The 115,343-nt window shown below is 70.5% G+C and carries 97 protein-coding genes, 7 pseudogenes and 1 riboswitch (1 of these 105 running past the window's edge); of the genes and pseudogenes, 48 read left to right on the forward strand and 56 right to left on the reverse strand.

The genetic code is table 11. From position 1 onward, the window contains the following. The 5 genes from ACSNN7_RS00615 to rfbB form a co-directional block, all read right to left on the reverse strand. On the reverse strand, positions 1-1,267 hold a 1,267-nt coding region (locus ACSNN7_RS00615), incomplete at its 3' end, for a polysaccharide biosynthesis protein (protein WP_436678507.1). Beyond that, entirely contained in the window at positions 1,264-1,968 is a 705-nt protein-coding gene (locus ACSNN7_RS00620) for a glycosyltransferase family 2 protein (protein ID WP_436678508.1), read from the reverse strand. The genes ACSNN7_RS00620 and ACSNN7_RS00615, both read right to left, overlap by 4 nt. Then, on the reverse strand, positions 1,961-2,347 hold the full coding sequence (locus ACSNN7_RS00625) for a DUF2304 domain-containing protein (RefSeq protein ID WP_436678509.1): 387 nt from the start codon (positions 2,345-2,347) through the stop codon (positions 1,961-1,963). The genes ACSNN7_RS00620 and ACSNN7_RS00625 overlap by 8 nt, the downstream gene beginning before the upstream one ends. Then, a complete protein-coding gene (gene rfbD / locus ACSNN7_RS00630; RefSeq protein ID WP_436678510.1) occupies positions 2,344-3,231 on the reverse strand; it encodes a dTDP-4-dehydrorhamnose reductase in 888 nt (295 codons plus the stop codon). The genes ACSNN7_RS00625 and rfbD overlap by 4 nt, the downstream gene beginning before the upstream one ends. Next, positions 3,228-4,229 carry a dTDP-glucose 4,6-dehydratase gene (gene rfbB, locus ACSNN7_RS00635; protein ID WP_436678511.1) on the reverse strand — a complete coding sequence of 334 codons (1,002 nt, stop codon included), beginning with the start codon at positions 4,227-4,229 and terminating at the stop codon, positions 3,228-3,230. The genes rfbD and rfbB overlap by 4 nt, the downstream gene beginning before the upstream one ends. An 88-nt stretch (positions 4,230-4,317) precedes the next feature. On the opposite strand from rfbB, the gene rfbA reads away from it, so the two are divergent. The 4 genes from rfbA (at position 4,318) to ACSNN7_RS00655 (ending at position 7,565) form a co-directional block, all read left to right on the forward strand. Continuing rightward, complete coding sequence (gene rfbA / locus ACSNN7_RS00640) at positions 4,318-5,205, forward strand: glucose-1-phosphate thymidylyltransferase RfbA (protein WP_436678512.1); 888 nt, start codon at positions 4,318-4,320, stop codon at positions 5,203-5,205. 58 nt (positions 5,206-5,263) lie between these two features. Next, positions 5,264-5,887: a dTDP-4-dehydrorhamnose 3,5-epimerase family protein gene (locus ACSNN7_RS00645; RefSeq protein ID WP_436678513.1), complete on the forward strand. Its 624-nt coding sequence runs from the start codon at positions 5,264-5,266 to the stop codon at positions 5,885-5,887. A 68-nt stretch (positions 5,888-5,955) separates the two neighbouring features. Beyond that, positions 5,956-7,314 (forward strand): Pup--protein ligase, encoded by a 1,359-nt coding sequence (pafA, locus tag ACSNN7_RS00650; protein ID WP_334454553.1) that lies wholly within the window; start codon positions 5,956-5,958, stop codon positions 7,312-7,314. Between the two features lie 59 nt (positions 7,315-7,373). Further along, complete coding sequence (locus ACSNN7_RS00655; protein ID WP_334454554.1) at positions 7,374-7,565, forward strand: hypothetical protein; 192 nt, start codon at positions 7,374-7,376, stop codon at positions 7,563-7,565. A 47-nt stretch (positions 7,566-7,612) separates the two neighbouring features. Here the strand turns inward: ACSNN7_RS00655 and ACSNN7_RS00660 are convergent, their stop codons facing one another. Next, positions 7,613-8,698 carry a DUF3866 family protein gene (locus ACSNN7_RS00660; RefSeq protein ID WP_436678514.1) on the reverse strand — a complete coding sequence of 362 codons (1,086 nt, stop codon included), beginning with the start codon at positions 8,696-8,698 and terminating at the stop codon, positions 7,613-7,615. Between the two features lie 122 nt (positions 8,699-8,820). Between ACSNN7_RS00660 and ACSNN7_RS00665 the strand changes: the two genes are divergently transcribed. The 6 genes from ACSNN7_RS00665 (at position 8,821) to ACSNN7_RS00690 (ending at position 15,637) form a co-directional block, all read left to right on the forward strand. Continuing rightward, positions 8,821-9,819, forward strand: coding sequence for a helix-turn-helix transcriptional regulator (locus ACSNN7_RS00665; protein WP_436678515.1), 999 nt, complete (start codon positions 8,821-8,823; stop codon positions 9,817-9,819). Next, entirely contained in the window at positions 9,816-10,841 is a 1,026-nt protein-coding gene (locus ACSNN7_RS00670) for a helix-turn-helix transcriptional regulator (RefSeq protein WP_436678516.1), read from the forward strand. Before ACSNN7_RS00665 ends, ACSNN7_RS00670 begins: the two co-directional genes overlap by 4 nt. A gap of 10 nt (positions 10,842-10,851) precedes the next feature. Next, positions 10,852-11,100 carry a hypothetical protein gene (locus ACSNN7_RS00675; RefSeq protein WP_436678517.1) on the forward strand — a complete coding sequence of 83 codons (249 nt, stop codon included), beginning with the start codon at positions 10,852-10,854 and terminating at the stop codon, positions 11,098-11,100. 213 nt (positions 11,101-11,313) lie between these two features. Next, the gene (gene tatA / locus ACSNN7_RS00680; protein WP_436678518.1) at positions 11,314-11,625 is read left to right on the forward strand and encodes a Sec-independent protein translocase subunit TatA; all 312 of its coding nucleotides are present in this window, start codon (positions 11,314-11,316) and stop codon (positions 11,623-11,625) included. An 18-nt stretch (positions 11,626-11,643) separates the two neighbouring features. Continuing rightward, the gene (tatC, locus tag ACSNN7_RS00685; protein WP_436678519.1) at positions 11,644-12,597 is read left to right on the forward strand and encodes a twin-arginine translocase subunit TatC; all 954 of its coding nucleotides are present in this window, start codon (positions 11,644-11,646) and stop codon (positions 12,595-12,597) included. Positions 12,598-12,814: 217 nt separating this feature from the next. After that, the gene (locus tag ACSNN7_RS00690; RefSeq protein ID WP_436678520.1) at positions 12,815-15,637 is read left to right on the forward strand and encodes an RICIN domain-containing protein; all 2,823 of its coding nucleotides are present in this window, start codon (positions 12,815-12,817) and stop codon (positions 15,635-15,637) included. Positions 15,638-15,653: 16 nt separating this feature from the next. Here the strand turns inward: ACSNN7_RS00690 and ACSNN7_RS00695 are convergent, their stop codons facing one another. The 4 genes from ACSNN7_RS00695 to ACSNN7_RS00710 all read right to left on the reverse strand — a co-directional run bounded on the left by ACSNN7_RS00695 (position 15,654) and on the right by ACSNN7_RS00710 (position 18,348). Then, entirely contained in the window at positions 15,654-16,400 is a 747-nt protein-coding gene (locus tag ACSNN7_RS00695; protein ID WP_436678521.1) for an amino acid ABC transporter ATP-binding protein, read from the reverse strand. After that, positions 16,397-17,194, reverse strand: coding sequence for an amino acid ABC transporter permease (locus tag ACSNN7_RS00700; protein WP_436678522.1), 798 nt, complete (start codon positions 17,192-17,194; stop codon positions 16,397-16,399). The genes ACSNN7_RS00695 and ACSNN7_RS00700 overlap by 4 nt, the downstream gene beginning before the upstream one ends. A gap of 41 nt (positions 17,195-17,235) precedes the next feature. Next, on the reverse strand, positions 17,236-18,096 hold the full coding sequence (locus tag ACSNN7_RS00705) for an ABC transporter substrate-binding protein (protein ID WP_436678523.1): 861 nt from the start codon (positions 18,094-18,096) through the stop codon (positions 17,236-17,238). 102 nt (positions 18,097-18,198) lie between these two features. Next, entirely contained in the window at positions 18,199-18,348 is a 150-nt protein-coding gene (locus ACSNN7_RS00710) for a hypothetical protein (protein ID WP_334454570.1), read from the reverse strand. 31 nt (positions 18,349-18,379) lie between these two features. Then, positions 18,380-18,491: riboswitch (SAM riboswitch) on the reverse strand. Between the two features lie 413 nt (positions 18,492-18,904). On the opposite strand from ACSNN7_RS00710, the gene ACSNN7_RS00715 reads away from it, so the two are divergent. Beyond that, positions 18,905-20,368 carry a pyridoxal phosphate-dependent decarboxylase family protein gene (locus ACSNN7_RS00715; protein ID WP_436678524.1) on the forward strand — a complete coding sequence of 488 codons (1,464 nt, stop codon included), beginning with the start codon at positions 18,905-18,907 and terminating at the stop codon, positions 20,366-20,368. 89 nt (positions 20,369-20,457) lie between these two features. Continuing rightward, positions 20,458-21,111, forward strand: a complete 654-nt coding sequence (locus ACSNN7_RS00720) for a fasciclin domain-containing protein (protein WP_436678525.1) — start codon at positions 20,458-20,460, stop codon at positions 21,109-21,111. A 55-nt stretch (positions 21,112-21,166) separates the two neighbouring features. Here the strand turns inward: ACSNN7_RS00720 and ACSNN7_RS00725 are convergent, their stop codons facing one another. Then, positions 21,167-21,904, reverse strand: coding sequence for an SDR family oxidoreductase (locus ACSNN7_RS00725; protein WP_436678526.1), 738 nt, complete (start codon positions 21,902-21,904; stop codon positions 21,167-21,169). A gap of 176 nt (positions 21,905-22,080) precedes the next feature. Between ACSNN7_RS00725 and ACSNN7_RS00730 the strand changes: the two genes are divergently transcribed. From ACSNN7_RS00730 to ACSNN7_RS00750, 5 genes are all read left to right on the forward strand, one after another. After that, a complete protein-coding gene (locus tag ACSNN7_RS00730) occupies positions 22,081-22,689 on the forward strand; it encodes a TetR/AcrR family transcriptional regulator (protein WP_436678527.1) in 609 nt (202 codons plus the stop codon). A gap of 378 nt (positions 22,690-23,067) precedes the next feature. After that, complete coding sequence (locus ACSNN7_RS00735) at positions 23,068-24,942, forward strand: adenylyl cyclase (protein ID WP_436678634.1); 1,875 nt, start codon at positions 23,068-23,070, stop codon at positions 24,940-24,942. Between the two features lie 677 nt (positions 24,943-25,619). Next, entirely contained in the window at positions 25,620-28,970 is a 3,351-nt protein-coding gene (locus tag ACSNN7_RS00740) for a CARDB domain-containing protein (protein WP_436678528.1), read from the forward strand. 129 nt (positions 28,971-29,099) lie between these two features. Further along, on the forward strand, positions 29,100-29,225 hold the full coding sequence (locus ACSNN7_RS00745) for a hypothetical protein (RefSeq protein ID WP_436678529.1): 126 nt from the start codon (positions 29,100-29,102) through the stop codon (positions 29,223-29,225). Further along, a complete protein-coding gene (locus ACSNN7_RS00750) occupies positions 29,222-29,905 on the forward strand; it encodes a cysteine hydrolase family protein (RefSeq protein WP_436678530.1) in 684 nt (227 codons plus the stop codon). Before ACSNN7_RS00745 ends, ACSNN7_RS00750 begins: the two co-directional genes overlap by 4 nt. Here the strand turns inward: ACSNN7_RS00750 and ACSNN7_RS00755 are convergent. Both ACSNN7_RS00755 and ACSNN7_RS00760 read right to left on the reverse strand, forming a co-directional pair. Continuing rightward, positions 29,889-30,851, reverse strand: coding sequence for a zinc-binding dehydrogenase (locus tag ACSNN7_RS00755; protein ID WP_436678635.1), 963 nt, complete (start codon positions 30,849-30,851; stop codon positions 29,889-29,891). The two genes, ACSNN7_RS00750 and ACSNN7_RS00755, sit on opposite strands and share 17 nt — an antisense overlap. Before the next feature lie 61 nt (positions 30,852-30,912). Continuing rightward, complete coding sequence (locus tag ACSNN7_RS00760; protein ID WP_436678531.1) at positions 30,913-31,221, reverse strand: ArsR/SmtB family transcription factor; 309 nt, start codon at positions 31,219-31,221, stop codon at positions 30,913-30,915. A 405-nt stretch (positions 31,222-31,626) separates the two neighbouring features. Here ACSNN7_RS00760 and ACSNN7_RS00765 point away from each other — a divergent pair, with 405 nt between their 5' ends. Continuing rightward, the gene (locus ACSNN7_RS00765) at positions 31,627-31,782 is read left to right on the forward strand and encodes a hypothetical protein (RefSeq protein WP_436678532.1); all 156 of its coding nucleotides are present in this window, start codon (positions 31,627-31,629) and stop codon (positions 31,780-31,782) included. 212 nt (positions 31,783-31,994) lie between these two features. Here the strand turns inward: ACSNN7_RS00765 and ACSNN7_RS00770 are convergent, their stop codons facing one another. From ACSNN7_RS00770 to ACSNN7_RS00810, 9 genes and pseudogenes are all read right to left on the reverse strand, one after another. Next, on the reverse strand, positions 31,995-33,500 hold the full coding sequence (locus tag ACSNN7_RS00770; RefSeq protein ID WP_436678533.1) for an RICIN domain-containing protein: 1,506 nt from the start codon (positions 33,498-33,500) through the stop codon (positions 31,995-31,997). Between the two features lie 396 nt (positions 33,501-33,896). Continuing rightward, positions 33,897-34,778 (reverse strand): helix-turn-helix domain-containing protein, encoded by an 882-nt coding sequence (locus ACSNN7_RS00775; protein WP_436678534.1) that lies wholly within the window; start codon positions 34,776-34,778, stop codon positions 33,897-33,899. 214 nt (positions 34,779-34,992) lie between these two features. Beyond that, the gene (locus ACSNN7_RS00780) at positions 34,993-35,973 is read right to left on the reverse strand and encodes a hypothetical protein (protein ID WP_436678535.1); all 981 of its coding nucleotides are present in this window, start codon (positions 35,971-35,973) and stop codon (positions 34,993-34,995) included. 58 nt (positions 35,974-36,031) lie between these two features. Further along, positions 36,032-36,535, reverse strand: coding sequence for an OmpL47-type beta-barrel domain-containing protein (locus tag ACSNN7_RS00785; protein ID WP_436678636.1), 504 nt, complete (start codon positions 36,533-36,535; stop codon positions 36,032-36,034). After that, positions 36,512-37,471, reverse strand: a pseudogene (locus ACSNN7_RS00790) (cupredoxin domain-containing protein); the annotation flags it as partial. The gene ACSNN7_RS00785 and the pseudogene ACSNN7_RS00790, both read right to left, overlap by 24 nt. A 122-nt stretch (positions 37,472-37,593) precedes the next feature. Next, complete coding sequence (locus tag ACSNN7_RS00795) at positions 37,594-41,577, reverse strand: ThuA domain-containing protein (protein WP_436678536.1); 3,984 nt, start codon at positions 41,575-41,577, stop codon at positions 37,594-37,596. A 64-nt stretch (positions 41,578-41,641) separates the two neighbouring features. Beyond that, positions 41,642-42,646: a multicopper oxidase domain-containing protein gene (locus ACSNN7_RS00800; protein ID WP_436678537.1), complete on the reverse strand. Its 1,005-nt coding sequence runs from the start codon at positions 42,644-42,646 to the stop codon at positions 41,642-41,644. Positions 42,647-43,083: 437 nt separating this feature from the next. Then, the gene (locus ACSNN7_RS00805) at positions 43,084-43,401 is read right to left on the reverse strand and encodes a hypothetical protein (RefSeq protein ID WP_436678538.1); all 318 of its coding nucleotides are present in this window, start codon (positions 43,399-43,401) and stop codon (positions 43,084-43,086) included. 42 nt (positions 43,402-43,443) lie between these two features. Then, complete coding sequence (locus tag ACSNN7_RS00810) at positions 43,444-44,100, reverse strand: DJ-1/PfpI family protein (protein ID WP_436678539.1); 657 nt, start codon at positions 44,098-44,100, stop codon at positions 43,444-43,446. Between the two features lie 250 nt (positions 44,101-44,350). Here ACSNN7_RS00810 and ACSNN7_RS00815 point away from each other — a divergent pair, with 250 nt between their 5' ends. Further along, the gene (locus ACSNN7_RS00815; RefSeq protein WP_436678540.1) at positions 44,351-45,304 is read left to right on the forward strand and encodes a GlxA family transcriptional regulator; all 954 of its coding nucleotides are present in this window, start codon (positions 44,351-44,353) and stop codon (positions 45,302-45,304) included. 162 nt (positions 45,305-45,466) lie between these two features. On the opposite strand, the gene ACSNN7_RS00820 is transcribed toward ACSNN7_RS00815, so the two are convergent. Beyond that, complete coding sequence (locus ACSNN7_RS00820) at positions 45,467-45,907, reverse strand: hypothetical protein (protein ID WP_436678541.1); 441 nt, start codon at positions 45,905-45,907, stop codon at positions 45,467-45,469. A 76-nt stretch (positions 45,908-45,983) separates the two neighbouring features. Here ACSNN7_RS00820 and ACSNN7_RS00825 point away from each other — a divergent pair. Continuing rightward, positions 45,984-46,046 (forward strand): annotated as a pseudogene (locus tag ACSNN7_RS00825) (hypothetical protein); the annotation flags it as partial. Positions 46,047-46,169: 123 nt separating this feature from the next. Here ACSNN7_RS00825 and ACSNN7_RS00830 read toward each other — a convergent pair. After that, a complete protein-coding gene (locus tag ACSNN7_RS00830) occupies positions 46,170-46,577 on the reverse strand; it encodes a RidA family protein (protein WP_436678542.1) in 408 nt (135 codons plus the stop codon). Positions 46,578-46,679: 102 nt separating this feature from the next. On the opposite strand from ACSNN7_RS00830, the gene ACSNN7_RS00835 reads away from it, so the two are divergent. Next, complete coding sequence (locus ACSNN7_RS00835) at positions 46,680-47,276, forward strand: TetR/AcrR family transcriptional regulator (protein ID WP_436678543.1); 597 nt, start codon at positions 46,680-46,682, stop codon at positions 47,274-47,276. Between the two features lie 228 nt (positions 47,277-47,504). Beyond that, positions 47,505-49,331, forward strand: coding sequence for a LamG-like jellyroll fold domain-containing protein (locus tag ACSNN7_RS00840; protein WP_436678544.1), 1,827 nt, complete (start codon positions 47,505-47,507; stop codon positions 49,329-49,331). Positions 49,332-49,797: 466 nt separating this feature from the next. Here the strand turns inward: ACSNN7_RS00840 and ACSNN7_RS00845 are convergent, their stop codons facing one another. The 4 genes from ACSNN7_RS00845 to ACSNN7_RS00860 form a co-directional block, all read right to left on the reverse strand. After that, positions 49,798-50,784, reverse strand: a complete 987-nt coding sequence (locus tag ACSNN7_RS00845; protein ID WP_436678637.1) for a serine hydrolase domain-containing protein — start codon at positions 50,782-50,784, stop codon at positions 49,798-49,800. A 138-nt stretch (positions 50,785-50,922) separates the two neighbouring features. After that, positions 50,923-51,722 (reverse strand): IS5 family transposase gene (locus ACSNN7_RS00850; RefSeq protein ID WP_436678638.1). Its coding sequence is split into 2 segments (ribosomal slippage): positions 50,923-51,386 and positions 51,386-51,722, totalling 801 coding nucleotides; the frame shifts between segments, so codons are not numbered across the junction. Between the two features lie 336 nt (positions 51,723-52,058). Continuing rightward, entirely contained in the window at positions 52,059-52,733 is a 675-nt protein-coding gene (locus tag ACSNN7_RS00855) for a hypothetical protein (RefSeq protein ID WP_436678545.1), read from the reverse strand. A gap of 203 nt (positions 52,734-52,936) precedes the next feature. Then, positions 52,937-53,557 (reverse strand): hypothetical protein, encoded by a 621-nt coding sequence (locus ACSNN7_RS00860; protein ID WP_436678546.1) that lies wholly within the window; start codon positions 53,555-53,557, stop codon positions 52,937-52,939. 275 nt (positions 53,558-53,832) lie between these two features. Between ACSNN7_RS00860 and ACSNN7_RS00865 the strand changes: the two are divergent. Both ACSNN7_RS00865 and ACSNN7_RS00870 read left to right on the forward strand, forming a co-directional pair. Further along, positions 53,833-54,261, forward strand: a pseudogene (locus ACSNN7_RS00865) (transposase); the annotation flags it as partial. Between the two features lie 672 nt (positions 54,262-54,933). Beyond that, positions 54,934-55,503, forward strand: coding sequence for a TetR/AcrR family transcriptional regulator (locus ACSNN7_RS00870; RefSeq protein WP_436678639.1), 570 nt, complete (start codon positions 54,934-54,936; stop codon positions 55,501-55,503). Between the two features lie 219 nt (positions 55,504-55,722). Here ACSNN7_RS00870 and ACSNN7_RS00875 read toward each other — a convergent pair whose 3' ends face one another. Further along, on the reverse strand, positions 55,723-56,613 hold the full coding sequence (locus ACSNN7_RS00875; protein ID WP_436678547.1) for a LysR family transcriptional regulator: 891 nt from the start codon (positions 56,611-56,613) through the stop codon (positions 55,723-55,725). Positions 56,614-56,694: 81 nt separating this feature from the next. On the opposite strand from ACSNN7_RS00875, the gene ACSNN7_RS00880 reads away from it, so the two are divergent. Then, positions 56,695-57,693: a DMT family transporter gene (locus ACSNN7_RS00880; RefSeq protein ID WP_436678548.1), complete on the forward strand. Its 999-nt coding sequence runs from the start codon at positions 56,695-56,697 to the stop codon at positions 57,691-57,693. Positions 57,694-57,805: 112 nt separating this feature from the next. Here ACSNN7_RS00880 and ACSNN7_RS00885 read toward each other — a convergent pair whose 3' ends face one another. Both ACSNN7_RS00885 and ACSNN7_RS00890 read right to left on the reverse strand, forming a co-directional pair. Further along, on the reverse strand, positions 57,806-58,453 hold the full coding sequence (locus ACSNN7_RS00885; protein WP_436678549.1) for a GyrI-like domain-containing protein: 648 nt from the start codon (positions 58,451-58,453) through the stop codon (positions 57,806-57,808). After that, positions 58,425-58,970 carry a PadR family transcriptional regulator gene (locus ACSNN7_RS00890; protein WP_436678550.1) on the reverse strand — a complete coding sequence of 182 codons (546 nt, stop codon included), beginning with the start codon at positions 58,968-58,970 and terminating at the stop codon, positions 58,425-58,427. The genes ACSNN7_RS00885 and ACSNN7_RS00890 overlap by 29 nt, the downstream gene beginning before the upstream one ends. 496 nt (positions 58,971-59,466) lie before the next feature. Here ACSNN7_RS00890 and ACSNN7_RS00895 point away from each other — a divergent pair, with 496 nt between their 5' ends. Further along, positions 59,467-60,237 carry a Type 1 glutamine amidotransferase-like domain-containing protein gene (locus ACSNN7_RS00895; protein WP_436678551.1) on the forward strand — a complete coding sequence of 257 codons (771 nt, stop codon included), beginning with the start codon at positions 59,467-59,469 and terminating at the stop codon, positions 60,235-60,237. 36 nt (positions 60,238-60,273) lie between these two features. Here ACSNN7_RS00895 and ACSNN7_RS00900 read toward each other — a convergent pair whose 3' ends face one another. Beyond that, the gene (locus ACSNN7_RS00900; protein WP_436678552.1) at positions 60,274-60,630 is read right to left on the reverse strand and encodes a VOC family protein; all 357 of its coding nucleotides are present in this window, start codon (positions 60,628-60,630) and stop codon (positions 60,274-60,276) included. Positions 60,631-61,023: 393 nt separating this feature from the next. Then, on the reverse strand, positions 61,024-62,049 hold the full coding sequence (locus tag ACSNN7_RS00905) for a GlxA family transcriptional regulator (RefSeq protein WP_436678553.1): 1,026 nt from the start codon (positions 62,047-62,049) through the stop codon (positions 61,024-61,026). Between the two features lie 71 nt (positions 62,050-62,120). Between ACSNN7_RS00905 and ACSNN7_RS00910 the strand changes: the two genes are divergently transcribed. Next, the gene (locus ACSNN7_RS00910) at positions 62,121-63,488 is read left to right on the forward strand and encodes an APC family permease (RefSeq protein WP_436678554.1); all 1,368 of its coding nucleotides are present in this window, start codon (positions 62,121-62,123) and stop codon (positions 63,486-63,488) included. Between the two features lie 207 nt (positions 63,489-63,695). Here ACSNN7_RS00910 and ACSNN7_RS00915 read toward each other — a convergent pair whose 3' ends face one another. After that, positions 63,696-63,989, reverse strand: a complete 294-nt coding sequence (locus ACSNN7_RS00915) for a hypothetical protein (RefSeq protein ID WP_436678555.1) — start codon at positions 63,987-63,989, stop codon at positions 63,696-63,698. Positions 63,990-64,705: 716 nt separating this feature from the next. On the opposite strand from ACSNN7_RS00915, the gene ACSNN7_RS00920 reads away from it, so the two are divergent. After that, positions 64,706-66,685, forward strand: coding sequence for a hypothetical protein (locus tag ACSNN7_RS00920; RefSeq protein WP_436678556.1), 1,980 nt, complete (start codon positions 64,706-64,708; stop codon positions 66,683-66,685). A 183-nt stretch (positions 66,686-66,868) separates the two neighbouring features. Here the strand turns inward: ACSNN7_RS00920 and ACSNN7_RS00925 are convergent. The 4 genes and pseudogenes from ACSNN7_RS00925 to ACSNN7_RS00940 form a co-directional block, all read right to left on the reverse strand. Then, a pseudogene (locus ACSNN7_RS00925) lies at positions 66,869-67,454 on the reverse strand (GOLPH3/VPS74 family protein); the annotation flags it as partial. Positions 67,455-67,569: 115 nt separating this feature from the next. After that, entirely contained in the window at positions 67,570-68,007 is a 438-nt protein-coding gene (locus ACSNN7_RS00930; protein WP_436678557.1) for a nuclear transport factor 2 family protein, read from the reverse strand. A gap of 142 nt (positions 68,008-68,149) precedes the next feature. Further along, a complete protein-coding gene (locus tag ACSNN7_RS00935; RefSeq protein WP_436678558.1) occupies positions 68,150-69,028 on the reverse strand; it encodes a sugar phosphate isomerase/epimerase family protein in 879 nt (292 codons plus the stop codon). A gap of 178 nt (positions 69,029-69,206) precedes the next feature. Further along, positions 69,207-70,400 (reverse strand): MFS transporter, encoded by a 1,194-nt coding sequence (locus ACSNN7_RS00940; protein WP_436678559.1) that lies wholly within the window; start codon positions 70,398-70,400, stop codon positions 69,207-69,209. A 98-nt stretch (positions 70,401-70,498) separates the two neighbouring features. Between ACSNN7_RS00940 and ACSNN7_RS00945 the strand changes: the two genes are divergently transcribed. Then, on the forward strand, positions 70,499-70,882 hold the full coding sequence (locus tag ACSNN7_RS00945) for a MerR family transcriptional regulator (protein ID WP_436678560.1): 384 nt from the start codon (positions 70,499-70,501) through the stop codon (positions 70,880-70,882). A 446-nt stretch (positions 70,883-71,328) separates the two neighbouring features. Here ACSNN7_RS00945 and ACSNN7_RS00950 read toward each other — a convergent pair whose 3' ends face one another. The 3 genes from ACSNN7_RS00950 to ACSNN7_RS00960 all read right to left on the reverse strand — a co-directional run bounded on the left by ACSNN7_RS00950 (position 71,329) and on the right by ACSNN7_RS00960 (position 72,987). Beyond that, the gene (locus ACSNN7_RS00950; protein ID WP_436678561.1) at positions 71,329-71,754 is read right to left on the reverse strand and encodes a DUF6924 domain-containing protein; all 426 of its coding nucleotides are present in this window, start codon (positions 71,752-71,754) and stop codon (positions 71,329-71,331) included. A gap of 174 nt (positions 71,755-71,928) precedes the next feature. Continuing rightward, entirely contained in the window at positions 71,929-72,132 is a 204-nt protein-coding gene (locus ACSNN7_RS00955) for a hypothetical protein (protein ID WP_436678562.1), read from the reverse strand. Between the two features lie 114 nt (positions 72,133-72,246). Continuing rightward, on the reverse strand, positions 72,247-72,987 hold the full coding sequence (locus ACSNN7_RS00960) for an MIP/aquaporin family protein (RefSeq protein WP_436678563.1): 741 nt from the start codon (positions 72,985-72,987) through the stop codon (positions 72,247-72,249). A gap of 374 nt (positions 72,988-73,361) precedes the next feature. Here ACSNN7_RS00960 and ACSNN7_RS00965 point away from each other — a divergent pair, with 374 nt between their 5' ends. Continuing rightward, on the forward strand, positions 73,362-74,231 hold the full coding sequence (locus ACSNN7_RS00965) for an aminoglycoside phosphotransferase family protein (protein WP_436678564.1): 870 nt from the start codon (positions 73,362-73,364) through the stop codon (positions 74,229-74,231). 203 nt (positions 74,232-74,434) lie between these two features. Here ACSNN7_RS00965 and ACSNN7_RS00970 read toward each other — a convergent pair whose 3' ends face one another. Then, the gene (locus tag ACSNN7_RS00970; RefSeq protein WP_436678565.1) at positions 74,435-74,755 is read right to left on the reverse strand and encodes a hypothetical protein; all 321 of its coding nucleotides are present in this window, start codon (positions 74,753-74,755) and stop codon (positions 74,435-74,437) included. A gap of 11 nt (positions 74,756-74,766) precedes the next feature. Next, the gene (locus ACSNN7_RS00975) at positions 74,767-74,979 is read right to left on the reverse strand and encodes a hypothetical protein (RefSeq protein ID WP_436678566.1); all 213 of its coding nucleotides are present in this window, start codon (positions 74,977-74,979) and stop codon (positions 74,767-74,769) included. Between ACSNN7_RS00975 and ACSNN7_RS00980 the strand changes: the two genes are divergently transcribed. After that, positions 74,941-75,360, forward strand: coding sequence for a hypothetical protein (locus tag ACSNN7_RS00980; RefSeq protein WP_436678567.1), 420 nt, complete (start codon positions 74,941-74,943; stop codon positions 75,358-75,360). The two genes, ACSNN7_RS00975 and ACSNN7_RS00980, sit on opposite strands and share 39 nt — an antisense overlap. Before the next feature lie 123 nt (positions 75,361-75,483). On the opposite strand, the gene ACSNN7_RS00985 is transcribed toward ACSNN7_RS00980, so the two are convergent. Next, entirely contained in the window at positions 75,484-76,773 is a 1,290-nt protein-coding gene (locus ACSNN7_RS00985) for a YncE family protein (protein ID WP_436678568.1), read from the reverse strand. A 1,305-nt stretch (positions 76,774-78,078) separates the two neighbouring features. On the opposite strand from ACSNN7_RS00985, the gene ACSNN7_RS00990 reads away from it, so the two are divergent. From ACSNN7_RS00990 to ACSNN7_RS01030, 9 genes and pseudogenes are all read left to right on the forward strand, one after another. Then, entirely contained in the window at positions 78,079-85,080 is a 7,002-nt protein-coding gene (locus tag ACSNN7_RS00990; protein ID WP_436678569.1) for an SDR family NAD(P)-dependent oxidoreductase, read from the forward strand. 29 nt (positions 85,081-85,109) lie between these two features. Continuing rightward, the gene (locus ACSNN7_RS00995; protein WP_436678640.1) at positions 85,110-89,684 is read left to right on the forward strand and encodes a beta-ketoacyl synthase N-terminal-like domain-containing protein; all 4,575 of its coding nucleotides are present in this window, start codon (positions 85,110-85,112) and stop codon (positions 89,682-89,684) included. Next, a complete protein-coding gene (locus tag ACSNN7_RS01000) occupies positions 89,639-89,944 on the forward strand; it encodes a phosphopantetheine-binding protein (RefSeq protein WP_436678570.1) in 306 nt (101 codons plus the stop codon). Before ACSNN7_RS00995 ends, ACSNN7_RS01000 begins: the two co-directional genes overlap by 46 nt. 12 nt (positions 89,945-89,956) lie before the next feature. After that, on the forward strand, positions 89,957-90,832 hold the full coding sequence (locus ACSNN7_RS01005) for an alpha/beta fold hydrolase (protein WP_436678571.1): 876 nt from the start codon (positions 89,957-89,959) through the stop codon (positions 90,830-90,832). Then, positions 90,829-92,001 carry a glycosyltransferase gene (locus ACSNN7_RS01010; RefSeq protein WP_436678572.1) on the forward strand — a complete coding sequence of 391 codons (1,173 nt, stop codon included), beginning with the start codon at positions 90,829-90,831 and terminating at the stop codon, positions 91,999-92,001. The genes ACSNN7_RS01005 and ACSNN7_RS01010 overlap by 4 nt, the downstream gene beginning before the upstream one ends. A 49-nt stretch (positions 92,002-92,050) precedes the next feature. After that, positions 92,051-93,913: a methyltransferase domain-containing protein gene (locus ACSNN7_RS01015; protein ID WP_436678573.1), complete on the forward strand. Its 1,863-nt coding sequence runs from the start codon at positions 92,051-92,053 to the stop codon at positions 93,911-93,913. Further along, on the forward strand, positions 93,910-95,025 hold the full coding sequence (locus ACSNN7_RS01020) for a GHMP family kinase ATP-binding protein (protein WP_436678574.1): 1,116 nt from the start codon (positions 93,910-93,912) through the stop codon (positions 95,023-95,025). The genes ACSNN7_RS01015 and ACSNN7_RS01020 overlap by 4 nt, the downstream gene beginning before the upstream one ends. A gap of 50 nt (positions 95,026-95,075) precedes the next feature. Then, a pseudogene (locus ACSNN7_RS01025) lies at positions 95,076-95,312 on the forward strand (transposase); the annotation flags it as partial. 675 nt (positions 95,313-95,987) lie between these two features. Continuing rightward, the gene (locus tag ACSNN7_RS01030) at positions 95,988-96,149 is read left to right on the forward strand and encodes a CbrC family protein (protein ID WP_436678575.1); all 162 of its coding nucleotides are present in this window, start codon (positions 95,988-95,990) and stop codon (positions 96,147-96,149) included. A 323-nt stretch (positions 96,150-96,472) separates the two neighbouring features. On the opposite strand, the gene ACSNN7_RS01035 is transcribed toward ACSNN7_RS01030, so the two are convergent. Next, the gene (locus tag ACSNN7_RS01035; protein WP_436678576.1) at positions 96,473-97,807 is read right to left on the reverse strand and encodes a hypothetical protein; all 1,335 of its coding nucleotides are present in this window, start codon (positions 97,805-97,807) and stop codon (positions 96,473-96,475) included. A gap of 133 nt (positions 97,808-97,940) precedes the next feature. Here ACSNN7_RS01035 and ACSNN7_RS01040 point away from each other — a divergent pair, with 133 nt between their 5' ends. Further along, on the forward strand, positions 97,941-99,485 hold the full coding sequence (locus ACSNN7_RS01040; protein ID WP_436678577.1) for a hypothetical protein: 1,545 nt from the start codon (positions 97,941-97,943) through the stop codon (positions 99,483-99,485). A gap of 1,019 nt (positions 99,486-100,504) precedes the next feature. Further along, positions 100,505-100,792, forward strand: coding sequence for a hypothetical protein (locus ACSNN7_RS01045; RefSeq protein ID WP_436678578.1), 288 nt, complete (start codon positions 100,505-100,507; stop codon positions 100,790-100,792). A gap of 21 nt (positions 100,793-100,813) precedes the next feature. Here ACSNN7_RS01045 and ACSNN7_RS01050 read toward each other — a convergent pair. Next, a pseudogene (locus ACSNN7_RS01050) lies at positions 100,814-100,969 on the reverse strand (DNA polymerase beta superfamily protein); the annotation flags it as partial. A 190-nt stretch (positions 100,970-101,159) separates the two neighbouring features. On the opposite strand from ACSNN7_RS01050, the gene ACSNN7_RS01055 reads away from it, so the two are divergent. Next, positions 101,160-101,558 carry an Imm7 family immunity protein gene (locus ACSNN7_RS01055; protein WP_436678579.1) on the forward strand — a complete coding sequence of 133 codons (399 nt, stop codon included), beginning with the start codon at positions 101,160-101,162 and terminating at the stop codon, positions 101,556-101,558. Between the two features lie 279 nt (positions 101,559-101,837). Here the strand turns inward: ACSNN7_RS01055 and ACSNN7_RS01060 are convergent, their stop codons facing one another. Further along, complete coding sequence (locus tag ACSNN7_RS01060; protein WP_436678580.1) at positions 101,838-102,116, reverse strand: hypothetical protein; 279 nt, start codon at positions 102,114-102,116, stop codon at positions 101,838-101,840. On the opposite strand from ACSNN7_RS01060, the pseudogene ACSNN7_RS01065 reads away from it, so the two are divergent. Continuing rightward, positions 102,097-102,465 (forward strand): annotated as a pseudogene (locus ACSNN7_RS01065) (site-specific DNA-methyltransferase); the annotation flags it as partial. The gene ACSNN7_RS01060 and the pseudogene ACSNN7_RS01065 overlap by 20 nt on opposite strands. 390 nt (positions 102,466-102,855) lie before the next feature. On the opposite strand, the gene ACSNN7_RS01070 reads toward ACSNN7_RS01065, so the two are convergent. From ACSNN7_RS01070 to ACSNN7_RS01080, 3 genes are read right to left on the reverse strand one after another with little or no spacing between them, the layout of a single operon-like run. Further along, positions 102,856-103,833 (reverse strand): ABC transporter permease subunit, encoded by a 978-nt coding sequence (locus ACSNN7_RS01070; protein ID WP_436678581.1) that lies wholly within the window; start codon positions 103,831-103,833, stop codon positions 102,856-102,858. Then, on the reverse strand, positions 103,830-104,729 hold the full coding sequence (locus ACSNN7_RS01075) for an ABC transporter ATP-binding protein (RefSeq protein WP_436678582.1): 900 nt from the start codon (positions 104,727-104,729) through the stop codon (positions 103,830-103,832). Before ACSNN7_RS01075 ends, ACSNN7_RS01070 begins: the two co-directional genes overlap by 4 nt. Beyond that, positions 104,726-105,121 (reverse strand): GntR family transcriptional regulator, encoded by a 396-nt coding sequence (locus ACSNN7_RS01080; protein WP_280838381.1) that lies wholly within the window; start codon positions 105,119-105,121, stop codon positions 104,726-104,728. Before ACSNN7_RS01080 ends, ACSNN7_RS01075 begins: the two co-directional genes overlap by 4 nt. 320 nt (positions 105,122-105,441) lie before the next feature. Between ACSNN7_RS01080 and ACSNN7_RS01085 the strand changes: the two genes are divergently transcribed. Continuing rightward, complete coding sequence (locus ACSNN7_RS01085; RefSeq protein WP_436678583.1) at positions 105,442-105,903, forward strand: hypothetical protein; 462 nt, start codon at positions 105,442-105,444, stop codon at positions 105,901-105,903. 127 nt (positions 105,904-106,030) lie between these two features. Here the strand turns inward: ACSNN7_RS01085 and ACSNN7_RS01090 are convergent, their stop codons facing one another. The 5 genes from ACSNN7_RS01090 to ACSNN7_RS01110 all read right to left on the reverse strand — a co-directional run bounded on the left by ACSNN7_RS01090 (position 106,031) and on the right by ACSNN7_RS01110 (position 112,159). Further along, a complete protein-coding gene (locus ACSNN7_RS01090; protein ID WP_436678584.1) occupies positions 106,031-106,633 on the reverse strand; it encodes a hypothetical protein in 603 nt (200 codons plus the stop codon). Positions 106,634-106,675: 42 nt separating this feature from the next. After that, positions 106,676-107,443 carry a hypothetical protein gene (locus tag ACSNN7_RS01095; RefSeq protein WP_436678585.1) on the reverse strand — a complete coding sequence of 256 codons (768 nt, stop codon included), beginning with the start codon at positions 107,441-107,443 and terminating at the stop codon, positions 106,676-106,678. Between the two features lie 88 nt (positions 107,444-107,531). Then, a complete protein-coding gene (locus ACSNN7_RS01100; RefSeq protein ID WP_436678586.1) occupies positions 107,532-107,885 on the reverse strand; it encodes a hypothetical protein in 354 nt (117 codons plus the stop codon). Between the two features lie 2 nt (positions 107,886-107,887). Beyond that, on the reverse strand, positions 107,888-108,547 hold the full coding sequence (locus ACSNN7_RS01105) for a hypothetical protein (RefSeq protein WP_436678587.1): 660 nt from the start codon (positions 108,545-108,547) through the stop codon (positions 107,888-107,890). A gap of 927 nt (positions 108,548-109,474) precedes the next feature. After that, a complete protein-coding gene (locus ACSNN7_RS01110; protein WP_436678588.1) occupies positions 109,475-112,159 on the reverse strand; it encodes a helix-turn-helix transcriptional regulator in 2,685 nt (894 codons plus the stop codon). Between the two features lie 97 nt (positions 112,160-112,256). On the opposite strand from ACSNN7_RS01110, the gene ACSNN7_RS01115 reads away from it, so the two are divergent. Beyond that, positions 112,257-112,670, forward strand: coding sequence for a hypothetical protein (locus ACSNN7_RS01115; protein ID WP_436678589.1), 414 nt, complete (start codon positions 112,257-112,259; stop codon positions 112,668-112,670). A 102-nt stretch (positions 112,671-112,772) separates the two neighbouring features. On the opposite strand, the gene ACSNN7_RS01120 is transcribed toward ACSNN7_RS01115, so the two are convergent. Further along, positions 112,773-113,243: an N-acetyltransferase family protein gene (locus ACSNN7_RS01120; RefSeq protein WP_436678590.1), complete on the reverse strand. Its 471-nt coding sequence runs from the start codon at positions 113,241-113,243 to the stop codon at positions 112,773-112,775. Between the two features lie 376 nt (positions 113,244-113,619). Here ACSNN7_RS01120 and ACSNN7_RS01125 point away from each other — a divergent pair, with 376 nt between their 5' ends. Further along, complete coding sequence (locus ACSNN7_RS01125; protein WP_436678591.1) at positions 113,620-113,775, forward strand: hypothetical protein; 156 nt, start codon at positions 113,620-113,622, stop codon at positions 113,773-113,775. A 224-nt stretch (positions 113,776-113,999) separates the two neighbouring features. Continuing rightward, on the forward strand, positions 114,000-115,343 hold the 5' portion of the coding sequence (locus tag ACSNN7_RS01130) for a hypothetical protein (RefSeq protein WP_436678592.1). 1,038 nt of this gene lie beyond the right edge of the window; 1,344 of the gene's 2,382 nt are visible here — the first part of the coding sequence; its start codon is at positions 114,000-114,002; the stop codon falls past the right edge of the window.

The raw sequence follows: 115,343 nt of genomic DNA on the forward strand, positions 1-115,343 counted from the left end.
GAGAACACCGGCTACTCCGGCGGCTGCCGGGTCGGCGCCGCAGCAGCAGCGCCATGGTGGCGGCCACCACGACGGAGCCGACCGTGTAGGCCAGCTCGACGCGGAGTGCGACCGACGCCGGGGTGAGCGTCACGGCGATCAGGGCGGCCACGCCGACGGCCCAGGCGAGCGCCTGGGCGCGGTGCCGGTCGAGGGCGAGCAGCGCCTGGCCGAGGACCATGGCCCACAGGTAGGCCAGGGTGGCCACGGCCAGCCAGGCGAAGTCGCCGTGGCCGAGCACGCCGGCGGCGTCGAAGAGGGTGCCGACCAGCCAGGGGCCGAGGGCGATGGCGCCGATCGCGCCGAGGACGCCGAGCGCGGTGACGATGCCGAGCGCCCGGCGCAGCAGGCTGTGGAAGCCGTGCAGGTCGCCGGTGGTGGCGGAGGTGGCAAGGCCGGGCAGCAGCGACGCCTGCAGGGAGGCGAAGACGAACAGCGGGATGCGCACCAGCACCAGCGCGGAGAGCAGCGCACCGGCGGTGGTGACGTCGGACGGGTCGAGCAGTCGTACGTTGATCACGCCGACGTTCACCACGACCTGGGAGAGCAGGCTGGAGACGGTGAGCAGGCCGAAGCCGCGCAGCAGCGCGGCCCAGGCGACCGGTACGCCGCCGCCGGCGGCGCGCAGCACCGGCGGGAGGGTGAGCAGGACCCCGGCCAGCGGGGCGATCACCAGCACCAGCCCGTACCACAGCGGTGAGGTGACCCCGGTGAGCCCGAGCACGGCGACCATGGCGATCCGCAGCCCGCCGTCGACGCCGAGCTGGGTGCCGTACCAGGGGAAGAGCTGCAGGCCGGAGAGGACGCCGCGGGTGGTGTAGGCGACGGCCATCGCGACGAGCGCGCCGATCAGCACGCTGACCATGGCGGCGTCGCCGGCGAAGAACCGGTCGGTGAGCGGCCCGCGCGCGGCGAGGATCACCACGACCATGGCGGCGAGCACCCCGGCGGCGAGGACGGCGCCGCGGGCCAGCACGGGACCGGGCGGCAGCCCCTGGCTGCGCCGGGCGGCGACGACCCGGGCGACCTCCTGCTCGACCGGCATGAACACCCCGATGCCGAGGGTGAAGACGATCGACCAGAGCACCGACAGCGAGGAGTAGTCGGCTTTGGTGAGGCTGTGCCCGGCCACCGCGAGGTGGACGTAGGAGGCCAGCCCGAGCAGGGCCAGCCCGGCACCCACGGCGAGGGTGCCGGGCGGGACGAGTTGGAGCAGGCGCCGGATCACCGGCGGATGAGCGCCAGCGTGAGCACCGCGAACGCGCGACCCAGGTAGATCATCGCCTTGGCGGGGGAGTGGCTGGGGGTGCCGGCCATCCGCTTGCGCATGGCCACCGGCACCTGCCGGATCTTGTAACCACGGCGGGCGGTGTGCACCAGCGTCTCCACGGTGTCGCCGAGGTACTCGGCCGGGTACCAGCCGGCGAACATCTCGATGACCCGCCGGTTGGCGGCGCGGAAACCGGAGGTGGTGTCGGTGAGCTTGGTCTTCGCCACCTTGGAGAGCACGGCGGAGAGCATGACCATGGCCCAGCGGCGGGGGCCGCGGACGCTGTAGTCGCCCTCGCCGGCGAACCGGGCGCCGATGACCAGATCGACGTTGTCGTCGAGCAGGTCGACCAGCTTCGGCACGTAGCGCGGGTCGTGCTGGCCGTCGGCGTCGATCTGGATGGCGACGTCGTAGTCGTTGTCGCGCGCGTAGCGGTAGCCGAGCCGCATGGCCCCGCCGACGCCGAGGTTGTACGGCAGCTTCGCGACCCGGGCGCCGGCGGCGGCGGCCACCGCGGCGGTGCGGTCGGTGGAGCCGTCGTCGACGACCAGCACGTCGACGCCGGGCAGTTCGCCGCGGACCTCGCCGACGACGTCGGCGATCGAGCCGGACTCGTTGAGCGCGGGGATGATGATCAGGACGCGCTTGCCGTTAACCATCGTGGGACACCAGTTCGTCTCGGGCTGATTCGGTGCGGGCCGCGCGGTCGGCGTCGACCTGGGCGCGGAGCAGGGCGAAGTCTTCGGCCAGGGTGCGGGTCTCTTCCTCCAGGGCGCTGACCTCCCAGCTCAGGTGCACGCACACCAGCAGCAGGAAGACGATGCCGAGGAAGAGCACGAGGCTGACGCCGGAGACCACGCCGAAGAAGCCGGCCACGTCGTCCAGCAGCCGGGGGAACAGGGACAGGGGGATGACGATCAGCAGGACGGCCAGCCAGAGCATGCCGTACTTCTCGCGGAGCTGCCGGCGGCGCAGCAGCTCGACGATGGTGACCAGCAGGAGGAGGCCGGTCAGACCGGTGACCAGGGTGAGCTTCATGCGACCTTCCACGGGGCGGGTGGAGCGGGGGAGTCGAAGGCGTCGGACAGCGTGTCACGCCAGTCCGGCAGCGGCGGGAGCCCAGCGGCCGCCCAGCGATCGTGCCCTAGCACACTGTACGCCGGTCGCGCGGCCGGACGGGGGAACCGATCGCTGGTGGTGGGTCGGACCCGTTCCGGGTCCAGCCCGGCCAGGGCGAAGGTGGCGCGGGCCAGGCCGCACCAGGTGGTCGTGCCGGAGCAGGTGCCGTGGTAGATCCCGGCCGGGGCGCGGCCGGCCAGCGCCGCGTCGGCCAGCGCCACCAACTGGGTGGCCAGCGCGTACGACCAGGTGGGCTGGCCCTGCTGGTCGTCGACCACGTCGAGCTGCTCGCGCTGCTCGGCGAGGCGGAGCATGGTGGCCACGAAGTTCGGCCCGTGCGCGCCGTAGAGCCACGCGGTACGGACGACGTAGCCGGTTTCGGGGAGAAATCGGACCACGGCCCGCTCCCCGGCCAGCTTGCTGCGGCCGTACGCGTTGACCGGGTCGGTGGGCGCGTCCTCGGCGTACGGCTGGGTGGCGTCGCCGGGGAAGACGTAGTCGGTGGAGATGTGCACCAGCCGCGCACCGGTGGCGGCGCAGGCCCGCGCGAGGTGCGCGACGGCGTCGCCGTTGACCGCGGTGGCCGCCGCCTCGTCGCGCTCCGCGCCGTCGACGTCGGTCCACGCGGCGGTGTTGAACACCACGTCGTGCCCGGCGACGGTGGCGTGGACGGCCTCGGCGTCGGTGATGTCGAGCTCGGCGCGGGTGACGGCGGTCACCTTCAGGTCGGGCCGGGTGGCCAGCACGGCCAGCAGGTCCCGGCCGAGCATGCCGCCCGCGCCGGTGACGAGCACGCGGCTCATGCGGCCTTGGTCGCCTTCAGCGGCTCCCACCAGGCCCGGTTGTCCCGGTACCACTGGACGGTCTCGGCCAGGCCGCGGTCCAGGTCGATGCTCGGGGCGTACCCCAGCTCAGCGCTGATCTTGCTGATGTCCAGCGAGTAGCGGCGGTCGTGGCCCTTGCGGTCGGCGACCGGGACGACCCGGTCCCAGTCGGCGCCGCAGGCCTCGAGCAGCCGGCCGGTGAGCTCCTTGTTGCTCAGCTCGGTGCCGCCGCCGATGTTGTAGACCTCGCCGGCGCGGCCCTTCTGCTGCACCAGGGCGATGCCCCGGCAGTGGTCGTGCACGTGCAGCCAGTCGCGGACGTTGCCGCCGTCGCCGTAGAGCGGGACGGTGCCGCCGTCGAGCAGGTTGGTCACGAACAGCGGGATGACCTTCTCCGGGAACTGGTACGGCCCGTAGTTGTTGGAGCAGCGGGTGACCACCACGTCCATGCCGTGGGTGCGGTGGTAGGCCAGGGCGAGCAGGTCCGAGCCGGCCTTGGAGGCCGAGTACGGGGAGTTCGGGGCCAGCGGCCAGGTCTCGGTCCAGGAGCCCTCGTCGATCGAGCCGTACACCTCGTCGGTGGAGACGTGCACGAAGCGGCCGACGCCCTGGCGCAGCGCGGCGTCGAGCAGGGTCTGGGTGCCCAGCACGTTCGTGGTGACGAACGGCGCGGCGCCGGCGATCGACCGGTCGACGTGCGACTCGGCGGCGAAGTGCACGATCACGTCGTGACCGGCGACGACCTCCTCGACCACGGTCGGGTCGCAGATGTCGCCCTGCACGAAGCGCAGCCGGGCGTCCTCGCGCACCGGCGCGAGGTTGTTCAGGTTGCCGGAGTAGGTCAGCTTGTCCAGCACCGTCACCGCGGCGGGCTCGACGGCGGGCACCCCGGCAGCGTCGCCGCCGGGCACGCCCAGCAGCATCCGTACGTACTCCGACCCGATGAATCCGGCTCCGCCGGTGACGAGAATCCTCACGGGTCCGGAAGTGTACGCGAATCCTTCCGGAGCCCGGGGGACGGCGACCCCGCTGTCCGGTTCGCGCCGGTGCAGGTAGTCTCCCCGGGTGCGTGGAATCCTTCTCGCTGGTGGCACCGGATCCCGGCTCTGGCCGATCACCCGGGCGGTCTCCAAGCAGCTGATGCCGATCTTCGACAAGCCGATGGTCTACTACCCGCTGTCGACGCTGGTGATGTCCGGCGTGCGGGAGATCCTGGTGATCACGACGCCGGAGGACCAGTCCCAGTTCGAGCGGCTGCTCGGTGACGGCAGCCAGTGGGGCCTGCGCCTGGAGTACGTCACCCAGGCCCGCCCGGAGGGCATCGCGCAGGCGTTCGTGCTCGGCGCGGACTTCATCGGCGACGAGTCGGTGGCGTTGATCCTGGGCGACAACATCTTCCACGGCGCCGGCCTGGGCCGGCAGCTCGCCGCGGACGGCGACCCGGTCGGCGGGCGGGTGTTCGCGTACCCGGTGGCCAACCCGGAGGCGTACGGCGTGGTCGACTTCGACGACGACGGCAAGGTGCTCTCGATCGAGGAGAAGCCGGAGAAGCCGAAGTCCCGGTACGCGGTGCCGGGGCTGTACTTCTACGACAACCGGGTGGTCGACATCGCCCGCGACCTCAAGCCCAGCGCCCGGGGCGAGCTGGAGATCACCGCGGTCAACGAGGCGTACCGGGAGGCCGGGGAGCTGTCGGTGACCGTGCTGGACCGGGGCACCGCCTGGCTGGACACCGGCACCTTCGCCTCGATGATGCAGGCCGGCGAGTTCGTCCGGGTGATCGAGGAGCGCCAGGGCATGAAGATCGGCTGCGTCGAGGAGGTGGCCTGGCGGGCCGGCCTGATCGACGACGAGCAGCTGCGCGCGCTGGCCGAGCCGCTGACCAAGAGCGGCTACGGCGACTACCTGCTCGGCCTGCTGGCGGAGAAGCACGGAGAGGTGGTTCCTCGGTGAGCGCGAGGAGTGAGCCGGTTCTGCGAGCCCCGCAGTCGCGAACGAAGGTGGCACAGTCGTGAAGATCCGGCAGTTGGGCATCGAGGGCGCCTGGGAGATCAGCCCGCAGCAGCACGGCGACCCGCGCGGGCTGTTCATGGAGTGGTACCGCTTCGACCAGCTGGCCGAGGCGGTCGGGCATCCGCTGCGGCTGGCCCAGGCGAACCTGTCGGTCTCCGCCCGCGGCGTGGTGCGCGGCATCCACTTCGCCGACGTGCCGCCCGGCCAGGCCAAGTACGTCACCTGCGTGCGCGGCGCGGTGCTGGACGTGATCGTCGACCTGCGGGTCGGCTCGCCGACGTTCGGCCGGTGGGAGGGCGTCCGCCTCGACGACGTGGACCGGCGCGCGGTCTACCTCAGCGAGGGGCTCGGGCACGGCTTCTGCGCGCTGACCGACGACGCGACGCTGAGCTACCTCTGCTCGACCACCTACAACCCGACCGGCGAGCACGCGGTGCACCCGCTCGACGCGGACCTGGCCATCGAGTGGCCGGCCGAGGCCCCGCAGCTCTCCGCCCGCGACGCCGCCGCCCCCACCCTGGCGCAGGCCCGCGAGTCCGGTCTGCTGCCGCGCTACGACGCCTGCCGGGAGTTCACGGCGAGCCTGCGGCCGGACGGAATGTCGTACTCGGACGGTATGTGATCGACCGGAGAGCACGACCTGGGCCGTGACAGTGACGAACGGGGCCTCCGGGCGGCTAATGTCACATCATGGAGCGGCGAATCTTCGGCCTCGAGACCGAGTACGGCGTCACCTGTACCTACCGCGGGCAGCGTCGGCTGTCCCCTGACGAGGTCGCCCGGTACCTCTTCCGCCGCGTCGTGTCGTGGGGCCGGTCGAGCAACGTGTTCCTGCGCAACGGAGCCCGGCTCTACCTGGACGTCGGCTCGCACCCGGAGTACGCCACCCCGGAGTGCGACTCGGTGGTGGACCTGGTGGCCCACGACCGGGCCGGCGAGCGGATCCTGGAGGGTCTGCTCGTCGACGCCGAGAAGCGGCTGCACGACGAGGGCATCGCCGGTGAGATCTACCTGTTCAAGAACAACACCGACTCGGCCGGCAACTCGTACGGCTGCCACGAGAACTACCTGGTCTCCCGGCACGGGGAGTTCGGCCGGCTGGCCGACGTGCTCATCCCGTTCCTGGTCACCCGCCAGTTGATCTGCGGCGCCGGCAAGGTGCTGCAGACCCCGCGCGGCGCGGTGTACTGCCTGTCGCAGCGGGCGGAGCACATCTGGGAGGGCGTCTCCTCGGCGACCACCCGCAGCCGTCCGATCATCAACACCCGCGACGAGCCGCACGCCGACGCCGAGCGCTACCGGCGGCTGCACGTGATCGTCGGCGACTCCAACATGAACGAGGTCACCACGCTGCTCAAGGTCGGCAGCGCCGACATCGTGCTGCGGATGATCGAGGCCGGGGTGGTGATGCGCGACCTGACGCTGGAGAACCCGATCCGCGCCATCCGGGAGGTGTCGCACGACATCACCGGCCGGCGCAAGGTGCGGCTGGCCAACGGCAAGGAGGTCAGCGCGCTGGAGATCCAGCAGGAATACCTCGCCAAGGCGACCGAGTTCGTGGAGCGCCGGGGCGGCGACCAGACCGCCAAGCGGGTGGTGGAGCTCTGGGGCCGGGTGCTCAGCGCCGTGGAGTCCGGCGACCTGGAGCCGGTGGCCCGCGAGATCGACTGGGTGACCAAGCTGCGGCTGATCGAGCGCTACCAGCGCAAGCACGACCTGCCGCTGTCGCACCCGCGGGTCGCCCAGATGGACCTCGCCTACCACGACCTGCGCCGGGGGCGGGGCCTGTACGGGCTGCTGGAGCGGCGCGGGCAGGTCGACCGGGTCGCCACCGACCCGGAGATCTTCGAGGCGAAGGAGACCCCGCCGCAGACCACCCGGGCCCGGCTGCGCGGTGAGTTCATCCGGCACGCCCAGGAGAAGCGGCGCGACTTCACCGTCGACTGGGTGCACCTGAAGCTCAACGACCAGGCGCAGCGCACCGTGCTCTGCAAGGACCCCTTCCGGGCGTACGACGAGCGGGTGGAACGCCTGATCGCCAGCATGTGAACGGATCGGCGGCCGGTGCCGGGCACCGGCCGCCGGCCCACCGGTACGCTGGCGTGGCGATGAACACCTCACCCTCCGACCGCGACCGCGGCACCGAGAAGCTGAACTGGATCGAGCGCCGCCGGGAGAAGATCCGCGCCGAGATCGAGCGCAACCGCCGGGGCGAGTACACCGTGCCGACCTGGGTGCTGGCGGTGGCGCTGGTGGCCATCGTCGGCGGCTGGCTGGCGCTGATCTTCCTGGTCGGCTGACGCCGCTCTTCCTGGTCGGCTGAGGCCGCTCGGCCGACCTCGGGCGCTCAGCCGACCAGGCGGGCCGCGTGCCGGCCGGCCGCGGCCGCCGCCAGGAAGTAGGCGTGATCGGCGTCCAGGCCCCGGCCCATGGTGGACAGCCCCACCGGCAGGGCGCGCAGCGCCGCGTCCAGGCCGTCGGTCGGCACCCGGACGAGGGTGTGCCGACCCGCGAGGGGGGCCAGCGCCATGTCCACCTCCGCCGCCAGCGCGGCGTCCAGGCCGTCCGGCACGACGAGCTCCGCCGGAGCCAGCGCCACCCGGCCGTACGCGGTGAGGCTGTGGTGCGACACGCCCCGGTGCCGGGGACGCGGGTCGGCGTCGGAGATCCGCAGCGAGCCGACCGGCCGGCCGCCGAGCACGGCCACCGCGTTGACCGCCTCGCCGACGGCGACCCCGGAGAAACCCCAGGTGGTCCCGGTGCCCAGGTTGCCCGGCCCCTGGGCGACGACGGCCACGTCGGCGCGGAGCACGTGCCGGGCGGCCAGCAGGCCGCTGTGCAGCGTGGTGGCCTCCAGGTCGCCGCCGAACGCCTGCCCGACGCTGATCGTGCCCACCAGGTGCCCGCGCAGCCCGTCGAGGGTGCGGGAGAACCAGGCCGGCAGCGCCCCGCCGTCGGTGAGCAGGTACGCCACCCGGGCATCGGGGGCGTCGGCGCGTACGCCGGCCAGGATCGCCGGTAGCGCCGAGTGCAGGTCGGCGGTGACCGCGGGCAGGCCGTCCAGGCTCTCCGCCCCGGCCAGCAGCTCGTGGTGCGGCGAGGCCTCCTCGTCCACCCCCAGCATGATCGTCTGCAGCGGGGTGTAGCGGGCCTTGACCAGGTGCCCGGCGTCGCGGGTGTCACCGGCCTGCGGCGGGTCCGGTGGCAGCCGGTCGGGCAGCGCCACGACCAGGGCGTAGCCGCCGGTGCCGAGGCCCATCAGCAGGGCGCCGGCGTTGAGCAGCACCCGGTCGCCGGGCACCGGGTCGCCGACCAGCTCCGGGTAGGCGAGGGCGCGCATGGTGGTGCCGTCGGGCAGGGCGACGTCGAGTTCCGCCGCGCCGGCCCAGCGCCGTCGTACCGTCGTGACCGTTCCCGACCGCCATCGCACCATGCCGGGCACGCTATCCGCGCCCGGCGGCGGCGCCGCGCCCGGGTCGGGGCGGGCGCAGGTGTGCCGCGCGCCGCGCCCGCGCGGGTGCACGGCGGCGGCGCGCGGGCTGCTAGCGTTCACACGTGTCGCGGAGCCGTACCGAACGCCTGGTCAACCTGGTGATCTGTCTCCTCTCCACGCGACGGTTCCTGACCGCCGCGCAGATCGCCGCGACCGTGCCCGGTTACGAGCACGATCCGGACGACGCCAAGGAGCACGAGGCGTTCCAGCGCAAGTTCGAGCGGGACAAGGCCGAGCTGCGTGAGCTGGGCGTACCGCTGGAGACCGGCACGGCGAGCGTCTTCGACGCCGAGCCCGGCTACCGGATCGCGCACCGGGAGTACGCGCTGCCCGAGATCCCCCTGGAACCGGACGAGGCCGCCGCGGTGGGCATCGCCGCGCGGCTCTGGCAGCACGCCGGGCTGGCCGCCGCCGCCTCCTCCGGGCTGGCGAAGCTGCGGGCGGCCGGTGTCGACGTGGACCCGCAGGCCACTCTCGGCCTGGAGCCCATGGTCACGGTCGACCCGGCGTTCGCGCCGCTGACCGCCGCCGCGCGGGACCGGCGCGAGGTGGGCTTCGACTACCGGGTACCCGACCGGGACGCGCCGACGCGCCGCCGGTTGCAGCCGTGGGGCGTGGTCTGCTGGCGCGGCCGGTGGTACGTGGTCGGCCACGACCTGGACCGGGACGCCACCCGCTGCTTCCGGCTGTCCCGGGTGGTGGGCGCGGTCCGGGTCACCGGCGAGCCGGGCGGCTACGAGCCGCCGGCCGGCGTCGACCTGATCAGCCACGTGGCCCGCTGGTCCGGGCCGGTCGAGCGCACCGGGCGGGCCACCGTGCTGGCCGCGCCGGGCCGGGCCGCCGGCCTGCGGCGCTGGGCCGTGCAGACGGTGCCGGGTCCCGACGGCGACCGGCTGGTCCTGCCGTACGCCGACCCGGAGTCCCTCGCCGGGCACCTCGTCGGCTACGGCCCGGACGTGCGGGTGCTGGAGCCGCCGGAGGTACGCGACGCGGTGATCCAGCGGCTCAAGGAGATCGCCGTCCGGCAGGACGACCTGGCCGTGGCCGGGGGTCCCCGGTGACCCGCCCCGCCGCCCGGGGCGGCTCCCGCACCTCCGCCGACCGGCTGGCCCGGCTGCTCAACCTGGTGCCCTACCTGCTGGCCCGTCCCGGCATCGAGATCGCCGAGGCGGCCGGTGACCTGGGCGTCACCGAGCGGCAGCTCCGCGAGGACCTGGAGCTGCTCTGGGTTTGTGGCCTGCCCGGCTACGGCCCGGGCGACCTGATCGACATGGCCTTCGACGGCGATCGGGTGACCATCACCTACGACGCCGGCATCGACCGGCCGCTGCGGCTCACCCCGGACGAGGCGCTGGCCCTGGTGGTGGCGCTGCGGATGCTCGCGGAGACGCCCGGGGTGGCCAACCGGGAGGCCGTGGAGCGGGCCCTGGCGAAGATCGAGAACGCGGCCGGCGACCTGGTCGGCGCGCCGGTGGCGGTGCGGCTGCCCGGCGACACCCGGCAGGTGGAGGCGCTGCGCTCGGCGGTCGAGGGCGGCCGGGCGCTGCGGATCACCTACTACACGGCGGCGCGGGACGAGACCACCGAGCGCACCATCGACCCGCTGCGGATGCTGATGGTCGGCGGCCGGGCGTACGTGGAGGCGTGGTGCCGCCGGGCGGAGGGGGTCCGGCTGTTCCGGGCCGACCGGATCGACGCGGTCACCGAGCTGGACGAGCCGGCCGTGGTGCCGCCGCAGGCCCGCCCGCACGACCTCAGCGACGGGGTGTTCCGTCCCTCGCCGGACCTGCCGCTGATCACCCTGCGCATCGGCCGGGGGGAGCGGTGGATCACCGAGTACTACCCGTGCGAGCGGGTGGAGGCCGGTGACGGCGACCAGTGGCTGGTCTCGCTACGGGTGACCGACCTGGGCTGGGCCCGCCGGTTCGTGCTCGGGCTGGGGCCGGAGGTCACCGTGGTCGCCCCGGCCGAGCTGGCCGAGCAGGTACGCGCGCAGGCGCTCGCCGCGCTGGAGGCGTACGGCACACCGGTGCGCGGCGCGGCGACGTCGGCCGAACCGGCGGTGGGAGCCATCACCCAGTAGGCTGACCGCCGTGGTGAAGTGGATCGTTCTCGCGGTGGTGCTGTTCGCCCTCGTCGTGCTGGCCCTGGTGGTCCGGCCGGTGCTGGCGCGGCTGCCCCGGCTGCGTCGGGCGGCGCTGGCGCTGCAGCGGCGCCAGGCCGACGCGGAGGTGCTGCGCGAGGCGGCCGAGGCGCTCTCCGAGCGGGCCGAGACGCTTCAGCAGCAGGTCGAGACCACCACGCAGCGGGTGGAACTGATCAAGGCCAAGCGGGGTAAGTGATCGACCCTGGTCGGTGAACCGCACGCGGGCTGCGCGATCGGTGCCCCTTTCGCGCACCGATGAGCGCCGGTAGGTGGTTGACGGGACACGCGAGGGTGGTCGAGACTTCACCGGCCGGACGCGTCCCCAGCGGCCCGGCGGGTGGCAACGGCTCTCGACGCACGTACGATGGGCTGCGACACACCCTTCGACACAGAGCGACTGGAGCTTCCCATGGGTGCCCTCAAGCCGTGGCACATCGCCGTACTCGTGGTCGTGCTGATCCTGCTCTTCGGCGCGAAGCGGCTCCCCGACGCGGCCCGCTCGCTGGGCCGCTCGCTGCGGATCATCAAGGCGGAGACCAAGAGCCTGCAGGACGACGACCGCGACCTGGCCGAGAAGGCCGACGCGCAGGCCGGCTACCAGCCGCTGCCGCCGCACACCGGCCAGCAGCCGTACGCGCAGCAGCAGTACGCCCCGCAGCAGGCTCCGCAGCAGCCGGTCGCCCCGCCGGTCGACCCGGTGCAGCGCGTCCGCGACAACTGACCGAAGGGCCCGACCACCGTGGCCTTCGCGCTTCGTAAGCGCGGCCCGAGCGACTTCCAACGGGCCGCCGACGGGTCGATGACGCTCATCGAGCACATTCGTGAGCTGCGCAACCGTCTCTTCCGCGCCTCGCTGGCGATCCTGGTCGGCTTCGGGTTCGGCATCTGGCTGGCGACGCCGGTCCGGGAGCTGTTGTCCAAGCCCTACTGCGACCTGCCTCAGGCGGCAGACCCCGAGACCGGGCTCTGCAAGTTCGTCCAGCTGGGTGTGGCCGACGTCTTCCTGCTGAACCTGAAGATCGGCCTGTGGGTCGGGCTGATCATCGCGGCGCCGGTCTGGCTCTACCAGCTCTGGGCGTTCATCGCGCCGGGCCTGCACCGCAACGAGCGGCGGTACGCGTACATCTTCACCGCGCTCGCGGCGCCGCTGTTCGCCGCCGGCGCGGTGCTGGCGTTCTTCGTCACCACGAAGGGCCTGGAGTTCCTGCTCAACGTGTCGGGCGACGACATCGCCACGACGCTGGAGGTGACGCGGTACATCTCGTTCGTCACCAACCTGATCCTGCTGTTCGGGGTGGCGTTCGAGTTCCCGCTGGTCGTGCTGATGCTCAACTTCGCCGGCCTGGCCAGCGCCCGGAAGCTGCTGAGCTGGTGGCGGGTGGCGGTCTTCGTGTTCTTCGCCTTCGCGGCGGTGGTCACGCCGACCCCCGACCCGTTCGGCATGACCGCCTTGGCGCTCTGCCTCTCCGCGCTCTACTTCGCCGCGGTGGGGGTGGCCTTCATCAACGACAAGCGCCGGGGCCGGGGCAAGGAGGTCTACTCCGGCCTCAGCGACGACGAGGTGTCGCCGCTGCAACTGGACACCGAGCCGGTCTCGGCCACCCCGGAGGTCGAGTTCTCCGGGCCGGTCGGGGCTCCGGAGCCGGTGGCCGCGCCCGCCCCGATCGACCGCCGCTTCGACGACATGACCTGACGGGCGTCCGCGCCCCCGGGTCTCAACGACGCCGCTCCCGCCAGCCGGGGGCGGCGTCGCCGCGTTCCCGACCGTCACGGCACGGACCCGGCTGCACCGGCCCCCGATGAATCAGAAGGTTTCTTTACTCCAAAACATCGATGGCTTACGATGCGATGGCACAGGTTCGAACAATATCCCCCAGGAACGCACGTCCCGTCACGCCCCGGAGGCTGCCATGGACCGTCGTACCTTCCTGGCCGGCACCGTCGCCGTGCCCACCGTCGCCGCCGTCACCAACCTGCTCACCGACGCCCATGCCCGGGGCGCCGCGCCCGGCCACGTCGTGAACCGCGCGCCCCTGCGACCCGACGCCTTCATCCGGCTCGCTCCGGGGGCCACCCGGGCGACCGGCTGGCTCGCCACCCAGCTCGGCTACCAGCTCAACGGCATCAACGGCCGGATGACCGAGATCTCTCACTTCCTGCGCTACGACGACACCGGCTGGATCCGCCCGCACCTCGGCGGCTGGGAGGAACTGCCGTACTGGCTGAAGGGCTTCGCCAGCCTCGGCTACGTCACGGGGGACGGCCGGGTCCGCGCCGAGACCGACCGCTGGATCAACGGCGTGCTCGCCACCCAGGCCGCCGACGGGTTCTTCGGCCCGACCGCGCTACGCACAAGTCTGAACAACGGGCCGGACTTCTGGCCGCACATGCCGATGCTGCATGCCATCCGCGCGCACGCCGAGTTCACCGGCGACACGCGCATCGTGCCGTTCCTGACCCAGTTCTTCCAGTACGTCAATTCCCGCCCCACCAGCGTGTTCAGCCAGAGCTGGGGAAGTTTCCGGTGGGCCGACACCCTCGAGGTCGTGTTCTGGACGTACAACCGCACCGGCGACGCCTTCCTGCTCGATCTGGCCCGCAAGATCCACCAGTACTCGGCGAACTACGTGAACAACCTGCCCAGCCTGCACAATGTCAACCTCGCCCAGGGGTTCCGCGAGCCCGCCGTCTACTCGCTGCTCTCCGGCGACGCCGCGCACCGGCAGGCCAGCTACAACGTCTACAACACGATCATGGGCAGCTACGGACAGTTCCCGGGTGGCGGATTCGCCGGAGACGAGATCGCCCGGCCCGGCTTCGGCGACCCGCGCCAGGGCTTCGAGACCTGCGGCATCGTCGAGTTCATGGCCAGCCACGAGATGCTGTCCCGCATCACCGGCGACCCGATCTGGGCGGACCGCACCGAGGACCTGGCGTTCAACTCACTACCCGCCGCGCTCGACCACAAGCAGACCGGCATTCACTACATCACCAGCGCGAACAGCATCGCCCAGCTCAACCGCACGGGCCGCCTGGGGCAGTTCCAGAACGGCTTCCCGATGCAGGCGTACATGCTGGGCATCGACAACTACCGGTGCTGCCCGCACAACTACGGCATGGGCTGGCCGTACTACGTGGAGGAGATGTGGGCGGCGACGCCCGACGGCGGGCTGGTGGCCACGCTGCACGGTCCGTCGCGGGTCACCGCACGAGTGGCCGACGGTACGGCGGTGACGATCACGGCGGACACGACGTACCCCTTCGGCGACACCATCACGTACACGGTCAGCACGCCAAGGCCGATCGCGTTCCCGTTGTACCTGCGGATCCCCGGCTGGTGCGCCACCGCGTCGTTGACCGTCAACGGCACTGCCGCGGCGGTGCCCGCCGGTCCGGCGTACGGCAAGGTCGAGCGGACCTGGGCCAGCGGCGACCGGGTGGTGCTCCGCCTGCCCATGCAGGCCCGGGTGCGGACCTGGACGGCGAACCACGACGCCGTCTCCGTGGACTTCGGCGCGCTGACGTTCTCGCTCGCGATCAGTGAGAACTGGTCCCGGGCCGGGGGCACCGACACCTGGCCGACGACCGAGGTACGACCGGGCTCGGCGTGGAACTACGGCCTCACGCTGTCCGGCTTCTCGGTGACCACCGGTCTCGGGTCGGCGACCGACCCGTTCACCCCGGCGACCGCGCCGATCCGGATCACCACGACCGCGCAGCGGATCCCCGCGTGGAAGGCCGACGCCGACCAGATCGTCACGCCCCTGCAGGACAGTCCGACGCCGTCCGGCGAGCCGGTCGAGACGGTCACGCTGATCCCGATGGGCGCCGCGCGGTTGCGCATCACCTCGTTCCCCCGCATCGGCGCGGGACGGCCGTGGACCGAGCCGGCGGCCGCGTTCCGTATCCAGAACCAGCACTCCGGCAAGGTGCTGGGTGTCGACCAGATGTCCGCCGAGAACAGCGCGCGGGTGGTGCAGTTCGCCGACAACGGGACCGCGGACCACCTGTGGCAGTTCGTCGACAACGGTGACGGATGGGTACGCGTCCGCAACGTCAACTCGGGCAAGGTGCTGGGCGTGGACCGGATGTCGACGGCCGACTCCGCGCAGGTGGTGCAGTTCGACGACAACGGTACGGCCGATCACCTGTGGCAGGTCGTCGACAACGGCACCGGGTACGCGCGGCTGCGCAACCGCCACTCCGGCAAGGTGCTCGCCGTGGCCGGCATGTCGACGGCCGACTCGGCGAACGTGGTGCAGTTCGCCGACAACGGCACGGCGGACCACAACTGGCGGCTGATCCCCGACGGCACGGTGCGGCTCCAGGTCACCCACACGGACAAGGTGCTCGCCATCCAGGACATGTCCTCGGCCAACGGCGCGCAGCTCACCCAGTGGCCCCCGACCGGGACGGCCGACCACCGGTGGCGCTTCGTCGACTCGGGCGGCGGCTACTTCCGCATCGTCAGCGACCTGACGGGCAAGGTGGTCGACGTCAGCGGCGTCTCCACCGCCGACGGTGCTCGGGTCACCCAGTGGGACTGGGTCGGCGGGGCGAACCAGCAGTGGCGGCTCGCCTGGGTCGGTGTCGGCGTCTTCGCGCTGCACGCCCGGCACAGCGACAAGGTCCTCGAGGTGTCCGGCCGGTCCACCGCCGACGGAGCCCCCGTCACCCAGTGGACGAACCTCAACCTCACCAACCAGCGGTGGCGCATCATCCCGGGGACCTGAGCGGACGGCCGACCGCTCAGAGCACCTGCGACAGGAAGCGGCGCAGCCGCGGGTGCTCCGGCGCCTCGAAGATCGCGGCCGGTTCGCCGGCCTCCAGGACCACACCGTGGTCCATGAAGGCGACGGTGTCGGCGACGGAGCGGGCGAAGCCCATCTCGTGGGTGACCACCACCATGGTCATGCCGCCGGCGGAGAGGTCCGCCATCACCCCCAGCACGCCCTTGACCAGCTCGGGGTCCAGCGCCGAGGTGGCCTCGTCGAAGAGCATCACCTGCGGTTGCAGCGCCAGCGCCCGGGCGATGGCCACCCGCTGCTGCTGACCGCCGGACAGGTGCGCCGGTCGGGAGTCCGCCTTGGCGGCCAGCCCGACCAGCTCCAACTGGGCGCGGGCCACCGCGACTGCCTCGTCCTCGGAGAGCTTCCTGATCCGGCGCAGCGCCAGGGTGATGTTGCGCAGCACGCTCATGTGCGGGAAGAGGTTGAACTGCTGAAAGACCATGCCGACCCGCTGGCGCAGCGCGTCCGGGTCGTCGCGCAGCACGCTGCGCCCGTCGAGCAGTACGTCGCCCCGGTCCGGCTCGATGAGCCGGTTGATGGTGCGCAGCAGGGTGGACTTGCCGGAGCCGGAGGGGCCGATCACGCAGGCGGTGCCGCCCCGCGCGACGTCCAGGTCCGCGCCGCGCAGCACCTTGTTCGCCCCGAAGGCGAGGTGGACGTCCCGGACGGTGAGGCTCACCGAGGTGGTGGTGGCGGTGCCGGTCATCGCTGGTCCTTTCCGGCGGTGGGCTGCGGAGGCAGGGCGGTCTCGCCGGCCAGGGCCAGGCCGCCGTCGTCGTCGGGGTCCACGGTCACCGACCGGCCCTGACGCAGCCGCCGGTCGATCCAGTTCACCGCGTGGGTCAGCGGCACGGTCAGCGCCAGGTAGAAGAGGCCGGCCAGCAGCAGCGCCGACTCGTTGCCGGTGGTGGCGGCGTAGTCCTGACCGATCCGGAACAGTTCCCGCTGACTGGCCACCAGGCCGAGGAAGTAGACCAGGCTGGAGTCCTTGATCAACGCGATCAGCTGGTTGACCCAGGCCGGCAGCACCCGGCGCACCCCCTGCGGGATGATCACCAGCCGCATCGCCTCGCCCCAGGAGAAGCCGAGCGCCCGCGCCCCCTCCAGCTGCGCGGCCTCGACGCTCTGGATGCCGGAGCGGAAGATCTCACCGATGTAGGCGCCGGCGATCAGCGACAGCGCCAGGATGCCCAGCGGGTAGGGGTTCGGGCCCCAGATCTCCATGCCCAGTGGGGCCAGGCCGACCCCGATGAGCAGGATCGTCGCCGCGGCCGGCAAGCCGCGGAAGATGTCCGTGTAGACCCGGGCCGGCCACCGCAACCATCGGGTACGCGAGATGCCCGCGACGGCCAGCGCCATGCCGAGCACGGAGCCGAGCAGGGCGGCGGAGATCGCCAGGATCAGCGTGTTGGGCAGCCCGACGGTCAGCATCTCGGGCAGCGCCTCGCGCATCGAGTCCCCGTCGAAGAAGGTCTCCCACAGGGTGCTCCAGGTGTCCATCAGTCTCGTCCCCGTCCGCCCCGCTCGCTCGTCATCCGTACTCAGGAAGAGGTCGACGCCGACGCCGACGGCGCCGCGACGGTGCCGCTGCCGGGCCTGAAGTCGGCCGGGATCGGCCGGCCCGGGTAGTACTGCGCCTGGAGCCGGGTCCAGGTGCCGTCGGCGATGACCTCGTCGAGGGCCTTGTTCAGCGCCTCACGCAACTTGTCGTTGCCCTTGGCGAACGCGTACGCGGTCGGCGCGGGGCTGAGCTGCTTGGCCGCCACGGTGATCTTGCCGTTGCTGTCCGCGGCCGACTTCTCGCCGATCTCGGCGGGGGCGATCCACGCGTCGGCGGTGCCCGCCTTGAGCTGGTTGAGCGCGCCGTTGTAGTCGGGCACCCGCACCGGGTCCAGACCCTTGCCGGTGGCGTAGTCGTCCTGCACGGTGCCCTGCACGACCACGACCCGCTTGCCGGTGAGCTGGTCGAAGCTGGTGATCGGGGAGCCGGCGGGCACGTCGAGGCCGAAGTAGCCGAAGTCGTAGCCGTTGCCGAAGTCGACGGTCTTCTTCCGCGCCTCGGTGATGGTGATCGAGGAGCTGCCGACGTCGAACTTGCGGTTGTTGACCTGCGAGAGCAGCGCGGAGAAGTCCGTGCCGACGAACTCCACCTTCAGCCCGACCTTGGCGGCGGCCGCGGCGAGCAGATCGTTGTCGAAGCCGGTGAACCGGCCGTCCTTCAGGTACACGTTCGGCGGCGCGTCGGTCAGCGTGCCGGCGCGCAGCACGCCCGGCTGGATCAGGCCGTACGGGTTCTCGGCGGCCTCGGACGAGTCGTCGCCGCAGGCGGTCAGCGCGGTGGCGGCGAGGACGGCGGCGGCGCCGAGCGCGGCCACCTTGGACAGAGCGGGAAGGAATCGCACAGGTGTCTCCGGTTGATCGGTCGGCGGGCACACGGGCACGCCGGGAGACGGCGTGCCGGACCGGCACACCGCTGAAGGTGGTACGAGGAAAGGGGTCGTCGACTACGCGGTCGGGCGGCGACAGCCGTCGCTGCAGACCCGCATCAGGTCGACGTGTCGCCGCTTGACCAGCATCGGGGCGGTCACCGGTACGTCCGGCAGGGCCGCGGGCGCGGCGCCGCCGACGGGCGGGGCGAGAAGATGTGCAGACATGGTTCTCCTGGTCGGTGTTGACCTGGAAACCAGGCCACGCTTGCACCGGTGCCACACCGGTGCCTGGTCCTCACCCGGAGCACCCCACCGTGGAGGAGGGTTGCCGGCCAGCGAGCCGGGGCTTGACGCTGGCGCTCATGACCTGCCCAGAAGGCTAGCAGCACCGGCGGGCCGATCGTCCAGCCGTTATGACGGCCCTCACGTCCGCCCCTTACCGGGTCGGCCGGCATCCGGCGCCGGCTGCTGCGGCTTCGCGGCGGGGAGCGCTCACCGTCACCCTCGCCGCCCCGCCCGCGTTCGGGCCTCCGGCTCCTGCCGCCGCGCTCACCGCGACTGCCCTCGGCGGCGCAGGCCACCACGGCGGAATTGGCCGCAGCGCGTCGCACCGGCCGGTGCCAGGGTGGGGGACATCGGCGCGCCCGTCGCCCATTCGCACCGCCACCCGAGCTGCCGCCACCGCCCTGCCGTCCTGACGGCCGGTGCTCCCGCTGCGGCAGGACCACCAGGTCGTCCAGGTGACGGCGGACCGCCACCGACTCGCCGAGGAGGCACTGCGATGACCGATCCGCTGCGGGACGCCGACGGGACCGACGCGCTGCGCCGGGTGTACGAGGCGGCCGGGCCGTACCTGTCGTCGTTGGCGGACCGGCCGGTGCACGACCCGGACAGCCTGGCGCTGCTCGGCCAGCTCTGGTCGCCGGCCGGCGGCGCGCTGCCCGAGCGGGGCGAGGGCGCGGTCGCCGCGCTGGACCGGTTGCTGCGGGTCGGCACTGCCGCGGCCACCCATTCGGCAGGCCCGCGGTTCTTCCACTTCATCATCGGCGGGACGACGCCGGCCGCCCTGGCCGCGGACTGGACCGCCGCCCTGCTCGACCAGAACGCCGCGTTCCGCGCCTCGTCGCGGCTGGCCAGCGAGGTCGAGACGATCGCGTTGACCTGGCTGCGGGAGCTGTTCGGGCTGCCCGCGACGTTCGGCGGCGCGCTGGTCACCAGCGCCACCTTCGCCAACGTCACCGGGCTCGCCGCCGCCACGCACTGGTGGGGTGAACGGCGCGGCGTCGACGTCGCCGCCGACGGGCTGGCCGGGCTGCCCCGGATGCCGGTGCTCTCCGGCGGCTACCTGCACCCCAGCGACCGCAAGGCGCTGCAACTGCTCGGCCACGGTCGCAACAGCGTCGAGATCCATGCCCGCGATGGCGCGGGCCGGGTGGACCTCGTCGCCCTCGACCGGCGCCTGGCTGAGCTGGCCGCCCCGGCGGTGGTCATCGCCAGCGCCGGCGAGGTGGACACCGGCGACTTCGACCCGCTGGCCGATCTCGCCGACATCGCGGAACGGCACGGCGCCTGGCTGCACGTCGACGGCGCGTTCGGGATCTTCGCCGCGCTCTCCCCGCGTACCGCCGGGCTGGTCGCCGGGATCGAGCGGGCCGACTCGATCGCCGGCGACGGGCACAAGTGGCTCAACGTGCCGTACGAGAACGGCTTCGCCTTCCTCAAGGATCCGTCCCGGCTGCCCGCCGCGTTCGGCATGCCCGGGGCGGCGTACCTGCCGGCGGAGGGCAGCGCCCTGCCGACACCGGGCGAGGGGGCGGACTACGCCCTGCTCGGGCCGGACTCCTCGCGCCGGGCCCGGTCCCTGCCGATCTGGGCGACGCTGGCCGCGTACGGGCGTGACGGCTACCGGACCATGGTGGAGCGCCACCTCGACCTGGCCCAGCGCCTGGCCCGCCGGGTCGACGAGACGCCCGAGCTGGAACGCCTCGCCGAGGTGTCGCTCTGCATCGTCTGCTTCCGGGCCCGCCCGGCGGGCGTACCCGAGGAGGCGCTCGACGAGGTCAACCGACGGCTCGGCGCGGCCCTGCTCGCCGACGGCCGGGTGTACGCCGGCACCACCATCCATGACGGACGGGTGGCGCTGCGCCCGGCGATCGTCAACTGGCGCACCACCGAGGCCGACGTCGACCTGCTGGTCGACGTGGTCCGCGAACTCACCGCGAAGGTGGTTGCCGAACTGGGCTGAGAAGGGTGCATCCACCGGCCGGGGTCGGGGCGAAGCAATGGTCGTGACGACAAGTCACGGATCTGGCCGCACCGATGAAGGGTTCGCCGATGAAGATCGCACGACTCGCCGCCCGCCTGGCCGTGGGCACCATGGCCACCGTGCTGGCCACCGCCGCCGTCGCGGTGCCTGCCGCCCAGGCCGCCACCAAGCAGCCGGGCACCCGCAGCCTGGCCGAGGTGCTCACCAAGGACACCAGCGGCTTCGACCACAACCCGCGGGACTTCGACGTGCTCACCGCGGCCGTGCTCGCCGTGCTGGAGGCCAAGCCGAACTCGCCGGTGAAGGTGCTCGCCGACGGCACGGTGGCGCTGACCGCGTTCGTCCCCACCGACGCCGCGTTCCGGGAGCTGGTCCGGGACATCACCCACGCCCACCGGCTGCCCAGTGAGAAGGCGGCGTTCACGGCCGTCGCCGGGCTCGGCATCGACACCGTCGAGAACGTGCTGCTCTACCACGTGGTGCCGGGCGCGACCATCGACCGGCGCGCGGCGCTCAAGGCCGACGGCGCGGAGCTGACCACCGCGCTGGGCGCCACCGTCGAGGTGGACGTGCTGCGCTGGTGGCACTTCCGCCAGGTGCGGCTGATCGACGCCGACACCAGTGATCGCGACGCGCGGGTCGTCGCGTACGACATCAACAAGGGCAACCGGCAGATCGCGCACGCCGTCGACCGGGTGCTGCGCCCGATCGACCTGCCCTGACCCGGCACTGACGCCACGGCGCCCGGCTCCTGCCGGGCGCCGTGCGCGTGGCGGGTCAGAACATGCCGCCGCCGGCTCCGATCGTCTGGCCGGTGATCCAACCGCCCTGCTCGGAGACCAGGAAGCGGACGATGTCGGCGATGTCCTCCGGCTGACCGACCCGGCCGAGCGGCGTCTTCGCGACCTCAGCGTCGATGACGGCCTGCCCTGCCTTGATCAGCGCCGGGGTCATGACCGCGCCGGGCAGCACACTGTTGACAGTGATGCCGCGGGCGCCCACCTCGTTGGCCAGCACCCGCACCAGGTGGTCGACGGCGGCCTTGCTCGCCGCGTAGACGCCGGTTCCGGGGCGCGGCATCAGGGTCAGCCCGGCCGAGATCGCGACAATCCGTCCGCCGTCGGGAAGCCGGATCGCGGCCTCGCGCAGCGCGATGAACCCCGACCGCACGTTCGTGGCGAACATGGCGTCGAACTGCTCGTCGGACGTGTCGACGATCGTGCTGTGGGTCGTGTTGGAGGCGTTGAGCACCACGATGTCGAGGTGGCCGAACTCCTTTTCGGCGACGTCGAAGAGCCCGCGTAGCTGCGCGGCGTCGGCGATGTCGGCCGGCGCGGCGACCGCGACGCCGCCGGCCGTCTGGATGCCGCGTACGACGTCCTCGGCGTCCTGCCGAGACGACGGGTAGTAGTTAACGACCACGCTGGCCCCGTCGCCGGCGAGGCGTTCGGCGATCGCCCTGCCGATACCCTGCGATGCTCCCGTCACCAGCGCGACCTTGCCTTGCAGTGTCATCTGAACGACCTTCCTTCGTGCAAGAGCGATCTGTTCGGGGTACCTTCTGACAGTTGTCAGAATAGCCGCCGTCTGACAAGCGTCAAGCAGGCGTGACGCGCCGCACGTCGGGGTCCCGGGACCCGCATCAAACGGATGAAAGGAGTCAAATGACGCCGCGACGGAAGAACGGTCCCGTGCAGCTCGACGAGCGCGAGATCCTCCACCGGGGACTCGACACCTTCGCCGAACTCGGCTACGACGCGACCACCGTGCGGGAGTTGGCGCGCCGGCTCGGCGTCAGCCACAACTTCATCAATGACCGGTACGGGTCGAAGGCGAGCTTCTGGCGCGCCGTGGTGGACTTCGCACTCGCCGACGTTCAAGCCGAGCGCGACGCGCTGCTGTCCCAGTACCACGACGACGACGAACGGCTGAGGAAGGCGGTCGGCCACCTCTACCGCATGGCGGCGAACGAGTCGCAGCTCAGCCGGCTGATCGCCGACGAGTCCACACGCGACTCCGACCGACTGGACTACCTGCACCAGCGGTTCATCCGGCCCTTCTGGGACAGCATCACACCGACGGTCACCGCTCTCATCGACGTGGGGCGCATCCCGCGCGTGGCCCCGCACATCCTCTATTTCGCGATCGTCGGCCCGGCGCTGGCCCTGACCCAGAACCCGATCGCCGACCGGCTCGACCCCGCCGCCGCACCGACCGGGTCGCGCGACCGGGATTACACAGCCGACGCGCTGTCGGCCGTGGTCCTGCACGGACTGCTACCACCGGCCCCGGGGACATGATCCGGTGGACCCAGGGCCGCCGTACGAGGCGCCCATCTCCCTGTCACCGCTCGCCCGGGTACGTCAGCGGGCGGGACAGAGGCGGCGGACGCCGGTGCCGAACCCGTACCTCACACGGTCGATACAGCCAGGCCTGGGACGGTCCGTCATGGTGGGTCGCACTTGGCCGGTGAAGAATCACCGTCCTGCCCGTAGCGTGCGGCCGAGTTAGAGGGTAGAAACATGTAAACCCTTTATTCACGGCGTGATACAAGTCGACGGAGCCAGAGAGCGCTCTCACAGAGACGTCGGATGACGCTCCCTGTCCTCGTCGAACCCACCTCCCACCCCGCCTCGCTGCGCCGGAACGGGTTCCGGCCGGCGGAGAGGACGACCTACATGACGACGCAGTCTCCTGGTGTGCGGCGGCGATTGGGCCGGGCACTCGCCTTCGGTCTCGTGCTGATCGTGGCCGCCACCGCGACGAACACGGCGGCAGCCGCGGGTCCGCCGCGGTACGGCACGCCGGACTTCGGGCCCAACGTGAAGATCTTCGACCCGAGCATGCCGATCGACGAGATCCAGGCCACGCTGGACGCGACGCACGCCCGGCAGGTCGGCAACGAGATGGGCACCGAGCGGTACGCCTACCTTTTCAAGCCGGGCAGTTACGGCACCGCCGAGCGGCCGCTACAGGTCAAGGTCGGCTACTACACCGAGATCTCCGGTCTCGGGGCGGCACCCACCGAAGTGGACATCAACGGCAAGGTCGAGGCCTACAACCGCTGCCTCGAGGGCGGTGGCACCAGCAACTGCCTCGCGCTGGTCAACTTCTGGCGCACCCTGTCCAACCTGTCGATCGACATCGACGCCACCGGCCAGGACGGGTGCCGGTCCTCGGCGAACTTCTGGGCGGTGTCCCAGGCGGTGTCGATGCGCCGCCTCGACATCAGCGGAGGCACGCTGTCGCTGATGGACTACTGCACCGCCGGCCCCCAGTACGCGAGCGGCGGCTTCATCGCCGACTCGCGGCTGCCCGCCACCGTCAACGGCTCGCAGCAGCAGTGGCTGACCCGCAACAGTGAGGTCGCCAGCTGGTCCAACGCCGTGTGGAACCAGGTCTTCGCCGGCGTCGTGGGCGCCCCGGACGACGCCGGGTTCCCGAACCCGCCGTACACCACGCTCGACACCACCCCGCTCAGCCGGGAGAAGCCCTACCTGTACGTCGACGCGAAGAACCGGTACAACGTCCGCGTGCCCGCCGTGCAGCGCGACAGCCGCGGCGTCTCCTGGGCCGCCGGCATGACGCCGGGCCGGACCATCCCGATCCACGACTTCTTCATCGCCAAGCCGTCCGATCCGGTGCACGTCATCAACAGCCAGCTCGCGCGCGGCAAGCACCTGCTGCTCACGCCCGGCGTGTACGACATCGCCCGCAGCATCGAGGTCAGGCGCCCCGACACGGTGGTCCTCGGCCTGGGCCACGCCACCCTCACCGCCGTGAACGGCGCCGTCCCGCTGGACGTCGCGGGCGTCCCCGGTGTGGTCGTGGCCGGCGTCACGATCGACGCCGGCCTCACGGAGTCGCCGGTCCTGCTGCGGGTGGGCCGCAAGCACGGCCACAACGTCGGCACCCCGCACAACCCGACGACGCTCTCCGACGTGTACTTCCGCGTCGGCGGGCCGCACATCGGCCGGGCGAACATCGCGCTGGAGGTGAACAGCGACCACGTCCTGATCGACCACACCTGGGTCTGGCGCGGTGACCACGGCGTCGAGGGCTTCACCGAGGGCGTCAACGGTGACACCGAGCGCTGGCGGACCAACATCGGTCGCTACGGTGCCGTCATCAACGGCGACCACGTGACGGCGACCGGGCTGTTCGTCGAGCACTTCCAGCGGTACAACACGGTCTGGAACGGCGAGCACGGCACGACGGTGCTGTACCAGAACGAGCTGCCGTACGACCCGCCGACGCAGGCCGACTGGATGAACGGCGACGTCGAGGGGTGGGCCGGCTACAAGGTCGGCGACCGGGTGAAGCACCACACCCTGCACGGCGGCGGCGTGTACGTCTTCAACCAGAACAACCCGTCGATCCACACCGAGAACGGCTTCGAGGTCCCGGTGACGCCGGGCGTCCGGCTGCATCACATCATGACCGTCAACCTCAGCGCCGGCACGATCGACCACGTGGTCAACGGGGTGGGCGAGCCGGCCGACACGACCCGGATCGGCGCCCCGGTGTACCTCACGGAGTACCCGACCTCGTAACGGCGCCGACGCCCGCCGGGGGCATCAGGGAGACGGCCGCAGGGAGGATCCTGCGGCCGTCTCCGGGTCGTTTCACCAGTGCCACCGACCGGCACCTGGCGACAGTCGCGGGACTTCGCCGCGCCCCAGGTCGCGCCGCCCAGGACGACGGCGGCGCAGGCGGCAGTTTGGCCGCGCACGAGCAGTTCGCCGGCCGTGGCATCCCACGCGGCGCCCGCAGTTCCAGTCCTCCACAAAGCTTGGTTGGCGCTGTGCCTTCGTAGACCAGGCTTGAGGCCACCTCGGCAGCCTGGACCGGACCGGCGGCCCTGGTACCCGCGGACGTGCCGCCCGTACCTGTCGAGCGTCTCAGGGCGGCGCCCGGCGTGCACGCCGCGCAGCTGCCACCTCGGCTCCGCCGTGATCCGCCGTCCGCAGCGAGGGTGCTCGCCGGCCTGCCGGCGACCTCCGCATGGCTCATCCAGGGCGGCCGCCTGCTCACCGCTGCGCGTATTGCATCGATGTTGGCCGTTGACGCATCGGTCATATATCTGAAACATTGGATGCCCGTCGCGCAAGAACTGGGCAAGCTCACGAAAACTCGCACGCGTCGGGTGTAAGGAAGCGTTCTTATCCGGCCGGCGGTGCTGACCGGCCCTGTGACGCTCCCGTTGCCGCAACCCGGAGGACAGAACACGATGAGACGCAAGCTGCTCAGTGGCCTGCTCGCGGCGGGCGTGGTCGCCGCCGCGCTGGTCGCCACCCCACCCGCCCCGGCACTGGCCGCCGGTGGCCCCAACCTCGCCCTCGGCAAGAGCGCCTCGGCCAGCTCGACGCTGGGCGCCTACCCTGCCTCCCACGTCAACGACGGCAACCAGGCGACCTACTGGGAAAGCGCCTCCAACGCCTTCCCGCAGTCGGTGCAGATCGACCTCGGCAGCAGCGTCAGTGTCGACCAGGTGAAGCTGAAGCTCCCCCCGGCCACGGCCTGGGCGACCCGCACGCAGACGCTGTCCGTGCAGGGCAGCACCGATGGGAACAGCTACAGCACCCTGTCCGGGTCCGCAGGTCGCGTCTTCGACCCGGCCGCGGCCAACACCGTCACCATCGACTTCGCCGCCGCGTCCGTGCGGTACGTGCGGGTCCACGTCACCGGCAACACCGGATGGCCGGCCGCGCAGCTGTCCGAGTTCGAGATCTACGGCGCGGGCGGCACTCAGGACCCGGGCGGGCCCACCCAGGGCACGAACCTGGCCGGTGGCAAGGCCATCGAGGCGTCCTCGGCGGTGTTCGACTTCGTCGCGACCCGCGCCAACGACGGCAACACCGGCACCTACTGGGAGTCCACCGGCCAGGACGCGAACCTGACGGTGAAGCTGGGCGCGAACGCCGACCTCACCTCGGTCGTGGTCAAGCTGAACCCCGACCCGGTCTGGGCCACCCGGACGCAGAGCATCGAGGTCCTCGGCCGCGCGCAGGGGGCCACGACGTTCACCTCGCTGAAGGCCCGCGCGAGCTACACCTTCAACCCGGCCACGAACCAGAACTCGGTGACCATCCCGATCAGCGCACGAGCGGCGGACGTACGGCTGCAGTTCTTCTCGAACACCGGCGCGCCCGGCGCGCAGGCGGCCGAGTTCCAGACGATCGGCGCTTTCGCACCCGCCCCGGACCTGGTGGTCAGCGGCGCCACCTGGGCGCCGGCCGCGCCCAGCGAGGCCAACGACGTGACCCTGTCCGCCACGGTGCGCAACGCCGGCGCGACGAACGCCCCGGCGTCGACGGTGGACTTCAAGCTCGGCGGCACGGTCGTCGGCAGCGCCCCGGTGCCGGCTCTCGCGGCTGGTGCCTCGGCCACCGTCACCTACAACGCCGGCCGGCGGGCGCAGGGCAGCTACCAACTGACGGCAGTGGTGGATCCGGCCGACACGGTGGCCGAGGCGAACAACGCGAACAACAGCTTCACCGCGTCCACGCCGCTGGTGGTCAGCCAGGCACCCGGCCCGGACCTGCAGGTCACCGGCATCTCCTCGAACCCGGCCAACCCGGCGGTGGGTGCGGCGGTCACCTTCACCGTGACGGTCGGCAACCGCGGCACCAGCGCTGCGGCGGCGAGCGTCACCCGGCTCGCGGTGGGCGCCGGCACGCTGAACGCGAACACCCCGACCATCGCCGCCGGCGCGTCGGCGAACGTCACGCTCGGCACCTGGACGGCCACCAGCGGAGGGGCCACGGCGACGGCGACGGCCGACGCCACGAACACCGTCGTGGAGACCAACGAGAACAACAACACGTACGGTCAGTCCTTCGTGGTCGGTCGCGGTGCCGCGACACCATGGGTGTCGTACGAGGCGGAGAGCGCCCGCTACCAGGGCACGCTGCTGGAGACCGACCAGCTGCGCACCTTCGGCCACACCAACTTCGCGACCGAGTCCTCGGGGCGCAGATCGGTGCGCCTGAACAGCGTCGGTCAGTACGTCGAGTTCACCTCGACCAACGCGGCCAACGGCATCACGGTCCGCAACTCGATCCCGGACTCGGCGAGCGGCGGCGGCCAGGAGGCGAGTATCAGCCTCTACATCAACGACGTCTTCAGCCGGAAGATCACCCTGTCGTCGCGCAACAGCTGGCTGTACGGCACGACCGACGACACCGAGGGCCTGTCCAACGTCCCGTCGGCGAACGCGCGGCGGCTGTTCGACGAGTCGCACGCGCTGCTGAGCCAGTCCTACCCGGCCGGCACCCGCTTCAAGCTGCAGCGGGACGCCAGCGACTCGGCGTCCTTCTACATCATCGACTTCGTCGACCTGGAGCAGGTGGCGGCGCCGCTGAGCCAGCCCGCCGGCTGCACCTCGATCACCTCGTACGGCGCCGTGCCCAACGACGGCGGGGACGACACCGCCGCGATCCAGCGGGCGGTCACCGACAACCAGAACGGCGTCATCACCTGCGTGTGGATCCCGGCGGGGCAGTGGCGGCAGGAACAGAAGATCCTCTCGCCGGACCCGGCTCGCGGCCAGTGGAACCAGAAGGGCATCCGTAACGTCACCATCCGCGGCGCGGGCATGTGGCACGCACAGCTCTACACCAACACCGAGCCGCAGAACGTGGTCGGCAACATCAACCACCCGCACGAGGGCAACGTCGGCTTCGACATCGACGACAACACCAGAATCTCCGACATCGCCATCTTCGGCATGACGACCAACCGGGCCAACCGCGGGCACGCCCTCAACGGCCGGTTCGGCAAGAACACCAAGATCAGCAATGTCTGGATCGAGCACACCAATGTCGGCGCCTGGGTCGGTCGCGACTACTCCGACACCCCCGCCTACTGGAATCCGGGCGACGGCGTCGAGTTCTCCGGCATGCGTATCCGGGACACCTACGCGGACGGCATCAACTTCTCCAACGGCACCCGCAACTCGCGTGTCTTCAACTCCTCCTTCCGCACCACCGGCGACGATTCCCTGGCGGTCTGGGCCAACCCGTACGTCAAGGACCCGTCGGTGGACATCGGCCACGACAACCACTTCACCAACAACACCGTCCAGCTCCCGTGGCGGGCCAACGGCATCGCGATCTACGGCGGGTACGGCAACTCGATCGAGAACAACCTGGTGTACGACACCATGAACTACCCCGGCATCATGCTGGCCACCGACCACAGCCCGCTGCCGTTCTCCGGGACCACCCTGATCGCGAACAACGGCCTCTACCGCACCGGCGGCGCGTTCTGGAACGAGGATCAGGAATTCGGAGCGATCACGCTCTTCCCGTCGACCAGTGACATCGTCGGCGTCACCATCCGGGACACCGACATCCACGACTCGACGTACGACGGGATCCAGTTCAAGACGGGCGGTGGAAACATGCCGAACGTCGCGATCACCAACGTCCGCATCGACAAGAGCAACAACGGAGCCGGCATCCTGGCGATGGGTGGCGCCCGCGGCAACGCCAACCTGACCAACGTCACCATCACCAACTCCGCCGACGGCGACATCGTCGTCCAGCCCGGATCCTCATTCGTGATCAACCGCAACTGACGCGGCGAGGGCAACTGTGGAGGCCCGGGTCGAATCGTCGTCACTCATTCGTGATACCGATTCGGCCCGGGCCTTCTCTGTCGGATCACTTCCTGACCACCACGACCGCCGCCTGACGAGGAGCCTGACGTGACCGACCCGCATCTCGACCTGAACTTCGCCACGTCGGCTCTGGTCACCATCGATGTGCAGCGGGACTTCCTGTCCGAGCGCCGTACGGTGTGCCCGGCACGACGGAGGTCCTGCCCGCCGTGATCGACACGATCGAGGCGTTCCGCGCCGCCGGCCGACCCGTCGTGCATGTCGTCCGGTTCTACCAGCCCGGCGGATCCGACGCCGAACGGGTCCGCCGTGCCCTGCTGGCCGGTGGTGTCGAACTGGTGGCCCCGCACAGCCCGGGCAGCCGGCTCGCCGACGGCCTGCTTCCGCCGGGCGCCCCGGAGCTCGACCCGGAACTGCTCCGCGGCGGCGGCGTGCAGCAGGTGGGCGAGCGCGACCACATCATCTACAAGCCGCGCTGGGGCGCCTTCCACCGCACACCGCTGGAGCGGCTGCTGGGGGAGTGGGGAGTCGACTCGTTGGTGGTCGTCGGATGCAACCTGCCGAACTGCCCGCGGGCGACGCTGATCGAGGCGAGCGAGCGGGACTTCCGGGTGGCCGTGGTGCCCGAGGCGATGTCGCAGGTCAGCGCTCAGGGGCTCGAGGAGGTCCGACAGATCGGGGTTCGGTTGCTCGATCTGCCCACGGTCCGGCGGGCACTGGCCGCCGCAGCGCCCCGGCTCGGGGCTGAGCCGCGCCCGGGCGACGTGCGGCGGGCTGGGGTGATGCGCCGGCGTGGTGTTCGGGCCCGTACAGGTGCGCGCTACGCGCCTCGCCGCCGCCGTAGCTCCCCGGACGATCCCGGCCGCGGAGCGAGCTCTAGTCTGAGACGCTGATCACCAGCTTGCCGCGCGCCCTCGGTGTGGCTGAACGACCCTCGAGCATGAGATGAGCGTCCGGCACCTGAGCGAGGGGGAGGACCGCTCCCACCACCGGTCGAAGCAGCCCTCGTTCGGCCAGCCGCGCAAGCTTCTCCATCCGTTCCGCGGACGGCCTCGTGAAGAGGAAGTGATAGGAGGCGTTCACTCCCCACGCGGCGAGGAGGTTCTGCGGCTGGGCGGTGTCGACGATGGTGACCACGCGGCCGTCGGGTGCGAGCAGGTGCGGACTTCTCGTCAGCGTCTCTCCGCCCACCGTGTCCAGCACTACGTCGACACCCCGGCCACCGGTGGCCTGCAGGACGGCCTTCTCTACATCATCGGCTGCGAAATCGATCGTGTGGTGCGCCCCGAGTTCCCGGACCAGGGCGGCGTCGCGTCCCCGGCATGTGGTCAACACCTCCGCCCCCATCGCAGCGGCGAGCTGGATCGCCACCGTGCCGACTCCCCCGGCGCCCCCGTGCACGAGTACGCGTTCGGCGACGCGGAGCTGCGCTCGATCGACGAATGCCTCCCAGACCGTCCCAGCCACCAGGGGAAGGCTCGCAGCCTGGATGTGACTGAGCGATCTCGGTTTCCGTGCCACGATCGACTCTTCGACAACGTGATACTCGGCGTAGGCGCCGGGTCCCTGGAAGAAGCGGGAGAGGTACCAGACCTCGTCTCCCGGCTTGAAGCGGGTCACTCCGGCGCCCACTTCCTCGACGACGCCGGAGACGTCATGGCCCAGGACGAGCGGCGGTCGGGTGTCCTCGCGATAGTCGCCACGCCGGATCTGCAGGTCCAGCGGGTTGACCGAGGTGGCATGGACCCGCACCAGCAGCTCGCCGTGACCCGGAGCGGGTGTGGGGATGTCGTCCTGGACGAAGACCTTCTCGGCGGGGCCGAAATCGGTCATGATCATGGCGCGCAAGAGGAAGCTCCTTCTTCTGGATTTCGCGAACTTCCGAAATGCTACCTCCTGGTCAGAGCTTTGCCATCACCCAGCCGGCGAAGGCCTTGATCGCATCCTCTTCACGCTGGTAGTAGGTCCACTGGCCGACGCGGGTCGCCCGGACGAGTCCCGCCCGGTGCAGCACGGACAGGTGCGCCGACATCGTGGAGGGTGCCAGCCCGGCCTTGCGCTGGATGTCGCTGACACACACGCCGACCCCCCTGGCGGCGTCGGCGTCAGGGGGAGGGAAGTTCTGGACCGGGTCCTTCAACCACTGCAGGACTTGCAACCTGACCGGGTTCGAGAGAGCTCTTGAAACGGCCAAGGGATCGGGGTTCACGCCAATACAGTAATCACCACCCACATGCGCAAGCAGCGGCTCCGCCGACCCCCGGAAGCCTGTACCCGCTCCTCCCGCCAGGTCCACTCCTCGCCCGCGGCGCACGGTGGTGGGTTGACCACGAAGCTGCACCTGGGTTGCGAGCAAGGTCGAAGCCCCTGGCGATCGTGTTGACCGTGGCGTGAACGGACGCCCACATCCTGTGACCGGAGCCATACGGGAACTCTTGCTTGGCCAGGTAGAGAGGGGTACCTTTTGCTTCGCGTAGCAAGGATATTCATGTTCCGTCGTGGCCCAGGCTCCGGCGGTCGTGCAACTGGCATCTCCGTACGGCCGGGCCCATGGCCTCGTCACCGTTCCGCACATCCGGATGCCTACCGCGCTCATGTCGTTCAGGAGTCGGAAATGATTTTTGGGCCAGCTCACCGCAGCCACCGCGACGAGCAGCGATGCCGTGCGGCCCGGCGACGGATCCGGGAGACGCTCGCGGTTCGCCGGGCCGCCGCAGCGGCCGGGCAGCGCAGCGTCGAACTGCCCGACGAGGCGAAGCTGGCCGCCTGACGGGGCGCGACCGGTCGGCGCGCGCCACGGGCGGCACCGTCCAGGTCGAGGAGCGCAGTGCACTGGACGGCCTTCCGCTGCACCCGGCCGGCACGGGAGCGCGCCCGCCGCTGCAGCGGGTGGGAACGCCCCTGCCCTGAAGCGGCTCCGTGACGCGCGGCGTTCGCGGTGCTCTCCAAGGCAGGGACGGCTGGACGCTCCCCGGGAGGAGATCAGGCCGGGAAGGTCCAACGCTGGTTCGCCGCGCCCACGCAGTCCCAGATCTGGATCTGGGTGCCGTCGGTGGTGCCGTTGCCCGCCACGTCGAGGCACTTGCCCGACTGCGGGTTGAGCAGCGAGCCGTTCGGCTGGACGGACCAGACCTGCGCGCCGGTGCCGTTGCAGGTCCACAGCTGCACGACCGTGCCGTTGGTGGTGCCACCTGAGCGCACGTCCAGGCATTTGCCCAGGCCGCTGACCGTTCCGCCGTTGATCGTCCACCGTTGCGCGCCGGTACCGTTGCACGTCCAGATCTGGACCTTGGTGCCGTCAGCCGTGCCGCTCGAGCTGATGTCCAGGCACTTGTTCGTCGCGGCGCTGACCACAGGTCCGGTCCGGCCTGCTCCGGCACCGGGGATCGACACGCTGAACCGCTGTTGCGCCTTCTCGAAGCCGGCGAAACCGAATCCGGAACCGGCGACCCGGGTCGTCGTGCCGCGGGCGGTCACCGTTCCGTCGCCCCGGTCGAGGTAGACCGGACCACCGCTGTCGCCCGGCCGGGCGGCGGTCTGCCCATCGAGCTGCCGGGCCTCCCACAGCCGCTGGGAGTCGGTGTACTCGAATTGCACCTCGAGGTTGCAGATGGGCCTGCCGACGGCGTTGGCGCTGGTGTTGCCGGACTGGCACAGCCGCTCGCCGATGAACGGAGCGCCGCCGCCGGTGACCGTCCGCTGCTGGGTGCTGTCGGCGCCGCCGACGTAGATCCGGTTGCTGACCGCGTTGGTCGGGATGACCTGTACGTCGAAGTTGTTGTCGTCGGCGCCGACGTTGCCGATGAACTCGCCCGCGCCGTCGGTCATCCGGTGACCCGTCTCGCCGCAGTGCCCGGCGGTGAGGACGGCCGGACCGCCCGGGGTGTTGACGCCGAAACCGGAGGTGCAGCCGGCCCCGATGGACCTGTTGATGATCTCGGCTCCGCCCGACCACGGTGAGCTGTCGTTCTCCCGGGACACGGGCCGCAGTCGTTCCTCGACGCGCAGGATTGCGGGTACGCCGACCGTGGGCAGCGCGCTCCCGGCGGTCCTCGCGCCGGTAGCGTCACTCTTCACGACGAGGCCGGAGCCGTCGGGCTGGGCCTTGATGCCGTGGAACCAGTTCTGGGTGCGCAGCCGCGCCTCCAGCTGCGCGGACGCGGCCAGCAGTTCCGACTTCGAGAACCGCGCGTTCGCCACCCGGACCGGGGCGATCCTGTTCGCCTCTTCGATGACGGCTGCGAGCTGGGCGGGTAGGGCTTGCCGGCCCCCCTTCCACCAGACGGCCACCGACCTTTCCTCGATGACGATGGACGCCAGCCCGGCGGCTTCGAGCGTTTCGGTGGCCGTGCGGACGACGGTCGCGGCGTCGACCAGCGGGACCTGCTTCAGCATCCGCTGCTCTCCCGCTGGACCACTCGGGGCGGGGCCCGGCGGGGCGGCCATGCTCGGCCCGGCGACCAGGGCGCCGAGGACGACCGCAGCCACGCTGACGACACCTGCTCCTCGGGATGGATGACGAAATCTCACTGTTGACCTCCAGCGTAGGGTCGCCACGAGAGGGACTTCGGCCGTCCCGGTCCGCTGTGGTGCATGGGACGGGTGCGCCGGTGGGACGCGCGCTACCGGGCGCGGCCAGGCGTGGTCACCGAGCAGGTGCCAGTGTGTCGAGTGGTGTCGTCGCCGGTCGATGAAGCTGTTGACGACATCGGGTGCGCTCGGCGGGGCCATCGATCACCGGAAGGTTGTGGCGGGGGCTCCTCCGTGGTCACGATGTCCGCGGTCTCTTTGTCCCATCGCCGCGGCGGCACCGGCAAGCTCCGGAATTCCGCCCATTGACACCAATCGCTGCGCTCCGTAAGGTGGCCGCTCCTCAGCGGGTCGTCACCAGTTCCACTTGATCCCCAGCACTCCGGAGTCGACCCCCGTGGCGATGAGGTGAACCGTGTGGTGCCGGCTCAGCGCGAGGTTCTCCAGGGGATGCCGTTCGTCGTTGAGGTCCGACTGCGCAAAGGCGTAGGTGGTCGCGGGCAGCGCGCCCGGGTGGAACTGCACCTCGAGGATGTACTGGTCGGTCGGATACCGGAACCCGTGGGCGAACTCTGAGCACCCGCCTGCGTTCGGGTCGGTCAGTTCGGCCTCGAACACCCAGGTGTCCCCGGTACGCAACGCCTGGTCGAACACCAGCTCGTAGACCATCGCCGGCGCGCTGGGATGCGCGAGGAGCCGGCCGAGCCGGCAATTGTCCAGCGGCTGCGGGCGCACCAGGCCGGGTTCGCACTCCCGACCTCCGTAGTAGCGGGCGACGTACCGGTCCACGCCGTTGCGCAGAGCCCGGACCGCCGTGCGGGTCCACAGCCGGGTCGGTCGCCCGTCGGCGTCGACGACGACCTTGTGCTGCGTGTTGATCAGCTCCACGTCGCGGTTCCGCGAGCCGGGGACGGCGTCGAGCAGCTCGGCGACCGCACCGATGTCGACCACCCTGTGCCGCAGACCGTCCTCGTCGCCGAGCAGGCTGGTCAACGAGGCCGGCGGCAGGCCGAGGACGTCCTCGAGTACGCGTACCGCCCGCAGCGAGGCGGGGTTCATCGGGTGGCTGCGACCGGTCTGCCAGTCGCTGAGGCTGGACAGTCCGATCGAGATCCCGCGCTGTGCCAGGCGGGCGCGCAGACGGTCGAGCGTCAGGCCACGCCGGCGGATCGCCGTCCGGAGCGCGGCGTGGAAGGGCCCGGTGTAGAGCGCGCCGTGGTGGCCGGATCGAGTCATAGCCCACCTGCGTCCGATCGCACGGAATGCCGGGGATCTTGCTGACGGCCGGCGCATCTGATCACGTCGGCAGCGCAGCCGCGACGCGTGACCCGCACCGGGACCGGGCGGGGACCCGTCGCCTGACGGATCACCACCGCCGCGCGCCTGCCGAGCCCCCGCCGGACGACGTCCGGCGGGGGGTCGACAGCGCCGTGGTGCCGGTTGGCGACGTTCAGAGACGGGCAGGCCCGGCCGCCTCCGCCGCCTCGACCGCCCGGTCGCGGCGGTCCTGCGCCCGGTCGTCACCGGTGCCGGGCCGGTGGACGCCGGACTGGACCCGCTTGGCGGCCGGGTTTGGCGTCGCCTGGGCTCCCGTGACGCCGCCGCGGATCCGGTTGGTGGCGGCGACGCGGGCCGCGGGACTGTTGTTGCTGAGCTGGAGTTGGCCGTTGATGACGTTGTCGTCCAGGCTGACCCCTCCCGTGGTGTTCGAGACGCTGACGTCCCGCGCCCAGTAGCTGCCGGAGGCGCATCCGTCGAGGGTCCCGTTCGGTCCGAGCTGGACGCCGCCGAGGTTGCCGGCGAACGTCGCCTTACCGTGTACGGCGCTGCCGCACACGACGCTGCCGGTCGCGTTGTTCAGCACCGACAGCGTGCCGTCCACGAACGAGTCGTGGACGTCGGTGTAGTAGGCGCCGCTGGTGTTCACGTTTCCGGTGACCTGGGTCATCTTGTCCAGGCGGACCTCGCCGACGCTCGCGCTGACGTTGCCGTCGACCGTGGTCCTCTCGACGAAGAGGAAGCCCTCGACGGCGGCGGTTCCCCTCGGCTGCAGCGTGACCGTGCCGCTGGTTCCGTTCTTGAGGAACACCCCGAAGCCGCCTGCGGCCAGCACGGTCTGACCGTCGATGTCGGTGTCGGTGGCGTCGAGGTAACCGTCGCCGGCCACCTGGACGCCGCCGTTGACGGTGCCGTCGGTGATCACCAGGTTCGCGCCGACGCCGACCTGGACGTTCCCGGTGACCGTGGTGCCCTCCAGGGAGCAGGACTCACCGGCCGGCACCATGAGGTCGTTCGGCACGGTCACCGCGCCGCCGGTGCCGACGCAGACGGTGATGAGGCCGGCTCGCGCCTCGGAGGCGGTGAAGCCCACGACCGATGTGGCGGCCACGGCGGTCAGCAGGGTGAGTACGGCGGTGGTGTGTCTCGGCATCACGGTCCTCCTCGCGGGGATCTGGCTCGGGGCGGGGTGGCTGCTGGACGTCCTCACGTCAGCCGCCGATCTCGGATCGGGCCGCGGCGCGGACGATGACGCCCTGGCTCCGGCGGGTGAGCACGCCGTTGGCCACCAGTGGCGCGGTGACCGCCTCGACGTGCCGGACGAAGCTGGCGTGGTCGGGGTAGTCGGCGTGCTCGGCGATCAGATCGTTGATCGTGCAGCCGTTGCCGGTGTCGCGGTTGGCGACGCCGGTGTCGTCGTCGCCGATGACCACGGTGGGGCGGTCGTCGGAGTCAGGGCAGGCGTCGGAGCCGGATGCGACGACGGTGAAGGTGACCGTCTTCTCGGCGGAGACGTTCCCGGCGCGGTCCGTCGCGCGGTACCGCAGGGTGTGCGGGCCGGGTGCGCCGACCCGCACGGGTCCGGGGTAGGGAGCCCAGCCGCCGCTGTCGATCGCGTACTCCACGGTCCGGACCCCGGACTGGGCGTCCGTGGCGGTGATCGTGACGGTGGCGCTGCCCCGGTAGTTGCCGTTGCCGTCGCGGTCGCCGGCCACGTCCGCCGAGACGGTGGGCGCGGTGGTGTCCTCCGCAGGCGGTGCGACCACCGTGAATCCGACCATCTTCTCGGGTGAGCTGTTCCCCGCCACGTCGCGAGCGCGGTAGTGGATCATGTGCTCGCCCGGCGAGTTCACCACGATCGGCGCCGTGTAGGGCTGGAACGCGCCACCGTGCAGGGAGTACTCCACCGCCGCCACCCCGGACTGGTCGTCGCCGGCGGTCAGGGTGACGGTGGCGCTTCCGACGTAGGCGCCGGCGCTGTCCCGGGATCCCGACACCTGGGCGGTCACGGTCGGCGGGGTGGTGTCCGGGTCGTCGGCCTCGACGACGCGGAAGGACACGGATCCGACGGGGGAGACGTTGCCGGCGGCGTCGGTGGCCCGGTACTGCACCGAGTGGTCGCCCACGGCGGTCACGACGACCGGTGCGGTGTACGGGGTGAAGCTGGTGTCGTCGACCTGGTACTCGACGAGCGCCACGCCGGAGCCGGTGTCCGCGGCGGACAGGGTGACGGTGGCCGAGCCGAGGTAGTGGTTCTCGCTGTTGCGTGCGCCGGTGACCTGGGCGGAGACCGTCGGTGGGGTGGTGTCCGCACCGCCGCCGTCGGTCACGACCAGCTCGCCGACCATCTGGCTGTGGCCGGGGATGGAGCAGAAGTAGCGGTACCGACCCGGGGTGAGCGTGACCGTCTGCTCGTGCCGTCCGTTGTTGGTGTCGAACGGGTTGGCGAGGATGTTCAGGTTCACGTCGTGGTTGAAGCCCTCGGTGGTGGTGTCGAAGGTGAGGGTGTGCGGCATGCCGGTGGTGTTCCCGGTGGCCGTGCTGTTCTCGAAGACGATCGTCGTGGTTCCCGCGACCGCCTGCGCCGGCGCGCTCCGGTAGCGGGTGATGTCGTTGTCGGCGGTCCAGGTCAGCACCTGCGCCGCGGTTTGCCGGCCCGGCTCGGCCGCCGCCGGGTGCGCTGTCGTGGTGTGCTGGGCCGACGCGGAGGGCACCGGCAGCGCCACCACCAGTGCGATGACGCTCAGCGCGGCGATGGCCCTGCCTGCGGCCCTCACAGCGCACGCACCCGGATGTTGCGGAACTCCATCATGTCGTTGTCGCCATGGTTCTGCAGGCCGATGAAGCCGCTGGCGAACTGTCGCAGGTCGGTCGGTGGGTCGGACGGCCGGGACGACTGTCTGCCCGGGCTGTTGTCGAATTCGTTGATGGTCACTCCGTTCCGGACGATGGTGTAGTGCTGTCCGACCACCCGGATCTCGTAGTCGCTCCACTCGCCCTTGGGGGTTGCCCCGGCGCCGCTCAGGGGCACCGGATCGAAGTTGTAGACCGAGCCGGTCTTCTGCGGCTCGCCGGTCTCGCCGTCGTAGATCTGGATCTCGTGCCCGCAGTAGATGGCCACCCAGGCCGGTGAGCTCCGGGCCGCGCCGATCGTGCCGCAGCTACCGGGCGGGCGCTGGTCCAGTGGTGTGCGTGGGTCCGGGAAACGGGTGAAGACACCGCTGTTGGATCGGGTCGTGCCCGGGGCGGCGTCGCGGAACTGCAACTTCAGTGAGAAGTCGCCGAACTGCTTGCGCGCGTACCAGAGCATGCCGAGACCCCCGGTCGAGCGCAGGGACCCGTCCGCTTGGCGGACGAAGGACCCCGACGGTGCCTGCGACCATCCGGCCAGGGACTCGGCCGTACCGTCGAAGATCGGCTCGTAGCCGGTGGTTCCGGCCCGACCGATGTCCGAGCCGGCGGCCGTCCGGACCAGCGCACCGTGCTCCCGGGCGTTGATGACCTTGTCGCGGTGCAGCCGGTCCGCGACCGCGGTGACGTGGCGGACGAACCCGTCGTGGTCCGCCCAGGTGCTCTCGTCGTCGATGAGGTCGTTGATGGTGCAGGCGCCGCCGGCCGTACGGTTGGCCACGCCGGAGTCGGTGTCGCCGATGCGCACCGTGCTGCGCCGGTCCGGCACCGCGCAGTCGACGGTGACGTTCGTCCGTACCGTGGCGGTCTCACCGTCGGCGTAGGTCACCGTCAGCTTCGCGGTGTAGGAGCCGACCCTGGCGTAGGTGTGCCGGGGGTTGGCCTCGGTCGAGGTGGTTCCGTCGCCGAGGTCCCAGCGGTACGAGACGCCACCCGAGCGGGCTCCGGTGAAGGCGACGGTCAGCGGCTTGTTCTGCACCAGCACCGACGACGCGGTGGGCGCCGGGGTGGCCGGGCCGCCTTGGTAGGCGATGCGGATCAGCTTCTGGTTCGGGTGCAGGCTGAAGAAGCCGCCTCCGTAGTCGAGCAGGTACAGCGCGCCGTCGCGACCGAACTTGGCGTCCATCCAGCTCTGTAGCCGGTTGTCGCCGGCTCCGCCGGGGATGATCGACCGGAGCGACTCGGCGAAGGGCGGCGGCGCCTGTCGGTCGACCCCGGCCGGATCGACGGTCACGGCTACCCGGTTGGCGGAGTTGGTCTCGTCACCGATGAACCACTTGTCGTTCCAGTACGCCGGCCAGGCCACGCCGCTGTCCTGGTCCACCAGTTCCCGGTGGTAGGTGGGGCCGGACATCACGGCCTGCCCGCCGCCGCGCAGGTAGGGCTGGGTGTAGGTGGCGTCGGCGGCGTTGTAGGTCGGGATGCCGCTGCCGTCCGGCCGTTTCGGGAAGACCGGGCCGCCGCCGTCGGGGGCGTACCAGATCATGTTGTCCCGGATGGGTGGCAGATCGACCAGGCCGGTGTTGCGGGGCGAGGTGTTCTTCGGGTTGTCGCAGTCGTACCAGCCGGTGAGGACGGTGGCGTCGGTGTTGCTGCGGTCGCGGTAGGGCTGCCGGTTGCCCATGCAGTACGGCCATCCGTGGTTGCCCGCGGCGGTGATGATCGTGGCGGTCTCGTACTTGGCCGGGCCGAGGTTGGGGTTCGGCGAGGCGGCGTCCGGACCGACCCAGCCCGCGGTGAGCCACTGGCGCACCGGGTCGATGGCGAGCCGGGCGATGTTCCGCACGCCCATCACGTAGATCTCCGGGCGGGTCTTCTCGGTCCCGGGCGGGAAGAGATTGCCCGGCGGGATGGTGTACGTGCCGTCGGGTTCGGGATGGATGCGGAGGATCTTGCCGTTGAGGTCGTTGGTGTTGCCGGCCGTGCGGCGCGCGTCCTGGAAGGAGACGCCTTTGTAGTCGGCGGTCCAGTTGTTGCCGGAGTAGCCGCTCGAGCCCTCGGACGAGTTGTTGTCGCCGGATCCGACGTACAGGTTCCCGCGGTCGTCGAAGGCCATGCCGCCACCGGCGTGGCAGCAGCTGTGGATCTGCGCCGGCCACCGCAGCAGATCCTTGCGGGTGCTCTGGTCGATCGTCTGGTCGACCCGGTCGTAGGTGAACCGCGAGATGGTCCGTTGGCCGATGCGGGTGTCCCGGTCGATCGAGTCGTGCGGCATCCAGTAGACGTACAGCCAGCCGTTCGCCGCGAATGCGGGGTCGGGAACGATACCGACCAGGCCCTCTTCGTTCTTCACCAGCTCGGAGCCGCTGCCGCGGTTTCCCATGACGGGCAGCGTGGTCAGCAGTCTGGTCTTCCTGGTCGTGGGGTCGTAGCGGTGGATGGTGCCGCAGCCCAGACCGACCTTGGGGTCGGCCCAGTCCACCACGGGTCCGCTCGGACAGGCGGCCTTGCCGACGTAGAAGATGCCGCCGTCCGGTGTCACGGTCAGCCCGTGCGGCTCACCGATCTGGTCCAGATGTCCGGGCTGGTTGGCGGCGGTGAGTCGTTCGGCCCGGTAGTTCGCGGCGATCGTCGCCTGGCAGTCGCCGCGGACGATTCCGGTGGTCCAGCGCAGCGCGCCGCTGAGGTGGGCGCTGAACTCGTCCTCACCGTAGCTGTCCTCGGTGTGTCCCATGCCGGTGTAGAAGGAGCGGCCGCCGTCGTAGTCCCGGCACCACGACACGGGGTGGAACGACCCGTTGGCGCCCGGCCCCGGGGTGTAGGTGCGCTCCTCGACCTGGGCGAGGGTGTGCACCGTACCGATCGGGTTGGGGTCCCAGTTGTACCAGCGGTCGGAGCGGGACACGGTGAGGGGCAGCGACTTCGTCGCCGGGTGCTGCCGGTCGAGGATGTCGACGGTGGCGCGGCTCACCGTGGGCGGCGCGGGGGGTGTCGCCTTGCCGGCGAAGAGGCGCAGGTCGGCGAGCTGCACCATCGGGTCGCCGGAGTTCGCCGTGATGGTCAATCGGAAGTGCTGGTAGGCGGTCGTGTTGCTGAAGTCGAACTTGCGGGTCTGGAAGCGCTCCGCGAACGTCTGTCCGGTTCGCCGGTCCAGGTCGGTCCAGTTCTCGCCGTCCGTCGAGCCCTGCAGCGTCCAGTCCCTCGGGTCGCGGCCGGGGGCGTCGTTGGCGGAGGTGAGCGCGTATCCGTTGACGGCGGCCGCCGTGGTCAACCGGTAGGTGACCCAGCCGGTGGGGGTGCGGGTGAGCCACTTCGTGTTGGGGTTGCCGTCGGTGAGCTTCTCCCTGGTCTCGTTCGGCGGGTTCTCGGCGTTGGCGAGGACCTCCGCGACGGGCTCGGCCGTGGGGATCGCCCCGGCCGGCCGGGTGCCGATGAGCCCGGTGAACCAGCTCGAGTCGGGCTGCGCCTTGGCGGCGTCGCCGATGCCGAGGAAACCGCCGCCGGCTCTGAGGTGGCTCTGCAGCGCCGCTTCCTGCTCACGGCTCAGCTCCGCGGCGGCCGCGGAGAGGAAGACCACGCCCCGGTAGCCGGCCAGGTTCTCGGCGGTGAAGACCGCCGGGTCGGAGGTCTGGGTGACGGTGAGACCGGCCGCGCCGGCGAGTTCCCTGATCCGGGCCGCGGCGCGGAGGACCGGGTCCTGCTGCTCGGTCGGCGGGCCGTGGAAGACGAGTACCGAGGCCGCCGCCGCGGCGGCGGCCTCGGTCGGGGCCGGGGCGGCCCGGGCGGGCGACGGTCCTGGTGGGGTACCGACGGCCAGGACGGTCAGGGTGGCGACGGTTGCGGTGAGCCACCGGGACGGGAGACGGTACGTTCCGAGCAGACGTGACGTTGCGGGACGCCTTCGCATCGTGCCCAGCTCCTTCGTCGTGATGAGGTCGGAGTTCGCTCGATTGCCGGGGTGAGCGTGCCGGTCAGCCGTGGTGGGCGTGGTCGTGCGGCTGGCCCTGCTGCTTCTGGTGGGGGTGGTGGCCGTGCTCGTGGAAGCGGTCGATCGCGGCTTGGGCGCCGGCGGGCATGCTGCCGTCGGCGTTGCGGACGAGGAAGATGCCGGCCATGCCGCCGTCGGAGTGGAACTGCACGTGGCAGTGGTACATCCAGGCGCCGGGCCCGACGCCCTCACCGGCCAGCACCTGGAAGCCGAACGAGCTGCCCGGGTTGAGGTCCTTGTTGTCGATGACCTGGCTCGGGTCGGCCGGTCCTTCCAGCATCCCGGTGCGGTTGTCCGCCCAGCGGTGGGCGTGCAGGTGGAAGGTGTGGAAGGTGCCGCCGTGGCCGATGGCGATCCACTCGACCCGTTGACCGAGATCGGCCTCGAACATCGGGGTGTTCGGCGCCGTTCGGTTGTTGATCATCATGTCGTTGAACACGACGGTGAACTGCTTGTCCGGCAGGATGTCGCCGCGGCGCCGCACGATGAGCGCGCCGTACAGGCCTCGCGCGAGGCCGAGGGTGCCGTGGTCGGTGCCCATCGCGTGGTCGTGGTAGTGCCAGTAACCGGCACTGCCCGGCATGAAGCGCCGGCCGGCGGCGGCGAACATCTCCCGGGAGCGCCAGACGTACGTCCTGGTCTCGCCGGGATCGTTGTAGGAGGCGTTCAGTGGGCTGCCGTCGGAGTCGGTGCTGTAGTCGACACCGTGCGGGTGGATGGAGAGCCGTTGGTTGGTGGTGTTGACCAGGGTGATCTCCAGGCTGTCACCCTCGTACATCTCCAGCACCGGCCCCGGCACGGTGGCGCGTCCGGGCGCGAGCCCGTAGCCGAAGAGGCCACCTGGCAGGGCCTCCGCGTAGAGGGTCAGCCGGCGGGTGGCCCCGGCGGCCCGGGCCCGCGACCCCTCGCCGAGGGCTCCGCCGAGAACGGCCACCGGAGCAGCGGCGCCGGCGGCGGCGGTGCCGGCCAGCAGCGTACGGCGCGACATGAGTCTTCGGACGAGCGAAGGCACAGCGCTATCGCCCATGCATCCTCCCCAGGACATGACCGGTCGAGCGCCCCGCTGCCCACAGCGACGCGACGGACATCAACCGGGCGACGAGTGGCGGATCCCGCCACCGGAATGCCGCGGATCAGCCACGGCAGAGCCCGCTTTTGTCAACCTCGACAAAAGTTCGGGTCTCCTGCTAGGAACTTAGGCATGTCCCGGTTAAAAGTAAAGACAGTAATCAATAAGAATCGGGCGACGGCTCGCCGTTCCCAGTCTCTGTCTTCGGCAGGATTCACGCGCGCCGCGGCCTGACATGCCATCGTCGCAGGTCGATTGGATTGTGATCGCCCGGTCGACGCCGCCAGCGGCGCCGGGCTGAGCCGCGTCGTCCGGGTGCAGTAGCTGCGCGGCCTCGACGAGTGGCCGGCGCCCTGTCAGGTGGGTCGGCGGGTTCCGGTGACCCGGCTACGGGGAAGCCGGCCGGCCCGCGAGTGGCCGGTGAGGGTGTCGCCGGTGACCGTCACGTCGAATTCCAGGTTCAGGCGCATCGGCCTGGTCACGGCCTGCCGCCAGGTGACCTGTTGCCCATCGGCCGTGTGCTCCTGCCTGAGGTCGGCGAGGGCGACCGACTCGCCGCCGCCCTCCGCCGTACCGGTGAGCTCTCCTGCGTGGTCGGTGAAGGTGTAGACCGCGGCGAGCGATCCGATCGGGGTCTTCACGGTCAGGTCCCAGGTTCCGGTGATGGCGTTCATGGTGTTCCTCCTCGTGGCTGCGGTCAGTGGGGGAGCGGCTGTTCAGACGACGGCGGGTTGCGGCCCGGTGTTCCTCCACACGGTGCCGCGGCGCTCGTACTGGAACAGGGTCTCGACGGCGTGCGCGATTCTGGGCCCGTACTCGCGTTCCAGGATGTGCAGGCCGAGGTCCAGCCCGGAGGTCACCCCGCCGGCACTGACCAGGTCGCCGTCGTCGACGACCCGGGCGTGCACGGCGTGTACGCCCGTCGCCTCGAGTACCTCCATGCCCTGGACGTGGGTGACGGCGTGGCGATTCTCGATGAGGCCGGCCATGGCCAGGGCGAGCGAGCCACCGCACACCGCGGCCACGGTGACGTCGGCCCTGCTCATCGCCTCCGCGATCAGCGACATGGCCTCGGTGGCGGCAAAGCGGGACAGCAGCACCGGGATGGTCTCCGCCCCCTCGTCCGGGTCGCCGGCGAGCGGCCCGCTGGCGCCCGGAACCAGGATGTAGCCAGATCTGGTCGGGTCGAGGCGGCCTGAGGCGTCCAGGGCCAGGCCGCGCGTGCCGCTGACCACCCGGCGCGACCCTTCCCCGGAGACGAATTCCAGGGTCAGCTCACCGCCGAGCGCGTCGCTGCCGGCCGCGAGCACCTCGAAGGGCGCGATGACGTCCAGCGGGTCGAATCCGTCGAACAAAACGATCTGCACATGCATCACGAATCTCCTGCAACTGCCTGCCTGAGGTGCGCGGGTCGCGCCGGGTCCACTTCAACAGGCGACGGAGGTCTTCGCGACGTCCTGATTGCCACTTACCGACTGGATCCTGCCAACGGCACCGGCACGGTCGTGCGGAACTTGCGTTCTCGTGGCTGCGGGCCACGACCAGGATTGCGGAGCGATGGACGCACCCGGGGGAGGGCGTTGTCGCGCAAATGCCTGCTGTAGCAGGCGCTAGGATTTTGCCATGCATTCCGTGGTCGTCCTGGCCCTGCCGGGCACCCTCGCCTTCGACCTGAGCACTCCGATCGAGGTGTTCGGCCGGGTGCGGCTGCCTGGCGGTCGGCCCGGCTACAAGGTCCGGGTGTGCGCCGCCGAGCCGGTCGTCGCGGCCGGCCCAGTGCGGCTGGCCGTCGACCACGGGCTCGAAGCCCTGGCCCAGGCCGACACGATCGTCGTACCCGGCTGCGCCGACCCCACCGCGGAGGTGCCCGCGGTCGTGGTCGACTCGCTGCGGGCCGCGGCCGCCACCGGCACCCGGATCGCCTCCATCTGCGTCGGCGCGTTCACCCTGGCGGCGGCGGGGCTGCTGGACGGGGCTCGCGCGACCACTCACTGGGCGGCGGCGGACCTGTTCCGCGACACGTACCCCGCCGTGCAGCTCGACCCGGACGTCCTCTACGTCGACACCGGTCAGGTCGTGACGTCCGCGGGTGCCACCGCGGGCATCGACATGTGCCTGCACCTGGTTGCCCGGGACTACGGAGCGGCCGTCGCCGCCGACGCGTCCCGGCTGGCCGTTGCGCCGCTGTACCGAGATGGTGGCCAGGCGCAGTTCATCGTGCGCCACACCGTCGATCCCGCCGCCACCGGACTGACCGCGCTCTTCGAGTGGATTGAGGAGAACGCGCACCGGGACCTGACCCTGGCCGACATCGCCAGGCGGGCCGCGATGAGCGTACGGACTCTCAACCGGCGTTTTCACGAGGAAGCCGGGCAGACGCCGATGCAGTGGGTCAACGGCGTGCGTATCCGCCATGCCCAGCAACTTCTGGAAACCACCGACCGCGGCGTGGACAGCATCGCCCACCAGGTCGGGTTCACCTCGCCGGCGAACTTCCGCGTCCAGTTCAGACGGATCAGCGGCGTGGCGCCCGGGGCGTACCGTAACGCCTTTCGCCGGCGGCGGGAGGCGGGCTGACCGGGTGCTGGTCCATCCCGGTTCCTCGCCGCCGGCACCTGATGCCCCGCCGGCAGGCGCCGACCTCGCATCGTCGAGAGGCGCCGGTGGCGCGACCGCCCTGGTCGGCATCGCCGACGATGTTGGCGGTCGCGCCACCCCCATGACCATGAGCGTCGCCACTCAGGTCAACGTCGGTAGTGGAGCTACGGCTGGTTGAACGCCGTGACCGACGCCGACGGATGCCGGCCGGTCGGCGAGGGTCGTCGGCAGGTGCAGTTGTTCATCGGCGCGGCGTTGCTCGGCGTCCCGGTCGCCGATCTCCGCGTCGGGGACGGCGTCGGGGAGGTCGTCCTCCATGTACCGGAAGCGGGGATCGAGCCAGCCGTACAGCGTCCAGCCCAGGAGAGCCACCGCGCTGATCAGGATCACCAGCGCGAGACCGCGACCCGGGCCGGTACCGAGCATTGTCTCGACCGTGTCGGTCAGGGCGCCTCCCGGCTGCAGCATCGGGCTGAAGGCACGGTCGGCCAGCGGGCCGATGATGACGTAGCCGATCGGCATGGTGAGCATCATCAGGGTCATGTACGTCGAGAGCACGCGGCCCTGCAGCTCCAGGCCCACCTTCGTCTGCACCAGGGCCAGCCAGTGACCCTCCACGACGGACTCGCAGGGGGTGCCGGCCTCTGCCCGGCGGGCGATGTCCGGGGAGATCGTGGAGCTGCACCACAGCAAGCACCACGCGGCGTACGTCAAGGGCATCAACGCGACCCGTTCTGACCCTTGTGGCGATCCGACCTGGCTCGGGTGCTGGCCGCCCCCAGCGCAGCTGCCCTCGCCTGCTCGACCGCCTGCCGGAATTTCGTCCCGGCCCGGCTCCGTTCGGTCAGTCGATGACCGCGGTGGCCTCGACCTCGACCAGGAGGTCGGGGCCGGCCAGCGCGCTGATGCCCAGCCCTGTGAACGGGGGAGCCGGGGTGACGCCGAGCTTGGCGGCCGCCCGAGTGATCCCCTCCATCAGTGCCGGCATCTTGTCGGGCGTCCAGTCGACGACGTAGGCGGTCAGCTTCGCCACATCGTCGAAGGAGCCGCCGGCCGCGGCCAGAGCGGTGGCGACGTTGAGGTAGCACTGCTCCACCTGGGCGGCGTAGTCGCCCACGCCGACGGTGTTTCCGTCGGCGTCGACGGCGACCTGGCCGGCGATGAAGATCAGCTTCGAGCCGGTGGCGACCGACACCTGCCGGTAAAGGTCGACCTTCGGCAGTCCTTCAGGGTTCATCAGGGTGATGGCCATGTCTGTTCCTTGTCGGGAGTGGGATCGAGGCATCGTCTCTCTCGAACATAGCATGGTGATGCTATGTATTATCGCGGCATGGCGAGAGCGAAGGACCCAGCGGTGCGCACCCTGCTCATCGAGCGCGCCGCGCATATGCTTCGCACCCGCGAGCCCATCACCCTTCGCTCGCTGGTGGCCGGTACGTCCGTGTCGACGATGGCCGTCTACACCCACTTCGGCGGTATGGACGGTATGTGGAAGGCCCTGCGGCAGGAAGGCTTCACCCGCCTCGGAGCCAGGCTCGCCACGGTGACCACGTCCCAAGATCCGGTCCGGGATCTGACCGCACTGGTCGCCGCCTATGCCAACAACGCCTTGCAGCACCCCGACCTGTACCGGGTCATGTTCGACGCCGATTTCGGCCTCGAGGACGCCCAGGCCGCGGACGACACCCTGGAGTACCTTGTCCAGGCGGCCGAACGGGGCAGGAGGGCCGGCCGTTTCCGCGCCGACATCCAGCCGCTGGAACTGGCCACCCAGAGTTGGGTCATCGGCCACGGGCTGGTCTCCCTGGTCGCCACCGGCCCGCTGCCGCGCGAGACGCTCGACTACGGCACCACGCTGCTGACAGCCCTGTTCATCAGTTCAGGAGACCAGCCTGACACCTGTCACCAGTCGGTCGAGGACGGCTGGAAGCAGTTGCTCGCCACCGGGTAGCCCGGCCACGGTCCTCCGGCCTCCTCCTACCGTCTCCCGGACCAGCCGCGTCGACGACCGCGGGACGTCCAGCCGGTAGGTGATCTTATGTTGGCCGTCTGCCGCTGTTCAGCAACGGGCCCGGCACCGGCCACCCTCGGGCGTGACGGTGGCTGCATGATCCACCGTAAGAGTTCCGCACAGTCGAGTTCGCCCGATCCCGGCCGTGGCGGGGTCCACCGCCGGTCCTTGCTGCAGACAGCGATCGTCGCGCCCGCGGCCGGTTCCGCCGCGGCCCTGCTCGGCGGCGATGTCGCTGCGGCAGACGGTCGGGGCGGGGGCCGGTTCGATCCGGAGAGCCCACGATTCGCCGTCGCGGTGCTGCCCGACACCCAGTACCTCTTCGACGCCGACAGCTCCGATCCCGAACCGCTGCAGGCGACGTTCCGGTATCTGCGCCAGGATCGGGCGGACGCGAACATCGCCTTCATGACGCACCTCGGCGACGTCACCGAACACGGCACCGAGTACGAGATCGATCTGGCCGGACAGACGTTCCAGGCGCTCGACGGCAAGCTGCCGTACAGCGTCCTGGCCGGCAACCACGACATCCGGTCGTCCACCGACGACCAGCGCGGTGCCAGCGCCTACCTGAACGTCTTCGGGCCGCAGCGGTTCGCGAAGATGCCGACCTTCGGCGGCGCCTCCCCGGACGGCTACAACAGCTTCCACCTGCTGCGGGCCGGCGGCCGGACGTGGTTGGTGCTGGCCTTGGACTGGCGGGTCTCCGATCGGGGCCTGCAGTGGGTGCAGGGCGTCATCGACGCGCACCCGAAGCTGCCGGTCATCCTCACCACGCACGACCTGGCGTGGGCCGACAAGGAGGGACAGGCGCAGTTGTCGCAGCACGGCCAGCGGCTGTGGGACCGGCTGATCCGCCGTAACGACCAGGTCTTCCTCACCCTCAACGGCCACTACTGGCCGCCCGGGCGGACGGTGCTGACCAACGACGCCGGCAACGACGTCCACGTGCACATCGCCAACTACCAGGACCGCTACTACGGTGGCGCGGGCATGATCCGTCTCTACCACTTCGACCTCGCCCGCAACGTGATCGACGTGGAGACGTTCTCCCCCTGGTTCCTGGCGCGCGACCCTGCTCGTCGTACTCCGCTGGAGGCGGAGACGATCGAGCTGACCGGTGCGGTGGACAGGTTCAGCCTCGGTGTGGACTTCGATGCCAGGTTCCAGGGATTCGATCCGGTGCCCGTCGCACCGTCGCGGCCCCCGGCGTCGGTCACTCCCCGCGGCACCGTCGGCTACTGGCGCTTCGACTCGGCCGGACTCGCCGTAGGCGCGGCAGGCGCGCCGGTCACGGCGGGCACCGTGGTACGGGACCTCAGCGGCAACGGCAACGACCTGACGGTCCAGCTGCTCAACAGCAGTCCTGCCGAGGTGTTGACGTACTCGATCGAGCACCACCCCGGCCAGCCCGCGCACGCCAGCCTCCGCTTCGACGGCGGGAAGGGACCCGACCGCGGCGCGATCCTGCGCGCCGCGCCGAACGCGGCGATCAACAGCACGAAGTTCCTCGACGGCTACACGATCGAGGCGTTCGTCAAGCTGCCGGAACCGTTTGAGGGTGATCACGCCTGGATGGGGATCCTGAGCTGGGAGGGACGCAGCGGGGACGCCGGCAAGACCACGGGCTGGTCGCGCGACGAGTGCACGTGCAGTCTGAACATCTCGCCGGAGCGGTTCCTCCAGTACGTCGTTTACCCGGACAAGCAGGACGCCGACCCCACGTCGTGGAGTCACGCCCTGCTCACCGGCCGCTGGATGCACCTCGCCGTGGTCAACGACGGCCGGCGCACCGTGGTCTACGTCGACGGCTCCCGGATCGCCCGCAACCCCACCCAGCCCTCCACCGGTATCGCCACGCTCGGCCGGCCGTTCGTCATCGGGGCGACGTCGTTCAACCTCCGGTACGGACAGGGCTTCTACGGCTGGATCGGCGACCTCCGGATTACCGGCAGAGCCCTCCCGCCGCAGGAATTCCTCACCGCCCGCGCCTGAACGGGCTCCTTGCAGCGAGGAAGTTGGTCGCGGGGTCTCCGCCTGCCGGAGGCCCCGCGGCGACGGCCGGCGCTCACCTCACGCAGGGCGGCGGTGCTGGGGCGCGACGACAGGTCTCCAGGTGAGGTACGGCGGCGGGATGAACCGTTCCGGCCGCCGTAGGTGTGCGTGTGGCCGAACTGAGGAGAGCACATGCGCACCCTGTCGAGAAGCCGACGAGCAGTCGGGCCCGGTACGTCACGTCGTCGGCCGCGAGTGCCGTTGTCGTCGGCCGGCGCCGTCGCCGCCGGACTGCTGTTCCTCGTGCTGACAGTGTCGTCTGCCGTGCCGGCCGCACACGCCGCCGGGCAGCCCACGCCACCCGCCGGCGCAGGGGAGCAGCGGCAGGTCAAGGTCGTCGTCGTGCAACCGCATGCGCCCAGATGTGTGCCCTGCCGACGGGGCTGAACCGGCGGGCGCGGCGCCGTCAGCCCGTTGCGGGGAGGATGACCCGTTCCAGCACCGTGAGCGGGGTCCGCCACTGGTCGGGGTCGTTGTAGTTGCCGGCGGTGACGGCCACGGTGAGGTCCAGGTCGGGCAGGACGAACAGCCGCTGGCCGCCGTTGCCCATACCGGCGTACACCCGGTGGCCGGCGATGGGTTCGATGTACCACTGGTAGCCGTACTGCGCACCCCAGCTGGTCTGCAGGCGTGGCTGGAGCATCGCGCGGATCCAGTCGGTGGAGACGACCCGCTGGCCGTCCCAGGTTCCCTCGGTCAGCACCAGCTCGCCAAGCCTGGCCAAGTCGGGGGGCGCGAGTCGCAGCCCGGACGCGGCGGAGGCCACTGCGTCCGCGCCGGTCATCCACTGGTGGCTGCCGATGCCCAGCGGCGCGAACAGCATGTCCTGCGCGTACTGCGGCAGCGACTGCCCGGTGCCGTCGGCGATCAGTCGGCCGAGCAGAGCCGTGGCACCGCCGCAGTAGGTCCATCGGGTGCCGGGCGGCTCGAGGATCGGCCGCTCCAGGACGTACCGGTACCGGTCCGGTGCCAGCTCCATCGCGATCTCGGCGTTCGCCGGGCTGTTGTATGGGAGATCTTCGCGCCATTCCAGGCCCAACGACATCGTCAGCGCGTGCTCCACCGTGAGCCGGGCACGCTGGGGGTCGGCCGCCAGGTCGGGGTACTGCGGGAACAGCGGCAGGAGCGGCTCCGCCGGCGGCGGCACCAGCCCTTCGCCGAGGGCGATGCCGTACAACAGCGCGGTCACGCTCTTGGTGACCGACCGGATGTCGTGCAACGTCTCAGGCCCGAACTCGACGACACCCAGTGAGTCGCCCCAGGCGTAGTCCTCGCCGGCCCCGTAGTACTCCAGCAAGGTCTGACCCTCGCGAACCGCCGCGACGGCGTGCAGACCGCCGAGCTGGCCAGCTTGGAGTATCTCGGCGAGACCGTCACGCAACTGCGTCGTAATAGGCACTCCGAGGGGGCGATCGGCCAGAGGAACAGCATGCTCGGTATACCGGATTTCCGCTCTTGGAGCGGGCCGGGTGGGAGGGCGCGGCCCCGTCCGCCGCAGCTGCCCGCTGCGGCCGGGACCGACTAAGAACTCCTAACTCTTTGAGTGTTGGAGTCTGCGCCAGCAGATGATGGCGCAGGCGAGGGTGAGGAAGGCTTCGTGGATGTCGTCGCGGATCTCCCAGCGGATGCGGAGGCGGCGGAACCAGTGCAGCAGGGCGATGGTCTGCTCGACGACCCAGCGTCGGGTGCCGAGGCCGGAGCCGTGGTCGGTGCCGCGTCGGGCGATGACCGGGGTGATCCCCTTGGCGCGCAACTCGCGGCGGTAGCAGTCGTAGTCGTAGCCCCGGTCGGCGTAGATCCGATCAGGTCCCTGCCGGGGGCGGCCTCGGATGCCCTTGATCCGGGGGACTTTGTCGATCAGGGGCAGCAGTTGGGTGACGTCGTGGCGGTTGCCGCCGGTCAGGCTGACGGCGAGGGGGATGCCGCCCGCCTCGGTGATGACATGGTGTTTCGAGCCTGGCTTGCGGCGGTCGACCGGGCTCGGACCGGTTTTGGGCCGCCCTTGAGCGCCCGCACGTGGGAGCCGTCGATCACCGCCTGCGACATGTCGAGCTGACCGGCCGCCCGGAGTCTGCCGAGCAGGACCTCGTGCAGCCGTTGCCACACTCCGGCGTCGTTCCAGTCGCGCAGCCGGCGCCAGCAGGTCATCCCCGACCCGAAGCCCAGCTCCTGCGGCAGGTACTCCCACGGGATCGCGGTGTAGAGCACGAACAGAATCCCGCACAGCACCTTGCGATCATCGATCGGCTTGCGTCCGGGGAACCGGTGCCGGCGTGGTGGTCGGGGTGGCAGCAGCGGCGCGATCTCGGCCCACAGTTCGTCCGAGACGATCCACGGCGGCTGCTCACCCCTCCTCACGTTCAGACAGAACGATCCTCACGTCCCGAGGACACGCCCAACATCATTTCGTTAGGACCTCTAAGAACGGCTCTTCGGCTTCGTCGAGGTCGATCCGCCGCAGCCACCAGCCACACCGCACTCAGCGCGGACGCCGCGACGCACACCGGCACGCCGAGTGGATTGGCGCAGCGTCAGCGAGGCTCGAATCGAGCATAGCGACGCTGGCCGCCCCGGCTGGATCTGAGGCCGGGCAGCAGCGGGGTGAACGTCTGAGTGCTCACGCAGGCGAGTCCGGGAAAGTCGAGGTTCTAGGCCCGACGCCCACTTCTACCGTGCATACAAACTATGTCGAAGCTGTGTGGGTGATAATGTGCCGCCGCCCAACTGGTCCATACCATGCACTGTTCCGCTCATCACATCCCACAGAACCGCTGCCAAGTACGGGGGCCTCAGGGAAAGGCCAAACTTCTTCCTGAGGATACGCCGATCATTAACCGATCCCACAAGGGCAGGGGCTACTCCCGCCTCGCAGATCGCAAGCATTACACTATTGGGGCCAGCGTTCACCAACGTTGCGGACAGCGCCGCATTGAGTAACGAGGCAGCCGCCCCGGCGACAGGGTCCGATGTTGGCAGGTAAGCCGTCACGAGTTGTCGTCCAACAGTTTGTACCGCCGGGGGCAGATTGAAGCGCTGAAGCAGATCGTCGCTGTTGGCCACGATCGGCCAGGCGTAGTCGAATGCCCGCCGGAGCCATGGCTCCTGTAGCGGAGACGTCCCAAATCGCGTGACTATAACCAGATGCAGAATTTTTTTGCGCGCCTGCAGATACAGATTGTCGAAATGCCCTCCACTCATCTGCCTCAGCAACGCGAATCGCTGAGCCAGAGCCAACCAGTCCGTTGTATTGGTGGCAGCTCGCAGCGCTTCATCAAGTTGGGCCGGGACCCCTGCGCCGGCCAGATCAATGTCTCCGGCGGGGGTCAGTCGCTCAACGGCCACTCGTGCATATCCCTGCGCTAGGAGCGCGTGGTGAACGTAGCGTCGTTCCGTGGCGACATCCAAGCCGGCCTCCCGAAGGACTAACGTCAGTGACGCGAGCAGAGGCGCTGCACCTAGCCGATAAACACCTTCGTCGCAGGTAAACCTCCACTTATTCTTGCCACCCTACAACTTGCAGGAGATCAGTAGACCGCTCGAGCGGTTCACTTGCAGGCACGCTTGCACTTGTTCCAATAGCAGTCAGCATAGAGGGCCGAACACGCCGCGAGACATGCGGCATTCAGAGGAGGTGGAATGGCCGCACACGGGATACCACAGGTCGCGTAGGCTGCCGTGCAGCGAGCGCGACAACCAACGCACCGCCCCTTCGAGGAACTCGCATCCACCGCAAACCGTCGCACAGCGTCTTCTTCGAGACCTGCAGCGATGCTTCGGAAGTCCAGTACGCGCAAAAGGCTCGCATCAACCCCCCTAGGCTCACCCGACAATGCCCGGAGCATCTGGTCGTGGTCCGCTACGTAATTCAGGTCGGCCTCGGCGAGTTCCGAAGAACCAACCACCCCGCTTACGGTGACCGGGTCGTCAACTGTCAAGGTCAGCCTGATCTCACTGTCGGATACGTCCGGTCGCTGCGTGCCCACCGTCGTGACTACCTCGACCTCTCCCGTGTTGAGATGTGACGTCACCGTTTCGAGGACCAATTGATCATTCACGTACACGGCCAGGCGGCCAGCTCCGTCGACCTGATCGTTGATCACAAGCTCGGCACGTAGTGGATTGCCCTCGCGAGTCCTGCTTCCATGAGACGCCACGTACTCAGCCATGTCGACCTCCACCCGGGCTTACGAGAGGGGATCTGATTTACCCCCGTGGCATCAAGGTCATGCATCAGCTGGCTAACCAAATCGGGCGGCGCAGGGGTCACGTTCGAGATCACTGCCCAGGTCCGTCGATAAAGTGAGTCGCGTCGGGCGGGTCCGGGGACCGCGTCGAGGTCCAGGTCGGTGCGCATGGGGCTGACATCGGTCACTGAGTCTGACGGTGGTGGCGCCAGCCAGGAGAAGTCACCGCGCTCTGCGCGACGACGCGGCGAAAGCGGGATCGCGGCTCGAAGCACCACGTCCTGACCGAGGGCGCCGGTATCCCCGTGGCCGTGTCGCTGACCGGCGGCAACCGCAACGACGTCACCGAACTGCTCCCGCTGATCGACAAGATCCCGCCAGCACGAAGCCGCCGTGGCCGACCGCGTCGCCGCCCCGACCAACTTTTCGGCGACCGCGCCTACGACCACGACAAGTACCGCCGGGCGGTACGGGCCAAGGGCATCCGCCCGCGCATCGCCCGACGCGGTCAACCGCACGGCTCCGGTCTGGGAGTGGTCCGGTGGGTGGTCGAGCGCACGATCGCCTGGTACCACGGCATGAAATGGCTACGCATCCGGTGGGAACGCCGCGACGACATCCACGAAGCCTTCCTCGCCCTGGCCACCTGCATCATCACGTACCGACACGTCGTACGGCTTTGTTAGGACCTCTAAGCGAGCTGCCGCACTTTCCCACCGAAGGGTTGGCCCGCTTCGCCGACGACCCCGACCCGGCGGTACGGCGGCTCGTCGCCCTCGACCGGCACGCCACCCCCTGAACTCGTCGACCGACTCAGCACCGACCCGGACGCCACCGTGCGACAGGCGATGGCAAGCAGCCCACGCCTACTGGCACCGCGGATCACCGCACTTCTCTATGACCCTGAACTGGCCGAGGGCGCCGCGGCCAATCCGGCCCTGACGGTCGATAGATGCAGCAAGTCCTGGACAGGATGACCGCGGGATAACACCAGACGACCGAGGTGCACGCCGGCCCCGGCCCCGAACACATGCTCATGCCGCCGTCCGTGCGCGCTGGCCAGTCGCAGCCGTCACAGCCCGCCCGCCGACAGGTGCTGCCGGTGCCGAGATGGTCAGTTGGCGGCGGCGTCGTGCCGCGACACGCGCCACTCGTGCCCACGCCGGTAGCAGAGCGGCGGCCTCTGAGTCCGCAACCACCTACGCCCGAGCGGCTCGTTAGACCGGTGACGTCCCGTTACAGGCCTCGGCGTACGGCTTCACTGGAAGGTTCAGCAGCAGATGTCATCGCAACACGATATGAGCGGTCCCCTGAGACGACTCCCGGTGCAGGGCCGCAGCGTCGCGAGGGTGCAGCGGATCCTTGACACCTGTGCCGCACTCCTCGATGAGGTGGGCTACGACCGATTGACGACCACCCTCATCGCGGAGCGTGCCGATGTGGCCATCGGCTCGGTCTACCAGTTCTTCCCGGACAAGCGGGCCATCGTGCAGGCCTTGATACAGCGCAACTTGGAGGCGTACCTGCAGCGGGTAATGGATCGGTGCGACCGGGAAGGCCTGACGCACTGGTCGGAAGGCGTGGATGCTGGCATTGACGAGTACATCGTCATGCACAGGACGTTCCCGGGATTCCGCGCGCTGCACTTCGGCGATGCGCTGAGTGTGCGGCATGGGACCGAAGAGTCTGACAGTAGCGAGATCGCCTGCCACCTCGCGCGAGCACTGATTGAACGTTTCGCCGTCGCCGACAGTGAGCGTCTGTACGTCGTCCTGCAGATCGCGGTCACGGCCGCCGACGCGCTCATCAAGCTGGCGTTTCGGCGGCGAGCGGAGGGCGACGAGGAGGTTCTCGGCGAAGCGAGGGGCCTCGCACGCGAATACCTGCGTCCTCACCTGATACTGCACGGGGTAGGCGGGGACGAATAGGGACGGCGTGTGGCGAGAGGCAGCGTGCATGAGGCCGCGAAGCGGAAGCCCGAGCCAGTCGACCCAGTCAGGTGCAACTGCCCGGCCGTCGTGGATCGACCCGGTCGCTCGCCGAAACCCCGCGAGCGGCGCGAGTCTCTCGACTACGAGGTCTACGGTCCACGGCGGACAGCAGCATGCCGGGAACCAGGTGGTTGATATCGACGTCGCCACCGTGCGCTACGAGGATGCTGCGGCCTCCCGCAGCGCGGCGACGGCCGTCCGCGCCGCCGGCGTGTGGGCGACTGCGTCGTGCACCACCACATGGATCGAACGGACCGGCGTCGGGCGGACCACTCGGACGCAGGTCACGCCGTCGGGCAGGTGCGCCGCGCCGAGCGCGGGGAGCACCGTGAGGCCGATGCCGGCGGCGACGAGGGCGAGCGCCGTCGGGTAGTCGTGCGCCTCGACCCGGAAGGCCGGGCTGAAGCCGGCGGCGGTGCAGGCCTCGATGAGGTTGGCGCGGCACCAGCCGCGGGCGAAGTCGTTGTCGACCCAGCGCTCTTCGGCGAGGTCGGCCAGGTCCACCTCCTCCTGCCCGGCGAGGCGGTGCGCGGTGGGCAGCGCGGCGACGTAGGGGTCGTCGAGGAGGTGATGGGCGGTGAAGCCGGATCCGGGGTCGAACCCGGTACGCGCCACTACCACCTGCACATCGGCGCGTTCCTCCGGGCTGATCGGGATGTTCTCCTTCAGTTCGAGGTCGAGCCGGACATTGGGGAGTTCCGCGAGCACGCGGCGCACCACGAGCGGCATCCATGCCGCGCCCACCGACGCGAAGTACGCGATGGACAGCGCGCCGGTGCGCCCGGTCCGCAGGTCGGCGATCAGCGACTCGGCGGCACCGAGCCGGGCGAGCACCCGGTCCGCCTCGGCAGCGAGGGCGTGCCCGGCGGCGGTGGGCCGCAGACCCCGCCCCGCTCGCGACAGGAGGGTGAGGCCCGTCTCGCGCTGGAGCGCGCTGAGGTGCTGGCTGACGGCGGACGGCGTGTAGCCGAGGTTCGCGGCGGCCGCTTGAACGGACCCGGAAGCGACGACAGAGCGGAAGACGCGGAGGCGGTGGACGTCGAGCACGTCACAACCGTAAAGCCAGACTGAATCGTTGTGAAGAAACAGTCGCTGGTGCTGAACAATCGGGCGCACGAGAATCGCCGTATGACGCCCGCGCAGCTTACCGTCGCCCCGACCCGGCCACACGACACCGAGGGCGACCGCGACCGCACGGCGTACCCCCGGCATTGGCCGACCCTCGCCGCCGCCGGGACCACGGTGTTTCTGTGGGCGTCGGCGTTCATCGGCATCCGCTTCGCCGGGCACGACTACTCTCCCGGCGCCATGGCGCTGGGCCGCATGGCGGCGGCGTCCATCGCGCTGAGCGCGTTCGTGGCAGTCACCGCCAGGCTGCGTCGCCGCAGCGCCCGGCCGGGGCACGCCGCACCGGGGCCGGACGGCGCGGCACCCCGCGGGGCCGCCCTGCGTAGCCGAGGCACCCTGGGGCTGATCGCGCTCTGGGGGGTGGCGTGGTTCGGCGGCTACAACGTGGCGCTTAACGCCTCAGAGCAGCTGGTGGACGCCGGAACGGCGGCACTGCTGGTGGCGGTCGCGCCTCTTCTCGTCGCGGTGGCCGCGGTCCTCGTCCTGGGCGAACGGCTCACCGGCCGGCTCGGCGTCGGGGTGGCGATCGCCTTCGCCGGCGTCGCCCTGATCGCGGCCAGCGGCTTCACCGGGCACGCCGACAAGGTCGGCGTCGCACTCGCGCTGCTCTCGGCCCTGCTGTACGCCTTCGGCGTACTGCTGCAGAAGCGCCTGCTGGCGCGCGTGGATGCCGCGACGATGACCTGGCTCGGCGCGCTGGCCGGGACTGCGGCGCTGCTGCCGTTCGCCCCCACGTTCATCGCGCAGCTCACCACCGCCCCGCCGGCGGCGAGCCTGGCAGTGCTTTATCTGGGTGTGTTCCCGACCGCGATCGGCTTCCTCACCTGGGGCTACGTCCTGTCCCAGTGGACCGCGGGACGCACCACCGCCGCGACGTACCTCTCACCGCCGGTGGCGGTCCTGCTGTCGTGGACGCTGCTGGGCGAGGTACCGGCGCCGCTCGCCCTGCTCGGTGGCGCGCTCTGCCTCGGCGGCGTGATCCTGGCGACGCGCCGCTGACTCCAGGCCGGCCGGGCCGGTCGCGACCAGGCTAAAGTCGCCGCGTTCGGCCGCATGCTGTCGCTGATCGTCAAGGCAGAAGAGCGCTGCTCGACGAGCTCAGAGGTCTCCGTCAGACCACATTTCCCGTGTCGAGGGTGACTGGCTGCCTGAGGATGGTGCGTTGCTTGTCGGGTGCTACCTTGCGGAAGTCGCTGAGGTAGATCTCGTGGTGAGTTCCGGTCATCCGAAGCCGGTTGGCGGGGATGTATTGGTGATGTAGTTGTGCCAGCACGTCGGCCTCGTCGTCGAAGGAACCGACGTGCAGCGTCTGCACGCAACGCCCTTCGGACAGTTCTTGCAGGCGGACGTCGTCGAGACGTGCCGGCCGGTGCTTGGCGCCGGCTTGCTCGATGGCGGTGGTGAACATGGGTTGGTCGATCCAGTCGGGGACCATGAGCATCAGCGTCCAGCGCCACCGTGACTTGTGCCGTGCGGTGGTGAAGGACGCCATGTCCTCGGCCCACCACAGGCCTTCCAGGGGCGATACGACGTAGTCCCGCCCGAGGTTGCGCTTGCTGGCGAACTTCAGCTTGTACGCCACCGGGTAGAGCGCCTGGATCGCCTCGGTGAAGGCGGGCGAGGTGTTGGGGTCGCCGTGGCCGTCGATCATGAGGTACTGCATGTCGGGTACGTCGACGATCCGGAACCGGCCCTGCTGTGCTCGGTAGGCGTCAAGCGTCTTCTTGAAGTCAATCTTGTCGTCGGTCTTGTTCGTCACGGGGCACCTGGACTCGGGCGACGAGCCACTGCCTTTCTGCATCCATGAGGCTCAGGGAATAGGAGAACACCTCGCGCGCCGCGCGCGGGAGGGGCGCTTGCGTCTGCTGCGCCGCCTGGACCGCGGCGATCCGGGCTTCGAGCTGCGCCAGCCGGGTGCGCAGCGCCTGCTCGTACTGCTGCGCCGTAAGCATGGACAGGTTGGCGACGCCGACCAGCAGTGGGTGCGGGGTGGGCCGTGCCTCGGCGATGAAGGCCAGCGCGTTACGTGCCGCGACCCGGCGGCCCTCGGCGGTGGGGTGGTAGACACGGCGCGACTTGGGGGCGAGCGGAGCCTCCGGGACATGGAGCAGGCCGCGCTGCTCCAACTTCGTCAGCAGGTAGTAGATCGAGGAGAACCCGATGTCGGTCCACTGCCGTATGCCCCGCTGCTCGATCACCTGCTGCAGGTCGTAACCGTGCTGCGGCCGTTCGATGACCAGGCCCAACACGGTCAGCTCAGCAGGAGTCAGCTCCATCGTGGGATTCTAGCACTAGAATAGGGCGGGGCTGGGCATGCTGTTCCCGTCGGCGACACGGAGCCCATGACCTCGATCGTGGCAGAGCGCTTGTGCGGCTCCATCCCGATGACCACACGATCTGACGTGCCACGCAACGCGTCCTCCGATGGTCGATCCACCTGGTTGTCGAGCCGGGAGGGCAACGCTACTTCGAGTAGGGCCAACCCCTTTGAGCCTCTCTCCGCCCTGGGGCGACGCCCGGGCCGCGCAGGCCAAGTGAGAGCCACACGACCGGCGTGGGCAGCGAAAAGGAGAGCGACAACCCGGGCGCCTCGACCGAAGCCTGGCCGGGCCACGGTCGTAGGTCAAGGAAACAAGTAGCCGATGTGCGCCGGGGGCTTGGGGGGTCGCAGCGGCGATGAGTTTCGTTGCGGTGTCCAGTCTGTACTCCCATACACCCCGATCTCCCGACTCTCGAGGAGAGCGTCATGAGCGCTACGTACAGGAGGCAAGCGTGAAGCTTCTTCTCACGTCCGCGGGCGTCACGAACCCGAGCATCCGCGATGCGCTGGTCGACCTGCTGGGCAAGCCGATCGCCGACTCCAGTGCCCTCTGCATCCCTACGGCGGCCCACCCCATGGGCGGGCCAGCCTCGGCCTGGCGCTTCATCACCGGTCAGACGCCGCTACCCATGTGCAGCCTGGGCTGGAAGTCGCTGGGCGTCCTCGAGCTGACGGCGCTGCCCAGCATCGGCGAGGAGCGGTGGGTCCCCTGGGTCCGGGAGGCTGACGTCATGCTCGTGGCCGGCGGCGATGCGACGTACCTGTGCCACTGGATGCGGCAGTCCGGGCTGGCGGACCTCCTGCCGTCGCTGCGGGACACCGTCTGGGTGGGGCTGAGTGCTGGGAGCATGGTGCTGACTCCCCGGATCGGTGCGGACTTCGTCGAGTGGCAGTCCGCGCCCGACGACCACACACTGGGAGTCGTCGACTTCTCGATCTTCCCGCACCTAGGTCTCGAGCCGGACAACACCATGGCTGGTGCCGAGCAATGGGCGGCCGAGATCGCCGGTCCGGCCTACGCAATCGACGACCAGACGGCCATCAAGGTGACCGACGGCACCGTCGAGGTCGTCTCCGAGGGGGCACTGGAAGCGATTCCCCTCCTAGCCGCGGCCAACGATGATCGGCGTGGCGAAGCACCCGCTCATGCCGCAGTCCGCAGCCCGTGCGCGCCGGACGCCGAGAAGCACGTCACGCCTCGTGGCGGGAGCGGGTTCGGCTAACCAGCATCTTCCGCACGTGCAGCCGCGAACGCCTCATCATTCGTAGTACTGAACCAAGCAGAACTCATGGCCCTCCGGATCTGCCATGACGACGACCACGCCCTCGTCGTATTGATGCCGTTCACCCGTCGCCCGGCCGCCCAGCTTGATTACCGCCGCCACGGCCTCCTCAATGTCGTCGACCGTGACGTCGAGGTGTATCCGCACCTTGCCAGCTGCAGGCTCGGACACCGGCTGAAACACCAACCGCGGCTGAGGATCACCCCGTTCGCCGAGGTAGATCCAGCCATCCTGCGACGGTCCGGGTTCCCGACCCAGCAAGGCGCTCCAAAATCGGGCCACGCGTTCGGGATCGAGGCAGTCGATCGTCACACCAGACCATGTGTACGTCACGTGCAGGATCCTGACAGATCTTCGGATCTACCCAGTGGAACTCCCGACATGTCCAGGGCGACGTTCCCCGCGCTGATCTGCCGCTGACCGCGCGCCGCTGAGGGCCGTCGAGTTCGTTCGCCGTCCGGGTGAGTAGTAACTCCGGGTAACAGCGGCAGCCACCGTGCGGCAACCCGTCGCGGAGGCGTCTTCCGTCTCGGCGATCCTGGCCGCCGGGGTGGAGGACCCGTACACCCAGGCGCATGGTCCCAACGAGAGCCTGCACCTGGGGAGTTAGGGCGGGCCTGCCTCGCCGAGGCGCTGCTGCTACATAACGTGGCGACCATCGTTTGACGGAAGTCCGACCTGCCGCTGGGCTGTGCTGGTGGGTGCCGGCGGCGCGGGGGCGTCGGGTCAGCCGGCGAGGCCGCCGGGGGAGGCGGCGGCCACCGCGCCCCGAGCGGCGCCGTGGCGGCCGGCGGCGGCACGGTAACGGAAGACGTGACGGTAGGTCTGCGGGGTCACCCCGCTGACCTTGCCGAAGTGCTGACGGAGGTTGGCACCCGTGCCGAAGCCGCTGCGATGGGCGATCCGCTCCACCGACTCGTCCGTGGTCTCCAGCAGCTCCTGCGCCAGCCGCACCCGTTGCTCCAGGAGCCACTGCAACGGAGTCGTGCCCAGCGTGTCGCGGAACCGACGGGCGAAGGTGCGGGGGCTCAGGTTCGCGTGCCGGGCCAGGTCGTTGACGGTGAGGGGCTGGTCGAGCCGGGCGCGCGCCCACTCCAGCACCGGGCTGAGCTCGTCGGGTGACGCGCCGCGTACCGGTGGCGCCGGGTACTGGGCGTGCTCACCGGGGCGGTGCGGTGGCACCACCATCCGACGCGCGACCTCGTGCGCGACCGCCGCGCCGTGGTCGCGACGCACGAGGTGCAGGCACAGGTCTATCGCCGCGGCCGTACCGGCCGAGGTGAGGATGTCGCCCTCGTCCACGTAGAGCACTCGGGGATCCAGGTCGACCAGCGGGTACCGGGCGGCGAAGTCCTGGGCGTTCATCCAGTGGGTGGTGGCGCGTCGGCCGTCGAGCAGACCGGCCGCCGCCATCACGTACGCGCCGGTGCAGATGCCCACGATGCGCTTGCCCCGTGCGTGCGCCACTCGCAGCGCCTCGACCAGGTCGGCCGGTGGTTGCACCTGGGTTGCCCGCGCACAGGCGGGGACCAGCACCGTGTCGGCCTCGACGAGGTCGTCGAGGCCGTACGTCGGGTTGAGCCAGGCACCGCCGGTGGCGCTCACCGGGCCCGGCTCGGCCGCACAGAGACGCATCTCGTACCACGGATCGGCGATGTCACGCCGGTCGGTGCCGAACACCTCCTGGGGCACCGCCAGCTCGAAGATCGGCAGGCTGTCGGTCACCGCCACCGCGACGACGTGCTGTCCCATGGCAGAAATCTACCGCGCCCCGGCGCTAATCCGGCTGTTGCGCGTGGGCGGTGCCATCGAGGGTTGACGTCATGGCAGAGACACAATCCGCTCCGGCGGCGGGCGGTCGGTTGACCGTCGCGCAGGGCACCGCACTCTATGTCGGCGCCGTTCTGGGCACCGGCGTCATCGCACTTCCCGCGCTGGCGGCCGAGGCGGCCGGACCGGCCTCACTGCTCGCCTGGCTGCTGCTCGTGGTCGTGTCCGCCCCATTGGCGGCGACCTTCGCCGCGCTCGGCAGCCGCTACCCCGACGCCGGTGGTGTCTCCACGTACGCCCGCATGGCCTTCGGTCCCCGGGCCGCTGCCGTTGTCGGCTGGTGCTTCTACTTCGCGGTCCCGCCGGGCGCCGCCGCGGCGGCGCTCTTCGGCGGCGCGTACGTCGAGGCCGCCGTCGGCGGTGGTGGGCGCACCGTGGCGATCACCGCCCTCGGGCTCATGGTTGTCGTGACCCTGACCAACTTCTTCGGGGTGAAGCTGGCGGGGCGGGTGCAACTGGCCCTCGCCGGCGTCCTGGTGACGTTCCTGCTGTTGGCCGTCTTCCTGTCGCTGCCGCACGCCTCGTCCGGCAATCTCGAGCCTTTCGCCCCCCATGGGTGGACGGCCATCGGCCCCGCAGCCGCCCTGCTGGTGTGGAGCTTCGTGGGTTGGGAGGCGATCACGCACCTGACGGCGGAATTCCGTCACCCGGAGCGGGACCTGCCGCGAGCGACCGCCGCGGCGGTCGTCGTGGTCGGGGTGCTCTACCTGGCGGTCGCCTTCGCCATCATCTCGGTGCTGGGGCCGGCGGCGGCCGAGGCCGACGCACCGCTCGGCGAGCTGTTCGCCGTGGCCCTCGGCGGCGACGCCCGCTGGCTCGCGGCGGCGGCGGCCCTGCTGCTCACGTTCGGCGCGATGAACGCCTACTACGCCGGCGCGGCCAAGCTCGGTGCGGCCCTCGGTCGGGACGGCGCGCTGCCCAACTGGCTCACCCGCGGCAGTGTGGCCGGTGAGGTGCCCCGGCGCAGCCTGGCGCTCAACGCGGCGCTGTCTTCCCTCGCCCTGTTCACGGTCGTCGTCACCTCGGTGGGCCCACGACCGCTGGTCCTGCTCACCACCGGGTCGTTCGTCACCGTCTACGCCGTCGGCGTGGCGGCGGCGCTGCGGTTGCTGCCCCGCCGCAGCAAGACGTGGTACGCCGCGCTGGTGACGGTCGGGGCGGTGCTCTTCCTGCTGGTGATGACCGGCGTCTACCTGGTCTGGCCGTTGACCGTCACCGGTGCCGCTCTGCTCTATCTCCGCGTGAGCGCAGGGCGGAGCGGGGCTCGCGCGGGCGACCGGACGGCCGTCGTCGACGACGCCGAGGGGTCCTTGACCGGCGCCGGGTCAGCGCAGGCCGGCCGCACCGACGTCCGGGCCTGAGGGGCCGGCGTTGGTGACCACGGCGGACACGATGCACTGGAACCGCTGGCCGACGTCGGCACGCGGCTGGCACACCACGGCCGTTTCGCTCAGCTGCACCTCGGGGCGGTGGAACACCGGAAAGACGTGTTCGAAGGCGACGGTGTTGTTGATGAGGTCTGGGTCGGTGACGCCGGGGGTGCTGACGTCGTCAGCTGGTAGTGAACGTCATCGGTAGATCGACGGTTGGCTGCAGCGTATCCGGACCTTGAAGTCGACGACGGCGGACTGCCCGCGTGCCAGCTGCCAGCTCCCGTGCGTCTGCGCGGGTTCGGCGGTGCAGTCGTGCGGCACGGTGACGGTCAGCGTGTCGGTGTCGGTGACGTCGGCGTAGCCGTCGTTAGGCGGCCGCCCGGCGGCCGCAACAACGACCCCGCCCCGCGCTACGACGTCCACGCCGCGACCACCACGATCGCCAAGACACCGGCTGCAAAGAAGACGAAGTCTGTTAATCCCGTCCACGCCGCACAGGTTAAAGATCAAGTTATCGATGTGGTGACGGGCCGTCGAGCACGTGTCTTTTTCTGCCGCTGAGAACCCGATGGACGAGTGATCGGCTGAACTGAACCCCGGCGATCGGGGATGAGGAGGGGCACGAATTGCTCAGCGCAGCCGTGTAGTGCCGCCGTTCGCAACCTCTTGGGTGATATCTCGCGGTGCAGCGGTGTGGTTCGATGACGATCCGAATGGGACGCAGACTAGCTGCAGCAGCCCGCAACGTTCGGGGCGGCGCAGGAGAGGGGGTGCCACGTGAGCCGAGCAGCAAAATGGCTGGTCAGCCTGGCAGTCGGCGGGGCGGTATCGGTTGCCGCTTTTCTGTTGGTTGCACAACTCGCGTCAGCGAGCTCCCACCGGTGGACCTTGGCGATGGCCGGCGTGGCCTCCATCCTCGGCTTGTCCGCTTCCATCGCCGCGAGCTGGGCAAATGCGGGCAACGAGAAGCCGTCTCTCTCGGTTGGAAGCCATACTGTCAGCCGCACGAAGATCAAGGGGGGTCCTGGCCCAACGGCTGCCGTCATGGGTGATGTCGGGATCAATACTGATCCCCCGGCGAGAGGGCAATCTCCTCAGTCGCCCCCGACGCAGCCGTGACCAGGCCAGCCGAGAGCCCCGGGGGGCAGCAGCAGAACGTCAAGGGCAGCACCATCAAGGGTGGTGCTGGGCCGACGGCGGGGGTCATGGGAAGTGTCGCTGTCCATCACGGTGACGTCTACCGTGAAACCACCAACTTCTTCTTTGTCAACAACACCTCGTATCCTCGGGCCACCATCGAGGAAAGTTGTGAGCTACTCGAGAGCCACGGCTCGCGAAGGGCCCTCGAGCTGCTTCGGAAGCAGAAGGATGAGGGGTATCGGCGGCTGTTGCTGCGTAAGCTTCCCCCGGAGAAGGCGGTGGGCATTATCGAGGTGATGGCCGTGCAGCTCGATGGCCACCTCGACTGCGCGAATCACCTTGGCCCCTTGGACGCCGAACATGCGCTGCCGCTGCTGCGTGCGCTTGATCCCCTGATCCAATCGAAGATCGTCGCGTGGATGGACCGCGACGATGCTGCGCGCCTTCTCGCCGCTCTGGCCGCTGATCCGAAAGGCGCCGTCGAGGCCAGTCATCTCATCGGGCGGGTCGCCGCGTCGAAGACCGGTCACCTCGCGGGCCCGCAAGGGGCTGCCGCCATCCTTCCGTTAAGCCCGGAAGTACTGGCACACCTGCCATTCGAACCGGCCACCGCCCTGATGCTATGCGCGTTGGGCGAACGCGTTCTCCCCGTACTTGATGTCATCGGCAGCGAGGCAGCCAGCCGCCATCTGTCGGGGATGGCGGCGCAACGGCCGGCCGCCGTGGCGGCCCTCCTCAACCGTGATGACTCGGTTGCCCGAATGGTGCCGTGGATCAACGGAGCCTCCGCCGAAGTCCTCGCTGCTGTATTCGCCTGGATGAGCCCACCTGCGGTCATTCGTCTGCTCAATGCCCTCCGGGCTGACCGTGCCGCTGGCTTGCTCGCGCAGCTGCCCGCCGGGCGATGGCTAGAGGGCATGAACCGGACCAAAGCTGCTGCGGTTATCGACACGCTCACGGCGAGGGATCCTTCCGCAGCGGTGAAAGTCCTTCATCGATGTGACCTGATAGCTGGCGCCGAACTGATCGCCCGCATGGGAACTACCCCAGACCGTCGTCCCGTACTTCTCCGTCAGATGCCGCCAGCTAACGTGCTTGTCCTACTCGCCGAACTGAACCGGGTCGAGCCTGAGCTAGCGAAGTCTCTCCTGCTGTCCGAACCCCGCGGACCGTCGTACCTGGGAACTTGGCCGTCGTGGGCCGCCACGAAGGCGTTGATCAACGTGGCGCCGCACTACTTGCAACGGGGCCGGGCCGATCAACAGCAGCGGCTGCCCGAGACACTCCGCCTTCTACTGCGTACTTGGTTGACCGTCAGGCTGGCCGCAGGGGGGTGGACGGCAAAACTTCGTCCGCGGCGCCGACGTGATGCGCTGTCCGCCGCTGTCGGCGCGGTCACCGCTGTAGCAATGACCCTCGTCATAACTGCCCCCGCCCGCCCGGACCAATCAGCCACCGCCGCCGGCCCTGCCGCATCCCCGAGCCATCCGTCAGGCAGCGCAAAGGCGGCTCCTATCAGCATTCCCCGCTTTCCGTCGGATCTGCCATTGACGAGCAATCGATTGTTATGGAAGATCGACGAGTGCCCCGGCTGGACTGAAGAGACCGCGTTTCGCAGCGACCCCATCGACCGCGTCACGATGCTTCGGCTGGTCTGCACCCTTCATAAGAGCGCGCCCGCAACCCAGGTGGCCTATCTCCAGTACCCGCCCGATGCCGTTCCCTACAGCAACAGGCCCACCGAGCAGTACCCCATCCCGTCCGGATCGCCTGGGGCTACCGTCTACCGCCTCGTCACCCCAGACAGACGTCAAGGAGAACAGGCCCCCGCGTGGTCACGGGCTGACGGTCGGCGTGGACAGTACATGGAGTACCTTCCCGACAAGCACAAGTCGGCAATCTGGCTGGAGGAGGAAGTCCTGCCGGCGCAAGCTGTCGTGCTCTTCGGACCAGACCCCTACGGCTTGAGCGAAGCGGAGCTCGCCGCGTTGTTCGCAGAGCTACGTGGCGTCCTCACTCGGCACGGCTACATCCTTGAGACGTAGCCGGAATTGAATTCCTCCTCGTTATGCGTTCCCGGGAGGACGTCGGGTACGAGCCAGGCGCCGAGCGGTTCGGTGTGTAGGGCGTCGGCGGTGAGGGTGGCGATGGCGCGTGTGTCGGTTCAGCGAGCGGCGCGGATGCGGGGCACGGCGGGCACGTCTCGGATCCTTCGTTGTGGGCCGAAGCTAGCGGTAGGCGGCGGTGGCGAGGTCGCCGATGGTGGCGTCGACGGCGGCGACGATGTTGCGTACGGCCTGGTAGTGCTGGTCGGCGATCGCCGCCAGGTGTGTGGTGACCGTGGTGGTGTCTTGGTCGAGGTAGAGGTGTTCCGCGAGGCCGAGGACTGCGGTGAGGCCGGCGAGGGCGCGGTGTGGTTGTCGGGTTTGTTCCCGGCCGGCGATGAGGTAGCGCAGCCGGGATCGGGCGACGACCGCCCATTTGCTATCGGTGGCCTGGTAGCTGTCGGCGCGCAGGAGGCCGGCCAAGGCGTCGCCGGCTGTGCTGGCGCAGGATGCCGGCGGCAACGAGCCTGGCTCGGGTCCGGTCGTACATGTCGGTGGAGAAGGTCCGAAGCCACATCTTCAGCGGCGGGGCAGCGTGCCGGATGGTGGCGAAAGCGAAGTCGTCCATCAGGTCGCCGACGGGTGTGTCGGTGTGCAGGCGGATGCGCTGGTCGGTGACGGGACGGGTGCCGTCGCGGGGGCTGAGGTGGATCCGTCCGGCGAGGAACGGGTCGAACAGCACGGCGCCGGCGAGGCCGAGGGCGAGGGATCCTTTCGGCAAGTCATGGCGCAGGCGCGGACCGCCGTCCGTGCGATCTGCTGACGTGGGAGTCTTGAGTGGCTACTGGTCGTTGTCTCAGGACCCCCGACCACGGCTCAAGATTTCAGGCTGCGGATGAGCCCCGGTGCAGTTGGCGGATCCGGTCGGTGTCCTGGCTGGCGAAGTCGGGGTCGGCGTAGATGGCCACCCGGTTGATGAGGCCGTCGCGGAACTCGAACACGTTGCAGAAGGCGCCCTGAGAGATTGTGCCGTCCGGCCAGCGGGTGCCGTCGGGCATGACACCCCGTTCCCGCCCCTCGACGACCACCGTCGAGCCGGAGCTGATGAAGTGGAGGTCGTCGTGCTCGAACCGCCCGCCGAGCGCGCCGAGTGTCTGCGCGAGCTGGCCGATCTCGGCCTTGCCCCGAGCGAGTCCGAACTTGGGGAAGTACGCCGTGGCGTCATCGGTGAAGAGGTCGAGCAGAGCCGGGTCGCCGGCGTCGACCAGGCGGAAGTACTCCTGGGCCCGGGCGGTAAGCATGTTGTGGTCGGTGTTCTTCATGCTTCTTACGCTCCTGTTCCTGTCGGGTTGACGGGTTGTCGCAACCCGTCAGTCGGGTATGTCGCTGGGAGGGGGCTGGGCGTCTGGTTCGCGGCGCGGAACCGGTCGAGGTATCACCAGACAATTGGCGAACTGAGCATCGCTAGAGCCTCTTCGGCACCTTGATGCCGGCTTGGGCCAGAACGTTGCGGGTGGTTTCACCGTCGCGCCGGCCGGCCTCTGCTGGGTCCATCGCGTCGGCGACCCGGGAGAAGGTTTCGGGGCCGGCCTGGCGCAGGTTGCCCTTCTCGGCCACGATTCGCACCACGTCCACCACCGGGATGTCACCCTCCCCGGCGAAGGCCCGGTAGTTCAGCCCGTCGTCGGCGAGGCTCTCACCCTGCGGCTCGCGCGCGCCGTCGGCGAGCTGCGCGCTCCACAGGAACCGGGCCGGGATGGAGCGCAGCAGCTCCAGGTCGAAGTCGCCGCGGAAGAAGTGCCACGTGTCGATCGTGATGCCGCTGTTCGGCCGGTCCGCCTGGCGGACGATTGTCCAGGCGTCGGAGAGGTTGGGCACCCCGAACACCGGGACGAACTCCAACTGCACGTCCATGCCGGCGTCGGCGGCGCGGTCGCAGAGCTGCGCGAAACCTTCGGTCAGTACGTCGACCGGCGGGGCCTGGGAGACGGCGAAGGCGGGGAAGGCCAGGATCGTGCGTACTCCCAGCCGCTCGGCGATGGCGAAGGCGTCCCCAGCGGCCGGGTCGAACTTGTCCTTCAGAGCTCCGCCGCCGGCGGCGAGGTCGATCGGCGCCCAGTCGGCGAAGGCCTCGAAGTGCCGGATCGGCACTCCGGCGTCCTCGGCCATGCCGATCATGGCCTGCGGCGACAGTCCCGATCCGCCCGCCGCGCGGTAGGTGTCCGCCCCGACGGCCATGCTGGTGAATCCGCCGGCCTGCGCGGCGCGGACGTGTTCGACGAACGGCTTGGTCCGTACCGGCCCGGGCCAGAAGACCAGGTCGAGGTTGGGCTCGTCGGTCATGAGAGGTTCCTTCTGCGAGAGGTGGTTGATGTGGCGAACAGGTGGCGTGGCTGGCTCCGGAGCCGCGTCTCGGGCAGCCCGCGCCGCTTTACCCGCTTCGGGTGTCCGTGAACGGTCGAGCGCTGGCGCCGGGTGTGGCCGGGCCCGGTGTGGCGGTGGGATTGGCGGCGCGGGCGGCTCACGCCGCGGCGGTCACCAGCTGGTCCTCGGGTTCGGTCAGTCCGGACTGCCGGCGACCGCGCGGGAGGATCAGGTAGGTCAGGGCGAGCCCGATGAGGCTCAGCGCTGCCCCGACGAGGCCGGTCCAGCGCACCGCGCCGGCCGCGAGGATCAGCCCCCCGCCGATGGACCCGGCGGCGGCGCCGAGGTTGAGCGCGCCCACGTTGACCGCGACGGCGAACGTGGGCGCCTTGCCGGCGTGGTGCAGGATCATGGCCTGCAGGGGGGCGATGATGGCGGTGCCGAGCAGGCCCAGCAGCAGCACGGCGAGCACGGCGGTCGGCTGCCACACGACCGCGAACGGGATGAGGGCCAGCACGCCGGTGAGGCCCCCGAGTACGCCGCGTACCGTCGTGCTCATCGACCGGTCGGTGAGCCGTCCGGCGGCGATGTTGCCGACGAGGCTGCCCGCGCCGTAGGCCAGCAGCAGCCCGGAGACGGTCGCCGGCGAGAAGTGAGCGACCCGGGTCAGCAGCGGCGCGATGTAGGTGAAGACGACGGTGACACCGGCGAAGGCGACCGCCGCGGTGGCGACCGCCAGCAGCACCGGCTTGCGGGTCACCACGTAAAGCTCGTCACGGATGCGGGTGGAGGGCGCGTCCCGGCGCGGCAGGACGACCGCGAGCAGGACGGTGGCGAGCAGGGCGAGCACGGTCAACGCGAGGAACGGCGCCCGCCAGCCGGCCGCCTGGCCGAGCATCGCACCGAGCGGTACGCCCAGCAGGGTGGCCACGGTGAACCCGGACGCGACGGCCGCGATCGCCGTACCGACCTTCTCGGCGGGCACCAGTGTGGTCGCCATCACCACCGCGATGGCCAGGAAGGCGGCGTGGCTCAGCGCGGAGACCACCCGGCCCACCAGCAGCATCTCGTACGATCCGGCGAACGCGCACAGGGCGCTGCCCACCGCGAACATGAGCACCATCGCCAGCGCCAGGCCCTTGCGCGGCATGCGGGACGTGGCCATGGCGACGAGCGGCCCGCCGATCACCACACCGAGGGCGTACGCGGTCACCGCCTGCCCGGCGGTGGCCTCCGACACCCGCAGGTTCTCCGCCACCTGCGGCAGCATGCCGGCGATCAGATACTCCGCGGTGCCGATGATGAAGACGCTGGCAGTGAGCGCGGCCAACGAGAGCACATTCTTCTTCATGTCGGCGATGCTAAAGTTTGACATCGGTGTGAGAGTCCACCGTTGCCCAGGTGAGCCACCACACACCCACGCCCACACCCACCCGACGGGAGGCAGGCATGCGGATCGGTGAGCTGTCCCGACGTACCGGTGTCAGCGAGCGGCTGCTGCGCTATTACGAGGAGCAGCACCTGCTGAAGCCCCAGCGGCGCCCGAGCGGCTACCGCGAGTACAGCGAAGCCGACGTCGGCACGGTGCGCCGCATCCGCAGCCTGCTCGCCGCGGGCCTGAGCACCACGACCATCGCCACCGTCCTGCCGTGCGTGCGAGAAGAGGGTGAGCGGCTCGTGCCGACCTGCTCGGTCATGCTGGCCGACCTCACCCAAGAGCGCCGGCGGATCATCCAGGCCATCAACGACCTGCAGGCCTCGCGGGACGCGCTCGACACCGTCATCGCCGCCGCACCCGCCGACATCCGGTCGGCGGCCAACTCCGCCTACTGATCCGTCTCGCAAGCAACGCGGCGGCCGCACCGGACGTCATGGGGCGCGGGCGCACGTCGGGCGGCCTGCGGTGGACGGGTGCATCAGCCGCCGTCAGGCCGGCGGGCGCTACGCCCAGGTCGTGCGCCCCTCGTCGCCTGGGCCGAATACCCCTACCGCATTCGCCGCCGAAACAGCGACGACGCTGCCACCCTCACCGACCGCGGCCACAATCTCGTCGTCGTACCGTCCGCTCTCCTCGTTCTTGGGGGCGGCCGTGCCCGTTTCGTGCCCGATGTGGCGGTCAACACCGGGCAACATCGGCACTTTGACGACGTCAACTCGAACGCTCCGTGTTGCTCGACCAGCCGGCACTGCTACCCAGGGTGTAGATCAATCCGATTTCTAAGCTGACAGTGCAGGTTCGACTCCGGTTACCAGCTTCACGCGAAGGCCCAGACCAGGGCTTAGTCCCCGTCGAGGCCGCGGTACGTGCCGGAACTGTCGGCGGCTTCAGCGACCTCGTCAAAGTCCAGATTCGCGATGGTGAGGTTGGTCGAGACGTCCGCGAACCAGCGGGGCGGTACCCGGAAGGTACGGCCGGGCTCGTGGGCCAGATCGACGGCGAGCAGCGGGCGCTCGACGTCGGTCATCGTGGTTGCATCGGCGAGGAAGAGGTAGATCAGCTTATCTTCGTGGCTCGCCGCGTTGTCCGCGTCGACCAGCTCGTGGAGGCTCAGGCTCGCGTAGTTCGGGTCGCTAACGAAGGTTGCGCTGTCGTGGCCCTCCCAGGTGTGCAAGGCCGTCTTCAGGGCTTCCCATGCCGCATCGTCGGTGAAGTCCGTACGGAGAACCAGCGACGTGAGGTCGTCCGGCTGAGGCAGAGATATCACGACGAGGATGCTCCCAGCCCTCCGCCCGGCTGACCACGCTCTGGGGCACACATGGGGCACAAGACACCGTGAAACGCCGTCAAGTAACACTGAATGATGGCAGCTGAGACGCCGTACGAGCAGGCGCTGCGCGCCGTTCCCGCCGGTGGCGGGACAGCCGCTCTAAGTTCCGCTTCAACGTCTGAGCCCGGCCCGTTCCCGCAGGTCAGCCCGTTGGGTCGTCGCTTTCACCCCGGGGGCACAGCCCCACGCGTCATCGACGGCGCGGCGGGTGCGTGCCTCCGAGTCCGGCATCAGGTGGCCGTAGGTCGACAGGACCAGGGTCGCGTTCTCGTGCCCCAGCCGTTCGGCGACCACGATGACCGACTCGCCCTGCATCAGCAGGACCGAGGCGTAGTGATGCCGCAGATCGTGACTCGGTCGGCTCGATGCTACGGACGGGCAGGGTGATGGTGCGCCGCAAGACCCGGGTCGGCGGGTCGCGCCTGGGGGTTAATGGCCGCCGTCCTCTTGCTCCTGCTGAAAAGCTCGCAAGACGTAGGCGGCGACGAATGCGCCCAGGAGGCCTCCGATCACCGGGCCGATGATGTAGAGCCAGAAGTCGTCGAGCTGCCCCGAAACGATCATCGGGCCCAGAGCGCGAGCCGGATTGACTCCTCCGCCCGTGAGCGGCCCGCCGATGAACACGCCCGCCGCCAGCGCAAAGCCAACCGCGATGCTGGCGATCTGCGCGCTGGGGACGCGCGGATCGCTTGCCACGAGTCCGACGACGAAGACCAGGACGAATGTGATCAGCGCCTCGGTGAGCAGCCCTTGCCCGACGTTGACGCCGTCGGCGAGGGCGGTCGCGCCGAGGTTGGCATCATCGCGCGCGGCGTCACCGAAGCACAGCCAAATGGCGAACGCGGCGAGGATCGCCCCGGCGAGCTGTGCGCCGAGGTAGCCGGGCACGCTGCGCCACGGGAACTGCCCGATCGCCGCCTGTCCGATCGTCACGGCCGGGTTGACGTGACCGCCCGATATGGGTCCGATTGCCGCCACGACCGCGACCAGCGCGATGCCGAAGCCCAGCGCGACAGCCAGCGAGTCGTAGGAAGGCCCCGCGGTGGGACGCTGCAACGCCCCGGCCACCGCGACCGAGCAGCCGACAAAGACCAGAATGAACGTGCCCACGAGCTCGGCGACCAGCGGACGCGCGGGCGCAACGCCCGTACTGCTGCTGTACAGCGCCATCTCGACTCCTTTTTCGCCGGGTTTCCGCCGGGTTGCTTACCTCCGAGCGACCGGTCGAAACAGAAGCGAGCCCGCTTACGTGCCAACCCAGCGTCCAGCCCGCCCGGCACGTCATCCCGACTCCCCGCCTCGCAGAGAATCGACGCCCTACGGAGACGTCGAACTCACCGCGGCCGAACCGGCCCGGTGTCGCGGATCAGCTGGCGGACGACTGCCGCACACCACCCGACGGAGGACAGGCCGGCTGCCGGCTGCCGGCAGTGTCCGGTCTCAGGACCTCCGTTACAGATCTGTCTCAGGACGTAGGTGACACTGCGGCTAGGCTCCGTAAACCAGCCATGGCCCGAAGGAGGTCCGGTATGCCTGGTGGCCGGATGCACGCTGACGAGGTGCACACGGACGCGGATTTGGTACGCCGTCTGGTCACGGCGCAGTTCCCGCACTGGGCGCAGTTGCCAATTGAGCAAGTCAGTTCGGCCGGCACCAACAACGCGATCTACCGCCTGGGGGAGGACATGGCGGTCCGGCTGCCACGCATCGAGGACGCCGTCGCACAGGCGGAGTTCGAGTACCGGTGGCTGCCGCGCCTGGCTTCGCAGATGCCGGTGGCAATACCGGAACCGATCGCGCTGGGCTCGGCCGGGGAGGGCTACCCGTGGCCGTGGGCGATCAACCGGTGGATCGATGGACAGACCGCAACCGACGACAACGCTGACCCGTACCAGTTGGCCGTCGGCCTTGGTGAGTTTGTCGCCGGACTACGGCGAGCCGACCCGGCTGGCGCTCGGCAGGGCTACCGCAGCGGTCCCCTGCGGGCAAGGGACGACTTTGTGAGGGAGTGGACCGCCGCCGCGCAGGGCCTGATCGACACCGATGCGGTGATCGAGGTCTGGGAGGAGGCACTCGCCGCACCCGAGTGGGACGGGCCGCCCGTCTGGACTCACGGCGACCTGCTCGCCGGAAACGTGCTCGTCGGCGGGGGGCGTCTGAGTGGAGTCATCGACTTCGGTGCCTCCGGTGTCGGTGACCCCGCATGCGATGCCATAGCCGCTTGGACCTTGCTGACGGCGGGTAGCCGGGACGTGTTCCGCAAACTCGCCGGGTTCGACGACGCGACCTGGACGCGGGGACGCGGCTGGGCGCTGACGTTCGTCAGCGCGTTGACGTACTACCGAGAAACCAACCCGGCAATGGTTGCCGTCGCAGAGCGGGCGATCGGCGAGGTACTAGGCGAGCGGGACTGACCGGGAAGTCCAGCTTGTGTCTGCTGTCTCGGGAGGCACACCCCGAACGTCACCCAGGTCCTGATACCGATCTGTCACGCAGGTCCCGAGACCGGACAGCCGGCTGCCGGCATGTCTAGTCCCACCACATGCTTGACGAATCCGTCCCAGGACATGCTCGACGTTTGGCCTAGAACTCTGTCCTGAGGAGGGTCTTCGGGCGGTCATAGATCGATGCGCTGTTCGATGGCGGTCGGGTCGTCTGGCTCGCCGAAGCGGAGGGTGGCGTGGGCTGGCTTGGCGGTGAAGGCTCGTAGCTGCGGCTCCATCGCTGCGAAGAGTCGGGTGGCGTCGGGACCGTAGGCGTAGAGGACCGCTCCGCCGCCGCCGAACTCGTGACCGTCGAAGTCACCGGCGTCAGCGGCCTTGATTGCTTCTGTCAGGCGGCTTGCGAGGTCGTAGATGGCCTGCCGGTCCTGTTCCTCACCGAAGCCACCGCCTGTCAGAGGGTAGCGGACGATGACGGCATGCTCGGGTGCGCTCATGTGGTGCTCCTTCATCGGTTGATGCCAACCCCGTCGGTGGTGCCGGTGACGGCGACCTTACGAGGTCGGCTGACCTTGATGTTGCGCACCGGCTGGTCGGTGGTGCGTCGGACGGTGCGGATGCCGTCGTCGCAGGTGATGGCCAGGTCGGTGTCAGTGACGTCGATCGTGACGGTCTTGCCGGCGTGGACGCGGCCGAGGGCGACTTTCTGCCCGACGACCATGACGACCCCGCTGTTGGAGGCTCGGCGCTGAACCTGCACGGGTCCGGTTGCGGGTCGCGGGCGTGGTCCGGCGGGTCGGGCACCCCGCAGCCGGGCCACCTCGGTAGGGGTGAGCGGGTTCGGTCGGGTGCGCAGCAGCTGCCGGGTGTCGAGGTCGAAGAAGCTCAGCGTCTTGTCCTCGATGCGGATGCCGACGCGCCGGCCGCCGAGGATTTCGGCGGCCAGGACGATGTGTTGCCCGAGGGAGACGTGCCCGCCGCGGCTGATGGTCCGGTCGACCTCGACCGTCTCACCTGGTGGCGCCGGCGGCAAAGGTGGTTCACCAGCTGGCCGGCCGCCCTGTGTGAGCAGGCCAGCGAGGTCGGCTGCGGACAGGTGTGAGCGCACCGACTTGATGCGGGCCCCGGCTATCAGGAGGTGGATGACGTGCCTCAGTCATCGACGTGTAGCGCACTTTGGCAGCATGCCCGTTGGCTCGCCTGGGGCCGGGGGTCGCGAGAGTGTTCAGCCGGTGGTGGGGGTGGTCCAGTCGATGGGTAGCCGGCCGATGCGGACCCGTTGCGGGTGGTCGCCGACCGGCACTGATGCCACCCGCTGCCCGGTGGCGAAGTCGATGGCGCTGACCCGGTCGGCACCGGCCTCGGAGATCACGCAGTGCCGGCCGTCGGCGCTGACGGTCGCCCAGTAGGGTTTGCTCGCCGGCACCAGGGGACCCTCCTGGAGAGTGGCCCGGTCCACCACGGTGGCGTAGTCGTCCATCGTTCCGGCGACGCAGACCTTCGCGCCGTCCGGGCTCATCGACAGCCCGTGTTGGCGCGAGTCGTTGACCCAGGTGGTGCGGTCCGGGTCGGTGCGCGGGTCGGCCGGCAGGGTGCGGACGCGGGTGATCCGGTCGGTAGCCACGTCGTACTCGATCAGACCGTTGAAGAACGACACCTGGAAGTAGAGCGTGGACTCGTCGGGAGTGAAGACGGCCGGGCGTACGGCGTCGGACAGGTCCTTGCGTCCGAACCGGTCCAGCCGCTCGCGCATGTCGATGACCCGGACCACCTGGAAGGTGGCGGCGTCGGCGATCGTGATGCGCCGGTCGCCCTTGGTCCAGTCGAGCCAGGGCGCGTCGAGCGCGGTGTTGACCTCGCCGATCGACATGTTCCACAGGTACCGGCCGTCGGCGGTGAAGATGTTCTCGTGCGGCTTGTCGCCAGCCCGGAACGAGCCGACCTCGCGGCCGGTGACGATGTCGAGCACGTGCACGGTGTTCGAGGTGGAGGCGGAGACCGCGACCCGGCGGCCGTCGGGCGAGACGGCCATGTGGTCTGACCGGAACCCGGAGACGGGGAACCGCCACCGCACGGCGCCGGTGGCTAGATCGAGGGAGACGACATCGGCCAAGCTGGGCCGGGAGATCACCAGCGAACTACCGTCGGGGGTCGTGTACATGTCGTCGACGAACTGGTCGTTACCCTCGCCCGGGCCAAGCCGGATGCCGAGGAAGAATGCCAGCCGCACCGGGTCGCGGTAGATCTCACGGAGACGGGCCGCCCGGTCAGGGATGGCGTCGAGCCGGCCGATCCGGGCGTAGTCACCTTCGGCCTCGATGACGTCGACGGTGCCGTCCCAGTTGTTGCCCACGAACATCACCTGCCGCAGGGCGGTCGTCGCCGCTGCCGGGGCCGGGACCGCGCCGGCGAGCGTGACGGTGACAGCGGCGGCGAGGGCGGCGGCGACGGCTCGGCCAGGGCGACGGCCCAGCGGTGGACGAGACCGTGGCGCGCGGTGTCGGAAGGGGGTCACAGCGGCCTCCAGAAACGCGAGAACCCTCCTGCTTCCTGAGGCTGACATCAAAGCACATCGATCGAATCGTCGGAAGGGGTACCTCGTCCCCGCACGCCGACAAGGGATGCCACCGCCGCTTCGGCGGATCGGTGCGGCTGGCGCCCGTACACGGGGTTCGGCCACGGTGCTGGACGAGCAGCGCTGGAGCCACCGACCCGGGCGAGCCGCAGGGGGCGCGGCTACCCGAATTTACGCGTCTTCGGAACAACGCCTACCCATCTGCAGAGCAGCGGCCCCGCACAGGAGCCGCTGAACCCGGAGCGTCGGCAGCGGGCTCAGGCGGCGTGATCGCGTGGTAATGCCTCTGCGGCAGAACCAGTACCTTTCCGTCCGTCCGCTGAGCAGCGGCCGTGCCGACAAGCGGCGTGAGCCACAGCGCATCTCGCCGCACCAATTTTCACTGCGTGGATCCCGAAGCGGGCCCTGTTGTTTTCGGGCCACCGGCGTACGGATGTGGACGCCATGGCTGCGATCCCGAAGCGGGCCCTGTTGTTTTCGGGCCACCGGCGTACGGATGTGGACGCCATGGCTGCCGTTGAACCAACGTGTTCCCTCAGCTATTGGGCGCCTTCGAGAAACCTCCGATGGACGGCCACCCGCCGTTCACATTCGGCGGTCCCGCGTAATATTGATGGTGATCCGTCGAGTGAATGTCGTTCAGCCGGCCCGCCGGACCGGTGAGTCCTCGTCGTGAAGGTAGAGTCACGCACTGACCGCGTGCCGGCAGTCGTCACCAGCGCCGCAGTGGCTCCCACGTTCGCCGGTTCTGCCGCCGCGGACGGCATCGAGTCGCACGTCGGCCAGCTCTCCAGGCGGGCAAGACCGCGTGCAGACGTGCGCTGACCTGCTGTGGGGAGGGTTCGCAAGCCGCAGGTGCGCTCGGCGTCGGCAGCGGCCCAAGACCAAGTTGGATGTTGTTCAAATGTTTTCTTCAGACTGATTTGAAAATTCATGACTGGCTGTCCGGACCGAACCGCCCGCAGGTGGTCGGCCGGCTGGTGGAGCGGCGCCGACGGGCCGTGCCTGCTGGGAAGATCACGCCGACCACTATCTCAGCTCGACTACCTCCTCGACGATCTACATTGGCGTATGCCAATGCCTTATACCAAGCATCCGTCAATGTCACAAGTCTTATTGGCGTTCCCTACCCTCTGGTAACGTCCGGTCCCCAGCCGGAGCCATGAGAGCCACGACAGACCGTTTCCGGCGTCACCTGTTCACCCATCAGGCGAAGGTCCGTCCTGTGACGGGAAGGGGCTCACCATGGCAATCACCTCCGACCGGGACCTCGTAGTCGGAGTCGGCGTCGGTGACGAACCAAACCCCCGCCTTGTCGCCGCCGTCGCCCGTGGCGGCGGGTTGGGGGTCCTCAACCTCACCGGCGAACCCGAACGACTCCGGAGAGCCCTTGCCGATGCGGCCCGGTGGGCGCCGGCCGGGTTCGCGGTACGGGTCCGCCCCACCTGCCCGGTGGGCCCGGCCCACCTCCCGGCGCAGGCGCACACCGTACTCATCGACGTCCGCGACCTGCCCCACCTACCCGACTGGGCGCCGGTGAGAAGCGGCCTGCGGACCTTGGCCGAGATCGTCTGCCCCGAGGAGGCGGCGCAGGCCGCCGCCGCGGGCGTCGCCGGGTTGGTCGCCCGCGGTCACGAAGCCGGCGGACGCGTCGGTCAGCTCACCAGCTTCGTCCTGCTACAACACCTGCTGGCCGCCGGCCCCGCCGGCCGGGGTGCCGGAGCCCTGCCCGTCTGGCTGGCCGGTGGCATCGGTCCGCACACCGCCGCCGCCGCGGTCGCCGGCGGAGCTGCCGGCGTGCTGCTCGACACCCACCTCGCCCTGGTCGCCGAGGCGGAGCTGCCCCAACGCGTCACGGCCGCCATCCGCGCGATGGACGGCACCGAGACGGTGGTGATCGACGGCTACCGCGTCTACACGCGACCGGATCTGCCCGTGGCCGATCTCGCGGCCGGCCCCGGCGGGCCCGGCGCCGTGCTCGGCGTCCGGGACCTGCACCGGCAGCTGCTACCCGTGGGGCAGGACGCGCCCTCCGCAGCAGCGCTGGCCGGCCGGTACCGCTCCGCCACCGGCGTGGTCGCCGCCGTCCGGCGTGCGGTGCGTGACCAACTCGCCGTCGCGGTGGCCCAGCCCGCTCTGGCCCCCGGCAACGGACTCGCCGGCGACGGTCGGCTGCGCTACCCGGTGGTCCAGGGGCCGATGACCCGCGTCAGCGACCAGGCGAGGTTCGCCGCCGCGGTGGCCGACGCCGGTGGCTTGCCCTTCCTGGCGCTGGCGCTGATGTCGGGGGAGCAGACGCGTCGGCTCCTGGCCGAGACCGCCGCGCAGCTCGGCGACCGCCCCTGGGGCGTCGGGTTGCTCGGCTTCGCCCCGGCAGAACTGCGTGCCGCACAGATGTCGGCCGTGCGCGAGGTGCGACCGCCGTACGCGCTGATCGCCGGTGGGCGGCCCGACCAGGCGGCACCGCTGGAAGCCGCCGGCACCGCCACCTTCCTCCACGCGCCATCACCGGGGCTTCTCGACCAGTACCTGGCTCAGGGCGCGCGCCGCTTCGTCCTCGAGGGCGCCGAGTGCGGGGGCCATGTGGGCCCGAGAACCAGCTTCGCCCTGTGGGACATCGCGGTGCAGCGGCTGCTGGCGTACGGCGATCGCCTGGACGACGTGCAAGTGCTGTTCGCCGGCGGCATCCACGACGAACGGTCGGCCGCGATGGTCGCTGCACTGGCCGCGCCGCTGGCGGCCCGCGGCGCCGCCATCGGCGTCCTGATGGGTACGGCGTACCTCTTCACCACGGAGGCCGTCGCGGCCGGCGCGATCGTGCCCGACTTCCAGCGGGCCGCTGTGGAGTGCACCGAGACCGTGCTGCTGGAGACCTCACCCGGACACGCGACCCGCTGCGCCCGGACGGAGTACGTGACAGCCTTCTCGCTGACCCGACAACGGCTCGCCGAGGCAGGGACGCCGGTCCAGGACGCGTGGGCGGAACTCGAGCGACTCAACCTCGGACGCCTCCGGGTCGCCAGCAAGGGACTGCGGCGTGAAGGCGACTCACTGGTGCCGGTCGACGCCGCCACGCAACGCCGCGACGGAATGTACATGCTGGGCCAGGTGGCGGCGTTGCGCAGCGAGACCACCACCGTCGCCCGACTCCACCGGCAGGTCACCGAAGACACCGCGGCGCTGCTCGGCGATCGCCTCGTGCAGCTCGGTCCGGTCCCGTCCGGCCCGAGCGGGCCGCCGGTGATGACCGAGCGGACGCCGCTGGACGTGGCGATCGTCGGTATGTCCTGCATCCTGCCGCAGGCCGCCGACCTGGCCGAGTACTGGTCCAACGTGGTCGGCGGCGTCGACGCGGTGACCGAGGTGCCGGCAGAACGGTGGAACGCCGGCATCTACTTCGATCCGGAGGCGTACGCTCGGGACCGCCGGGACGCAACTCCCTCGAAGTGGGGCGGCTTCCTGCCGCGCGTCCCCTTCGACCCGTTGTCCTACGGGATCCCGCCCGCGTCGCTACCCAGCATCGAACCGGTGCAGCTACTGTCGCTGGAGGTGGCGGCCCGGGCTCTCGCCGACGCCGGCTACGCCGAGCGGCCGTTCGACCGCGACCGCACCTCGGTGATCTTCGGAGCCGAGGCCGGTCACGACCTGGCCACCGCCTATGGCTTCCGGGCGCTGCTGCCCGGTCACCTGGGTCCGCTGCCGCCGGAGCTCGACAGGCACCTGCCACGGCTGACCGAGGACTCCTTTCCCGGCGTACTCACCAACGTGATCGCCGGGCGGATCGCCAACCGGCTCGACCTGGGTGGAGTGAACTACACCGTCGACGCCGCCTGCGCCGCCTCGCTCGCCGCCCTGGACCTGGCCTGCAAGGAGCTCCGTACGAACAGCAGCGACATGGTCCTCTGCGGCGCCGCCGACCTGCACAACGGCATCTACGACTATCTGATGTTCGCCTCGGTGCGGGCGTTGTCGCCGAGGGGGCGCTGCGCCACCTTCGCCGCCGACGCCGACGGCATCGCCCTGGGCGAGGGCGTCGCGTGCGTGGTGCTCAAACGCCTCGCCGACGCCGAGCGGGACGGCGACCGGGTCTACGCGGTCGTCAAGGCGGTCGCCGGTTCCAGCGATGGCCGGTCACTCGGGCTGACCGCCCCGCGTCCCGAGGGGCAGCGACGGGCGACCGAGCGCGCGTACCAGGCCGCGGGCGTCTCGCCGGCCGAGGTGGGCATGATCGAGGCGCACGGCACGGGAACGGTCGTCGGAGACCGGACGGAGCTGGCCACGCTCACGGAGCTGTTCACCGCGGCCGGCGCCGCGCCCGGCAGCTGCGCCCTGGGCTCGGTGAAGTCCCAGCTCGGTCACACGAAGTGCGCGGCCGGCCTGGCGGGTCTGATCAAGGCCGCGCGGGCGGTGTACACCGGCGTCCGGCCGCCCACCCTGCATCTCGGCGCACCGAACCCGTACTGGGACGTCGCGCGGAGCCCGTTCGTCTTCGACACCGCCGCCCGGCCGTGGCTGGCTCCGCCCGACGAACGAGTGGCGGGGGTGAGCGCCTTCGGCTTCGGCGGGACGAACTTCCACACCGTCCTGGCCGGCTACGGCGGGGCCGGGGAGCCGGCGCAGGCGTTGGATCAGTGGCCGGCCGAACTGTTCCTGGTGCGTGGCGCAGACCGCGCGGACGCGGTCCGGCGACTCGACCGCCTGACCGGGCTCGTCGCCGCCAACGACGGGGCCGGGCGGCCCTGGCGGCTGCGCGACCTCGCGTTCACCCTCGCGACCGGGGCGCTCGGCGCCGCCCACGCCCCGGTCCAGGTCGCGTTCGTCGCGCGGGACCTGGCAGAGCTGGCCGAGAAGCTGGTCACGGCGCGCCAGTTTCGGACCGACCTGCGGTCGGGCCTGTTCGTCGCCCCGGAGTCGGAGGACGGTGCGGCGGGGACGGTGGCGTTCCTCTTCCCGGGGCAGGGTAGCCAGCGGCCGGGAGCGATGGCGGACCTCTTCGTGGCGTTCCCGCGGCTGCGGGAGCTGCTGGTCGGTTCCGCCGCCCGCTACGCCGACGCGATGTTTCCCCCTGCCGCGTTCGATCCCGACACCGAGCGGGCGCGCCAGCGGACGCTGGCCGACACCCGCGTGGCGCAGCCCGCCCTCGGGGTGCTGGGCCTCGCCGCACACCAGGTGCTCGGCACCCTCGGGGTACGGCCGGACCTGGTCGCCGGCCACAGCTACGGCGAGCTGGTCGCCCTCTGCGTCGCCGGCGTATTCGGCCCGGAGACGCTGGTTCGGCTCAGCGACGCCCGAGCCGAGGCGATCCTCGCCGCCGCCGGCGATGATCCTGGCACCATGGCGGCGGTGGCCGCCGCACCGGACCGGGTGCGGCAGGCGCTGGCCGGACATCCCGGCGTGGTGGTGGCGAACCACAACGCCCCGACGCAGACGGTCATCTCGGGCCCCACCGCCGCGGTCGACGCCGCCCTGGGCGAGCTGGCGCGTCAGCGCCTGACGGCGCGTCCGCTCCCGGTGGCCTGCGCGTTCCACAGCCCCGTCGTGGCCGCCGCGGCGGACGCATTCGAAGCCGTACTGGCCGACCTGGAGCTGTCCCCGCCGGGCATGCCGGTCTGGGGAAACAGCGATGCCGCACCGTACCCGGCCGACCCGCCGGCGGTCCGCCGCACCCTGGCCCGGCAACTCGCCGCGCCGGTACGCTTCGTCGAGCAGATCGAGGCCATGTACGCCTCCGGTGCCCGCGTCTTCGTCGAGGCCGGTCCCGGCGCCGTGCTCACCGGGCTGGTCGGCGCGGCACTCGGCGACCGCCCACACACCGCGGTGGCCCTGGACCGACCCGGGCGTCCGGGCCTGCCGACGCTGCTGGCCGCACTGGCCGAACTGGCCGTGACCGGGGTCCCGGTGGACCCGGAACCGCTGTTCACCGGCCGGGACGCAGCCGTGGTCACCGCCGCCGAGGTACCCCCGCGCCCCGGCTGGACCGTCGACGGACACCTGGTCCGCACCGCCGACGGCGAGCCCGTGCACGGCGGCCTACGCCCGGCCGCGGTGGTCGCCACGCCCTCCACGGCCCCAGCCGTCCCGGTCGACCCCCGCCCCGACGCCGCCGTGCTGGAGTTCCTTCGAAGCAGCCGCGAACTGATCGCCGCCCAACGGGACGTGGTACTCGGCTACCTGGGCGCCGGTTCCCGCCCGCCCGCCGCCGGCACCGTCGGGACGGACGGGCTCGGCGTCCCTGCTGCCGACGCGTCGGTCGACGAGCCGGACGGCACGGCCCGGACGAGCCGGCCCCCGCGCGGCACCGACGCGGCCGATGGGACACCGATGCCCGGGAGCGTGCGCGACCTGGTGATCGCCACCGTCAGCGCCCGGACCGGGTACCCACCGGACATGCTCGACCCGGGGTTGGACCTGGAGGCGGACCTGTCCATCGACTCGATCAAGCGGACGGAGCTCATCGGGGAGCTCGCCGACCGGCTGGGCTTCGCCGGGCGCGGCGGCCGCCTCGGCGACGGGGTCATCGAGGAGCTGGCTCGGATCAAGACCATCGACGGCATCGTGTCCTGGATCGACGCCCGTACCGGCGCCACCGCCCCGGTGGATGCGGTCCCGGTCGACGTGAGCGCTCCCGATGCCGGGGCAGCGGCCAGGTCGACGTCAGCGGGGACGGGTACGCCGGGGCCAGTGTGGGTGGAGCCACCTCGGTCGCCGGCCGACGGCGACACCGGGCGGGCGGGGCCGGGGGCGCCCACGCCGCTGCGTCGGTTCACCGTGGCCGTCACGCCGGTGTCGCGGCCGCCGGCAGCCGCACCGGGGGCGCTGGCCGGCAGCACGTTCGCGATCGTCGGCGACGGTTGCGGCGTGGGGCTGGAGCTCACCGACCTGCTGGAGGAGCGCGGCGCGCGGGTCCTGCTCCGGATGTCCGATGAACGGGCCGAGGGCATCGACGGGTTGGTGTACCTCGGCGCGCTCGGTGGCGGTCAGCAGCCGGTTCTGCCGGCGGCGTTCCCCACCCTGCGGTCCGCGGTGCTGGGTGGCGTCCGCCGGCTGCTGGTGGTGACCGGGTCGGCGGGCACGTTCGGCCAGGACTGGGACGGCGAGCCGGCCACCGACCCGGCAGCCGGGGCGGGCCTGCGTGGATTGGTCCGCACGATCGCGCAGGAGTTTCCGGACCGGCTGGCGCGGGTCGTCGACGTCGATCCCAAGCAGACGCCGCGGGCCATCGCCCGTGACTTGTTGGCCGAGCTGGGTACCGCCGAATCTCCCGTCACCGTGGGTTACACCAGTGGTGCTCGGACGGCGTTGCGGGTGGTGGAGCGGCAGCTGCCACGTGAGACCGTGCGGGAGGGAGGGTCGACGGATCTGTCCGCCGCGTGCCGCGCCGCCGGTCTCGGGCCGGAGTCGGTGGTCCTGCTAACCGGAGGCGCCCGTGGCATCACCGCCACCGTCGCAGTCGCCCTCGCGGAGGCGGCCGGCTGTCACATCGTGCTGGCCGGGCGTACCGCACCTCCCGCCGGCCCGCCCGACACCGAGGCGATGGCGGCCGCCGACGAGCCGGCGTTGCGCGGGCTGCTGGCCGCGCGTGGGCTGCGGGGACCGGCGGAGGTGGCACTCGCCGCCCGTCGACTGGCCGCCGAGCGGCAGGTCCGGGACACCCTCGACCGGTTGGCCGGCACCGCGGCCTCGGTACGCTACGTCGGTCTGGACGTGCGGGACCGCGCGGCGGTGCGGCAGCTCGTCTCCGAGGTTCGTGACCGGCACGGGCGCCTCGACGCGATCGTGCACGGCGCCGGCGTGTGCGCGGACCGGCTGCTGGCCGACAAGACCCCGGAGTCCTTCGCCGAGGTGTACGCGACGAAGGTGGACGGTGCGCGTGCCCTCGCCGACGCCGCTCCGCCAGGCCTGCGCTACCTGCTGCTGTTCGGCAGTGTCTCCGGCGTGTTCGGCAACCGCGGGCAGGTCGACTACGCGGCCGCCAACGACGCGCTGGACACCCTCGCCCGTGCCTGGCACGGCCGCGTGGCCGAACGGGTGCTCAGCGTCGACTGGGGGCCCTGGTCCCCGGCCGGAGGCGGAATGGTCACGCCCGAGCTGGCCCGCGAGTACGACCGCCGGGGCATCGGGCTCATCGACCCGGCCGAGGGGGTGGCGGCACTCGTCGCCGAACTGGCCTGGGGGCCGGCCGACCAGTGCCAGGTGGGCTTCGTCGCGGCTCCGCTGTCGGCCTTCGACCCCGGTGCCGCGTGGTGAGCCGGCGGCACGGGCCACCGGCCGACGCCGTGGCGATCGTCGGGATGGGAGCGGTATTTCCTGGTGCGGGGGATGTCCCGACCTTCTGGCGGAACATCCTCAACGGGGTGGACGCCATCGCCGACGTGCCGCCGTCGCGCTGGGACCCGCAGCTCTTCTACGATCCCCGGTCCTACCACGGGCCACCCGCGGCGGACCGGTTCTACTGCCGGCGAGGCGGTTTCGTCGACGAGGTGGCCTCATTCGACCCGATCCGGTTCGGGATCATGCCGGCGGCGGTTCCCGCCACCGATCCCGACCAGCTGTTGGCGCTCCGGGCCGCCGCCGAGGCGATCGACGACGCGGGCGGCCTGGAACGACTGCCCGATCCCGGCCGGATCGGCGTCATCGTGGGCCGTGGCGGCTACCTGACTCCCGGGATGGCCCGGCTCGACCAGCGGGTACGCACCGTCACCCAGTTGCTGGCCACGCTGCGTGACCTGTTCCCCCACTTCCCGGCCGACCAGCTCGACCAGGTCCGCACCACGTTCCTGCAGCGGCTGGGGCCTGCTCAGCCGGACGCCGCCGTCGGACTGGTGCCCAACTTCGCCGCCTCCCGCATCGCCAATCGGTTCGACCTGCGTGGCCCCGCGTACACGCTGGACGCCGCCTGCGCCTCGGGTCTCGTGGCGGTCGACGCCGCCATCCGTGAACTCCACGCCGGTCGCTGCGACGCCGTGCTCGCCGGAGCGGTGCACGTGTGCCACGACCCGACCTTGTGGAGCGTCTTCACGCAGCTACGCGCATTGAGCCCGAGCGAACGGATCCGGCCCTTCGACCGACGTGCGGACGGCACCTTGATGGCGGAGGGGACCGGTGTCATGGTTCTCAAACGGCTGGCTGACGCCGACGCGGACCGGGTCTACGCGGTGGTGCGCGGTGTCGGTGTGGCCAGTGACGGCTCCGGTGGCAGCCTGGTCAGCCCCGCCGCCGACGGGCAGGTGCTCGCGTTGCGGCGGGCCTGGCAGGCCGCCGGCCTGGACCCGAGACGTGCGGACGCGGTGGGCCTGATCGAGGCGCACGGCACCGCGACGCCGGTCGGTGACGCGGTCGAGCTGCACACGCTCGCGCGCGTCTTCGGCACGCCGCAGGACGGCCCGCCGATCCCCCTCGGCACGGTCAAGTCGATGATCGGTCACGCGATGCCGGCGGCCGGCGCCGCCGGGCTGATCAAGGCTGCGCTCGCACTGCACCATCGGGTCTTGCCATCGACCCTGCACGTCGAACAGCCGCACCCCGGCTTCGCGGCGACCCGCTGCCGGCCTCTCGGACTCGCGACCGACTGGGGGCACGGCGACGGGCCCCGGCGGGCCGCGGTCAACGCGTTCGGCTTCGGTGGCATCAACGCCCATGTCGTACTGGAGGAGCCGCCGACGGCGCCGGCGGTGGATCTGCCGCCCCGGTCCGTGGCGGCGTCGCCGGCCGGGACCGACGACGCCGGCGAACCGGTCCTGTTGCTGGCGGGCGAGAATCCGGACGCCATCGCCAGGGCGCTGGACGCGCCCGACGGCTTCCTGCTGGACCGTGCGGCACGGGGCATTGACCTGCTGCGGGCCGGAACCGATCCCACTGCCTGGCCACCGGCGTGCCGGCTGGCGATCGTCGGACCGACACCGCGGCGGCTGGCCCTGGCCCGCGCGGTGGTGAAGCGGGACCGGGCGTGGCGTGGGCGCGAGGACGTGTGGTTCACCCCCGACCCGCTACTGCCCGCGGAGGGCGGTGTCGCTTTCCTCTTCCCCGGCTTCGAGCCCGGGTTCGCGCCGCGCGTCGACGACATCGCCGACCACCTCGGGTTGCCCCGGCCCACGCTGACCGGCGGCGACGATCTGTACAGCCGATCCGCGGACGTGCTCGCCGTCGGTCGCCTGCTGGCGGACGCGCTGGCCGTGCTGGGTCTGCGACCCGACCTGGTCACCGGACACAGCCTCGGGGAGTGGACGGCGATGGTGGTAGCCGGCTGCTTCCCCCGAGACGCGGTCGACGCCTTCCTCGCCTCCCTGCGTCCGGGAACGGTCTCGGTGCCGGACGTGGTGTACGCCGCGGTCGGCTGCGCCGCCGACCGGGCGGCGGCCGTCGCGGATGCGGGCGTGGTCGTCTCCCACGACAACTGCCCGCACCAGGCGGTGCTCTGCGGGCCGCCGGAGGGCATCACGGAAGCCCTGCGGCGGCTGCGTGCCGACGGGGTCCCAGGGGAGGTGCTGCCGTTCCGCTCCGGGTTCCACACGCCTGCGGCGGCGCGCTACCTCGCCGCCGTGCGAGCCTCCTTCGATGTGCTGCCGGTGACTCGACCGCACGTGCCGGTGTGGTCGGCGACGACGCTCGCGCCGTACCCGGACCGGCCCGAGCAGGTGCGGGATCTGATCATCAAGCATCTGCTGGAACCGGTGCGCTTCCGGGGGCTGGTGGAGCGACTGCACCAGGTCGGAGTGCGCGCCTACGTCCAGGTCGGCCCAGGCAGCCTCACCGGATTCGTCACCGACACCCTCGGTCGCCGCGAGCACCTCGCGACCGCCGCCCAGGCATCCGGACGCAGCGGCCTGGCACAGCTCAGGCGGGTCCTGGCCGCGCTCTGGGTCGAGGGCCGCCAGCCCCGCTGGGACCGACTGCCGACCCCGGGTGGCGGAAGCGGCGCGTCGTCGGCGTCCCAGACGCTCGCCCTGATGACGACGGACACGGGCGGTGCCGGCCCGCGCGCCCCCCGCGCGGCCGTCGGCCCGCCGGTGCCGTTGGCACTGGGAGCGCCGATGGTACGTCTCGACGAAACGGCGCCGTTCCCGCCCCGCCCGGCGACGTCAGGCCCGATCGAGCGGCCCGGTCCGGCCGGCACGGACCCGGTCCTGGCCGAACTCGACGCGCTCCTGGCAGAGGCCGGTGGCGCCGCACGGCTGGTGGCCGACGCGTGGCGGACCGCCCCGGTGGCACCGCAGGGTGGCGCCGGAACGGCCGGCGTACCACAACCCCCAGCTCCGGCGTGGCGCCGCGCACCTGCCCCCGCAGGACCGGGGAGTACCGCGGTGACGGCGGTGGAGTGCTCGCTGGCGGCCATGCCGCACCTGCTGGACCACAGCCTCATACCACAGCCGGCGGAGTGGGCGGAGCCGGACGACCGCTTTCCGGTGGTCCCGATGACCGGCCTGCTGGAGTTGATGGCCGACGCCGCGCGGCACGTGCTGCCCGGACGCGCCGTGACCGGCTTCGAGCAGGTACGGGCCATGCGGTGGCTGGCCGTGTCGCCACCGACCACCGTGACCGTCCGGGCCGTCGTGGACGGTGTGGACCGGGTCCGGGTCAGCATCGAGGGGTATGCCGGCGGCACCGTGCTGTTCGCGGACGCTTACCCCCCTGCTCCGACCGGCGAGGGACCGCAACTCCGCGACGAGCGGCCGGCGCCCGTCACCGCCGAGGCGTTGTACGGCGACGGTTGGATGTTCCACGGTCCGGCCTTCGCCGGCGTCACCCACATCCACGGCGTCGCCGAGGACGGGATCCGGGGCACCCTGACCGCGCTGCCCGCCCCAGGCGCGTTGCTCGACGCCGCCGGCCAGCTCATCGGCCATTGGATGCAGGTCAGCGCCGACACCGACCAGGTCGTCTTCCCGACCGGCATCGAGCAGGTCCGATGGCACGGGCCGCCCCCAGCCGTCGGCGAGCGGCTGGACTGCGTCGCCCGGGTCACCGAACTGACCGCCGAGCGGATGCGGGCCGACCTCCGCCTGACCGACCGCGCGGGCAGGCCCCGGGTCACCCTCATCGGTTGGGACACGCACCGCTTCTCCACCGACGACGTCATGTGGCGGCTCAAACAGCACCCGGGCACGGTCGGTGCGGCCGAGCCGCAGTCCGGCGGCTGGTGCCTGGTGCGGGAACGCTGGCCGGACACCGCCACTCGGGAACTGGTGATGCGCCGCTACCTGGGTGCCGCGGAGCGGGCCGAGTACGCACGGCTGTCGCCGCCCGCCCGACGGCAGTGGCTGCTCGGTCGGGTCGCGGTCAAGGACGCCGTGCGCACCGACCTGTGGCGTGTCGGCGCAGGCGATCTGTACCCGGTGCAGGTGGTGGTGAACGGCACCGGTGTCCGGGCACGCGGGCCCGGCGGCGAGTCGTACTCAGTCTCGCTGGCGCACGCCGGTGCGGTCGCCGTCGCGATCGCCGTGCCGGAAGGCGGACCGGCCGTCGGCATCGACCTGGCGCCGGTGCTCGCACGCGACGACGCCACCGTCACGGCTGCCCTCACCAGGGACGAGTGGGAACTCCTGCATCGGCTCGCCGGGGTGGGGGAGCACGACCGTGCGGAGTGGCTCACTCGCCTGTTGACGGCGAAGCGCGCCGTGGGCACGGCGCTCGGCACTGGCGTGGACGGCACCGCCGGACAGCCCGTGGTCACGGCGGTCGACCGGGACGGCGGTGTGGTGTCGAGCGGGCCCGACCGGCAGTACCGGGTTCGCCAGCGCTGTCTCGACGTGGCCGGGCAGACGTACGTGGTGGCGTGGACCGAGGTGGACAACCAAGGGGAGGACGTGTGTCCGAGGATCGGAGTCGCCACGCGCGGCTGCTTGCCGAACTGACCGAGATGCTGGTGGAGGTGATGGGCGACGACGTCCTGCTGGCCGTCGAGATCGGACCCGACACGCGCTTCGACGCCGACCTGGCGATGGAGAGCATCGAACTCGTCGCTCTCGGCGACCTGCTTCGACAGCGGTACGGAGAGCACGTCAACCTCGCGGCCTTCATCGCCGGGATGGAGATCGACGAGATCATGGCGCTGACCGTCGGTCAACTGGTGGCGTACCTGTCGGAGCGGCTCGACGCCGCCCGGACGGCGTGAGGCCGAGGGGACATGGCCGACGTCGTCGCGCGGGGGGTGCGATTCCACGTGCAGCGGCTGGCCCCGGCGGGGAGGGTGGGGGCTTCGACACCGGTTGTGGTCTGCCTGCACGGCCTGGTCATGGACAACCTGTCCAGCTTCTACTACACGCTGGCCGGGCCGCTGGCCGCCGCCGGGGCGGATGTCGTGCTCTACGACCTGCGCGGGCACGGCCGCTCCGCGCGCCCACCCAGCGGCTACACGCTCGACGAATCGGTCGCCGACCTGGTCGCCCTGCTCGACGCGCTCGGTCTCCGGCAGCCGGTGTACCTGGTCGGCAACAGCTACGGGGGAGCGGTGGCACTCCGCGCGGCGGCCGTCCGGCCGGACCGGGTCGCCGGCCTGGTGGCGATCGAGGCGCACGCCATCGGCGACGGGGCCGGCGAGTGGATCGAACGGATGAGCAACACGCTCACCGTGACCGCCCTCGGCCTGGCGTACGACGACATGCCCGGTCAGTTGCGGTTGCTGGGGAACCGCAAGCTGGCCCGGTCCGCCCGGCTGGCCGACGCGCTGCTCAACGGCACCACGCTGATCGACGATATCGCGGCGACCCCGCCGATGGCGGGTGCCGACCTGTCCCGGATCGCCCGACCCGTGCTGGCCATCTACGGTGCCCTGTCCGACCTGGCCGAGGCGGGACGGCAACTGGCCCGCGAGGTCCCCCATTGCACGCTGTGCGTGGTGCCGGGTCAGGCGCACACCGTGCTGCGGGAGGCCACCGCGCTCGTCCGGGGCCTCGTGCTGGAGTGGCTGGCACCCCGTGCCGGCCTGCCGGTCCGGGCCGCGACCGGCGCGGGCGGGGGCCAAGCCACCCCGGCGTCGACTCCCCGGGACGGGTCGGGATGAGCCGATACCTGTTCGTGGTGCCTCCGCTGACCGGGCACGTCAACCCGACGGTCGCGGTCGGCGCCGAGTTACGCCGTCGCGGCCACGACGTTGCCTGGGCGGGCCGCGCGGAGATCCTTCGCCCACTGCTCGGCCCTGCCGCACGGCTGTACGACGCGGGAGATGCCGAACTGGACGAGCTGTTGTGGGCATCGCGGGAGCGCTGGCTCGGCCTGCGCGGTGCCGGCGCGCTGAAGTTCCTGTGGGAGGAGTTCCTGATCCCGCTCGCCCGGGCGAGCCTGCCCGGGGTCGCCGAGGCGGTGCGGGCGTACCGCCCGGACGTGCTCGTGGTCGACCAGCAGGCGGTGGCCGGCGCGGTGCTCGCCCGCCGCGAGGGGCTGCCCTGGGCGACCTGTGCCACCACGTCGGGGGAGTTCACCCGCCCGTACGCGGCGATGCCCAAGGTCGAGGCGTGGGTCATGGACTGCATGGCCGGCCTGCAGCGGGAGGCGGGTCTCCCGGCCGAGGACATCGGTGACCTGCGCTTCTCCGAGCACCTCGTCCTCGCCTTCACCTCCCGGAGGCTGCTCGGCGGGGACCGGGTGTTCCCCGACAGTCACGTCTTCGTCGGGCCGGCTCTGGCCGGTCGGTCGGAGCCGCTGGACTTTCCCTTCGAAACGCTGGACCCGGCGCGGCGCGCGGTGCTCGTGTCGCTGGGCACCGTCAACGCCGAGGCCGGCCGGCGCTTCTTCGCCACCGCGGTTGCTGCCGTCGAGCCGTGTGCCGACCGTGTGCAGTTGGTCGTCGTGGCGCCGGCCGACGTGCTGCCGGACCCGCCGCCGCATGTCATCGTCCGCCCGTACGTCCCGCAGCTGCGGCTGCTGCCGCGGCTGGACGCCGTGGTCTGCCACGCCGGTCACAACACCGTCTGCGAGGCGCTCGCGCACGGCCTGCCGCTGGTCGTGGCTCCCATCCGCGACGACCAGCCGATCATCGCCGGACAGGTGGTCGCCGCCGGTGCCGGCGTCCGGGTGCGTTTCACCCGAGTCACGCCCGACCAGATGGGGGCGGCGATCACCGCCGTACTCGACGAACCGTCATACCGCGCCGCCGCGGCCCGGGTGCGCGCGTCGTTCACCGCCGCGGGCGGCGCACCGGTCGCGGCCGATCATCTGGAGAGGCTGCCATGAGGGAACACGAAGCGCACAGCGGTCGGCGAGCGGGTGTGGAGGTCGTCTCGTGAACGTCCACGCGATTCCCGCCGTACTGGTCGTCGCCGGATTGCTGCTGGGCGCGCTGCGCCTGCGGAGACGCCTCGCGGCGCTGGCGACCCTGCCCACGACCGTACCGTCCGGCACCCACGGTGTGCCGGCCGGCGCGGTCGACGGCAGATACCGGCTGGTGACCGCGGAGGGGGTGGTGGTCGATGCCGGCACCCGGCGGTCCGCCGCCCGGTACGCGGAGGCCGCCGGCCTGGATGCGCTCGATCTGGTTCCGGCCGACATTCCGGTGGTCCAGGCGTATGCGTTGGCCCGGCTCGTCGATCCGGCCGCGTTCCGTCGCGACCGGCTGGCCCGCGGTCGCGGGGCCGGACACGCCCTGCTGGTGACCGTCGACCTCCTCGACCGGGCCGGGGTGGGCACCACGGAGAACCTCGATGCGGCGGCCTTCATCCGGCTCACCGATCGGCTCAAGAAGTACGCCCCCACCGGCATCGATCTCGTCGTCGCCGAAGACCTGCGGGCCCGGCCGGTGCATCCCGCCACGGTGCGCGCGCGCCTACGGGCGCTCGGTGCCGTCACGCCGGTCGCGATGACCGCTCCGGTACTGGGAGCGGGGTTGCTGGCCGGGACGGTGGTCCTCTGGCCCACGTGGGGCTGGGTGGCGCTGGCCGCCTACTGCCTTCAGCCGTACCTGCTGCTGGCCGGGACCCCGCTGCGTCCGGGTGATCGGCATCGCGGTGCCTGGTTGCGGCCCTGGTACCGGGCGCGGCACTGGCTGGGAGCGGTTCGCGGCGACTGGCGGTCCAGCCATGACCGGGACCGTGCCGAGCGGCTCGCTCGCGCCCGGGTGGACTACGCCGCCGAGTTGGCACGGGGAGTCGACCGCTTCTTCGAGCCTCCCCGCGACTCCTGCCCATGGTGCGGGGACCCCCGTCTTCGTCAAGTTGTGGACACTCCGGACCGGATCCAGGTCAAGCCCGGCCGGTTCGTGCTCCAAGAGTGCTCCGGCTGCCGCCATGTCTTTCAGAATCCCCGGCTGAGCTCGGCCGGCCTCGACTTCTACTACCGGGACGCCTACGACGGGCTGGGTGAGGACAGCATCGACCTGATCTTCGGACTTCAGCCACAGTCCTACCGCGGTCGCGCCGAGCTCGTCCGCAGGTTCACCCGGCCCCGTCGCTGGCTGGACGTCGGCACCGGCTACGGCCATTTCTGCGTCTACGCCCTGGACACCTTCCCCGACACGATCTTCGACGGGATCGACATGGGCGCCTCCATCGAGGAGGCCCAGCGTCGTGGTTGGGTCGCCACCGGCTACCGCGGGTTGTTCCCGGAGTACGCCGAGAAGCTCGCCGGCCGCTACGACGTCGTGAGCATGCATCACTACCTGGAACACACCCTGGACCCCCGGGTCGAACTGGACGCGGCGGCGCTGGTGGTCGCGGCGGGCGGTTACCTCATGATCGAGGTGCCGGACCCCCGGTCGCGGCTCGGCCGGCTGTTGCGGGGCTACTGGATCCCCTGGTTCCAGCCGGAGCACCTCCACTTCGTGCCGGTGGCGAATCTGTTGCCGGAGCTGCGTCGGCGGGGATTCGACCCGGTTGCCGTGGAACACGGCGCGGCGCATCAGTCCTGCGACTTCGCCGGCGCCACGCTGCTGTGGCTGAACAGCCGGTTCCCGGATCCCGACCGGGCCTGGGCGTCCGGCCCGTCAAGCCCCGGCCGGCGTTTGGTGCACGGCGTGGTCTCCGTCCTGGCCGTACCGCCGGTGATCGTCGCCATCATGGTCGATCAGCTCCTGGGCGTGCTCATCCGGCGCAGTGAGGGCGGCAACTGTTACCGGGTGCTGGCCCGCCGCAGCGGGGGCGGGTCGGCGTGACGGACGTGATGCACCGGGTCGAACTCCCGGCCGAGCTGCGAATGGTGCCGTACGCGTTCCTGCAGATGTTCGGCAGTGCCCCGACCACGGTCAGTCACGCCGCGGGCGGCTGTTCCTTGCTGAACTCATCCCGGTCGACGCTGGCCGTCCCGGTTCCCTGGGGAGCGGTCGCGGCGGCGGCCCCCGGTGCCGGTGACCTGCTGGAACTGCGGTCCCGCAACCGTCCCGCGGAGACGGTGGCCGTGTCCTACGAGGCACACCCCGGTCGCGTGCCCCCATGGGCGGTGGCGCCCCTGGCGGCCGCACGTGCGATGCGGGCCGGTGGTTTCCCGGTGCGTGGCGCACGGCTGGTCCTGCACACCGCCTTGCCGCACGGCGTGGCGGTGTCCTCAACCGCGGCCGCCTCGGCGGCCACCGCGGTGGCCCTGGCAGACGTCTACGGCGTGCGGGTGGAGCCGGCCGAGCTGTCCGCGGTGCTCGCCGGCGGATCGGTCGACCTACGGGCGGCCGTGCTCGCCGCGCTGACCGGTGGACAGGGGAAGGCCGTGTCCCTCCGAGCGGACGGCACGATCACCTGGCTGCCCTGCGACCTGGCCGCCGCCGGCCTACGGCTGTTCGTGGTCGAGACCAGCCTCGCCGCCGATGGCCTGCCGTCCGGGTCTCACCGGCCCGCGCCCACGCCGGCCGACGGCGGCACCGTCTCGGCCGGTGACCCCGGGCAGGGGGAGGCCGATCCGGTGGTCCGAGCGGCCCGTCTGCTGCGCGCCGGTCGGCCTGCGGCGCTGGGTGCCCTCCTGACCTCTTCGTGGAGAGCGGAGGTCGGTCGCGGGCTACGCCCACGACTGCACGCCACTGCCGGTGTGGGCGACGACGGCCTGGCCGGTGCTCTCGGTGAGGTGGCGGCGGCGGCCCTGAGGGCGGGTGCGCTCGGGGTGAAACCGGTGGGGGAGGCCGGCCTGCTCGGGTTGCTCCGTGCCACGGATATGCCAGCGGTACGTGCGGCGGTGGGTGGCGTACTCGCGCAGGGACGACGTCCGCCGCGCCTCCTCACCGCGACGCCCGCCGAGCGGCTGGTCCTGTCGGCCTTACCCACCGCCGGCCTGCCTGACTAGGGCGTGTCCTGCCGATCATGTAGTGGTTGATCGTTGACGATGTGTCGGTGGTGCGTCGTGGTGAGTTGACCGACGAGGCGTGGGCGGTGATCGCGCCACTGCTGCCGGAGCCTGGGAGTTCTCGGGGGCGATGGCGGGATCACCGGCAGGTCATCAACGGGATCTTGTGGAAGCTGCGAATAGGTGCGCCGTGGCGTGACCTGCCGGAACGCTTCGGGCCCTGGAAGACATGTCACGAGCGGCTGCGCCGGTGGACGGCCGACGGCACGTGGGACCGGATTCTCGCTCGTCGCGTTGTGCGGCGTGGTCGGGCTCGTGTCGTGACTGCGCCGGGCCGTGCGCACCACCCTCGTGCCGGTAACGCCATCGGCTCCCACGCCCTGACGTCCCAGTCAGGCAGCGACTTTCGCTCGGGTCGGTGGCGCGGGCGAACTGAAGCTGTGCCACGCTCGCCCCTTGGCTGGCCGGTGCGGGTGTCATGTTGACGATGTCGGGACGCCGAACCTGGCGTGAATCTCCGCTCGGGGTTGCTCCCGCCGCTGCTCCCAGATCGGGTCACACACTCCGCAGCGGCAGGCGGACCCCACAGCGCCACCTTTCGGCGGTATCGCTCCGCCGTCGCCGCCTTTCGCTGCTCGGTGGGCGGACAGCCGGCCCGGTCCAGGTAGGTGAGCGCGGCCCCCTCCCACGTTCCATTTTCGTCGATGCCGGGGACCCTGCCCCAAAGCTCCACCTCGCCCAGCCAGCCGTTGCAGCTCGAACAGAGCAGACCGCGCGGATCACGGAAGCCCGCGAACGCGGCTGGCACGGTGAGGTCGGAGGGCTCCAAGTCAGCCCCGCCGCTGCCCACGAGAAGCGCAACGCATGCACCGCCCCGTCAACCTGGGCGTCCCGGCCGCCGCGGAGAGGCTTCGGGTCCCACCCCTGACATGAGGTGATCGAAAACGCCCGCGCCTACTCGATTGTCACAGGCCGGCTACTCCTGGCAGCAGCCGAGCTGGCTGTACCACTGCGGCGACGGCGCCGCCTTCCTCGGCGCCGTCGGCTACGACGCCTTGCGCGCACACCCTGACGCGGTGGATGATCCGGGACGATCTGCGCGGGATCGGATGGCCCACAGGTGAGGTCGACCAGATGCTGCGGCGGATGAATGGCAGCGGCGAGCCTACGGCGTACCTGTCCCGGTGCCTGCACTTTGGCAGGCAGCTGGCGTCCTGGGATATCGGATGACCGACGAAGCTCGCCCTCAGGCATCTGTGGACGTGGCGCCGCCGCTTGACTGCCTCCACGTTGTAGGCGCTCGCCGCTTCAGCGCCACGCTCGATGCGGACCGGATCAGTGCCGGGCTCGGCTGGACCGAGGGGGAGTCGTGCTAGGGATTTGATCCGTGGCATGCGTCGCCCCGACTCTGTCCCGCAACGTGTAGCAAAGGCCATGCGGGCAGTTCTCAGAGGCGGAGTGTGCGGTAGATCTGGGTGATGCAGGTGCGTTGCACGGTGTCCCAGTCTTCCCGGTACGCGGTCGGGGACACGTCATAAGGGCTCTGTCTCCGGTGCATCACGCCGGAGAAGAAGGCGAACATGTTGTCCTCGCCGTAGCGGCGAGCCATGCAGTCCACGGCGAGGTGGCTGATGCCGTAGAAGGCCGTGATTTCCTTCTGGTTGGCTTGTGGCGTCAGCGGCCACAGGCCGAGCTTCGTCATCCGGCGCTGTCCGCGCAGCCAGTCGCGAGCGGCGGTCATCGTCGGACGGGCCGTCGGTGAAGCTCCCTGGGACTCGATGTATTCGGCGATGCCCTCGGTCAACCACTTGTAGACGTCGACGACGCTAGCGCCTGCCCGATCGGCGCCGGTCAGGGTGGCCACATGACCGAACTCGTGCCTCAGCAGGTCCGTGAGGTCCGTTTCGCTGCTGGTGCGCACCACGACCTCGTACTGCAGCCGCCCCGACTCGTGGGCGTATCCGGCGTAGTGGCGTCCCGGGCCGCCACCGTTCCACGTGGCCCATTCCTTGTCGCCGGCGAGGTAGACGAGGTACCGAGCCGGTGGCTGCTTGCCCAGCAGGCGGGCGTAGCGGTCGGTCACCGCGGCCGCCCGGTCACCCGCGGCGACCGCCTCGCTCAGCCGGTCCTCCTGCCCGGGTGGCGCCGCCACGGTGACCCTGGTCCCGTCGGTGACGCGGAGTTGCCCGGATTCCCACGGTGTCGGACGGGCCGCGAGGCTGTCGGCTTCCGGCCGCCGCAGATCGGTGATGAGGTACTGGGCGTAGGGGCCCCGGATACCGAAGTTGAGCACCATTCGGACCTGCGGCACCGGTCCCTGCACCCCGCGGTCGGACTTCTTCACCTCGGGGCAGGGCGTGGTGGCCAGGCAGTACCAGACGTCGACGTTGACGTTGTTGGCCTGCGCGCCGGAGAAGATCGGTGGGATCCAGAACGTCAGGTCCCAGCGGGTCACGTGCAGGGCCCGCAGCGTCCGGAACAGGTCCCGGTAGTGCTGCACCAACTTCTCATCATCCGGGTCGACGGCCGCGAGCCAACCGGCCTCGTCACCGGCGACGAGGGCCTTACCCTGGTCGATCAGCCTCTGCTCGATGACGGCGAACTCGTCGACCCGAGTCTTCGACGGTGACGGGTAGCCACCCGGCGGCGGAGGCTCACCGCATCCCACCACGGCAGCGAGCACCAGCAGGAAGGACAGCAGCCCGCGGGCCGGTCGGCGCAGGCAACCCCGATGCCACGTCGCGGAACCTTCGGGTTCCCTTTCCGACTCGAGAATCGACATACGCAAAACCCTAGACGACCTCTCCGCGCGTCAGCTGACCCGACAACGGGTGGCCCTCGACCCGGCTGGACGGGTGCCGTCAGGCGTCGGCCGTCGGACGCGCCGTGTCGGACGGCGGCCGTAGGATCCGCGCGTGGACGGCTTGCATGGCGCAGATCATCAAATGGCGGGACCCGTGACCGAGTGGACGCGGCTGTTCGTCAGTCACTGCCAGTACAACGTGTCAACGGTGCCGGGCTCGTCCCACTTGAACATCTACACCCTCGGCGACGGCCTGCTGCACGTCGGCGGGCCGCATCAATTCACCGGCTTCTGCGGCATACACACCGGCCCGATCGAGGCACGCGTCCGTGTTCTGCCCGGTCCTCCTGCAGGGGTCGACGTCGGCTGGGACGCGATCAGTGAGGCCACCCTCTGGAGTCCCAGCGGCCGACTGTCGGTCGTCGGGTTGATGGGCGACACCGCGGCGGCCCTCACCGACGTCGCCGTCCCGCGGGGGCTGATCCGGGTGCGGGTGCACGCGCGCGACCGCCTGCACGAGACCGTACGCACCGACGACGACCCGCCCGAGCGACATGAGCTGCACATCTGGGCGGTCTCCGAGGAGACGCCATGGCGCACCGTGCTTGCCGACCCGGGGGGCCGCGAGTGGGAGCAGATACCGGCGAAGGCTGCCGAGTGGGCGATGCTGTCCCTGGTACCGCGCCCGTCCGGTCGTCCGGCTCTCCTCGGGCCGCCGCCACCCGACCCGTACATGGACGACACCGGCCTGTCCCGGGTGACGGTGATCCGCCGCCGACCCGCGCCGGTCGAGGTCTCGGTGGGGGTGCTGCCCGCTGGTGACTTGGCGGTCCGGCTGGACCGTGTCGACGGCGAGGCGCTCATCTGGTCGTGGGCTACCGCCGGCGAGCCGATCTTCCCTCAACCGTTGACCACGCTGCCAGACGACGAGCCGAGCACCGTGCGGCTGACGTCGGGCCCCGACGGCTTCGAGCTGCGACACGAGGAAGTGTTGGGCCGGCACGCCTTCGCCCTCGGCGTGATCTGGGACCATCTGCTCGACACTGCCGGGTCGTATCCGTGGGTGGAGACGTTGCGTGGGCAGGCGGCCGAGGCGACCGCGCTGGTCGAGAAGACCCGCCGCCTGGAGGCTGAGCGCCTTGCCGCAGAGTGGGGAGGTGCTCCGCCGTCGGATACCGTCCGCGGGCTGCCCAGCCAGGCGCCGTCCCTGGCCCGGATCGACCGTCCGTTGCTCGACCGCATCGACGCGCTGCCCGCCACCCGCCAGCGCGAGGTGGCCTGCTGGGCTGCCCGCCGCGCGATGCGGGTAGCCGGGCTGGAGCAGATCGGGTGGATCGCCGACGCGCTCGCCGCCGCCGAGGCCGACCGCCCACTGCCCCGATCCTTCACCGAGCAGAGCGGCACCGCCGCGTTCAACCAGCTCTTGTCCGATCCCGAGATGCCGCACGCCACCATCACGCTCCACCTGGCTTCTGAAGCTTCCGGCACCCGGCGCGTCGCCGGCGTGCTCCAGCAGGCCGTCGCGTTCCCCGCTCTGATCGCCCTGGCAAATGACAATCCGTTGGCCGCCGCGATTGACGCCGTCTACAACGCGGCAATCGCTCACGGCGACGACCGCGACCGCTTCCTCACCGACGCCCACATCGCCCTGCGCTGAGCCTCCGATCCGCCGCGCGAACCACCGGCAGCACCGAAGACCTCGCTACCCCGCACGGCGCCCCCCGACAGGACACGCGACGAAGCCACGCCCCGCGCACTCTCATGCCCGAGAACAGTGAACCCGGTCTCTGCGGGGGTCGGTCCTTCGGCGAGTGGCTGGCCTCGACCGGGTCAGCTCGATTGCGGTCTCCCTACGCTGCGGACCGGGCGGCCTTCTGGGGTCAAGCCGAAGCGCAGGATGGTGTCGCGCTGCGAATCGTCGGGGCCGGAAAGCGGCCAGTCTCGCAACGCCCGGAGGGCGAAGCCGTCTCCGCACACCACTGCTCGCAGCAGCTCACCAGGGTCTTTCTGGCGAGCCAGCATTGCCGCCCAGTGCCGGGCACCCCGCCGGCTGAAGGTGGCTAACTCTCGCAGGGCCCGTCGATCTCCCCGCCGTTCGTAGAGCATGGCCAGCCGCCGCCGGACGTAGGTGTCGTTGGAGTTGATCGCATGCTCCAGCAGTCCCTCAAGGTCGTCGGCTTCGAGTAGGGCGTCGGCGCGGTACGCGACCTACGCCACACCGACAAGACCTGGCTCATCGAAGACGGCATCCCCGAAATCGCCCAAGCCCGCCGCCTCGGACACCGCCTCGCCGGCGTCAGAGGCATCTACAGCCACGTCACCGAACCAATGATCACCAACCTCGTCAACGCCCTGCAGCGCCGCTGGGACACCACCCAGCCAGACAGCCCCGACCGCAGCATCCGGCGACTGCGCCCCGTCGCCTGACACCCGAGGTGAGCGATGAAGAGGACGTGCTGCAGGCGTTCATGGCCGATCCGCGCTGCGCTACAAACTCCGGAAGATCAACTCCGAAGCGCTGGCCCGACGTGATCACCTCGCCGCGACGTTGTCCGGCTTCCGGATGGACCTGGACCGGGGCGAACGGGAGCAGATCCTGCTACGGAGCCGTCGAGAAGCATCATCTGGGCCACTCGCGGGCGGACCTGGGGTTTCCGGTTCCTCCTTAAGGGCGGATTGAAGGATCCGCTCCTGGAGTACGAGGAAGCCTTCTCGGGTGCGGGGGATGCCGCCGAGATCTGCCACAGGGCCGGCGCGAGGATGGCGCTGCGTTTCCCGGACCCGCTGGACCGGAAAGACGCGGCCGGCCGGGTGATTCCCCACGAATTCGTCGTGTCCGGGCCCTTGGCCGAGGAAATCGAATCGGTTGAGGACGGTCTCCGGCTGGTCTGGAACCGGCCCGGGGTGGCCGACGAATTCGAACGGATCTGGGATTTACCGAAGCCTCCACCGACCCGCGGATGAACGGAAGGGCGCCCCACTTAGGAGATGGGTGGGCGGCTTATCCAGGCGCCAGAACGCACGGGTCGGCGTCACGTACACGCCACGCCGGTCGTAGTCGGAACCAGGGCCGTGCAGCCCGTACGCCCGCGATCCGACCACAACGGCGGAGACGGTGGGCTGTTCGACAAGCTCGATCACGCGCGGCAACGCTACCCAACCGCCACCCGGCACAGGTAACCGTTTATCTGCTCCGCGACCTGGCGGACGATACTGTGGCCGTGGGCCTTCGAGGGGCCACCCGCGGGTGGAGTGCTCAGGAAGCTGCACGAATACGGTGTCCGGTACGGCATCGAGCCCGTCATCGACACCAGACCGCTCGGAGGGTGACGTGTACGAGTTCCACGGATGGTTTCGCCTCGCGCAGACCACCGAGGAGTCAGACACCGGCCAGCTCAACGCCATCATCGATGAGCTGAACGAGATGATAGCCGGGTTGGACTTCCCGATGAATGTCTCGGCGGAGGTGACGGTACTCAACGGGGAGTACCACCTGCTCCTGCACGGAGTGGCGAACCGACGTCGGGACGAGGCGGCGAGGATGCGCCAGGTGCTCGAGTTAGTGGCACGACGGCTACCGGGCTCCTATGGCCTTCTCTACGAAAAAGACGAAGAGATGCCTGTTCCTCCCGGACCGAACGCGTTCCTGGTCCACGTTATGGCGCGGGGTGGCATCACCGAACGCCTCGACCCGTTCCTGTCACCGCTCCATCCCGTCGTAGAGGATTGATTCCCTAAGGATCTCTCCCTCAGGTGCCAGGTCCGTGGGGCGCATTAGACCATCATCAGGGGCTTGACCTACTGCCATGTCGGTCAAGCCCTTGATGATGTGCGCCTGCGGCGGGTGTTCAGCACCGCCTCGAAGGGAAGGCCCTCAAGCCCTTACGGACGGCGGAGACGGCAGTCCGAGCGCCAGACACCCGGCACGGCCGCTGCCGCAACGACGCGTCCTCACATCCTGGCAGCAGGCGGAGCCACTACGGCACAGACGACCTCATCACTCATTGAATCAGCCGAGCGTGGCTGACCCGTTGACGAGAAACGATGCGGCTTCGACCCGCCGCGCGGGCGCGACATCGACGTCGTCTTCCTCGGCCCCGACGGACCCGACCCGCGACATCGACGACCGAGCCACCGCCCGGCTGACGACGGGCAGAGCCCAGACGTGAACTTGAAACGCCGGGATTTCCGATCGGAGAAGACGGCGCACGCCAACCGCCGCGATAGCTGGAAAGCAGATAGCGGGTCCCGACGACGCCGACGCCTCCGGCGGCACCGTCGTGGTCACCACCCGCCCCTGGCGCAGGAACAGCCAACTCGTCGACCTGCCCTCCGCCGTCATCGCCGCCGCCGTCCGCGCCGGCTTGACACCAACCGAACGCTGCGTCGCGCTGCTCGCCGCGGTACGCGACGGGCACCTCGTCGCCCGCCCGTCGTTCTTCCAACTCCAGGCCGTCCGCAAAGCCCGCACCGCCGGCACCCCACTGCACCTGATCACCCACGAAGACGTCCTGATCTTCACCAAGGTGCCCGCCTCCGCCATTACTCAGGAAGCCTCGTGCGCGCACGGCGAACCCGCCGGCCCCGCAGGCTCGTCCTGTCAGGCGGCCCTGGGCGACGTGGGGCAGAGGGGTTGAATGGCTCGCTCGCAGGGCCGCGCATCGGATCGCTGTGCACCGGATTCAGGGGCCTCGACGCGGTTGGTGCTGCCGTCTCCTACGACGAGTTCGGCGCGCAACAACATGCGCTGCAGGACGTCATCGGAGTCGGTGTCAGGCTGCCTATCCCTGCTGCGGCTGCGGCCGGCCTGACCGGCGAGGTGTTGGATGCCTTCGTCCGCGCAGCCCCGCCGAGTACGAACGAACCCTCGAACCCACTACGCTGCTACCGATTGCGGCATAACCCGGTGTCCACACCCCCGGGGGAAGCGAGCTCTGCCATCCACACAGCGTGAACGTCGACACGCCGCCCGGCCGGCAAGCCGAACAGCGTGTCAACCAACACCGTGAACGTTTGTGGTCAGGGCACTAGATCATCCGGCGCCGTACCCGCCACACCACCACACCGATCAGGATCGCCGCGACGGCGATGAACAGGGCCGCCTCGATGAGCTGGAACGTCCAGAACCGGTCGGCCGGGTGGTAGACCCCGAACTGCTGGATGCCCCGCGCGTGCAGGAACTGGTTGAAATTGGTGCCGGCCCGGTTGGCGGCACCCTCCAGCTCGTAGTACTCGGTCCAGCTCAGCCTGCGCCCGGCGGCGTCTGCGTAGCCGTGTTCGATCACCCAGTCAGCGAAGCTGGGCACGGGCCGGTGCCCCACCTGGTCCTTCGAGCCGCCGACTCCGACCGGCTCCATGGTGGTGAGCGGCGTGGCGTACGCGGGACGGGCCAACAGCGCCACCGACATCCGGGCGGCGAGGAACGCCCCGAACGCGACGCCGAACGCGGGCAGGCTGCGCCGCAGGATCGCCCCGGCGGCGGTGGCGACGCTGAACGCGAACAGCGCGTACGCCACCGGAACAAGTCCCTCCAGGTCGAAGGCGTCGTACTGGAACCGCCCTTCCCACGCGTCGAATGGCTGACGGAACCAGGTGAGCACCGCGGTGAACATCCCGGTGAGCGTGACGGTGACGCCGGCCAGTGCCGCGAGCTTGGCCGCCAGCCAGCGCATCCGCGGCACGGCCTGCGTCCAGGCGAGCTGCCAGGTGCCGTCCTCCAGTTCGCGCGCGAGCAGCGGCGCACCGAGGAACGCACCGATGACGACGGGGACCAGATAGAAGCCCGCCAGGAGGTTCTCGACGTACCCGTACTCCTCGTCGAGCCGACGGAAGGAGGCCGCGCAGGCCTCGTTGATACCGGCCTCTCCCGCACACCGGGCGGGACCGCCGGGGAACAGGTCGTGGGCCTGCGTCCCGAGCATGAGCAGGGCAATGCCGAACATGCCGACAAGCAAACCCAGGACGCAGACCTCGGTCCGGTGCTGGCGCCAGATCAACCACGTCATGCCGCCACCTCCGACGTGACCGCGGCGCTCGGCTCGGACGGCCGGCGCAGGTACGCCAGCACCAGGTCCTCCAGCGCGACCGGCTGGGCCTGCCACCCAGGCGCGGCCGGGATCCCGCCGTCGCGTACCAGCAGGGTCGTGTGCCGGTCGCTGTGGACGGCCTCCACGACGGCGCCGGCCCGGTCGAGGTCGGTGGCCGTGCGCGGGCCGACGAGCAGCCGGTGCTCGGCGAGGAGGGTGTCGATGTCACCGGTGAGCGTGACCCGGCCGTGGTTGAGCACGACCAGGTGGTCGCAGACGCGCTCCAGCTCGTGCACGACGTGGGAGGAGAACAGGACGGTCACCCCGCCTTCGGCCACCGCGCCCATGAGGACCTGCAGGAACTCGTGCCGGGCCAGCGGGTCGAGGCTGGCCACTGGCTCGTCGAGGACAAGCAGGTCCGGCCGCTTCGCCAGGGCCAGAGCCAACGCGACCTGGGCCTGCTGCCCGCCGGAGAGCGTACCGGCCCTGCGGTCGAGCGGGATGCCCAGCTTCGCCAGTCGGCGCTCGGCCAGCCCCTGGTCGAACCGCAGGTTGCAGGCCCGGCCGAAGCGGAGCATCTCGGCGACGGTGAAGCGCTTGTACAGCGGGTGGTCCTGGGCCAGGAACCCGACCCGGGACAGAGTTTGCGGGGTGCTGGCGGTGACGTCGTGGCCGAGGACCTCCACCGTGCCGGTGCTCGGTGCCAGCAACCCGACGGCCAGGCGCAGCAGCGTGGTCTTGCCCGCGCCGTTCGGCCCGACCAGGGCGATCACGCCGCCCGCCGGCAGGGCCAGGGTGCAGTCGCGCAGCGCCCAGCCCTTCCGGTACCGCTTGCCCACACCGTCGGTGCGCAGCGCGAACTCGGTCGCTGTCACGCCACGTCCTCATTCCTCGTCTGCTGGTGGACGGAAGTAAAAAGCGCGTTGACCGCCTGCTCGTCGAGGCCGGCCGCGTAGGCGCGGCGCAGCCAGGTCGCCAGGCCGCGGCGCAGCGACGTGTACGTCGATGCCGACATCACGGCCGACTGCTGTTCATTGACGAACGTGCCCTGGCCGGGCCGGCCGGTGACCAGGTTCTCCTGCTCCATCTGCCGGTACGCCTTGGCGACGGTGTTCGGATTGATCGCCAGGTCCTCGACCACCTCGCGGATGAGCGGGAGGCGGTCACCGGGTTGGAGAAAGCCCAGCAGCACCGCCTGGCGGACCTGCTGGACGAGTTGCAGGTACGGCGGCACGCCGGAGTGGGTGTCGAGCCGGAAGACGAACACGGTAGCCCCTTACTGCTTTGCTAGTAACCTAGTAAAGCAGTAAGTTGGCGGTCAAGAGAGCCGACGCGCCCGCACGACCGCGGCACCGGATCCGGGCGCACGCCTGCCCCGACCGCCGGCGGGTACCCGCGAGGTCGGGGCGCGGCGGCGACAGTGACAACGGACCGGCGACGTACGCGATGAGGCGGCTGGCCGCGTGGACCACGGCTGGGGCACGTATCGGTATGGCCGTCCTCGGTGGCGTGGCGGGATGGAACTTGCTCCACTGCCCGGCCCAGGGGGTGCTCTCGGCCGGGAAGACGTGGTTGTTGAGTGGCCCGGTGACCAGCGACAGGCCTCCGGAGACCAAGAACCTTTGTATCGTGGCCACCCCGCCGACTCACCCCGACATGGCCGCCCCGCCCGACGACAACGACGCCCCGTCGGACATCGATGCCTGGTTCGGCGACGACCTAACCGACACCCACCTGCCCAGCGACACGGCCACCACCGCACCCGACAGCGGATCGCTGGCGGAGGCGACCAGCCTAATTGTGGCCTGCTGGCCCCTCGACGCCGACGACCCCACCAACCGCATCCGTCTGGCATGGCTGCTGACCGCCTGCGCGCGCCTACTGCGCCCTGGCGGTTGCCTCGTCCTCGTCGTCACCGTGTTCAGCCCCACGCGCTCACCCTCCCACCCGCGCTGGCTGTCGACAGCAATGGTGACAGCCATCAGCCGCGACACGGACGGCTGCCAGCCGCCCAGCGCGGCTGGCTTCAGGCCGTCGCCAGGCTGTTGAACGTCAACCAGTAGTGACCATCGGCGACATCCGATGCTGAGTGTTTGTGCAGCTCAGGCGAATGATGGGCGACCTTTGTCCGGTTTGCCTGGCACCCGGCACCAGTTCAACGCCAAGTGAGGCGGCGTTACCGGAGGTCGTCGAGCACGTCCCGGGTGATGGTGACAGCGGCTGGTTCAAGCTCCCCCAGCTCGTTTGCAGTGGTGGCTGACGGGGACAGAAGCCGGATGGTCGCGACGGCATTGTTGGATCGGGCGCGGACGGCGACTGCGGGGGGCTCGATGGTGACGAAGGCTTCGTCACCTACGCCGGTGGTGGGCTGGGTTCGGCCGGCGGTGAGTGCTTGCCACGCCGCGTCCGCAGCTGGTTGTGCGGGGTAGATGACTAGGCGGGCGGTGACGCTGGCTCCGGTCCCGTCGGTGGAGCCCCACTGGCAGTCCGCGGTGATGATTGTGGCGGTGCTCCGATAGTCGGGGGTGGGTCGGCCTTGTCCACCGACGCCGAGCCCGCTGGCTGCTTGATTGGTGAGCTGTGGGCACTTCTCAGCCAATCTGGTCCAGGTCCCGGTGGCCGGTGGGAGTGGCCTGTCGGAGGACGGTGCAACCGTGGTCGTTGGCAGGGTGTTCGGCAGTGGAGAGGTGTCGGGTTCGGTGCAGCCGGCCGCGAGCACGATGAGGGCCGTGAGCGGCAGCGCCGTCCGGCGGACTACCTGCTTGTTTTCGGTCGTCATGGGTGACTCCTTGTCAGCCGCTGCCGAGGATTTCTTGCTGATTCACAGGTTGACCGGCTGCGGCCACTTGCCACCGGGGAGGCCCGTGTGGTCGCCGTACTCCGCTGCGAGGGTAGTGATCTGCTTCAGGACTTCGGCAAGGCGGTTGGACAGGTTCAACCCGTACTGGAGGGTCTCGGTGACGGCGGTGCCGATGAACTCGGAGAAGTCCTGGAGGGTGAGAGGGAGTTGGGTGACGGCACCGGCTGCGGTTGCGGTGCCGTCGATGGCGACGACGGTCAGGGCGCCGACGACCTCCGCGGCCCGCTCGCCGAGTTGGACCATGTACGCGGTGTTGGCCTCGGCGACGTCGGCGAGCCAGGCGCTGGTGGCCTTGACTTTCTCGGTGGTGGAGTTGACGGCGGCGATCTGGTCCAAGACGCGCTTTTCGTAGGTCGCCTTGGCGGGTCCGCGCCAGCTGTCGATTTTGCCGGAGCCTGTCATGTCCGGGCCGAGGCCGGACAGCAGCGGGTTGACCTGGGTGGCCCAGCCCAAGCCGGTTTCGAAGAGGGATCCGACCGGTACGGATCCGTCGACCGCCTTCTGGAGAGCGCCGATGATCTGGCCAACTTTTGTGCCGATCTCCTGCACGAGCTTCCGTACGCGCTTGATGGCGTCGGTGATCTCCTCGGTCCACCACTCGGAGAGGGTGGCCCAGATGCTGTCGTTGTTCAGCTCGTGTTGGACCCGCGCCAGCAGGCTGTTGATCCTGTCGATCAGTGACTGCCACTCGCGCTGGATGTCACCCAGCGCGCGCTCAAGCGTCTTCACGCCTTGGCGGTAGCTGAGCAGGATCAGCGGGGCGAAGTCGGAGTCGGTGCCTGGATGAGTCACAGGTCCCCCGTCGGTGTGCGGTGCATCAGGATGAGGCGATCTGGTCGAAGTCGTGCTTGGCGTTGACGTCGGTGTCCTCGTACCAGTCGGCGCACCGCTTCAACGCCCCACCGAACTTGTCGAACTCGGTGACCGCTTGTCGGAACAGGTCGGTGAGCCAGAACTGCATCTTCTCGTAGCCCTGCTGAAGGTCGGGCGCGGTGACCGCGTTGCTCAGGTCGGTGACGGAGAAGGCGGCACTGCTCAGGCCCTGGTCGGCGGCGAGGGCAGCTACGCGGGCCATGCGGTCTGAGAGGTCGAACCACTTCTTCGCTTCATCGCGGATGCCTTCAACAGCGACCTCGACAGCCTGATCGGAGTACCAGTTGTAATCAGTCACTCTTACTCCAACCCGGCCTGGTGATCTGTCGCTCGACGCAGAACCTGCGTGGCGTCCTCGGCCAGCCCGGCGGCGTCGGAAGGTTTGAGAACCTGCTCATTGGCTTCGACCCGGGCAATGACCGCGCCTGACATGACGACGCGGAAGAGGCCACGCGGACCCGTGATGACTCGCTCTCGCTCAGTCTCTCTGGCCTGCCTGAGCGCTTCGGCGCGGTCGAGGATCGTCATGGCGCGTTCGGTCTTGCGGACGAGGACACCGCCCAGACGAGGACTGTTGTAGTCCGGCATGGGTTCCGCCGGCCCGTCGGCAAGAACCTGCGAGTAGTCGAGCCGTCGGTCAGGATTCGAGCAGCCGTGGCGGGCAAGGGTGAGCCGTGCCATCGTCGCCTTTGACCGGGCGAACTCCAGGGCCTGCCACACTGCCCGACCTACCCCAGCAGGACCGACGCGCTGCCACCAGTCTTCATCGATGGCGACCCGCTCTGGCGTGCCGAGCAAATCCACGAGGCAGTGAACGGACCCGGTGCGGTCAGAGGCGTCGACGGTGATCGCCGGGGCCGGAGCTCCGACCGGTAAACGCGACACCACGTCCTGCAGGTTCGCGACAAAGATCCGCGCATCTTGGATCCGCCGGTCATCAAGACCGCCGTGTTCAGGCATGCGGCGACTCCACATGAATCTCCCCCGTTGTAGACAGTGCGCAACCGCGCACCATCAGAACTGCCTATGGATGATAGGTGGGTACCAGCATGGAGATCTGCCTGGCCGATGCCGTCTTGTAGCGGGCGCGTGATACATGTCCCGCCCCTTGGTCCTCAGTCCTGAGATCCCGTCCCAGCAGTTCGCGCAGGCAGAGAGCCGTGCGCTGCTGTTGCCGGCAGTATCCGCGCATGGTGCGCGGACGGCCGAGGACGGGCGCGACAGTCTGGTAGCCGACAGGGGCCTCTGTGTACCAAGGCGGGCCGTTCGTCGCCCCTGGACGCTCTACGCGAACGGCCTCCTGCGGTAACAGGAGGCCGTTCTGTCCGAGGTGTGTGCCTACTCACAGCCCATGGCCTCCGAAACGGCGAGCAAACGTAGGTACGCCGGCTGCCCGGCTCGATGACGCGGCACTTGACCTGCAACAAGATGCCGTCCGCCGCACGAACGTCCCAGCTCTTCTCCGACTGCGGCGCAAGCTCGCCGCGATAGGCCTTCGCAACGACGGACTCCGCCAGGTCACCGGCAGGGGCGTCGCGCGACTTAACAACGCCACGCCGGATCAGCTCAGTGAGGATCCGAGAGTAGAGCCGAGCAGTCGCCGGACGCTCATCGATCGGAGATCAGGATCGTGGCCGCTTGCGCGACGTGACGGTACACCCGTGCGCGTACGAGTTCACCCCGCGATCTAACTCTCCTGTATCGGCTGCCGGCCAACGAGCGCGGCGCCTATCGGGAATCAGTAAGACACACGAATCGGCCGCAAACGAGGGGACAGTAGCTTCTCGCAGTCACTCGTGGCTCGCGACAAGTTGACCGTTGGACACTGACCCCGGATGAGGTCGGAGTAGCAGCAGAGCTGGAGGCACCAGGAGAGCCGGGCTGTCGTCACTCGGCGGCCGCGACCCCGGCCAGCGTCGCCAGCTGAGCCCGCGACGTGATCCCCAGCTTGGGAAACGCCTTGTAGAGGTGGTAGCCCACGGTCCGTGGGCTGAGGAAGAGTTGGGCGGCGATGTCGCGGTTGGAGGCGCCGCCGGCCGCCAGCCGCACCACCTCGCGTTCCTGCGCGGTGAGCACGCTGAGCGGGTCGCCGGCCCGGCGCGGCGCGGCCGGCACGTCCCCTGTCGCGCGCAGCTCGGTGCGGGCCCGCCGGGCCCACGACTCCGCGCCCAGCCGGTCGAACACGTCCAGCGCGGCGCGGAGCTGCGCGCGCGCATCCGCCCGCCTCCGCGCCCGTCGCAGCCACTCGCCGTAGGCGAGCCGCGTCCTCGCCTGCTCGTGCGGCTGGTCGTCACCGTCGTGGGCACGGACGGCGGCAACGAAGTACGGTTCGTCCTGGTCCACCAGGGCCCGGCAGCGCAGGGCCACCGCGTCTGAGGCCGGTTGACGGACATGCCGCGCCCAGGTCAGGTAGCGCTCCAACGGCTCACCGGCCCGCTCCGGCCGGCCACTGCGGACCGCCGCCTCGACGAGATCGGCGGCGGCGAGCGCCCCGATCCCGGTCCGCGGGATCCGTTCCAACTGCTCCAGAGCAGCGTCCGCATTCCCCAGGCCGAGTTCGAGACGCCCGAGCGCCCAGCGTCCGAGGGCCGCCGCGAGGACCAGCTTGCGGTCGTCGGCCCGCCGGACGCCCTCCTCGGCCCTCGCGCGGCACCCCGCCACGTCCTCCTGATGGGCGAGCACCCAGGCGAGGCAGCACGTGAGGTGGATGACCCGGTGCTCATGACCCAGGTCGGTCGCCAGCCGCAGCCCCGCGTCGAGGGTCGCCCTCGCCTCCCCGTACCGGCCCCGCAGACCCTGCGCGAACCCCTGGTCCTGAAGGGCGAACGCCAGCCAGCCGATCATCCCGCTCTTCCGGCAGTCCGCCACGACCCGCCCGGTGAGTTCCTCGCAGAGGGCCGCGCGGCCCGTCGCGAGGGCGGCGCCGGCGGCGAAGGTCAACCCCGGTACGCCCAGCCCGGCAAGCCCGGACGCGTCCAGCGCGCCGCCGGTGAGCGGCAGCCCACCCGCGAGGTCGCCGGCCAGCAGCCGGGCCAGCCCCACCGCCTGGCCGACCAGCGGCGAACCGGTCGGCGGCAGCTCGTGGAGCGCCGTCGCAGCCTGTCCGGCCAGCGGCGCGTCACCGGCGAACCAGGCGCAGCGAACCGCCTCCACCAGCAGCCAGGTCGCCTGCTCGGGGTCGCGCACCGCCACCCGGGGGGCGGCGTCGAGGACGATCCGGCCCGCAGCCAGCGGGGTGCCCAGTTCGACCTCGCGGTGGGCGCGGACCTGGGTCAACGCCACGATCATCGCCGGGTCGTCCACGTCGGGCGTGGCGCTGTCGGCGAGCGCGGCGGCACGGTCGGTCAGACCGGCGTCGCTCGCGGCCAGTGCCGCCGCGGCCAACCGGGCGGATCGACGTACCGGATCGACGGTGAGCTCGGCGGCCCGCTGGTAGGCGGCCGCCACCGCGGCGTGGCCACCCCGGGTACGGGCTCGGCCGGCTGCCTCCTCCAGCTGCCGCGCGACGTCCTCGTCCGGACCGAGCGCGGCCGCGGCCAGATGCCAGATACGCCGGTCGGCGGCGTCGGGCGAGGTCGAGCTGGTCAACGCGTCGGCGAGTGCCCGGTGTACGGCAAGGCGCCGGCTCACGGACGCGCTCTGGTACGCGGCCGCCCGGATGAGGGGATGACGGAAACCGACGGCCGTCCCGCTGATCCCGATCAGCCGGCTCCGCTCGGCGGCTTCCAGACCGTCGAGCGAAGCGCCAGCGGCGACCAACGTCGCGAGTTCGCCGGAACCGTCCGCCGCCGCCACCAGGAGCGCGGTGCGCGCGGCCTCGGGCAGCGCGGCCATCTGCGCGAGGAACGCCTCCTGGACCCGCTCGGCCACCGGCATCGTGCCCACCGGCGACAACCGCCCGGTCCGCTGTTCGGGAGTCAGCGCGGCCGGCAGCTCGATGAGCGCCAGCGGGTTGCCGGCCGACTCCTGGACGAGGCGCTCCCGTACCTGCGGCGGAAGATCGGCGGGGAGCAGCGCGGCGGCCGCCGTGTCGTCCAGCCCGGCGAGACGGTGTTCGGGAAGGCCGGTGACCGGAAGGTCCGGACGGGCGGCGAAGATCATGGCGACGCCGTCGGCCCCGAGCCGGCGCGCCGCGAACACCAGGGCGTCGAAGGACGCCTCGTCGCACCACTGCGCGTCGTCCACGAGACAGAGCAGCCCGCCATCTCCGGCCAGCTCGGACAGGAGGCTGAGGGTGGCCAGGCCCACCAGGAACCGGCTCTCCGGTGGCGCATCGCGCAGCCCCAGGGCACCGCCGAGCGCCCTCGCCTGCGCGTCGGGCAGCGCGTGAATCCGGTCGAACCCGGTCCGCAGGAGCAGGTGCAGTGCGGCGAACGGCAACGCCGCCTCGGACTCGATGCCGACACCGCGCAGCACCCGCATGCCGGTCGCCCGCAGCGCGGCGTACTCCAGCAGCGCCGACTTGCCAATCCCCGCCGGACCCCGGAGGACCAGGGCGCCGCTGCGACCTTCTCGGGCGCCGTCCACCAGCCGGTCGATCTCCGCCTGTTCCTCAGCCCGCCCGTGCAGCACGACTGGCAACCTACCGTCACGATGACGGATTCGGCATGGCCGCCAGCTCCGTAGCTTCGTGAACAGACGCACGTCAGCACCACGAAGGGACCTTGAGATGGCCACCATCGCCAGCACCGTCCGGACCGCCGACGACGCCAAGCTGCTCCGCTTCGCCCTCAAGCAGGACGCGATCGGCTCGGGCGCCAACGGGATCGTCTATCTCGCCGTCGCGGCGATCTTCGGCCAGCTGTTCGGCCTGCCCGCCGGCCTCCTCTACCCCGTCGGCGCCTTCCTGGTCGTCTTCGCGGCCGCCCTGGTTTACCTCGGGTCGAGGCCGGCGGTGAGCCGGCCCGCCGTGGGAGTCGTGATCGCCGTCAACATCGCCTGGGTCGCCGCGAGCGTCGAGCTGCTCGTCGCCGGCTGGTTCCCGTTGACCACCCTCGGCGTCGCGCTCGTGATCGCGCAGGCGGTGGTGGTCGCCGGATTCGCCGCCCTCCAGATCACCGGCCTGCGCCGGACCGCCTGCTGATCCGTGCGGATCCCCGGGTGCCCCTTCCGCGCGGGAGCGGGCACCCGGGGCTGCGGCTCGCCGCCCGGTCGCGGCCCGCAACCGAGGCGGGCCGTAGCCCGGTCAGGAGGCGAGTGCCTTGCGATAGACGACCAGGTCGTCGCCGGCCTGCCAGTAGTCGCGGATTCGGGCTTCCTCGTCGTAGCCGCACCGACGGTAGAACCCGCGGGTGCGGTCGTACTGCGGGGTGCCGGAGGTGTCGACCAACAGCAGCCGCTGGCCCCGTTCGCGCAGGTCGTCCTCGATGTGTCGGATCAGCGTGGAGCCCCGTCCCTGGCCCTGCCGGTCGGGACGCACAGCGATCATCGACAGGTCCCACACCCGGTCCGCGGCGATCTTCGGCTGGTAGTACGCCACCCCCACCAGGTCGCTGTCGGCGTCCACCAGGCACCGGTGGCCCTGGGCCTGGTCGAGCGCGAAGTAGCCGGCCATCATCTCCTCGACGAAGGGTGCGTCGTCGGCGGTGAACATCTCGGCCGCGACGACCAGCTCGACGATGTGCGCGGCGTCCTCGGGCGTGGAGGGTCTGATCACACTGACCTCCGTGGTGCGTGCAGGGCCAGGGTGCTCGCCGAGCCGGGCGGGCGCGGGGCGGCGTGGCCGAGGCAACCCTAGTGGGCCGAACCGGAGCCGTCCTGCGCAATACGATTCGCCGCGGGGGCAGGGGCAGGTACGAGAAACGGCCGCAGGAAGGATCCCGCGGCCGCTTCTGCATCGATGCGGTCGCCTACCCTCTGTGACCGTGAACATACGGGTGATGCTTGTTCGGCGACGTGATGAGGACTAACTTTGCTTCGTCAAGCAAGGGTATTTGGACGTTGTCGTGGACCGGGCTCCGGAGCCGTACCGGCTCTGTTGCCGCCGCGAGGTCCGGATGCCTGCCGGGCCCGGTGTCGTTCAGGAGTCGGACATGATTTTTGGGGGAGCTCACCGCAGCCACCGCGACGAGCAACGATGCCGGGCGGCCCGGCGGCGGATCCGGGAGACCCTGGCGGTCCGGCGGGCCGCCGTGGCGGCGGGGCAGCCGAGCGTCAAACTGCGCGACGAGGCGAAGCCTGCCGCCTGACGAGGCGTGACCGGCGCGGAGCGGCCGGCCTGCCGAACGGGGGTCAGGCCGGCCGACCGAACTGGGGCGTGACCGGGCGACGGCGTTGCGCGTCTGAGGTGCTTCGGTCGTAGCCGTGGCCCGCCGGGGCCGGTGTGGCCGATGCGAACGCGCGCACGTCCGGGCGGCACCGAGGGCCGTCCCGGCGGAGTAGCTGCCCTGAGCGACCAGGCAGATCGCGCCAGGTGGATCGTCGCGTGCGGAGCCGGTCGACCAACCGCGCCGGTAGTTGCCAAGGCGGAGAGTCTCGTGGGGTCTGCCAAGGTCCCGTTCGGGTATGCGCGGCGGGCAAGCGCTCGAGTCCGCGTTTTGTCACGTCGTGCGAGGTATGGATGCCGGAATCTCCGCCGTGGCACCCACGGCTGCTGCACCGTCCGCCCGGTGACGTCGTCGAGTTGCGGGTGCACGGGGTGTCCGGTGGCGACGCGGACGACATCCTCGATCGGCCGCACGTGCAGCGGGTCGCCGGCGATCACAAGGGTGGCTTCTACCGGCCCCGCGAAGGCTACGGTGACTCCCGAGGCGCCTGCGGCGTGGTGCTGGAGACCTACCGATGGAGCGAACTGCCGAGCGGAGCCGCGGCGAGGACCCTGTCGCTGGTGTTCCTGTTGCCGTTCATGGCGTGCAACGCGGCAGCGTGGATGCGGCCGAGGGCGAAGATCAGCGGCGGTGTGGTCTGGGTCGGCTGCCGGCTGGTCGGCCTGAGCCTCACGGTCCTGTACGTCCTGTCCTTCGTCGGGGTGGCGCTGGACCTGCTCGCCTGCAAGTGCATGTCCCGGGGCGACTGCCTCGCAGGCCGCACCTGGCTGTCCTGGCTCGGGGGTCAACCCGTCGGGCTGCGCATGGCGTTGCTGGCGCTGGTGCCCGTCGCGGCGATCTGGGTGTTGTGGCTGGCAGGCTCCCGGTGCGGTCACTGGTACCACAACTTCATCCCGCCGTCGGGCACGACGGCCGACACGGCACTCGGCGCGATCGGGACGCAGAACGCCATGCCGGGAGTGGGCCGGCTCCACGCCATCCATGTGGCGACCGGTCTCGTGGTGCTCGATCTCAGTCTGATCACCGCGCTATGGTCCGCGCGTGGACCGAGGCTCCTCGACGTCGTGCTCACGGCCTGCGCCGTGGCCGTCTTCTGCGTCAGTGTCGTGCTGCTGTGCCTACCGTCCGTGATCGATGCCGCAGCCGGCACCCCGGTGATCAACGGCGTGCTCCGGGCCCTGCGGTCGGCTGCCGTGGCCGTGACGATCGTCGTCATCGGCCGGGTCGCGTTCGACCGCACCGAGTGGCCCGCCGGGGACGGACTGCCCGGCCACGACGTCGCGGTGGTCCTGCTCTTCGGGGCACAGGGCACGCTGCTGGCGCTGCTCGGGATTGCGGCACTGGCGGGCCGGGACCGCCGGCAGGGCAGCCGCCCGAGGCTGCGCGGGCTGGGTGCGCCACTGTTCGCGTGTCTGGCGGTGGGGCTGGCGGTCAGCTTCGCCACCGAGTTCAACTACCGCGTCTCGGACTACCTCGACCGCGATCAGCCC

It is taken from the genome of Micromonospora sp. URMC 105, from assembly GCF_051386295.1.
Lineage (GTDB): Bacteria > Actinomycetota > Actinomycetes > Mycobacteriales > Micromonosporaceae > Micromonospora.

Excerpts from the sequence above, each read along its gene's own strand:
- ACSNN7_RS00620 (WP_436678508.1), bottom strand. The coding sequence starts at position 1,968 with ATGGTTAACGGCAAGCGCGTCCTGATCATCATCCCCGCGCTCAACGAG.
- ACSNN7_RS00625 (WP_436678509.1), bottom strand. The coding sequence starts at position 2,347 with ATGAAGCTCACCCTGGTCACCGGTCTGACCGGCCTCCTCCTGCTGGTC.
- rfbD (WP_436678510.1), bottom strand. The coding sequence starts at position 3,231 with ATGAGCCGCGTGCTCGTCACCGGCGCGGGCGGCATGCTCGGCCGGGAC.
- pafA (WP_334454553.1), top strand. The coding sequence starts at position 5,956 with ATGGAGCGGCGAATCTTCGGCCTCGAGACCGAGTACGGCGTCACCTGT.
- ACSNN7_RS00655 (WP_334454554.1), top strand. The coding sequence starts at position 7,374 with ATGAACACCTCACCCTCCGACCGCGACCGCGGCACCGAGAAGCTGAAC.
- ACSNN7_RS00660 (WP_436678514.1), bottom strand. The coding sequence starts at position 8,698 with ATGGTGCGATGGCGGTCGGGAACGGTCACGACGGTACGACGGCGCTGG.
- tatA (WP_436678518.1), top strand. The coding sequence starts at position 11,314 with ATGGGTGCCCTCAAGCCGTGGCACATCGCCGTACTCGTGGTCGTGCTG.
- ACSNN7_RS00690 (WP_436678520.1), top strand. The coding sequence starts at position 12,815 with ATGGACCGTCGTACCTTCCTGGCCGGCACCGTCGCCGTGCCCACCGTC.
- ACSNN7_RS00695 (WP_436678521.1), bottom strand. The coding sequence starts at position 16,400 with ATGACCGGCACCGCCACCACCACCTCGGTGAGCCTCACCGTCCGGGAC.
- ACSNN7_RS00700 (WP_436678522.1), bottom strand. The coding sequence starts at position 17,194 with ATGGACACCTGGAGCACCCTGTGGGAGACCTTCTTCGACGGGGACTCG.
- ACSNN7_RS00710 (WP_334454570.1), bottom strand. The coding sequence starts at position 18,348 with ATGTCTGCACATCTTCTCGCCCCGCCCGTCGGCGGCGCCGCGCCCGCG.
- ACSNN7_RS00715 (WP_436678524.1), top strand. The coding sequence starts at position 18,905 with ATGACCGATCCGCTGCGGGACGCCGACGGGACCGACGCGCTGCGCCGG.
- ACSNN7_RS00720 (WP_436678525.1), top strand. The coding sequence starts at position 20,458 with ATGAAGATCGCACGACTCGCCGCCCGCCTGGCCGTGGGCACCATGGCC.
- ACSNN7_RS00725 (WP_436678526.1), bottom strand. The coding sequence starts at position 21,904 with ATGACACTGCAAGGCAAGGTCGCGCTGGTGACGGGAGCATCGCAGGGT.
- ACSNN7_RS00735 (WP_436678634.1), top strand. The coding sequence starts at position 23,068 with ATGACGACGCAGTCTCCTGGTGTGCGGCGGCGATTGGGCCGGGCACTC.
- ACSNN7_RS00740 (WP_436678528.1), top strand. The coding sequence starts at position 25,620 with ATGAGACGCAAGCTGCTCAGTGGCCTGCTCGCGGCGGGCGTGGTCGCC.
- ACSNN7_RS00755 (WP_436678635.1), bottom strand. The coding sequence starts at position 30,851 with ATGATCATGACCGATTTCGGCCCCGCCGAGAAGGTCTTCGTCCAGGAC.
- ACSNN7_RS00765 (WP_436678532.1), top strand. The coding sequence starts at position 31,627 with ATGATTTTTGGGCCAGCTCACCGCAGCCACCGCGACGAGCAGCGATGC.
- ACSNN7_RS00775 (WP_436678534.1), bottom strand. The coding sequence starts at position 34,778 with ATGACTCGATCCGGCCACCACGGCGCGCTCTACACCGGGCCCTTCCAC.
- ACSNN7_RS00780 (WP_436678535.1), bottom strand. The coding sequence starts at position 35,973 with ATGCCGAGACACACCACCGCCGTACTCACCCTGCTGACCGCCGTGGCC.
- ACSNN7_RS00795 (WP_436678536.1), bottom strand. The coding sequence starts at position 41,577 with ATGCGAAGGCGTCCCGCAACGTCACGTCTGCTCGGAACGTACCGTCTC.
- ACSNN7_RS00800 (WP_436678537.1), bottom strand. The coding sequence starts at position 42,646 with ATGTCGCGCCGTACGCTGCTGGCCGGCACCGCCGCCGCCGGCGCCGCT.
- ACSNN7_RS00805 (WP_436678538.1), bottom strand. The coding sequence starts at position 43,401 with ATGAACGCCATCACCGGAACCTGGGACCTGACCGTGAAGACCCCGATC.
- ACSNN7_RS00810 (WP_436678539.1), bottom strand. The coding sequence starts at position 44,100 with ATGCATGTGCAGATCGTTTTGTTCGACGGATTCGACCCGCTGGACGTC.
- ACSNN7_RS00815 (WP_436678540.1), top strand. The coding sequence starts at position 44,351 with ATGCATTCCGTGGTCGTCCTGGCCCTGCCGGGCACCCTCGCCTTCGAC.
- ACSNN7_RS00830 (WP_436678542.1), bottom strand. The coding sequence starts at position 46,577 with ATGGCCATCACCCTGATGAACCCTGAAGGACTGCCGAAGGTCGACCTT.
- ACSNN7_RS00860 (WP_436678546.1), bottom strand. The coding sequence starts at position 53,557 with ATGGCTGAGTACGTGGCGTCTCATGGAAGCAGGACTCGCGAGGGCAAT.
- ACSNN7_RS00880 (WP_436678548.1), top strand. The coding sequence starts at position 56,695 with ATGACGCCCGCGCAGCTTACCGTCGCCCCGACCCGGCCACACGACACC.
- ACSNN7_RS00890 (WP_436678550.1), bottom strand. The coding sequence starts at position 58,970 with ATGGAGCTGACTCCTGCTGAGCTGACCGTGTTGGGCCTGGTCATCGAA.
- ACSNN7_RS00905 (WP_436678553.1), bottom strand. The coding sequence starts at position 62,049 with ATGGGACAGCACGTCGTCGCGGTGGCGGTGACCGACAGCCTGCCGATC.
- ACSNN7_RS00910 (WP_436678554.1), top strand. The coding sequence starts at position 62,121 with ATGGCAGAGACACAATCCGCTCCGGCGGCGGGCGGTCGGTTGACCGTC.
- ACSNN7_RS00920 (WP_436678556.1), top strand. The coding sequence starts at position 64,706 with ATGGGAAGTGTCGCTGTCCATCACGGTGACGTCTACCGTGAAACCACC.
- ACSNN7_RS00930 (WP_436678557.1), bottom strand. The coding sequence starts at position 68,007 with ATGAAGAACACCGACCACAACATGCTTACCGCCCGGGCCCAGGAGTAC.
- ACSNN7_RS00935 (WP_436678558.1), bottom strand. The coding sequence starts at position 69,028 with ATGACCGACGAGCCCAACCTCGACCTGGTCTTCTGGCCCGGGCCGGTA.
- ACSNN7_RS00940 (WP_436678559.1), bottom strand. The coding sequence starts at position 70,400 with ATGAAGAAGAATGTGCTCTCGTTGGCCGCGCTCACTGCCAGCGTCTTC.
- ACSNN7_RS00945 (WP_436678560.1), top strand. The coding sequence starts at position 70,499 with ATGCGGATCGGTGAGCTGTCCCGACGTACCGGTGTCAGCGAGCGGCTG.
- ACSNN7_RS00955 (WP_436678562.1), bottom strand. The coding sequence starts at position 72,132 with ATGCAGGGCGAGTCGGTCATCGTGGTCGCCGAACGGCTGGGGCACGAG.
- ACSNN7_RS00960 (WP_436678563.1), bottom strand. The coding sequence starts at position 72,987 with ATGGCGCTGTACAGCAGCAGTACGGGCGTTGCGCCCGCGCGTCCGCTG.
- ACSNN7_RS00965 (WP_436678564.1), top strand. The coding sequence starts at position 73,362 with ATGCACGCTGACGAGGTGCACACGGACGCGGATTTGGTACGCCGTCTG.
- ACSNN7_RS00970 (WP_436678565.1), bottom strand. The coding sequence starts at position 74,755 with ATGAGCGCACCCGAGCATGCCGTCATCGTCCGCTACCCTCTGACAGGC.
- ACSNN7_RS00975 (WP_436678566.1), bottom strand. The coding sequence starts at position 74,979 with ATGGTCGTCGGGCAGAAAGTCGCCCTCGGCCGCGTCCACGCCGGCAAG.
- ACSNN7_RS00990 (WP_436678569.1), top strand. The coding sequence starts at position 78,079 with ATGGCAATCACCTCCGACCGGGACCTCGTAGTCGGAGTCGGCGTCGGT.
- ACSNN7_RS01005 (WP_436678571.1), top strand. The coding sequence starts at position 89,957 with ATGGCCGACGTCGTCGCGCGGGGGGTGCGATTCCACGTGCAGCGGCTG.
- ACSNN7_RS01010 (WP_436678572.1), top strand. The coding sequence starts at position 90,829 with ATGAGCCGATACCTGTTCGTGGTGCCTCCGCTGACCGGGCACGTCAAC.
- ACSNN7_RS01035 (WP_436678576.1), bottom strand. The coding sequence starts at position 97,807 with ATGTCGATTCTCGAGTCGGAAAGGGAACCCGAAGGTTCCGCGACGTGG.
- ACSNN7_RS01070 (WP_436678581.1), bottom strand. The coding sequence starts at position 103,833 with ATGACGTGGTTGATCTGGCGCCAGCACCGGACCGAGGTCTGCGTCCTG.
- ACSNN7_RS01090 (WP_436678584.1), bottom strand. The coding sequence starts at position 106,633 with ATGACGACCGAAAACAAGCAGGTAGTCCGCCGGACGGCGCTGCCGCTC.
- ACSNN7_RS01105 (WP_436678587.1), bottom strand. The coding sequence starts at position 108,547 with ATGCCTGAACACGGCGGTCTTGATGACCGGCGGATCCAAGATGCGCGG.
- ACSNN7_RS01115 (WP_436678589.1), top strand. The coding sequence starts at position 112,257 with ATGGCCACCATCGCCAGCACCGTCCGGACCGCCGACGACGCCAAGCTG.
- ACSNN7_RS01125 (WP_436678591.1), top strand. The coding sequence starts at position 113,620 with ATGATTTTTGGGGGAGCTCACCGCAGCCACCGCGACGAGCAACGATGC.